88 protein-coding genes, 1 tRNA gene and 2 pseudogenes are annotated in these 95,785 nt (G+C 65.2%); 50 read left to right on the forward strand and 41 right to left on the reverse strand.

The features are described 5' to 3' along the window. The 3 genes from AX672_RS03890 to AX672_RS03900 all read left to right on the forward strand — a co-directional run. The coding region (locus AX672_RS03890) for a beta strand repeat-containing protein (protein WP_231731146.1) at positions 1-4,458 on the forward strand (4,458 nt) is incomplete at its 5' end. A 141-nt stretch (positions 4,459-4,599) separates the two neighbouring features. Further along, entirely contained in the window at positions 4,600-5,277 is a 678-nt protein-coding gene (locus AX672_RS03895; protein ID WP_066648550.1) for a response regulator transcription factor, read from the forward strand. A 30-nt stretch (positions 5,278-5,307) separates the two neighbouring features. Continuing rightward, entirely contained in the window at positions 5,308-6,672 is a 1,365-nt protein-coding gene (locus AX672_RS03900) for a HAMP domain-containing sensor histidine kinase (protein WP_066648553.1), read from the forward strand. Between the two features lie 86 nt (positions 6,673-6,758). Here AX672_RS03900 and AX672_RS03905 read toward each other — a convergent pair whose 3' ends face one another. Both AX672_RS03905 and AX672_RS03910 read right to left on the reverse strand, forming a co-directional pair. Continuing rightward, entirely contained in the window at positions 6,759-7,058 is a 300-nt protein-coding gene (locus AX672_RS03905; RefSeq protein ID WP_066648556.1) for a hypothetical protein, read from the reverse strand. 125 nt (positions 7,059-7,183) lie between these two features. After that, entirely contained in the window at positions 7,184-8,593 is a 1,410-nt protein-coding gene (locus tag AX672_RS03910) for a M20/M25/M40 family metallo-hydrolase (protein WP_066648559.1), read from the reverse strand. 111 nt (positions 8,594-8,704) lie between these two features. Between AX672_RS03910 and AX672_RS03915 the strand changes: the two genes are divergently transcribed. Beyond that, positions 8,705-9,754, forward strand: a complete 1,050-nt coding sequence (locus AX672_RS03915) for a 50S ribosomal protein L11 methyltransferase (protein WP_066648562.1) — start codon at positions 8,705-8,707, stop codon at positions 9,752-9,754. A gap of 89 nt (positions 9,755-9,843) precedes the next feature. After that, entirely contained in the window at positions 9,844-11,523 is a 1,680-nt protein-coding gene (ettA, locus tag AX672_RS03920) for an energy-dependent translational throttle protein EttA (RefSeq protein ID WP_066648564.1), read from the forward strand. Here ettA and AX672_RS03925 read toward each other — a convergent pair. From AX672_RS03925 to AX672_RS03940, 4 genes are all read right to left on the reverse strand, one after another. After that, complete coding sequence (locus AX672_RS03925; protein WP_082730361.1) at positions 11,489-12,661, reverse strand: T6SS phospholipase effector Tle1-like catalytic domain-containing protein; 1,173 nt, start codon at positions 12,659-12,661, stop codon at positions 11,489-11,491. The two genes, ettA and AX672_RS03925, sit on opposite strands and share 35 nt — an antisense overlap. Positions 12,662-12,822: 161 nt before the next feature. Continuing rightward, the gene (locus AX672_RS03930; protein ID WP_066648569.1) at positions 12,823-13,092 is read right to left on the reverse strand and encodes an acylphosphatase; all 270 of its coding nucleotides are present in this window, start codon (positions 13,090-13,092) and stop codon (positions 12,823-12,825) included. Positions 13,093-13,222: 130 nt separating this feature from the next. Next, positions 13,223-13,702, reverse strand: a complete 480-nt coding sequence (locus AX672_RS03935) for a GreA/GreB family elongation factor (protein WP_066648572.1) — start codon at positions 13,700-13,702, stop codon at positions 13,223-13,225. Between the two features lie 13 nt (positions 13,703-13,715). Beyond that, complete coding sequence (locus tag AX672_RS03940) at positions 13,716-15,695, reverse strand: lytic transglycosylase domain-containing protein (RefSeq protein ID WP_066648575.1); 1,980 nt, start codon at positions 15,693-15,695, stop codon at positions 13,716-13,718. Between the two features lie 101 nt (positions 15,696-15,796). Between AX672_RS03940 and dapA the strand changes: the two genes are divergently transcribed. Beyond that, positions 15,797-16,681: a 4-hydroxy-tetrahydrodipicolinate synthase gene (gene dapA, locus AX672_RS03945; RefSeq protein ID WP_066648577.1), complete on the forward strand. Its 885-nt coding sequence runs from the start codon at positions 15,797-15,799 to the stop codon at positions 16,679-16,681. Positions 16,682-16,693: 12 nt separating this feature from the next. On the opposite strand, the gene AX672_RS03950 is transcribed toward dapA, so the two are convergent. Both AX672_RS03950 and AX672_RS03955 read right to left on the reverse strand, forming a co-directional pair. Beyond that, entirely contained in the window at positions 16,694-17,101 is a 408-nt protein-coding gene (locus tag AX672_RS03950; protein ID WP_168727319.1) for a hypothetical protein, read from the reverse strand. A gap of 159 nt (positions 17,102-17,260) precedes the next feature. After that, positions 17,261-17,644, reverse strand: coding sequence for an STAS/SEC14 domain-containing protein (locus tag AX672_RS03955; protein WP_066648582.1), 384 nt, complete (start codon positions 17,642-17,644; stop codon positions 17,261-17,263). Between the two features lie 105 nt (positions 17,645-17,749). Between AX672_RS03955 and smpB the strand changes: the two genes are divergently transcribed. The 7 genes from smpB to AX672_RS03990 all read left to right on the forward strand — a co-directional run bounded on the left by smpB (position 17,750) and on the right by AX672_RS03990 (position 27,707). Further along, positions 17,750-18,232, forward strand: a complete 483-nt coding sequence (gene smpB, locus AX672_RS03960; RefSeq protein ID WP_066648596.1) for an SsrA-binding protein SmpB — start codon at positions 17,750-17,752, stop codon at positions 18,230-18,232. 117 nt (positions 18,233-18,349) lie between these two features. Continuing rightward, complete coding sequence (locus AX672_RS03965) at positions 18,350-20,410, forward strand: M13 family metallopeptidase (protein WP_066648776.1); 2,061 nt, start codon at positions 18,350-18,352, stop codon at positions 20,408-20,410. An 88-nt stretch (positions 20,411-20,498) separates the two neighbouring features. Continuing rightward, on the forward strand, positions 20,499-22,535 hold the full coding sequence (locus AX672_RS03970; RefSeq protein WP_082730370.1) for a M13 family metallopeptidase: 2,037 nt from the start codon (positions 20,499-20,501) through the stop codon (positions 22,533-22,535). Between the two features lie 77 nt (positions 22,536-22,612). After that, on the forward strand, positions 22,613-25,036 hold the full coding sequence (locus AX672_RS03975) for a hybrid sensor histidine kinase/response regulator (protein ID WP_066648603.1): 2,424 nt from the start codon (positions 22,613-22,615) through the stop codon (positions 25,034-25,036). A 38-nt stretch (positions 25,037-25,074) separates the two neighbouring features. Then, a complete protein-coding gene (locus AX672_RS03980; protein WP_066648606.1) occupies positions 25,075-25,422 on the forward strand; it encodes a response regulator in 348 nt (115 codons plus the stop codon). Positions 25,423-25,560: 138 nt separating this feature from the next. Further along, on the forward strand, positions 25,561-26,667 hold the full coding sequence (gene recA / locus AX672_RS03985) for a recombinase RecA (protein WP_082730362.1): 1,107 nt from the start codon (positions 25,561-25,563) through the stop codon (positions 26,665-26,667). Positions 26,668-27,077: 410 nt separating this feature from the next. After that, a complete protein-coding gene (locus AX672_RS03990; protein WP_066648608.1) occupies positions 27,078-27,707 on the forward strand; it encodes a glutathione S-transferase family protein in 630 nt (209 codons plus the stop codon). Positions 27,708-27,713: 6 nt separating this feature from the next. Here the strand turns inward: AX672_RS03990 and AX672_RS03995 are convergent, their stop codons facing one another. After that, positions 27,714-29,027 (reverse strand): dicarboxylate/amino acid:cation symporter, encoded by a 1,314-nt coding sequence (locus AX672_RS03995; RefSeq protein WP_066648611.1) that lies wholly within the window; start codon positions 29,025-29,027, stop codon positions 27,714-27,716. Positions 29,028-29,126: 99 nt separating this feature from the next. Here AX672_RS03995 and AX672_RS04000 point away from each other — a divergent pair, with 99 nt between their 5' ends. From AX672_RS04000 to alaS, 4 genes are read left to right on the forward strand one after another with little or no spacing between them, the layout of a single operon-like run. After that, the gene (locus AX672_RS04000) at positions 29,127-30,386 is read left to right on the forward strand and encodes a M24 family metallopeptidase (protein ID WP_066648613.1); all 1,260 of its coding nucleotides are present in this window, start codon (positions 29,127-29,129) and stop codon (positions 30,384-30,386) included. A gap of 10 nt (positions 30,387-30,396) precedes the next feature. After that, positions 30,397-31,164: a DUF4019 domain-containing protein gene (locus AX672_RS04005; RefSeq protein ID WP_066648615.1), complete on the forward strand. Its 768-nt coding sequence runs from the start codon at positions 30,397-30,399 to the stop codon at positions 31,162-31,164. A 41-nt stretch (positions 31,165-31,205) separates the two neighbouring features. Continuing rightward, positions 31,206-31,913: a peptidylprolyl isomerase gene (locus AX672_RS04010; protein ID WP_082730363.1), complete on the forward strand. Its 708-nt coding sequence runs from the start codon at positions 31,206-31,208 to the stop codon at positions 31,911-31,913. A 56-nt stretch (positions 31,914-31,969) separates the two neighbouring features. Further along, positions 31,970-34,630 carry an alanine--tRNA ligase gene (gene alaS, locus AX672_RS04015; RefSeq protein ID WP_066648619.1) on the forward strand — a complete coding sequence of 887 codons (2,661 nt, stop codon included), beginning with the start codon at positions 31,970-31,972 and terminating at the stop codon, positions 34,628-34,630. An 18-nt stretch (positions 34,631-34,648) separates the two neighbouring features. Here the strand turns inward: alaS and AX672_RS04020 are convergent, their stop codons facing one another. The 15 genes from AX672_RS04020 to bchF form a co-directional block, all read right to left on the reverse strand. Next, complete coding sequence (locus AX672_RS04020) at positions 34,649-36,169, reverse strand: hypothetical protein (protein WP_168727320.1); 1,521 nt, start codon at positions 36,167-36,169, stop codon at positions 34,649-34,651. Between the two features lie 143 nt (positions 36,170-36,312). Beyond that, the gene (gene hemA / locus AX672_RS04025) at positions 36,313-37,533 is read right to left on the reverse strand and encodes a 5-aminolevulinate synthase (RefSeq protein ID WP_066648627.1); all 1,221 of its coding nucleotides are present in this window, start codon (positions 37,531-37,533) and stop codon (positions 36,313-36,315) included. 1 nt (position 37,534) lies between these two features. Beyond that, positions 37,535-38,317, reverse strand: a complete 783-nt coding sequence (puhE, locus tag AX672_RS04030; RefSeq protein WP_066648631.1) for a putative photosynthetic complex assembly protein PuhE — start codon at positions 38,315-38,317, stop codon at positions 37,535-37,537. Further along, positions 38,314-39,399, reverse strand: a complete 1,086-nt coding sequence (gene acsF / locus AX672_RS04035; RefSeq protein ID WP_066648633.1) for a magnesium-protoporphyrin IX monomethyl ester (oxidative) cyclase — start codon at positions 39,397-39,399, stop codon at positions 38,314-38,316. Before acsF ends, puhE begins: the two co-directional genes overlap by 4 nt. Then, a complete protein-coding gene (locus AX672_RS04040) occupies positions 39,396-39,689 on the reverse strand; it encodes a hypothetical protein (RefSeq protein ID WP_331711168.1) in 294 nt (97 codons plus the stop codon). The genes acsF and AX672_RS04040 overlap by 4 nt, the downstream gene beginning before the upstream one ends. After that, on the reverse strand, positions 39,689-40,171 hold the full coding sequence (gene puhC, locus AX672_RS04045) for a photosynthetic complex assembly protein PuhC (RefSeq protein ID WP_231731147.1): 483 nt from the start codon (positions 40,169-40,171) through the stop codon (positions 39,689-39,691). The genes AX672_RS04040 and puhC overlap by 1 nt, the downstream gene beginning before the upstream one ends. Further along, positions 40,168-40,794, reverse strand: coding sequence for a photosynthetic complex putative assembly protein PuhB (puhB, locus tag AX672_RS04050; protein ID WP_066648639.1), 627 nt, complete (start codon positions 40,792-40,794; stop codon positions 40,168-40,170). Before puhB ends, puhC begins: the two co-directional genes overlap by 4 nt. Continuing rightward, positions 40,791-41,561, reverse strand: coding sequence for a photosynthetic reaction center subunit H (gene puhA / locus AX672_RS04055; protein ID WP_066648641.1), 771 nt, complete (start codon positions 41,559-41,561; stop codon positions 40,791-40,793). The genes puhB and puhA overlap by 4 nt, the downstream gene beginning before the upstream one ends. 24 nt (positions 41,562-41,585) lie before the next feature. Next, entirely contained in the window at positions 41,586-43,007 is a 1,422-nt protein-coding gene (locus AX672_RS04060) for a BCD family MFS transporter (RefSeq protein WP_066648648.1), read from the reverse strand. Next, positions 43,004-43,693 (reverse strand): magnesium protoporphyrin IX methyltransferase, encoded by a 690-nt coding sequence (gene bchM / locus AX672_RS04065; protein ID WP_066648650.1) that lies wholly within the window; start codon positions 43,691-43,693, stop codon positions 43,004-43,006. The genes AX672_RS04060 and bchM overlap by 4 nt, the downstream gene beginning before the upstream one ends. Then, positions 43,690-44,580, reverse strand: coding sequence for a ferredoxin:protochlorophyllide reductase (ATP-dependent) iron-sulfur ATP-binding protein (gene bchL / locus AX672_RS04070; protein ID WP_066648651.1), 891 nt, complete (start codon positions 44,578-44,580; stop codon positions 43,690-43,692). Before bchL ends, bchM begins: the two co-directional genes overlap by 4 nt. 13 nt (positions 44,581-44,593) lie before the next feature. Next, entirely contained in the window at positions 44,594-48,268 is a 3,675-nt protein-coding gene (locus AX672_RS04075) for a magnesium chelatase subunit H (RefSeq protein ID WP_066648652.1), read from the reverse strand. After that, the gene (gene bchB / locus AX672_RS04080; RefSeq protein ID WP_066648653.1) at positions 48,258-49,877 is read right to left on the reverse strand and encodes a ferredoxin:protochlorophyllide reductase (ATP-dependent) subunit B; all 1,620 of its coding nucleotides are present in this window, start codon (positions 49,875-49,877) and stop codon (positions 48,258-48,260) included. Before bchB ends, AX672_RS04075 begins: the two co-directional genes overlap by 11 nt. Next, the gene (locus AX672_RS04085; RefSeq protein ID WP_066648654.1) at positions 49,877-51,178 is read right to left on the reverse strand and encodes a ferredoxin:protochlorophyllide reductase (ATP-dependent) subunit N; all 1,302 of its coding nucleotides are present in this window, start codon (positions 51,176-51,178) and stop codon (positions 49,877-49,879) included. Before AX672_RS04085 ends, bchB begins: the two co-directional genes overlap by 1 nt. Continuing rightward, positions 51,175-51,699 (reverse strand): 2-vinyl bacteriochlorophyllide hydratase, encoded by a 525-nt coding sequence (gene bchF / locus AX672_RS04090; RefSeq protein ID WP_066648655.1) that lies wholly within the window; start codon positions 51,697-51,699, stop codon positions 51,175-51,177. The genes AX672_RS04085 and bchF overlap by 4 nt, the downstream gene beginning before the upstream one ends. A 231-nt stretch (positions 51,700-51,930) precedes the next feature. Here bchF and AX672_RS04095 point away from each other — a divergent pair, with 231 nt between their 5' ends. The 6 genes from AX672_RS04095 to AX672_RS04120 all read left to right on the forward strand — a co-directional run bounded on the left by AX672_RS04095 (position 51,931) and on the right by AX672_RS04120 (position 58,320). Then, positions 51,931-52,908 (forward strand): cobalamin B12-binding domain-containing protein, encoded by a 978-nt coding sequence (locus AX672_RS04095; protein WP_066648657.1) that lies wholly within the window; start codon positions 51,931-51,933, stop codon positions 52,906-52,908. Next, positions 52,905-54,335, forward strand: coding sequence for a transcriptional regulator PpsR (ppsR, locus tag AX672_RS04100; RefSeq protein ID WP_066648662.1), 1,431 nt, complete (start codon positions 52,905-52,907; stop codon positions 54,333-54,335). The genes AX672_RS04095 and ppsR overlap by 4 nt, the downstream gene beginning before the upstream one ends. Before the next feature lie 109 nt (positions 54,336-54,444). Continuing rightward, positions 54,445-55,353: a chlorophyll synthase ChlG gene (chlG, locus tag AX672_RS04105; protein ID WP_066648669.1), complete on the forward strand. Its 909-nt coding sequence runs from the start codon at positions 54,445-54,447 to the stop codon at positions 55,351-55,353. Then, complete coding sequence (locus tag AX672_RS04110) at positions 55,350-56,654, forward strand: BCD family MFS transporter (RefSeq protein WP_066648672.1); 1,305 nt, start codon at positions 55,350-55,352, stop codon at positions 56,652-56,654. Before chlG ends, AX672_RS04110 begins: the two co-directional genes overlap by 4 nt. Further along, positions 56,651-57,826 (forward strand): geranylgeranyl diphosphate reductase, encoded by a 1,176-nt coding sequence (locus tag AX672_RS04115; protein ID WP_066648674.1) that lies wholly within the window; start codon positions 56,651-56,653, stop codon positions 57,824-57,826. The genes AX672_RS04110 and AX672_RS04115 overlap by 4 nt, the downstream gene beginning before the upstream one ends. Before the next feature lie 14 nt (positions 57,827-57,840). Beyond that, on the forward strand, positions 57,841-58,320 hold the full coding sequence (locus AX672_RS04120; RefSeq protein ID WP_168727321.1) for a TspO/MBR family protein: 480 nt from the start codon (positions 57,841-57,843) through the stop codon (positions 58,318-58,320). 85 nt (positions 58,321-58,405) lie between these two features. On the opposite strand, the gene AX672_RS04125 is transcribed toward AX672_RS04120, so the two are convergent. Further along, a complete protein-coding gene (locus AX672_RS04125; protein WP_231731148.1) occupies positions 58,406-58,951 on the reverse strand; it encodes a c-type cytochrome in 546 nt (181 codons plus the stop codon). A 204-nt stretch (positions 58,952-59,155) separates the two neighbouring features. Between AX672_RS04125 and AX672_RS04130 the strand changes: the two genes are divergently transcribed. Further along, the gene (locus AX672_RS04130) at positions 59,156-59,968 is read left to right on the forward strand and encodes a diacylglycerol/lipid kinase family protein (protein ID WP_231731149.1); all 813 of its coding nucleotides are present in this window, start codon (positions 59,156-59,158) and stop codon (positions 59,966-59,968) included. Continuing rightward, complete coding sequence (locus AX672_RS04135; RefSeq protein ID WP_066648688.1) at positions 59,968-60,696, forward strand: metallophosphoesterase family protein; 729 nt, start codon at positions 59,968-59,970, stop codon at positions 60,694-60,696. The genes AX672_RS04130 and AX672_RS04135 overlap by 1 nt, the downstream gene beginning before the upstream one ends. Here AX672_RS04135 and AX672_RS04140 read toward each other — a convergent pair. The 6 genes from AX672_RS04140 to AX672_RS04165 form a co-directional block, all read right to left on the reverse strand. Continuing rightward, on the reverse strand, positions 60,693-61,070 hold the full coding sequence (locus tag AX672_RS04140) for a glyoxalase/bleomycin resistance/extradiol dioxygenase family protein (protein WP_066648689.1): 378 nt from the start codon (positions 61,068-61,070) through the stop codon (positions 60,693-60,695). The genes AX672_RS04135 and AX672_RS04140 overlap by 4 nt on opposite strands. A 41-nt stretch (positions 61,071-61,111) precedes the next feature. Next, complete coding sequence (locus AX672_RS04145; protein ID WP_066648691.1) at positions 61,112-61,591, reverse strand: hypothetical protein; 480 nt, start codon at positions 61,589-61,591, stop codon at positions 61,112-61,114. Between the two features lie 122 nt (positions 61,592-61,713). Beyond that, the gene (gene rpsI / locus AX672_RS04150) at positions 61,714-62,259 is read right to left on the reverse strand and encodes a 30S ribosomal protein S9 (protein ID WP_082730365.1); all 546 of its coding nucleotides are present in this window, start codon (positions 62,257-62,259) and stop codon (positions 61,714-61,716) included. Beyond that, on the reverse strand, positions 62,259-62,738 hold the full coding sequence (gene rplM, locus AX672_RS04155; RefSeq protein ID WP_082730366.1) for a 50S ribosomal protein L13: 480 nt from the start codon (positions 62,736-62,738) through the stop codon (positions 62,259-62,261). The genes rpsI and rplM overlap by 1 nt, the downstream gene beginning before the upstream one ends. 124 nt (positions 62,739-62,862) lie before the next feature. Continuing rightward, positions 62,863-63,702 carry a hypothetical protein gene (locus AX672_RS04160; RefSeq protein ID WP_066648696.1) on the reverse strand — a complete coding sequence of 280 codons (840 nt, stop codon included), beginning with the start codon at positions 63,700-63,702 and terminating at the stop codon, positions 62,863-62,865. Beyond that, positions 63,671-64,714 (reverse strand): COX15/CtaA family protein, encoded by a 1,044-nt coding sequence (locus tag AX672_RS04165; RefSeq protein WP_337137653.1) that lies wholly within the window; start codon positions 64,712-64,714, stop codon positions 63,671-63,673. The genes AX672_RS04160 and AX672_RS04165 overlap by 32 nt, the downstream gene beginning before the upstream one ends. A 145-nt stretch (positions 64,715-64,859) precedes the next feature. Here AX672_RS04165 and AX672_RS04170 point away from each other — a divergent pair, with 145 nt between their 5' ends. Both AX672_RS04170 and AX672_RS04175 read left to right on the forward strand, forming a co-directional pair. Next, a complete protein-coding gene (locus tag AX672_RS04170) occupies positions 64,860-65,261 on the forward strand; it encodes a MerC domain-containing protein (protein WP_082730367.1) in 402 nt (133 codons plus the stop codon). Positions 65,262-65,311: 50 nt separating this feature from the next. After that, the gene (locus AX672_RS04175; RefSeq protein WP_066648702.1) at positions 65,312-65,770 is read left to right on the forward strand and encodes a Fur family transcriptional regulator; all 459 of its coding nucleotides are present in this window, start codon (positions 65,312-65,314) and stop codon (positions 65,768-65,770) included. 45 nt (positions 65,771-65,815) lie between these two features. Here the strand turns inward: AX672_RS04175 and AX672_RS04180 are convergent, their stop codons facing one another. Beyond that, positions 65,816-66,478, reverse strand: coding sequence for an RBBP9/YdeN family alpha/beta hydrolase (locus AX672_RS04180; protein WP_066648704.1), 663 nt, complete (start codon positions 66,476-66,478; stop codon positions 65,816-65,818). A gap of 148 nt (positions 66,479-66,626) precedes the next feature. Here AX672_RS04180 and AX672_RS04185 point away from each other — a divergent pair, with 148 nt between their 5' ends. The 5 genes from AX672_RS04185 (at position 66,627) to AX672_RS04205 (ending at position 69,722) form a co-directional block, all read left to right on the forward strand. Beyond that, positions 66,627-67,379, forward strand: a complete 753-nt coding sequence (locus AX672_RS04185) for a TlyA family RNA methyltransferase (protein WP_066648707.1) — start codon at positions 66,627-66,629, stop codon at positions 67,377-67,379. Positions 67,380-67,479: 100 nt separating this feature from the next. Next, positions 67,480-68,034, forward strand: coding sequence for a TspO/MBR family protein (locus AX672_RS04190; protein WP_202189232.1), 555 nt, complete (start codon positions 67,480-67,482; stop codon positions 68,032-68,034). A 21-nt stretch (positions 68,035-68,055) separates the two neighbouring features. Continuing rightward, on the forward strand, positions 68,056-68,307 hold the full coding sequence (locus AX672_RS04195) for an accessory factor UbiK family protein (RefSeq protein WP_066648710.1): 252 nt from the start codon (positions 68,056-68,058) through the stop codon (positions 68,305-68,307). Positions 68,308-68,413: 106 nt separating this feature from the next. Beyond that, the gene (locus AX672_RS04200) at positions 68,414-68,917 is read left to right on the forward strand and encodes a YbjN domain-containing protein (protein WP_066648713.1); all 504 of its coding nucleotides are present in this window, start codon (positions 68,414-68,416) and stop codon (positions 68,915-68,917) included. 13 nt (positions 68,918-68,930) lie between these two features. After that, complete coding sequence (locus AX672_RS04205; protein WP_082730371.1) at positions 68,931-69,722, forward strand: pyrroline-5-carboxylate reductase family protein; 792 nt, start codon at positions 68,931-68,933, stop codon at positions 69,720-69,722. Here AX672_RS04205 and AX672_RS04210 read toward each other — a convergent pair. Next, positions 69,719-70,198 carry a MarR family winged helix-turn-helix transcriptional regulator gene (locus AX672_RS04210; protein WP_066648716.1) on the reverse strand — a complete coding sequence of 160 codons (480 nt, stop codon included), beginning with the start codon at positions 70,196-70,198 and terminating at the stop codon, positions 69,719-69,721. The two genes, AX672_RS04205 and AX672_RS04210, sit on opposite strands and share 4 nt — an antisense overlap. 67 nt (positions 70,199-70,265) lie before the next feature. Between AX672_RS04210 and AX672_RS04215 the strand changes: the two genes are divergently transcribed. The 3 genes from AX672_RS04215 (at position 70,266) to AX672_RS04225 (ending at position 72,276) form a co-directional block, all read left to right on the forward strand. Continuing rightward, positions 70,266-71,387, forward strand: a complete 1,122-nt coding sequence (locus AX672_RS04215; protein ID WP_066648718.1) for a branched-chain amino acid aminotransferase — start codon at positions 70,266-70,268, stop codon at positions 71,385-71,387. A gap of 64 nt (positions 71,388-71,451) precedes the next feature. Then, a tRNA-Gln gene (locus AX672_RS04220) sits at positions 71,452-71,526 on the forward strand. 48 nt (positions 71,527-71,574) lie between these two features. Further along, on the forward strand, positions 71,575-72,276 hold the full coding sequence (locus AX672_RS04225; protein ID WP_066648720.1) for a class I SAM-dependent methyltransferase: 702 nt from the start codon (positions 71,575-71,577) through the stop codon (positions 72,274-72,276). On the opposite strand, the gene AX672_RS04230 is transcribed toward AX672_RS04225, so the two are convergent. Next, a complete protein-coding gene (locus AX672_RS04230; RefSeq protein ID WP_066648723.1) occupies positions 72,273-74,045 on the reverse strand; it encodes a cation:proton antiporter domain-containing protein in 1,773 nt (590 codons plus the stop codon). The genes AX672_RS04225 and AX672_RS04230 overlap by 4 nt on opposite strands. Positions 74,046-74,195: 150 nt before the next feature. After that, positions 74,196-75,419 (reverse strand): NADP-dependent isocitrate dehydrogenase, encoded by a 1,224-nt coding sequence (locus tag AX672_RS04235; protein ID WP_066648726.1) that lies wholly within the window; start codon positions 75,417-75,419, stop codon positions 74,196-74,198. A 177-nt stretch (positions 75,420-75,596) separates the two neighbouring features. On the opposite strand from AX672_RS04235, the gene AX672_RS04240 reads away from it, so the two are divergent. Next, complete coding sequence (locus AX672_RS04240; RefSeq protein WP_066648729.1) at positions 75,597-76,325, forward strand: phosphatidylserine decarboxylase; 729 nt, start codon at positions 75,597-75,599, stop codon at positions 76,323-76,325. Between the two features lie 69 nt (positions 76,326-76,394). On the opposite strand, the gene AX672_RS04245 is transcribed toward AX672_RS04240, so the two are convergent. Then, positions 76,395-76,619, reverse strand: a complete 225-nt coding sequence (locus AX672_RS04245; protein WP_168727323.1) for a hypothetical protein — start codon at positions 76,617-76,619, stop codon at positions 76,395-76,397. Between the two features lie 252 nt (positions 76,620-76,871). Between AX672_RS04245 and rpsB the strand changes: the two genes are divergently transcribed. Together rpsB and tsf are read left to right on the forward strand one after the other, a co-directional pair. Continuing rightward, positions 76,872-77,711 carry a 30S ribosomal protein S2 gene (gene rpsB / locus AX672_RS04250; RefSeq protein ID WP_066648733.1) on the forward strand — a complete coding sequence of 280 codons (840 nt, stop codon included), beginning with the start codon at positions 76,872-76,874 and terminating at the stop codon, positions 77,709-77,711. Between the two features lie 89 nt (positions 77,712-77,800). Continuing rightward, positions 77,801-78,742, forward strand: coding sequence for a translation elongation factor Ts (tsf, locus tag AX672_RS04255; protein WP_066648737.1), 942 nt, complete (start codon positions 77,801-77,803; stop codon positions 78,740-78,742). A 98-nt stretch (positions 78,743-78,840) separates the two neighbouring features. Here tsf and AX672_RS18820 read toward each other — a convergent pair whose 3' ends face one another. Next, a complete protein-coding gene (locus AX672_RS18820; protein ID WP_082730368.1) occupies positions 78,841-79,917 on the reverse strand; it encodes a hypothetical protein in 1,077 nt (358 codons plus the stop codon). Between the two features lie 280 nt (positions 79,918-80,197). On the opposite strand from AX672_RS18820, the pseudogene pyrH reads away from it, so the two are divergent. The 9 genes and pseudogenes from pyrH to fabZ all read left to right on the forward strand — a co-directional run bounded on the left by pyrH (position 80,198) and on the right by fabZ (position 89,238). Further along, positions 80,198-80,922: pseudogene (pyrH, locus tag AX672_RS04270) on the forward strand (UMP kinase). Positions 80,923-80,924: 2 nt separating this feature from the next. Further along, positions 80,925-81,482, forward strand: coding sequence for a ribosome recycling factor (frr, locus tag AX672_RS04275; protein WP_066648746.1), 558 nt, complete (start codon positions 80,925-80,927; stop codon positions 81,480-81,482). Then, positions 81,479-82,237, forward strand: a complete 759-nt coding sequence (locus AX672_RS04280) for an isoprenyl transferase (protein WP_082730369.1) — start codon at positions 81,479-81,481, stop codon at positions 82,235-82,237. Before frr ends, AX672_RS04280 begins: the two co-directional genes overlap by 4 nt. Next, complete coding sequence (locus tag AX672_RS04285; RefSeq protein WP_066648749.1) at positions 82,234-83,034, forward strand: phosphatidate cytidylyltransferase; 801 nt, start codon at positions 82,234-82,236, stop codon at positions 83,032-83,034. Before AX672_RS04280 ends, AX672_RS04285 begins: the two co-directional genes overlap by 4 nt. Continuing rightward, a complete protein-coding gene (locus AX672_RS04290; RefSeq protein ID WP_066648752.1) occupies positions 83,031-84,188 on the forward strand; it encodes a 1-deoxy-D-xylulose-5-phosphate reductoisomerase in 1,158 nt (385 codons plus the stop codon). Before AX672_RS04285 ends, AX672_RS04290 begins: the two co-directional genes overlap by 4 nt. Next, a complete protein-coding gene (locus tag AX672_RS04295) occupies positions 84,185-85,324 on the forward strand; it encodes a M50 family metallopeptidase (RefSeq protein ID WP_066648754.1) in 1,140 nt (379 codons plus the stop codon). The genes AX672_RS04290 and AX672_RS04295 overlap by 4 nt, the downstream gene beginning before the upstream one ends. Positions 85,325-85,437: 113 nt before the next feature. Then, a complete protein-coding gene (gene bamA, locus AX672_RS04300) occupies positions 85,438-88,110 on the forward strand; it encodes an outer membrane protein assembly factor BamA (RefSeq protein WP_082730372.1) in 2,673 nt (890 codons plus the stop codon). Then, a complete protein-coding gene (locus tag AX672_RS04305) occupies positions 88,110-88,757 on the forward strand; it encodes an OmpH family outer membrane protein (RefSeq protein WP_066648756.1) in 648 nt (215 codons plus the stop codon). Before bamA ends, AX672_RS04305 begins: the two co-directional genes overlap by 1 nt. Positions 88,758-88,776: 19 nt before the next feature. Next, positions 88,777-89,238: a 3-hydroxyacyl-ACP dehydratase FabZ gene (gene fabZ / locus AX672_RS04310; RefSeq protein WP_066648758.1), complete on the forward strand. Its 462-nt coding sequence runs from the start codon at positions 88,777-88,779 to the stop codon at positions 89,236-89,238. A gap of 101 nt (positions 89,239-89,339) precedes the next feature. On the opposite strand, the gene AX672_RS04315 is transcribed toward fabZ, so the two are convergent. From AX672_RS04315 to AX672_RS04330, 4 genes are all read right to left on the reverse strand, one after another. After that, positions 89,340-90,776, reverse strand: a complete 1,437-nt coding sequence (locus AX672_RS04315; protein WP_066648761.1) for an AMP nucleosidase — start codon at positions 90,774-90,776, stop codon at positions 89,340-89,342. A gap of 107 nt (positions 90,777-90,883) precedes the next feature. Beyond that, the gene (locus AX672_RS04320; protein WP_066648762.1) at positions 90,884-91,213 is read right to left on the reverse strand and encodes a hypothetical protein; all 330 of its coding nucleotides are present in this window, start codon (positions 91,211-91,213) and stop codon (positions 90,884-90,886) included. A 66-nt stretch (positions 91,214-91,279) separates the two neighbouring features. Beyond that, entirely contained in the window at positions 91,280-91,762 is a 483-nt protein-coding gene (locus AX672_RS04325; RefSeq protein WP_066648810.1) for a peroxiredoxin, read from the reverse strand. Positions 91,763-91,850: 88 nt separating this feature from the next. Continuing rightward, complete coding sequence (locus tag AX672_RS04330; protein ID WP_066648767.1) at positions 91,851-92,798, reverse strand: glycosyltransferase family A protein; 948 nt, start codon at positions 92,796-92,798, stop codon at positions 91,851-91,853. 24 nt (positions 92,799-92,822) lie between these two features. Between AX672_RS04330 and AX672_RS04335 the strand changes: the two genes are divergently transcribed. The 3 genes and pseudogenes from AX672_RS04335 to AX672_RS04345 form a co-directional block, all read left to right on the forward strand. Next, positions 92,823-93,383, forward strand: a complete 561-nt coding sequence (locus tag AX672_RS04335) for a YqgE/AlgH family protein (protein ID WP_066648770.1) — start codon at positions 92,823-92,825, stop codon at positions 93,381-93,383. A gap of 117 nt (positions 93,384-93,500) precedes the next feature. Then, the gene (ahcY, locus tag AX672_RS04340) at positions 93,501-94,916 is read left to right on the forward strand and encodes an adenosylhomocysteinase (protein WP_066648773.1); all 1,416 of its coding nucleotides are present in this window, start codon (positions 93,501-93,503) and stop codon (positions 94,914-94,916) included. A gap of 154 nt (positions 94,917-95,070) precedes the next feature. Further along, positions 95,071-95,785, forward strand: a pseudogene (locus AX672_RS04345) (histidine kinase); the annotation flags it as partial.

The following is a 95,785-nucleotide window of genomic DNA, read 5'->3' on the forward strand; positions in this document are numbered from 1 at the left end:
ACGATTCCGTTCAGCGTCGTCGGCGATTACCTGGTCGAGGGCGACGAGACCTTCACCGTTGCGCTGTCGAATCCGACCGGTGCCGTGATCGGCACCGGGGCGGCGACCGCGACCATCACCAACGACGATGTCGCGGGCACGTTGAGCATTGCCGGGGTAACGATCGTTGAAGGCGATTCGGGTCAGAGCTTCGCGCGGGTGGCCTTCACCCGGACCGGCGGGCTGGGCGCCTTCTCGTTCGATCTGGCGACCGCGAACGGGACCGCAACCGAAGGCGTCGATTATGTCGGCTTGGCGGGCACCGTGCCGGTCGCTGGCAATGTCCTGACCTTTGGCATCGACTTCGCCATCAATGGCGACACGCTGTTCGAAGGCAATGAGACCTTCTTCGTCAACATCACCAATCCGACCAGCGGGCTGATCCTGGGCAACACGCAGGCGACGGTGACGATCACCAATGACGATGTGCATCAGGCACCCGCAGGCGCCAACGCCACGCTGACGATTCTGGAGGACACGCCGCGCACGCTGACGGCGGCGGATTTCGGGTTCAGCGATATCGACGGCGACAGCTTCGCGGCGGTGACGATCACGACCTTGCCGGCCGCGGGCAGCCTGACGCTGAATGGCGTGGCAGTCACCGCCGGCCAGTCGATTCCGGTCGCGAACCTGCCACAACTGGTGTTCACCCCTGCCGCCAATGCGAACGGCAATGGCTATGCGAGCTTCACCTTTCAGGTGCAGGACAATGGCGGCACTATGGGTGGTGGCGTCGATCTCGACCAGAGCCCGAATACGCTCAGCTTCGATGTGACGCCGGTCAATGACGCACCGACGGTAACGATCGTGCCGGGCGGCGGGGCGTTCACGCCATTGGGCAGCGAAATCCGGGTCAACACCGCCACCGCGGGCGATCAGTTCGCGCAGCAGATCACCGCGCTGTCGAACGGCGGTTTCGTGGTGACGTGGCTGGACGGGAGCGGCGGCGGTAACGGGGGCGGCGACGGCAGCAGCTCTGCAGTCAGGGCTCAGGTTTTTGCGGCAGGCGGCGCGCCGGTTGGCAGCGAAATTCTGGTCAACACCGCCACCGCCGGTTTTCAGGGCGTGCCGCAAATTGCCGCGCTGTCGAACGGCGGCTTTGTGGTAACGTGGACGGACCTCAGCGAGGGCGTCGGCGGCGCCGGCGGCGACACGAGCGGCGCTGCGGTCAAGGCGCAGGTGTTCGGGGCCAGCGGCGCGCCGGTGGGCAGCGAAATTCTGGTCAACGCCGCCACGATGGGCAGTCAGAGCAGCTCGCAGATTACGGCGCTGTCGAACGGCGGCTTCGTGGTCACGTGGAATGACGAAAGCGGCGGTGCCGGCGGCGCCGGCGGCGATACAAGTGGTGCTGCGGTCAAGGCGCAGGTGTTCACGGTTGGCGGCGCGCCTGTGGGCGGCGAGATTCTGGTGAACACGGCTATCGCGAGTGATCAGGCATTCCCCGAAATCACCGCACTGTCGAATGGCGGCTTTGTCGTGACGTGGAATGACTTCAGTGCAGGAGCCGGTGGCGCGGGCGGCGATGCGAGCAACTATGCCATCAAGGCGCAGGTGTACGCAGCAGGCGGCGCGCCGGTTGGCGGTGAGATACTCGTCAACACCGCCACCACCAATAGTCAGGACAATCCGCAAATCACCGCGCTGGCGAACGGCGGCTTTGTGGTGACGTGGGCCGATGGTAGCCTCGGCGTCGGGGGCGCGGGCGGCGACACGAGCAGCACCGCTGCCAAGGCGCAGGTGTTCGCGGCCAATGGCACGCCAGTGGGCAGTGAAATCCTGGTCAACACCGCCACCGCCAATAATCAGGACACCCCGCAGATCACCGCGCTGTCGAGCGGCGGCTTTGTGGTGACTTGGGTGGACAACAGCCTCGGCGTCGGCGGCGCGGGTGGCGACACGAACTTTGCAGCCGTCAAGGCGCAAGTGTTCGGCGTGAGCGGCGCGCGGGTGGGCAGTGAAATTCTGGTCAATAGCACCACCGCCGGTGACCAAGGCAACCCGCAGGTCACCGCGCTGCCGAGCGGCGGCTTTGTGGTGACGTGGGCAGACGCCAGCGCGGGGGGCGGCAGCAATACCAGCGACATCGACGTCAGGGCGCAGGTATTCGGGCCGCCTGCCTTTCAGGCGACCGAGCAGGTGGCGCTCAGCCTGAAGGGCGGCGTTGTCATCGCCGATGTCGATGCGGGCACCGGCGTGCTCACCGCGACGCTCAGCGTCGGATACGGTGTGCTCAACGTGACCACCGGGACCAGCGGCGCGACGATCGTCAGCGGCAATGGCACTGGATCGTTGGTGGTGAGCGGCACGCTGGCGCAGCTCAATGCACTGCTCGCCAGCGACGCGACCAGTGCGATCAGCTTCACGGCGAACACCGATATGCCACCTGCTGGCACGACCTTCTCGGTCAGCGTTGACGACGGCGGCAACACCGGCGCGGGCGGTGCGCTGCAGGCGAGCGCGAGCGTGCCGATCACCATCACGGCGGTCAGCGACGCCCCGTCGGGCACCGATGCGACGCTGACAATTATGGAGGACACACCGCGCACGCTGGCGGCGGCCGACTTCGGGTTCAGTGATGTCGACGGCAACAGCTTTACGGCGGTGGTCATCACAACACTGCCGGGCGCGGGCAGCCTGAGGCTGAATGGCGCGGCCGTTACGGCGGGCCAGTCGATCCCGGTCGCGAGCCTGCCGCAACTGGTGTTCACGCCCGCAGCTAATGCGAACGGCAATGGCTATGCGAGCTTCACCTTCCAGGTGCAGGACAATGGCGGCACCGCGAACGGCGGGGTCAATCTCGACGCAAGCCCCAACACGCTCACCTTCAACGTCACGCCGGTCAACGATCCTGCGGTCGCCGCGAACGATCCGACGAATACCGTCGACGAGAATGCGACTGTCGCGATCAGCGTGCTCGCCAACGATAGCGATGCGGAAAATGATCCGCTGAGCGTCGCCACCATCAATGGCGCGGCGGCGACGGTCGGGGTGGCGATCACGCTCGCTTCCGGCGCAACCGCGACGCTCAATGCCGATGGCACGATCAGCTACAACCCGAACGGGCGGTTCGCCGGGCTGATCGGCGCCGCAACGGCGGCAGCAACCGGGGCGACCAACACCAGCACCACCGACAGCTTCACTTATGGGCTGACGGGCGGCGGCACGGCGACAGTGACGGTGACAATCAACGGCGTCGACAGTCCCGACGATCAACTCGGTGGCGGCAACGGCGATGACACGGTCAACGGCAGGCCCACCGACGACTTCATCGACCTTAGCCAGGGCGGCAACGACACGGCGTTGGGCGGCGACGGCAACGACGCCTTCTTCTTCGGCGCGACGTTCGATGCCAATGACAATGTCCAGGGCGGCGGGGGCAATAACGACCAGATCGGCCTGCAGGGCAATTATGGCGGGCTGACGCTGGGGACCAACTCGACCAATGATGTCGAAGTGATCGCGGTCCTGCCGGGTGCCGGGTTCGGCTACAACATCACCACGATCGACGCCAATGTCGCAGCGGGCAAGGAACTGGTGATCTTCGGCACCAATTTGGGCGCGGGCAATAACCTCACCTTCAATGGCTCGGCCGAAACGAACGGGACCTTCCGCATCTATGGCGGGCTTGGCGTCGACAATCTGACTGGTGGTGCCGGCAATGACGGCTTCTACTTCGGCCCCAACCGGTTCGGCGCGAGCGATTTTATCAATGGCGGTGCGGGGACTAACGACCAGGTCGCGCTCGACGGCAATTACACCGCGACGATCAGCAGCACACAGCTCCAGAATGTCGAAGTGCTGGCGTTGCTGCGCGGGGTAACGGGCGATCTGGCCAATTACAACATCACGCTGGCCGATGATCTGGTCGGCGCGGGCCAGACCTTCACGGTGTTCGGGCTGGCGGTCGAAACCGGCTTTACGCTCGATGCGACGGCGGAGACCGACGGCAATCTGATCATCACCGGCGGCAGCGGCAACGAAACGATCACGACCGGTGCCGGCAATGACCGGATCTTCGGCGGTGGCGGCGCGGATGTGCTGAACGGCGGCGTCGGGGCCGACACCTTCGTCTATGATGCGGTCAGTCAGTCGACGGGGGCGACTTACGACCGGGTCACGGGCTTCGTGTCGGGCGCCGACCGGTTCGACTTCAACTTTGCGGTCACGGGCGTCGATGCGACGGTGGGGGCGGGGGCGCTCTCGACCGCGAGCTTCGACGCCAACCTGACGTCCGTGATCGGGGCGGGGCAGCTCGCGGCGAACCATGCGGTGCTGTTCCAGGCCGATGGCGGCGATCTTGCGGGCCAAACCTTCCTGGTGGTCGATGCCAATGGCGTTGCCGGCTATCAGGCGGGTCAGGATTATGTGATCCAGCTCGTCACCCCGCCGGCATCGCTCACTGTTGCGGATTTTGTTTGAGGTGCATGCGCGCGGCCGCTGCGTCTTGCCTGAGACGCAGCGGTGGCGAGCCGCGGACGACATCGCACGCGAAAACATGCCGTTCATCTACATTGGGATTAAATGTTGGGAAGTCGTCCGAAGCTGATGTAACAACGCGATATGCGTGTGCTGTTGGCCGAAGATGATGACGATACCGCCCGGCTCGTCGATCAGGGATTAGTCGAGCTGGGCCATCATGTCGTGCGGGTTGAAACCGGCGACGCGGCCTTGCGGCTGGGTGGCGGCGAGCCGTTCGACGTTGCGGTGATCGACCGGATGCTGCCCGGGCTGGAGGGAACCGAAGTCGTCCAGCGTTGGCGGGCGGCAGGGATCAGCACCCCCGTGCTGATGCTGACGGCGCTTGGCGGCATCATGGACCGGGTCGCGGGGCTGGAAGCGGGGGCGGACGATTACCTCGTCAAGCCGTTCGCATTCCCCGAACTCGCGGCACGGCTGGCGGCGCTCATGCGGCGCCCGCCGATCAGCGATTCGCCGACCCGGCTGGCGGTTGCCGGTATCGAGATGGATCTCATCAAGCGCGAAGTGCGCCGCGACGGGCGCGAAATCCACCTGCAGCCCCGCGAATTTGCGCTGCTCGAACAATTGCTGCGCCATGCGGGCAAGGTCGTCACGCGGACGATGTTCCTCGAAATGGTCTGGGGCTTCCACTTCGACCCGCAGACCAACATCGTCGAGAGCCATCTCAGCCGATTGCGGTCGAAGATCAACGAAGGCTTCGACAGCGATCCGATCCAGACCTTGCGCGGAGTCGGCTATCGCATGCGGACCGATGAGTAGGATTGCCTGCGCGTCGGTCGCGCACTGACGATGCCGCATCGCAAGAAGCTTAGCTGGCGCGCCAGCGCGGCGTATCGGATGGCCTTGCTCTATGCGACGGTCTATGCGCTGACGATCGCCGCGCTTGGCATTGCCGTGTATTTCGCCGCCGATTCCGAAATCAGCCGCCAGCAGGACGAAGGCATTCGTGTCGAAGCCCTGGAACTGAGCGACGAATATCGTCGCGAAGGACTGGATCATCTCATCCGGTCGATCAACGCGCGCGAAGCGGGCGGCGGCAGCAACAGCTTCAGCTACGCGCTGTTCGACGTTCGCGGCACGCGCATTGCCGGAACACTGCCGATCCGCCCCCCGGCAATGGGCCAGCACCAGATTGCGGTGCGCGACAGCGATGGTGCGATCGTCCCCGCACGGCTGCTGTCCACCGATGTCGCACCGGGGCTGCGGCTGGCGGTTGCGCTTGATAATCATGCGATCGAGCAGGTCGATCGCACGATTCTGACGCTGTGTCTTGTCGCCTTCGCGATCGCGATCATCGTTGGCGCGGTTGGCGCGCTGATGCTCGGCGGCTACCTCCAGCGACGGCTCGAGGCGATGGTTGCAACAGCGCTCGAGATCGCAGGCGGCAATATCGATCGGCGCGTGCCGCTCAGCGCGCGCGGCGACGAATTCGATCGGCTGGGCGGCGCGCTCAACGCGATGCTCGACCGGATTACGATGCTGCTCGAGAATCTTCGCCAGATTTCGAGCGATGTCGCGCATGATTTGCGCACGCCGCTCGCCCGGCTGCGTGTGGAGATCGAGCTTGCGCAGAATGGCGCGCCCGACCCCGTGCAGCAGCGCGAAGCGCTCGACCGAGCCCTGCGCCAGAGCGACGAATTGCTGCGGCTGTTCAGCGCGATCCTGCGCATCTCGGAAGTGGAGGGCGGGTCATTGGCGCGCAGCTTCGGGACGATCAACGTCTCGTCGCTGGTCGAGGATCTGTCGGAAAGCTTTGCCCCCGCCGTGACAGATGGCGGTCGCACGCTGACGCAGCGCGTTCAGCCAGGGCTGACGGTCCGCGGCGATCGCCAGTTGATCGCGCAGGCGCTGATCAACCTGCTCGACAATGCCCAACGCCACACGCCGGTCGGCACCGCCATCATGCTGATTGCCGATCGTGCGCCCGACGGTGTTGAACTGGTCGTCGCCGATGATGGCCCCGGCGTGCCCGAAGCCGATCGCGAGCGGGTCGTCCAGCGCTTTGTCCGGCTGGAGGCAAGCCGCACGCGCGGCGGCCACGGCCTCGGGCTCAATCTGGTGTCGGCCATCGCCGTTGCCCACGGCGGTCGGCTGGTGATCGGCGACAATGCGCCGGGGCTGCGCGCCACGCTCTGGCTGCCGAACGAGTCCTGACGACCGTCGATCTGCCGGGCAACGCGAAAGGGGCGCTTCCGGTGTCGGAAACGCCCCCCAACGACGGCGGTCAAGCGTCGAAGCGATTACTTCTTGTCGGCGCGGTTCGCGGCCATGGCGTCGGCATTGTCGGCCATGGCATCGCCCTGATCGCGAACATTGTCAGCCTTGGCTTCCATCGCGTCGGCCTTGTTTTCCATCATGTCGGCGGCCATCGCGTTCGACGAGCTGTCGGCCATCGCGTCCATGTTGTCGGCCTTCATTTCCATATTGTCGGCCATCGCGTCGGCGCTGTTTTCGATCGCGGCGCCTTCGGGCGAGCGATTGCAGGCGGACAGACCGATTAGGCCGATGGCGGCAGTGGCGGCGATGACGAACTTCTTCATATTCTGCTCCCTTACGATAGCGCTATCGGCCTGCATGACCCGGGGCGACGCATGCGCTCAAAGTCCGGCTGCCGCCAAGCTCAACGTCAAACCGGCGCTTGCCGCTTTTGTTCCGGATCAATCGCTTATTTTGCCGGAGCAGGCGCGAGCTCCTCGGGCGCGTTGGCGACGACGGCCAGCATGGCCGTCCATGCCGCGACATTTTGTGCAAGCTGTACGGGATCGATGCGCTCGAGCGTATCCTCAGGCGTATGGTGATAGTCGAAATAGCGCGTGCCCGTTTGATTGATGTCGATCACCGGCACGCCCGCACGCACCAGCGGCCCGATATCGGCGCCGCCGCCTGCGGCATCGCGCGAGCGCACGATGCCGAGCGGCGCGAGCGCGGCATAGACCCGGTCGGCGATGGCATTCGCTGCGGGCGGTAGCTTGAAGGCAACGCGCCATGCCCGGTCGGCGCCGAAATCGGCTTCGGCGGCAAGGACATGATGCTCGCCCTTGTGCGCGTTGAAATAGGCTTCCGCTCCGGCGCCGCCGGTTTCCTCATCGCCGAACCACACCACCCGGATCGTCCGGCGCGGCGCGGGGCCGTCGAGCAACCGCTTGGCGGCGGCGGCGGTGATCGCAATCCCTGCGCCGTCGTCAATTGCGCCGGTGCCAAGATCCCAGCTGTCGAGATGCCCGCCGACGACGATGATGCCGGCCGCGGGATCGGTGCCGGGCACTTCGCCAATGACGTTACCCGTCTCGGTCATGCCCAGATCGCGCGGAGTCAGCGTGAGGTGGAGCGTAATCGGCTTGCCACGCTTGACCATGCGGCTGAGATTGTCGGCGTCGGAGGTCGAGAGTGCCGCCGCCGGAATCGGCGTCACGCCCTTTTCGAAGTTCGTCTGGCCGGTGTGCGGCCCGCGTCCGTGATCGCTGCCGATCGAGCGGATCACCATCGCGACCGCACCCTTCTTGGCCGCCAGATTGGGGCCGACGAAACGCGCCGCACCGAACGTGCCATAGCTCGACCCGTCCTGCGTCGCGACCATCGCGTTGGAGACGAAGGCGATCTTGCCCTTGAGGCTGCCGTCGGGCGCGCGCTGGAGATCGGCGAAGCTGGGGAAATAGACGATTTCGGCAGTGATGCCCTCGGGCGGTGTCGCGCCCGATCCGCCAAGCGCCGTCAGCCGCAGCTTTTGCGGGAAGGGGCTGACGACTTCGGCGGTCTCGACGCCGCGCACCCAGGTGCGCATCATCGTGGTTTCGACACGCACATTCTTGAAGCCCAGCGCCTTCAGCTTGGCGAGGCCCCAGGTGCGCGCACGCGCTTCGGCCTCGGTGCCAGCCATGCGCGGGCCGACTTCGGTGGTCAGTCCTTCGACGATGTCATAGGCGACCTCGTCCTTCAGTGCGGCATCGCGCAGCACCGCGACCTGAGGATCAAGAACGGGCGACGGCGGCGGCGCGGCACGCTGCGCGGCGGCGGGCTGCGGTGCAAAGGGCAGGGCGAGGGCGGCAGCGGCCGCCAGCAGGGGGCGCAGGGTCATGACGCCAGCCTAGCCCGGTCGCGTCAGGATGCAATCGCTTGGTGCGATCCTTTGCCTGTGCCAAGGCGCGGACGGTTGCGGTCGGCAGGCGCTGCGACAAAAAGGCGCTTGATGATCGATCCCCTGAAATACATCGACCAGCTCCGTGCGAAATCAAAGGGGGACCCGCTGGCGTTGCTGCGCATCGCGGAGATGATGCTGGAGGCGCAGCGCTTCGATGAAATGATCGACTTGTGCGAGGAGATCATCGCCGGCGCCGATGCCAATGTCGCGGCGCGGGCACGCAGCCTGATGCTGCGCCAGATCCCCGGCTGGCATTTTTCGATCCTGAGCGACCTGCCGCGCAATCGCGCCTATGCCGATGCCATTGCCCGCGCGCTCGCCGCACGGCCGGGGGCGCGGGTGCTCGAGATCGGGACGGGCAGCGGCATCCTGGCGATGCACGCCGTGCGGGCAGGCGCCGCGCATGTGGTGACGTGCGAAGCCAACCGGCTCGTCGCGCAGGCCGCGCGGGGCGTGCTGGTCGCCAATGGCATGAACCGGCAGATCACGCTGTTCAATCGCCATTCGACCCGGCTGACCGAAGCCGATATCGGCGGCCGCGCCGACATTCTCATTTCCGAAATCATAGCCGACAATGTGTTGAGCGAAGGTGTGCTGCCCTCGCATGAACATGCCCTGCGCGCGCTATGTGTGCCCGATCCCGTCGTCATTCCCGCACGGGCAACCGTCTGCGTGGCGCTCGCGACCGATCACAGTCCCTTGCGCGCTGCGCTCGACCATCTCGACGGCTTCGATCTCGCGCCGTTCAATCGGTTGAGACCACCGGTGATCAGCATCAAGGCCGACGACCCGGATGTGCAGTTGCGCAGCGAGCCGATCGACCTGTTCGCCTTCGATCTCGCCATGCCATCGCGGCAACCACCCGAGCGCGGGACGCGAATGATGCAATCGGGCGGCGGGCGCATCGATGGCGTCGTGCAATGGCTGCGGCTCGACCTCGCCCCGGGGATCAGCTACGAAAATCCGCCCAATGGGGCGTGGTCGAACTGGGGGCTGCGCTTTCACCGCTTCGACGATCCCGTCGAGACGCAGGCCGGCGATCTCATCACCATCGACGCGGCTCACGACCGCAGCCGGATCAGCATCACCCGCGCCTGACCCCGCCGCGCCGCGTTGCCAAGCGGCAGGGGCGCGGCTATGTCCGCGACCGAAATTCCCCAAGACGCAAGCGACGGAGATCGTCGGCCATGGCCGTTCAATATACCTATGTGATGAAGGGCTTGACCAAGACCTTTCCGGGCGCCGCCAAGCCGGTGCTCAACAACATCCATCTGCAATTCCTGCCGAGCGCCAAGATCGCGATTATCGGCCCCAACGGTTCGGGCAAATCGACGCTCATGAAGATCATGGGCGGCATCGACAAGGATTTCACTGGCGAAGCCTGGCCAGCCGAGGGAGTCAAGGTCGGCTATCTGCCGCAGGAACCGCAGCTCGACCCGAGCAAGGACGTGATCGGCAACGTCCGCGACGGCGCCGGGCCGATTGCGGCGATGGTCGAGCGTTTCAACGCCATCTCCGCTGAAATGGGCGACCCGCAGGACGACACCGATTTCGACGCGCTGATGGAGGAAATGGGCGACCTTCAGGCCAAGATCGACGCGGCCGACGGTTGGAGCCTCGACAGCCAGCTCGAACAGGCGATGGAAGCACTGCGCTGCCCGCCGGGCGATGCCTCGGTCGACAATCTGTCGGGCGGCGAAAGACGTCGCGTGGCTCTGTGCAAACTGCTGCTCGAAAAGCCCGACATCCTGCTGCTCGACGAACCGACCAACCACCTCGATGCCGAAAGCGTCGCCTGGCTCGAAAACTACCTGAAGGAATATGCCGGCAACGTCATTCTCGTCACCCACGACCGCTATTTCCTCGACAATGTCGTCAACTGGGTGCTCGAGCTCGATCGCGGGCGCTATTACACCTACGAGAGCAACTATTCGGGCTATCTCGAAAAGAAGGCCAAGCGGCTGGAGCAGGAAGAGCGCGAGGAAGCTGGTCGGCAGAAGGCGATCCAGGACGAGCTCGCCTGGATCCGGCAGACGCCCAAGGCGCGCCAGACCAAGTCGAAGGCGCGTATCAAGGCGTTCGACGAACTGGTGGCGGCGCAGGAAAACCGCAGCGTCGGCAAGGCCCAGATCCTCATCCAGATCCCCGAGCGGCTGGGCGGCAAGGTGATCGAGGCGCAGGGCCTGACCAAGGCCTATGGCGACAAGCTGCTGTTCGAAAATCTGAACTTCACGCTGCCGCCGGGCGGCATCGTCGGCGTTATCGGGCCAAACGGCGCGGGCAAATCGACGCTGTTCAAGCTCATCACCGGGCAGGAACAGCCCGATTCCGGCACGATCGAAATCGGCCAGACCGTGAAGCTCGGCTATGTCGACCAGAGCCGCGATGATCTCGATCCCAACAAGAATGTCTGGGAAGAGATTTCGGACGGGCTCGACGTGTTCCGCTTCGGCAAGCAGGAACTCGGCACGCGCGCCTATGTCGGCGCGTTCAACTTCAAGGGGCAGGACCAGCAGAAGAAAGTCGGCCAGCTTTCAGGCGGCGAACGCAACCGCGTCCACATGGCGAAGATGCTGAAGGAGGGCGGCAACGTGCTGCTGCTCGACGAACCGACCAACGACCTCGACGTCGAAACGCTGCGTGCGCTGGAAGAGGCTTTGGAGAGCTTCGCCGGCTGCGCGGTGGTGATCAGCCACGACCGCTTCTTTCTCGATCGGTTGGCGACGCATATCCTTGCGTTCGAAGGGAACAGCCACGTTGAGTGGTTCGAGGGGAACTTCGAGTCGTATGAAGAGGACAAGCGGCGCAGGCTGGGCGATGCGGCGGATCGGCCTACGCGGCTGGCGTATAAGAAGCTGACGCGTTAGATGCTTTTTTTCGTCGTCTTACTGAAAAGATCCTATCTGTTACCTCTAACAGATCATCAGCGGATTCGAGCTTGCTCCACTCGTATTTATCGAAAACGTCTCTCTTCCAAAATCGCCAGTTGTCGTGCCCTTTGTACCTGACGGCACGACCGTGAAGTCGAGCGCAGATCGGGTGGTAGAAATGATGGGCCGACTTGGCCCGGGCGCCGCCGATTTTTTGAAAGGTACGCGCAGCCTGTGACCCACGCATCATCTTCAGTAGTTCACTGGAGACTTGTGAGATGACGAGCCCGCTTCCACCAATTTGCTGCCTTGCCATGGCATATTGGTCCGACAATTCTTCTTGGAAAATCCGCAGCGACGTATATGTCTCGATGTAATGGACCATGGTCGTCAGCGCTGTGACGCCCCAAATTCTAGCGCCCGAACCGCCAACGTCGCCATGGGTGCCCGGCATCCAGATTTGCCGTAGCACTTGCTGATCCGTTGTTTTTGCATCCCAAAAGACCGGAGCAAACAAAGAACGGTCTTCGTCGATCGCAAGTAGATGTATCGCCACTTTACAACTACGTGGCAAAGTGTGGTTCTTAAACTTTATGGGATTGAACACGCCAATTTCGGGAATGCCGCCCATGACCGAGTCAAAAAGGCCCACAAATTCAATGTCGACTGATTTTATTCTGATGTCCTCAGCGATGTCTTGGTCGCCGAGGCCCTGTTCCCACGCATCGATGATAGCGGGTAACTCATGCATTTGCTGAGGCAGTAACAGCCCAAATTCAGAAATCAGTCCGGCCAGCGCTCGAGCCGCCATAGCGCCCCTCGAATAGCCAAAAAGGTAAATTTTATCAGCGCGACTCTCAAAATCAAAGTTGCTGCAAATGTTGATGTACTGCTCGATGATCTGAGACTTGATCGTATTGCCAGTCATTGCATCGAAGGCCGATGCCTCGTCGGGCAGTGAGGCAATCCCAGAAGAGTAGAACACGATTTGCGCAGCAGCCTCCGAACTTCCCGGCTCTGAATCGGACTGATCGATCAGGCAGTTGATCTGGAAGACATTGGAAAAAGGTGCTCTCGTGCCTCCCGTTGCAGCAGACACAGAAGTTCCATCAATCAGGCTAATCAGATGTTTCATCCGCTCCCCTCTCGTTCAACAAGGGGTAAACAGTCGGATCAGAAAAATGCAAGGTCTATCGGTTGCGACCCATGAGGCCTCAAATCGTTGAAACGATTAAATCCTGCAACATCCGCCGGTCTGATCTGGCACCTGTCCTGGGCAACGGCTTCTGTCGCTGCTCACGCCGTAAACCGCTTGGTAAATCCCTTCGGCTGGCGTTCGTCGGCGGCGTGCGCTTCGACATGGTCGACGCGCGCGCGGGGCGGGCCCTGGCGGGCGGCGTCGATCAGCGCGTCGGTGGCGTCGTCATCGCCCGCGACGAGAATTTCGACGCGACCGTCGTTCAGATTGCGGACCCAGCCCGACAGCCGTAATTCCCCGGCCCGGCGCACGATCCAGTCGCGATAGCCGACATGCTGCACCTTGCCGCTCACAAATACCCGGCGCATCGCCGTTCACCCCACGCTACCCGACCGGCGCACAATGCCGGTCGCTCAACAGCTTAGCATCGCGCGCGTGGATCGGCGGCCCGGTCGCGCGCAGCCCGCCGCAGCACTGACTCGCTTGGGCGCAAGCGGATCAATCCGGATAGGTTATTGCGAGCACTTCATAATCGCATACCCCACCGGGCAGAGTAACGCGCCGCGTGTCGCCGACCGACGCGCCGCGCAGCGCCCGGGCGATCGGTGCGCTCCAGCCGACCTTGCCGACGCCCGCATCGGCTTCGTCATCGCCGAGCAAGGTCAGCACGCGCTGATTGTCGTCGGCGTCGGCAATCGTCACCGTCGCCCCGAACCAGATGCGCCCCTTGTCGGGTGCCTGCGCCGGATCGATCACCTTGGCCGCTTTCATGCGCCGTGCCAGCCACCCCAAGCGCCGGTCGATTTCGCGCAGCCGTTTGCGACCATAGATATAGTCGCCATTTTCCGACCGGTCGCCATTGCCCGCCGCCCAGGACACGACATCGACAATGCGCGGCCGTTCTTCGCCAAGCAGCTGGTCATATTCGGCGCGCAGGACGGCATAGCCTGCTGGGCTGATGTAGTTTGGCTGGTCCATGGTGCGGGCGAGATTAGCCCGGCTTGCGGCCCAGATACCAGCTCAGCCGCGCCTGCCCCTGCGACCGGCTCCGCTCGGGGTGGAGGAGGTCGTAAACCACCGCATTTTCGAGCACGCGCTGGACATAGCCGCGCGTCTCGCTGAATGGGATCGCTTCGATCCAGTCGATCATGTCGATCTGGCCTTGGCGCGGATCGCCGTTCGCCGCGAGCCATTTGTTCACATTGCCGCCGCCGGCATTGTACGCGGCGATTGCCAGCGGATAGCTGCCGTAAAGATTGAACAGCTTCTGGAAATAGCTCGACCCGAGCTGGATGTTGTAATCGGTATCGGCGGTCAGCGCGCTGCTGTCATAGGCGAGACCGAGCCCCGACGCGGTCTGGCGGGCGGTGCCGGGCATCAACTGCATCAGCCCGCGGGCGCCTGCGCGGCTGACGGCGGCGCGGTCGAACTGGCTTTCCTGCCGCGCGATCGCGTGGATCATCGTCCAGGTATCGGCGGCGCCCTCGGGCACCTTGACGCTGGGATAGCCGGTCGCGGCATAATCCGACAGGCCGTTGAGCAGCGCGCTCTTGCCCACCATCACGCCGAGATCGGGACGGCCGAGCGAGCGCGACAATTCGGTCGCAAGGACATGGTCGCTGTCCGACTTGGCGTCGAGTGCGATCTGGCGGACGAAAGCGGTCTGATCCTGATGTGCGCCGATCGTGCCCAGATAGCGTGCCGCGCGCACCGTCTCGCGATTGTAGAATGCGTCGCGCACCGCCTTGTCGACGGGGTGTGGCGCGACATCGGGGGGTGGCGTGAGGGCACGACCGAGCTTTTCGCTGGCGAGCTGGCCATAGAATTGGTCGCGGTAGCGCGCGGCCCGCTCGAACAGCGCATTGGCGCGGGCGGTCTGGTTGGCCGCGAGGGCGGCACGGCCGGCCCAGTAGAGACCCTTCGACCGCACGGTCGGCGACGCCGAACCGCCGGCATAGCGCTCGAACAGTCCTGCCGCATCGCCGGGCTTGCCAAGCGTCTTGAGCGCCGTCTGCCCGGCCAGCCACATCAGATCAGTATAGGCGTCGCGCTCGGCATAGCTGCGCGTGCTGACATCGGTGCCGGCGGGATAGGCGTCGTCGACCTGGCGCGCGATGTCGAACGCGGTCTGATATTGCGCATCGGCGGCTGCGCCGCGCGCATTGGTGAGCATCAGCTCAAACCAGTTGGCGGGATCGCGCACCGGTGCGGCAAAGCTGTGCGGGCGTGCCAGCAGCGCGCGGGCTTCATTCCAGCGATTGCTGGCGCGCAACCAGACGGCGCGGTCGGCAATCAGTCCCGGGTCGCCCGCGAACTGGCCCTCGACCAAGGCGAGCTTGTCGGCGGCGTCGGTCGCGCGCGTGCGCAGCGCGAGCCGCGCTTCGAACAGCGGGCGCTTGTCGGCGCTGGTCAGCGGCAATTGGCGCTGCGCCGAGGTGGTCGCGCCGGCCCACAGCAACGCATCCATCCGCGCGTCATGATCGGCAGCAGTCAGCGCGCTCGCAAAGCTGGTCAGCACCACGGCTTCATCGGCGGGGGACAGCGTACCCTGCAACCACGCCGCGCGTGCTGCTGCATTGGCTTCAACAGGCTGGCCGGTCGACGCAAGCGCCTGAGCAAAGCGCACGCCGCCGGCCCCCGTCAGCGGCGGGAATTTGCGGAAATAGCTGACCGCCACGCCGGGCGACCAGCTTGCGGTATCGAGTGCGCGCTCGGCCGCTTTGCGGCGCGCCGCTTCTCCCGGCCAACCGGGATGCGCGAGCAGGAACTCGGCGTAGGTGTCGAAGCTGTAGCTGTCGGACTGCTGCACTTGCTTCCACTGGGTGATCGCGCTGGCGATGGCATCCGATGTCGGCATTTGCTGAAGCTGCTGACGATAGGCGTCGAGCTGGTCCTGGCTGATCGCACCCGCGCCGACGAGCCCACCGGCAGCGGCGAGCAGCAGCATCGATTTATAGGCCCCGGCGATCATGTGGACATGATAGGGTATTCGATCCTATCTGTCGCCTCACATTTCCGTCCCACGGCTGGCCGATCGGGACAGTTTGTCGATCCTGTGGAGCGCTTTATCCCATGTTTTCCGGTTCCATCCCCGCGCTCGTCACGCCCTTTGCCGCCGATGGCAGTTTCTACGAGGCCGCTTACCGCGATCTGATCGACTGGCAGATCGCCAAAGGATCAAGCGCGCTGGTGCCCTGCGGCACTACCGGCGAGGCCGCGACGATGTCCGCCGACGAGCATTTTCATGTCGTGGGCGTCTGCGTCGATCAGGCGGCGGGGCGTGTGCCGGTGATCGCGGGCGCCGGATCGAACGACACCCGCGTCGCCATCCAGAATATCGCGGCAGCCAAGGCAGCAGGCGCCGACGCCGCGCTGATGGTGCCGCCCTATTACAATCGCCCGTCGCAGGAAGGCATTTTCCAGCATTTCAAGGCGGTCGCTGAAAGCTGCGACTTGCCGATCATGCTCTATAACGTCCCTGGCCGCACCGTGACCGACATCGCGGTCGAGACGATGGCGCGGCTGGTGCAGGCGTTTCCGGCGAGCTTCGTCGCGGTCAAGGACGCCACCGGCAACCTCGGCCGCGTAACGCAGCAACGGCTGGCGTGCGGGGAAGGCTTCATCCAGCTGTCGGGCAATGATGAGACGGCGCTGGCGTTCAATGCGATGGGCGGCGTGGGGACGATTTCGGTCACCGCCAATGTCGCGCCGCGCCTCTGCGCCGATTTCCAGCGCGCGTGGGCAGCAGGTGACCGCGCCGAGGCGCTGCGGCTCCACGATCTGCTGTTCCCGCTGCATCTGGCGATGTTCACCGATGCGTCGCCGGGCCCGGTAAAATACGCGATGAGCAAGGTCCGCCCCGGCTTTCCCGCCGCGCTCCGCCTGCCGATGACCCGGCTGAGCGAAGCGAGCCAAGGTGCGGTGGACGCGGCGCTTGAGCGGGCGGGATTGGCCTAGCGCAAGGCCCCCTCAAATTTTGCGGAACTCGATGAAGACCGGCACGGACTGGAAGCTGCCCCAGCAATATTTTGCGTTCGACGGCCAAGGTTTCTTGCCATTGTAGTAAGTGTATTTCGCCGCACCCCAACCATTTCGTAGCATCAACTGGCCTTGGTGTGCATTAACCTGCTGGCCCACCCAACGCTCGAAGCCTGACACCAGCTCACCGCGGACCCGCGACGCCTTGTTGCAGCTGCGCACGCCTTTCCAACGGCCAATTACATTCGCTAGATTGGCCTCGATGCGCAAGATGCGATCCGCCGGCAGAGCACTCAGCTCTTGGCTGCTGACTCGCAAGTTTTCGCTGGCAGGAATTGTCTGCGCATCTGCATTTGACGCTGCGATAACAAGCATTGCGGCCGACATTTTCCTGATCATTGCAACCCCTCCTGATTGTTGGCGAGGAGAGTTAGCGAGCGCGATCGACCGGTCAAGCTGACATTGCGGTGTTCCAACTCGGCATGTTGCATCATTTGGCATTGCAGTTGGCGGTTTGGCGAGGGGGTGTAAGCCGATAAATGGCGCGATCCCGACCGATCAAGCCGCGGCTGCACGATCCCCGATCAGCCAAGCCTCCGCTTCCGCAACGCTCGCGCAGAAGCGCATGTCCGGGCGATTGACCACGCGACGCGCCTGCATGCGGATGAGGGCGCTCGCCACGACCATCGCGCATTGGCCGGCGCGGAATACCGGATTGCCGATCGCTGCCTGCAAGGCCTCGGCAACGTCAGGAGTCGACAAGTCGCAGCGCGATACGTCGATCAGCACTTTATGATCGTTGAAGCCGCACTTCAGCGTGCCGATCGCGCCCTTGCGCTCCAGATCCATCTGTTCGACGTCGGCGACCGAAAAGGTGCCGCTGAGCGTGATCCGCAGCAGCTTGCGCGCAGGGTCGGTTTCGAATGTCCAGGCAGCGGGCATGGCGGAATCTTAGCGCAGCGCCGGTTGCCGATTGCTTAACCATCGCGGCCGCCCGCGCGGATGTGCTTTCCTTCAGCGTTTCGCCTCCCTACATGCCTGTCCCTTATGCCGCGTCCAAAGCCCGCCACGTTCGACAAGCAGAAGACCGTCGCCGAGAACCGGCGCGCGCGTTTCGATTATGCGATCGAGACGGTGTACGAAGCCGGCATCGCGCTGACCGGTACCGAAGTGAAGTCGCTCCGCTTCGGCGAAGGATCGATCGCCGAAAGCTATGCCGAAGTGAACGAAGGCGCGGTCTGGCTGGTCAATTCGAACATTCCCGAATTCAGCCACGGCAACCGGTACAATCATGAAGCCAAGCGCCCGCGCAAGCTGCTGCTCCACGAACGCGAGATCAACAAGCTGCACGGCGCGGTCGCGCGGCAGGGGATGACGCTGGTCCCGCTGTCGATCTATTTCAACAGCCGGGGGCGCGCGAAGGTCGAACTCGCGCTCGCCAGGGGCAAGCAGGCGCACGACAAGCGCGACGCGATCAAGGAACGCGACTGGAAGCGCGACGCCGCGCGCATCCTGCGCGACCGCGGCTGACCGACCCCGCCCAAACGCCGTATCCTGCGATACTGGTTGCATTCGATACCGATTTGACCGGTTCGGATGTTTGGTTATGACACTGCGCGTGGGCCTTATATCGCAGAAGGAAATTCCATGCGTCCGTCGCTGATCGTCACGACCTTGCTTGCCACTGCCGCGATTGCCGGCATCGCCGTTGCCAAATCGGGGGCGCCTGCGCCGGCCGCGCCGCCCGCCAAGGCGACCGCAGCCAAGCCCGAAATCGGCAGCTTCGGTTTCGACACCGCGGGCATGGACCCCAGCGTGAAACCCGGCGACGACTTTTTCCGCTTTGCCGGCGGCGGCTGGTTGACCAAGACCGAGATTCCGGCGGACCGTGCGGCTTATGGCATGTTCAACGTGCTGCAGGACCGCAGCCTTGCCCAGACCAAGGCGATCCTCGACGAAGCGAGCGCTAAGCCCGGCAGCAAGATCGGCGATTTTTACGCCAGCTACATGGATCAGGCAGCGATCGACGCGAAGGGCGTGTCGCCGATCCAGCCGTGGCTCGCCGCCTTGAACGGTGCCACCGACAAGACCGCGCTCGCGACCGAAATGGCCAAGCTCCAGCGTCAGGGCGTCGGCGGGCTGATCGGCTTCTTCGTCAATCAGGATGAAAAGGCGCCCGACCATTATATCGTCAATGTCGGTCAGGGCGGCATCGCGCTGCCCAACCGCGATTATTATGTGAAGGCCGACCCCAAGCTCGACGCTGTGCGCGCGGCCTATCAGGCCAATATCGCCAAGATGCTCGGCCTGATCGGTGAAGGCGACAATGCCGAAGCGCGCGCCAAGGCGGTGTTCGAATTCGAAAAGTCGCTCGCGACCGCGCACTGGACCGCGATCGAATCGCGCGATTCGGACAAGACGTATAATAAATGGTCGGCAGCGGACTTCGACGCCAAGGCGCCGGGAATGCCATGGGGCGCGATCCGCGCCGCGCTCGGCGTCGCCGGCGAGCAGAATTTCATCGTTGCCCAGCCGAGCGCGATCACCGGCGAGGCCAAGGCCTTTGCCGACACGCCGATCGAGGTGCTGCGCGATTATGCCAAGCTGCGCGTGGTGCGCAGCTACGCGGGCTATCTCGCCAAGCCGATCGATGACGCGAATTTCAGCTTCTATGGCCCGATCCTGTCGGGCCAGGCGGTGCAGCGTGATCGCTGGAAGCGCGCCGTTGCGGCCACGTCGGGCGCGCTCGGCGAGGAAATCGGCAAGCAATATGTCGCGCGCTATTTTCCGCCCGCCACCAAGGCGGCCGCCGACACGCTCGTCAAGAATGTCATCGCGGCGATGGGCGCGCGGATCGACAAGCTGACCTGGATGAGCCCCGAGACCAAGGTCAAGGCGCGGACCAAGCTCGCGTCGTTCACGCCCAAGATCGGCTACCCCAGCCGCTGGCGCGATTATTCGGCGCTGGAGGTCAAGCGCGACGATCTGGTCGGCAATATCGCACGCGCCAATGCTTTCGAATATGCGCGCGGGATCGCCAAGCTCGGCAAGCCGATCGACCGGACCGAATGGTTCATGACGCCGATGACGATCAACGCCTATGCCAATCCGGTGATGAACGAGATCGTCTTCCCCGCGGCGATCCTGCAGCCCCCGTTCTTCGATGCGAAGGCCGATCCGGCGGTCAATTACGGCGGCATCGGCGCGGTGATCGGGCATGAAATCAGCCATCATTTCGACGATCAGGGCCGCAAATATGATCCGACCGGCAAGCTCACCGACTGGTGGACGCCGGCCGATGTCGCCGCGTTCGACAAGCTGACCGCGCAGCTCGTCGCACAATATGACGGCTATGAGCCGCTGCCGGGCCAGAAGATCCAGGGCGGGCTGACCTTGGGCGAGAATATCGCCGATCTCGCCGGTCTGTCGGTGGCGCTCGACGCCTATCACAAGTCGCTGGGCGGCAAGCCCGCGCCGGTGATCGATGGCATGACCGGCGACCAGCGCTTCTACCTCGGCTGGGCGCAGGTGTGGCGGACCAAATACCGCGAACCCGCGCTGCGCTCGCAATTGCTGAGCGATCCGCACTCGCCCGGCGAATATCGCACGGCGACGGTGCGCAATCTCGATCCGTGGTATGCCGCTTTCAAGGCCAAGCCGGGCGACAAGCAGTATCTGGCGCCCGAAGCGCGGGTGCGGATCTGGTAAATCGTTGAACAGGGAAGGGGCGGCGCCGGGGGGTGTCGCCCCTTCCTGCTTTCAGGGCCTAAAGCGCCCAAAAATCAGGGAGAGCATGATGCACCGCAGAACAATCGCCACGGTCGCTTCGGGCGCCGCCATTGTCGGGATCGTTGCCGGCATGGCGTTCGCTGCGCCCGGCAAGCCCGCCGCGAACAAGCCGACAATCGGCACCTTCGGCTTTGACGAAACCGGCATGGACCGCTCGGTTGCGCCGGGGGACAATTTCTTCGCGTTCGCCGATGGCGGCTGGGTCAAGCGCACCGAAATCCCGAACGACAAGCCAAGCTTCGGCGCCTTCGATACGCTCGCCGACCTGTCGCAGATGCGCACGCGCGGCCTGCTCGAAGCCGCTGCCAAGGACCCGGCGTCGAAGATCGGCAATGCCTATGCTGCCTATCTCGACACCGCGACGATTGAGGCCAAGGGCCTGACACCGATCCAGCCGTGGCTCGCGCGGATCAAGGCGGCATCGACGAAGGCTGATTACCTCGCACTGGCGATCGAAGCCGACCGGAACGGCGTCGCGGTCCCCTTCGGCACGGGCGTGTCGACCGACGCCAAGAACCCCGATAGCTACACCGTCAGCGTGCGGCAGGCGGGGCTGGGGATGCCCAACCGGGATTATTACCTCAGCACCGATGCCAAGCTGCAGGCGACCAAGGCTGCCTATCAGGGCCACATCGCGCGGATGTTCACGCTTGCGGGCGAATCGAATGCCGACGCACGCGCCAAGGCCATCGTCGACCTCGAAACCCAGATCGCGCAGGCGCACTGGACCAACATCCAGAGCCGCGACGCCGACAAGACCTACAACAAGATGAGCGTTGCCCAGCTCGTCGAGTTGGCGCCGGGCTTCGACTTCGCGGCCTATCTGAAGGGCGTCGGCACGCCCGTCGACACCGTCGTCGTCGGCCAGCCGAGCGCGATCACCGGTATCGCCAAGGTCGTTGCCGACGCGCCGATCGAGGTTTTGAAGGACCAGCTGCTGATCCGCTCGCTCGACGAATTCGCCGCCGTGCTGCCGAGCGGCTTCGACAAGGAAAGCTTCGCTTTCTTCGGCACCGAGCTGCGCGGCACGCCCGAACAGCAATTGCGGTGGAAGCGCGCGGTCAACTGGACCTCGGCTGCCGTCACCGACGAAGTCTCAAAAATCTACGTCGCCAAATATTTCCCGCCCGCAACCAAGGCAGCGGCCGATACGCTCGTCAAGAACATCCTCGCGGCGATGAGCGCGAGGATCGAGAAGCTCGACTGGATGTCGCCCGCGACGAAGGCGGCGGCGCGTGCCAAGCTCGCCAATTTCACCCCGCGCATCGGCTATCCGTCGCAGTGGCGGGATTATTCGGCGCTGGTGATGAAGCGCGACGATGCCTTCGGCAACCAGCTGCGCGCCAACCAATGGGCGCACAATTACAACATCAACAAGCTCGGCAAGCCCGTCTATCGCTGGGAATGGGGGCTGGCGCCGATGACGGTGAATGCGCAGGCGAACCCGACGCTGGTCGCGATTACCTTCCCCGCAGCGATCCTGCAGCCGCCGTTCTTCGACCCCAAGGCCGATCCGGCGGTCAATTACGGGGGCATCGGCGCCGTCATCGGTCATGAGATCAGCCATCACTTCGACGATCAGGGATCGAAGTTCGACCCCAACGGCCGCCTCGCAAGCTGGTGGACGCCCGCCGACGTCGCCGCCTTCAAGAAGCGCACTGACCAGCTCGTCGCGCAATATGACGCCTATGAGCCGCTGCCCGGCTTCCATGTGAAGGGCGGACTGACCCTGGGCGAGAATACCGCCGATCTCGCCGGGCTCGCCGCCGCGCTCGATGCCTATCACAAGTCGCTCGGCGGCAAGCCCGCGCCGGTGATCAACGGCTTCACCGGCGACCAGCGCTTCTACCTCGGTTACGCGCAGGTGTGGCAGCGCCGCCACCGCGACAATGACTTGCGCAACCGGCTGCTCACCGATCCGCACTCGCCCGCCGAGCAGCGGGTGTGGACCGTGCGCAACATCGACGCCTGGTATGCGGCGTTCAAAGCGCAGTCGGGACAGAAGATGTACCTCGCGCCCGAGCAGCGCGTCCGCATCTGGTAACAGCTATTCGGCAATCGGGCCGTGGCTTGGACGGGCGCAGGTCTTGACGCGCGGCGCGGCGCAGTCATGACGGGGTGATGGCCAGCCTGTCCCCCGTTGCCGATCGCTCTGCGCGACCCGCCCGTACCGCTGCATTCGTGGCGGGCAGCGCGGGGGTCGCGGCCGCGATCGTGGTGCTGGTCGCGATCGGCAACATGGTCGTCGCAGCCGGTTTCCTGGCGGCGGCGCTGGTGCTCGGCGGCATCGTCGTTGTCGCGCGGTTGATGCAGCCGGTGGCGGCGGCGGCGGCGCCCGACACCGACTGGTCGGTCGCCTATCTGCTCGCCGATGCCTCCACCGATGCGGTTGCAGTCACCGATCGCGGCGGGCGGCTGGTGTGCGCGAACCAGGCGTATCGCGCGCAGTTCGATGGTTATCCGACGCCACCCAATCTGCCGATCGGCGAGCCCGGCGTCGCCGCGCTTGCCGCCGCAGGGCGCGCGGCGTGGCGCGACGGCAGTGGCGATGTCGCGCGGCTCGGCACCCCGACCGGGCCGATCGCGGCGTCGATCACGCGGGCGGGCGATGGCGACGACATGCTCGTGTGGCGCTTTCGCGGCGCGGCGGGCATGGACATTGCTGCGCGCGCCGAAGCAATGATTGCAGGGCCGATCGGCAACCGCGTCGCCGGTGCGGGGCTGATGCTGTGCCTCGTCGATCCGGAAGGACGGATCAAGGCCGCCAATCGCGTGTTCCGCCTGCGCGCGATGGGGCATGAGGAAGGCGCGGTCGACGGGCGCGACTTTGGCCGCTTCCTGACCACCGACGCCGACGGGCTGGTGCGTTTCGAGCGCGAGGGGCGAGGCGGGACGCCGATCCGCGTCATGCAGATCCCCTTTCTCGACGGCGAGAGCGCGCCGTTGCTGATTGCGCTGGTCGATGACGATGCGCCGCCGGTCGCAGCGGCCAATGCGGGCAGTGTCGATTATGTGAAGGGCCTCGTCGCGCTGATCCCGGCAGCGATTGCGCTGGTGGCGCGCGACGGTCGCTTCATCGAAATGAATGCCGCCTTCCGCCGCGCCGCGCGCATCGATCCGCTCGCGGTGCCGGTTTATCCCGGCGATCTGGTGGTGCGCGAGGACAAGGCGGCGGTTGCCGACGCGGTGCGGCGCTTTGCGGGCGGCGGCGGGCAGGCGAGCGATCTCGCGGTACGGCTCCACGATCGCCCCGACGAGCCGGTGGTGCTGTCGATCGCCGGCGCGCGCGGCTTCGGCGATGCGGCGGTTCTGCTCAGCCTGAAAGACAATGGCGAGGAAAGCCGCCTGAAGCGCGAAGTGGCGCAGGCGACCAAGATGCAGGCGGTCGGACAGCTTGCGGGCGGCGTCGCGCATGATTTCAACAACATCCTGACCGCCATCATCGGCCACTGCGACCTGATGCTGATGCGCCATGCGCCGGGCGACGGCGATTATGACGACATCCAGCAGATCCGGCTCAACTCAAACCGCGCCGCCAGCCTGACGCGGCAATTGCTCGCCTTTTCGCGCCAGCAGACCTTGCGTCCGCAAGTCCTCCAGCTGCCCGATGTGATTTCGGAAGTGTCGAACCTGCTCAAGCGGCTGCTCGGCGAAACTGTCACGCTCACCGTCAAGCATGGCCGCAATCTGGGGCCGGTGCGCGCCGACCCCGGCCAGCTCGAACAAGTGGTGATGAACCTTGCCGTTAACGCGCGCGACGCCATGCTCGCCAAGAATCCGCAGGGTGGCGGCACGCTGACGATCGAGACCTTCGCTGTCCCCGCCGCCGAAGTGCAGGCGCTGTCGGTGGCGCACAAGCTGTCGAGCGAGACGATGCCGGTTGCCGACTATACCGGCCTGCGCGTCAGCGACACCGGCACCGGCATTCCGGCCGACATTCTGCCGAAGATCTTCGAACCCTTTTTCACCACCAAGGAAGTGGGCAAGGGCACCGGGCTGGGGCTGTCGACCGTCTATGGCATCGTCAAGCAATCGGGTGGCTATATCTACCCCGATTCGGTTCCGGGGAAGGGTGCGGCGTTCAGCATCTACCTGCCCGTCCACCGCGCCGAGGCGGCAGCGCGCGGCGACAAGCCGGCACGCGGCGACGCGGCCAAGCCGAAGACGGCCGACCTGTGGGGATCGGGAACGATCCTGCTCGTCGAGGACGAGGACATGGTGCGCGCGGTCGCCGAACGCGCGTTGACCCGGCAGGGCTATACCGTGCTGACGGCCGAAAATGGCGAGGCGGCGCTGGAAGTGCTGGCGACGGCGCCGCGCCCCGACCTGCTGATTTCCGATGTGGTGATGCCGATGATGGATGGCCCGACGATGGTCGGCCATGCCCGCAAGCGCTATCCCGACCTGCCGATCCTGTTCATGTCGGGCTATGCCGAGGAACAGCTGCGCCGGTCGATCGATCTCGACAATGTGTCGTTCCTCCCCAAGCCCTTTTCGGTCCAGCAACTTGCCGAGGCGACCCGCGACGTGCTCGCCGCCAAATGACGCTTGGCGGCTAGGCGTCGAGCGACTATGCGCGCGCTATGCCCCGTAGCGTCCTCATCGTCGAAGACGAACCGCTGATCGCGATGATGCTGGAGGATTATCTCGGCGCGCTTGGCAAGACCGTGATCGGGCCGGCCGACAGCTGCGCCGAGGCGCTCGCGCTGATCGCGCAAGGCGGCATCGACGCGGCGATCCTCGACGTCAATCTGCGCGGCGGCGAGACCAGCTCGCCGATTGCCGATGCACTGGCGGCGGCGGGCATCCCGTTTCTGTTTGCCAGCGGCGGCGCCAGCGACGGTGTCGACGGCCCGCATGCCGACCGACCCGTGCTCGCCAAGCCATTCACGATGGAAGCGGTATCGCGCGGACTCTCGGCGATTATCTGAGTCTAGGACGCGCGGCCGACGTCGGCCGATTTTTTGCCGTGCCATCGTGTTCCGCTCTTGTTCTTTTGGAACAGATGCGGTACAGACTCCTCGACGCATTGAACGCGGTCGGTGTTCGGTCTAGCGAGGAGGATCACAATGGCAGCCAAATTGAAGGTTATCGACAGCGATATGGCTCTTTCCTCCGACAAGGGCGGCGATCGGGCCGCGAGCGACCGGCAAAAGGCGCTCGACGCCGCGCTGGCACAGATCGACCGCGCGTTCGGCAAGGGCTCGGCAATGAAGCTCGGGTCGAAGGCGACAATGCAGGTCGAGGCGATCTCGACCGGGTCGCTCGGGCTGGACATTGCGCTGGGTGTCGGCGGGTTGCCGCGCGGTCGCGTGATCGAAATCTACGGGCCGGAAAGCTCGGGCAAGACGACGCTCGCGCTGCATGTGATTGCCGAGGCGCAGAAGAATGGCGGGACGGCGGCGTTCGTCGATGCCGAACATGCGCTCGATCCGGTCTATGCCAAGAAGCTGGGCGTCAACATCGACGAATTGATCGTTTCGCAGCCCGACACCGGCGAGCAGGCGCTCGAAATCACCGACACGCTGGTCCGCTCGAACGCGATCGACGTGCTGGTGGTCGATTCGGTCGCGGCCCTGGTACCGCGCGCCGAAATCGAGGGTGAGATGGGCGACAGCCATGTCGGCCTGCAGGCACGGCTGATGTCGCAATCTTTGCGCAAACTGACCGGTTCGATCAGCCGCTCGCGCTGCATGGTCATCTTCATCAACCAGCTGCGGATGAAGATCGGCGTGATGTATGGCAACCCCGAGACCACGACCGGCGGCAATGCGCTCAAATTCTACGCCAGCGTCCGCCTCGACATCCGCCGCACCGGGCAGATCAAGGACCGCGAGGACATTGTCGGCAACACGACGCGCGTGAAGGTCGTCAAGAACAAGGTCGCGCCGCCGTTCAAGCAGGTCGAATTCGACATCATGTACGGCCAGGGCATTTCCAAGATCGGCGAGATTCTCGATCTCGGCGTCAAGGCTGGCCTCGTCGAGAAATCGGGCGCCTGGTTCAGCTACGACAGCGTCCGGATCGGGCAGGGGCGTGAGAACGCCAAGACCTATCTGACCGACAATCCCGAAATGGCCGACCGACTCGAAAAGGCGATCCGTGCGCGCACCGACAAGGTCGCCGAGGAAATGATGGCTGGTCCCGAAGGCGATGAGGCCGACGACGAGATGTGACGGCGGCCATCGGCATCATTCGATTTTTCTTCCCCCGCGACGATTCTCCCCCGTCGCACGACTGGAAAGGCCCGCCTCCCCCCGGCGGGCCTTTCATGTTTTTGGGGGATGTGCCCCCCCTGCGATGGTCTTCACTTTTGTCACCTTTCGGGCGCGCCGATGAGCAGATGATGGATTGTTCGCGCGGAGGCGCAGAGCGCGCGGAGAAGAGTGGTAGAGGCAGCGCGACGGCGCTGCTCAAATACTCCTCCTTTTTCCCCGCGCCCTCTGCGCCTCGGCGCGAATCAAATTCTCCCGGTCATCGGCGTGCGACTTCAGATCAGCCTCCTGATCGCTCGACACGGACGGATCGGTGAACAATAGACGTGGTGATGCCCGGCCAAGCTGGCGCCACTATCCGGAGACCCGCCATGACGATTACCGTCCACCACCTCGAAAATTCACGCTCGCAACGGATTCTCTGGCTGCTCGAAGAGCTCGAGCTGCCCTATGCGATCCGCCGCTACGAACGGAACAAGGCGACGATGCTCGCCCCGCCTGAATTGAAGGCGGTCCATCCGCTCGGCAAGTCACCGGTGATCGAGGACGACGGGCAAGTGATCGCCGAGACCGGCGCGATCGTCGAGTATCTCGTCGCCAAGGCCGATGGCCGCTTCGGACCGGGCGCGCACCGCGATTCGCTGCTCCGCTACCGCTTCTTCCTCCATTATGCCGAAGGGTCGGTAATGCCGCCGCTGCTCGTCAAGCTAGTGCTCAGCCGCGTGCCGCTGTTCGGCAAGACGGCGATGAAGCGGATCCAGCCGATGATCGACAATCACCTCGATTACATCGAAAGCGAACTCGCCCAGCGCCCGTGGTTCGCGGGCGACGAGATCAGCGCCGCCGACGTGATGATGAGCTTTCCGCTCGAAGCCGCCCGCAGCCGTGGCGGGCTCGACAATGGCCGGCGCCCCGCGACGATCGCGTGGCTCGCCAAGGTGCATGCGCGTCCGGCCTACCAGACTGCGCTCGCGAAGGGCGGCCCCTATGCCTATGCGTGATCGCCGCTAGGCAGGGTGTTTTGACGGCGCGTGCGGCGGCTCGATCTCGGGTTCCTCGGGCTCGTCGAGCTGGCCTTCCCAGCGCGCCACCACCGCCGTCGCCACCGCATTGCCGACGACATTGGTGCCCGACCGCCCCATGTCGAGGAACTGGTCGACGGGCAGGATCAGCAGCAGCCCCGCTTCGGGAATGCCGAACTGCCCCATCACCGCGGCAATCACCACCAGCGACGCGCGCGGCACCCCGGCGATGCCCTTCGACGTCACCATCAGGATCAGCAGCATCACGATCTGCGTCCCGATCGACAAATCGATGCCGTAGACGCGGGCGATGAACAAGGTCGCGAAGGTCATGTACATCATCGACCCGTCGAGATTGAACGAATAGCCGAGCGGCAGCACGAAGCTCGCGATCTTGGGGGGCACGCCGAACCGGTCGAGCGCTTCCAACGTGCGTGGATAGGCGGCTTCGGACGAAGCGGTCGAGAAAGCCAGCAGGATCGGCTCGCGGATATAGCGCAGCAGCGTGCCGGCGCGCGGGCCGATGAAGGCGAAGGCGGCGGCGAACAGGATCAGCCACAAGAAGGCGAGCCCGACATAGAAGCTGCCGACGAACAGCCCGAGCGTCACGATGATGCCCAAGCCATTGACGGCGATCGTCGCGGTGATCGCGGCAAACACCGCAAGCGGGGCGGCGCGCATCACATAATCGGTGATCTGCAGCATCATCGCTGCCAGAGCTTCGGCGCCGGCGACGATCGGGCGCCCGCGCTCGCCGATCGCGGTCAGTGCGACGCCGGCGAAGATCGAGAAGACGACGATCTGGATGATCTCGTTCGACGCCATCGCATCGACGATTGAGGTCGGCACGATATGGGTGATGAAGTTCGACAGGCTGAACGCCGACTTCTCGAGGCCGACGGTTTCGCTCGGTGGCGGCAGCTTGAAGCCGAAGCCCTGGCCCGGCGCGACTGCATCGACGATCCATTCGATCGCGTGGAACAGCAGCAACCCCATGCTGAGCGAGATCAGCGAGGCGGTGATGAACCATCCCATCGTCCGCGCGCCGATCCGCCCGAGTGCTGCGGTATCGCCCATATGCGCGATGCCGACGACGAGCGTCGAAAAGACAAGCGGCGCGATGATCATCTTGATGAGGCGCAGGAAGATGTCGGTGACGATCTTGAACCAGCCCGCGATCTCCTTGAGCCGCGCGGTGGCTTCGGGCGTGCCGTCGGCGATCGCGCTGTTGATCGCCCAGCCGGTCAGCAGGCCGAGCACGAGGCCAATCATGATGTACAAGGTCAGCCGCTTGGCCATTGCTCACTCCCCAATCCTTGCGCGCCAGCGAAGGGGATTGCGGCGCCCCGGTCAAGCGCCCTATCGCTGGGGCACGCAAAAAGCGAAAGGATGCGCCGCATGCAGCAAGGCCTGACGATCGACCGACGTATGTTGATTGCCGGTGCCGCTGCCGCACCGTTGCTGTGGAGCGCCGCCGCGCGCGCCACTGCGCCCGATCTTTCTGCGCTGACCAGCATGACGGCGGACGTGCAGCCGATCACTGCTGCCGAACGCGCCGCCCGGCTTGCCCGTGCGCAAAAGCTGATGAAGGCGAACCGCATCGACGCGGTGCTGATCGAGCCTGGGGCGAGCCTCGTCTATTTTACCGGCGTGCGCTGGGGGCGGAGCGAGCGGCTGACGGCGGCGGTGCTGCCGGTCGACGGGCCGGTGCTGATCGTCACGCCCTTCTTTGAGGAGCCGTCGGTCCGCCAGACGCTTGGCGTAGAGGCCGAGGTGCGGGTGTGGCAGGAGGACCAGTCGCCGGTCGCGCTGATCGCCGGGTGGCTGAAGGAGCGCAAGCTGACCGGCGCGATAGGGATCGAGGAAACAGCGCGCTTCTTCGCTTCCGACGGCCTTGCGCGCGCGCTCCCGGCGGCGCAGATCGTGTCGGCCAATCCGGTCGTGCGCGGGTGCCGGGGGATCAAGTCGGCGGCTGAAATCTCACTCATGCAAAAGGCGAGCGACATCACCATCGCTGCCTATCGCTGGACCTGGCCGCGCGTCGAAAAGGGGATGACGCCTGCCGACATCGCCGCGCTGATGAACGCCGCGACCGCCAAGCTCGGCGGCGACCCCGGCTTCGCGCTGGTGCTGATCGGCGAAGCGGCCGCCTATCCGCACGGCAGCCGCGCACCGCAGCGGGTGGGCGACGGCCAGATCGTGCTGATGGACTGCGGCTGCTCGGTCGAGGGCTATCAGTCCGACATCTCGCGCACCTTCGTTTACGGCACGCCAAGCGCCGAGCAGCGCCGGGTGTGGGATCAAGTCGCGACGGGCCAGCAAATCGCGTTTAAAGCTGCGCAGGTCGGCGCGGCGGCGGGATCGGTCGACGACACCGTGCGGCGGCAATATGCCGCCTGGGGCTATGGCCCCGATTACAAGCTCCCCGGCCTGTCACACCGCACCGGCCATGGCATCGGCCTCGACGGGCATGAACCCGTCAATCTGGTGCGCGGCGAGACGACGAAGCTCGCGCCAGGCATGTGTTTCTCGAACGAGCCCGGCATCTACCTGCCGGGCAAGTTCGGCGTGCGGCTCGAGGATTGCTTCCACATGACGCCGGCGGGGCCGCAGTGGTTCAGCGAACCGCCCAAGTCACTCGACGCGCCGCTGGGGTGAAGGAAAGTCGATGGCACTGGCGCTGATGATCGCAACGGCAATGGCGCAAGCCGCACCGCAGGCACCGGCAGTGACCGTCGAAGTTAAGGAGATCGGAGCGGCGGAGTTTCGCATCACGCTCATGGGGTACGAGGCCGACGATCGCCAATCGCAAGCCGCAATTTCCGGCATTGTTCGGCAGGTCTGCGATGCGAAATCGCCAGTCTGGGGAAAATACGAAGCGACGCGCCAGCTTGGCACTGCGAAGGACGGCAAGACTACCTCCGCCAGATTTGTCCAGTTGATCCGCTGCGTCGAACCCACGGACCCAGCACCCGCCGCGCCGCGCCGCGCCTTCACGCCCGATGCGGCGACGGAATCGACAGTTCGGGCTATCGCCCTCGACTTTCTCGCAGATTATGAAGGGGGCGACGGCGCGGCATCTTGGAACCTGTTGAGCGGGCCGATGAAGCAATCGCATCCGCTCGCTGATTGGCAGGCCGACGTTCGAAAGCGGGGTGCCGCGATTGGCGCGACACCCGAGCATCGCATCGCCAAACTGACTTGGTATGTCGACCCGCCTAATGGCCCCCCGGGGATATTTGCCGCGCTCGATTATGCGGGCAAATCCCGGAAGCAAGCCTTTCTGTGCGGCTATGTGGCGCTTGTTCGGGGCAGCGATGATCAATGGTCGGTGGCGCGGGTCGAAAGTGGTTCGATACCGGTGGAAGTCGCTCAAGGCGCTGCGCCCGATCACCTTTTGCAGCTCAAACAGGCGATACGATGCGTCGAGGAATAGCGCCGCTTGGCAAGTGCCGACACGCTGCTAGGGTCGGACGCATGACATCGGCCACCAACATTCGTCGCTTCTTCGTCGATTGCTTTGCGTCGACCCTCCTTCCGCTCGCGCTTGCTGCTACCGCCCAAGCCGCGCCGCAGCGCAAAAAACCGGCGCCGCCGCCGCCCAAGCCCGCGCCGATCGGCGACATTGCCCGCGTCGCGCTGACCACCGAGTTCGGCGTCATCACGCTCGAGCTCGACCACAAGCGGGCGCCGATCACGACCGAGAATTTCGTCGCTTATGTCGACCAGAAGCGCTTCGACGACACGGTTTTCTACCGCGCGCTGCGGCTCAACTGGGGCGATCAGCCGAACGGTTTGGTGCAGGGCGGCACCCAGAACGACCCCAAACGCATCCTGAAACCGATCGCGCATGAACCGACCACGCAGACCGGCATCAGCCACAAGGCGTGGACGATCTCTATGGCGCGTTACGACCCCGGCACCGCGACCGGCGATTTTTCGATCATGCTCGGCGATCAGCCCGCGCTCGATGCCGATCCCAAGGCGAGCGGCGACAACCAAGGCTATGCCGCTTTCGGCCATGTCGTCGAGGGCAAGGATGTGGTCGTGCAGATCTTCAATGCGCCCACCGACCCGACCAAGGGCGAAGGGGCGATGAAGGGCCAGATGATCGCCGCGCCCGTGAAGATCATCAGCGCCCGCCGCATCCTTGACGTGCCGCCGCCCGCCGCACCTGCGCCCTGATGCGTGCCGCCACCGTTTCGCTTGAGCAAGTCGCGCGCGCGCCCTAGATCGGGCGCATGACCTCGACCAACGATATCCGCCGCTCCTTCCTCGAATATTTCGAACGCGAAGGCCATGCGCGCGTCGCCTCGGCACCCTTGGTGCCGCATAACGATCCGACGCTGATGTTCGTCAACGCGGGCATGGTGCCGTTCAAGAATGTGTTCACCGGCCTCGAAAGCCGCCCCTATCAGACGGCGGTGTCGAGCCAGAAATGCGTGCGCGCGGGCGGCAAGCACAATGATCTCGACAATGTCGGCTATACTGCGCGGCACCATACCTTCTTCGAAATGCTCGGCAATTTTTCGTTCGGTGATTATTTCAAGGACCGCGCGATCACGCTCGCCTGGAACCTGATCACCAAGGAATGGGGGATCGACCCGAACCGGCTGACCGTCACGGTCTATCACACCGACGACGAAGCCTTTGACTTGTGGAAGCGCATTGCGGGCTTGCCCGATGAGCGCATCATCCGCATCGCCACCAACGACAATTTCTGGTCGATGGGCGATACTGGGCCGTGCGGGCCGTGTTCGGAAATCTTCTACGATCACGGCGATCACATTCCCGGTGGCCCGCCCGGATCGCCCGATGAGGATGGCGACCGCTTCGTCGAGATCTGGAATCTGGTCTTCATGCAGTTCGAGCAGGCCGCCGACGGCAGCCGCACGCCGCTGCCGCGCCCGTCGATCGACACCGGCATGGGGATCGAGCGTGTCGCCGCCGTGCTGCAGGGCGTGCACGACAATTACGACACTGACACCTTCAAGGCGCTGATTGCCGCCTCCTGCGCGCTGACCGGGACCACCGCCGAAGGAGCGACCAAGGCGAGCCACCGCGTGATTGCCGACCACTTGCGCTCGGCGGGGTTCCTCGTCGCCGATGGTGTGCTGCCTGCGAACGAAGGGCGCGGCTATGTGCTGCGGCGGATCATGCGCCGCGCGATGCGGCACGCCCATATCCTGGGGGCGAAGTCGCCGCTGATGCACCGGCTGGTGCCCGCGCTGGTGGCGGAGATGGGTGCCGCCTATCCCGAGCTCGTCCGCGCGCAGCCGCTGATCGAAGCGACGTTGCTGCAGGAGGAAACGCGCTTCCGCCGCACGCTCGAAAACGGGCTCAAGCTGCTCGACGAAGCGACGGCGGGCATGGCGGCGGGCGCGACCTTGCCGGGCGAAACCGCGTTCAAGCTCTACGACACTTATGGCTTCCCTTATGACCTGACCGAGGATGCCTTGCGCGCGCAGGGCTTTGGCATCGATCGCGCGGGCTTCGACACCGCGATGGCCGAGCAGAAGCGCGCTGCACGCGCCGCGTGGAAGGGATCGGGCGAGCGCGCCGCCGACGATGTCTGGTTCGATATCGCCGAGGAACATGGCGGCACCGAATTCACCGGCTACACCGCCGACACGGGCGAGGGCCAAGTGATCGCGATCGTCAAGGACGGAGCCCGGATCGACCGGGCGAGCGCCGGGGACAGCGTCGTCATTCTCACCAACCAGACGCCTTTCTATGCCGAAAGCGGTGGCCAGATGGGCGATGCCGGGACGATCAGCGGGGACGGCGGGCTTTCGGTGCGCGTCGAGGATACTGCCAAGGCGCTCGGGCGGCTGCATGCGCATCAAGGCGTGATCGAGGCCGGATCGGTTGCGGTCGGCGACAAGGTGCGGCTCGCGATCGACACTGCACGACGCGGGCAGGTGCGCGCGAACCATTCGGCGACGCATCTGTTGCACGCCGCACTGCGCGAACGGCTCGGCCATCACGTCAGCCAGAAGGGCAGCCTCGTCGCGCCCGACCGGCTGCGCTTCGACTTTTCGCACCAGCAAGCGATGACGCCGACCGAAATCGCGCAGGTCGAGGCCGATGTGAATCGGGAGATTCGCGGCAATGCGCCAGTGACGACGAGGCTGATGACGCCTGACGACGCGATTGCGGCGGGTGCGATGGCGCTGTTCGGCGAGAAATATGGCGACGAAGTCCGCGTGCTCAGCATGGGCGGCGCGGGCGAGCAATCCTATTCGGTCGAGCTGTGCGGCGGCACGCATGTGACCGCGCTCGGCGACATCGCGCTGTTCAAGATCATCAGCGAAAGCGCGGTGTCGAGCGGCATCCGCCGGATCGAGGCACTGACGGGCGAAGCGGCGCGGCTGTGGCTCGCCGATCGTGACGAGAAGCTGCGCGAGGCAGCAGCAGCACTGCGCACCGCGCCCGACGACGTGCCTTCGCGCGTTGCGGCGCTGGTCGAGGAGCGGCGGCGGCTCGAGCGCGAACTGGCCGAGGCGAAGAAAGCGCTGGCGCTTGGCGGCGGCGGTGGTGCGGCTCCGGCAGGCCCCGAGCAGGTCGGTGGTGTCAATTTCCTCGCGCAGGTCGTTGACGGCCTCGACCCCAAGGGGCTGCGCGGCGCGGTCGACGATGCCAAGGCGCGGATCGGGTCGGGCATCGCAATGATCGTCGCGGTCAACGACGGTCGCGCCTCGGTCGCGGTCGGGGTGAGCGCAGACCTGACCGGCAGCCATAACGCCGTCGATCTGCTGCGCGCAGCCGTTGCGGCGCTCGGCGGGCAGGGCGGTGGCGGCCGCCCGGACATGGCGCAGGGCGGCGGGCCTGAGGGCGACAAGGCGGCGGAGGCAGTGGCTGCAGTGAAGGCCGTGCTGGAGGGGCAGGCCGTCGCGGCCTAGCGCTGAGGGCCAAGCGCCCTAGTCGTCGTCCTTGCCGAACAATATAGTCTTGGCTTCGTCGATCTTACCGGCGTCGATCAGGCCGATGGCCTTGCGCATGACATTCTCGGTCAGCCCGTAATGCGGCGAAAAGGCCAGTGGCGCGAGCAGCATGCGCGCCAGCTTGGGGTCGCCGTCGATCAGCTCCTGCCGCGCGAGCCACAGTTTTATGTCGACGCTGTCGGGCGCCAGCACGGCGGCTCGCGACAATCCCTTCACCGCGCCCGGTGTCGGCTTGGCATGGGCGGCGATGAAGCTGCGGTAGTAGAAATAGAGCGGGGTTGCGGCGTTCGGCTGCTTGCGATTGGCAGTCAGGAACCAGCTGCGCGCCGTCTTCCAGGCGGCATCGTCGGCGCTCTTGCTCTTGCGCAGACGGGCGACCGCGATCCGGCCCTTGTTGACGAGGGCCTCGATACTGTCGGGCGCGATCGCCAATGCCCGGTCGGCGGCAGCATCGGCCTGATCAAGCCGATTGGCGACCAGCTCGATCTCGCTTAGCTGGGTCTGCACGGTCGCGTCGTCGGGATATTTGCGGCCGATGGCAGCGGCTTTCAGCGCAAACGGGTGCAGATCGTCCGAACTGATTCCGACCCGAAACGTGGTGTAAACGGGCTGCATGGCGGCAACTCCCGCAGGCAGGCGCGTCACCTGTACAGCGATGGGTTGTTTGGGCGGCGGCAGTGTGAGCAACGGCAATTTGCCGCGCATATAGGCATCGAGCTCGGCATCGAGCTTCTTCAGATCGCCGAACGCCTGTTGCGCTGCCTGATAGCTCGGCGTGCCTTGATTGATGGCGGCGATGTAGGCGTTGAGCTGGCCCAAACGTGCCGGATTGAGCACTAAATTATGGGTCAGCAGCCAGCCGCGTGCGTAAACCAGCGATTCATCATCCGGCAGCCCGTATTTTTCAGGACTGAGGAGGTTCTTCATCGCGATGCCTCTGCCTTTCAGCAGCGCTTCTCCGCGATAATTGGCGGGATAACCCAGCCGCAGCGATCCGTCGCTCTCGAACGTGACATTGGCGTTGAATTCGGCGAACCCTTCCGAAAACCAATAGGGATAGGCGCCGGTGAAATTGGTGGCCATGAATTGGTGACTGTATTCATGCAGCAGCACGGTCTGCGAACTCAGCGCGCCGACGGTGGCTTTCGCGTCGACCTTGGGATCGTAAAGCGAGAGGATGAACGAGCCGGCGGTCCGGGCATAGGAAACCCCGACGGCTCCATAGCAGCGGCAGGCCGCCTGAAAATCGCCCGAGCGCAGCACATAAACCGTGACCGGGCGCAACAACAGGTCGGGGTCATCGCCTACGCCGTATAGGGTCCGAAGCGCCGCATCGAACCGTTCGAGCCGCACCGCAAAATCGCGGGCATTCTGTTCGCTGTCGTCGATGTGGAGCACGAAATGGCTGGTGCGCGCCTGCCACCATTCGGCGCGCGCCGGCCCAGCCAGCGCCAACGGCAGCAGGCTCAGGAACAGGTATCGCAACAGAGTTGGCATCGCGGCTTCGCTCCCCGGGAGGACGCTAACCGGGCCGCAAATCAGGCGCAATCATCGGCGGCGGAGAGTCGCTGCGAAACCGGATTGGGTGCGAAGGTCACGGTTGGGCTCGCCATAGAGCTTCTCGTGACCTCAGCCCGGGATCAAGCCGCCATCGAACTCCGCGCGAGTTCGCACATCGACCAGATTTCGCTGAGCGCCGAGACGAGCTTGTCGATATCGGCGTCCGAATGCACCGGCGAGGGCGTAATGCGCAGCCGCTCGGTGCCGACCGGCACCGTCGGATAGTTGATCGGCTGGACATAGATGCCGTGGTTGTCGAGCAGCCAGTCGCTGATCATCTTGCACTTCTTGGCGTCGCCGACCATCACCGGGATGATGTGACTGGGGTTCTCCAGCGTCGGAATGCCGATCGCGTGCAGCCGGCGGCGCACCGTTGCGACGCGCTCCTGGTGACGGGCGCGTTCGACCTGGCTGGTCTTCAGATGGCGGATGCTCGCGGTCGCGCCGGCGGCAAGCGCCGGTGGCAGGGCGGTCGTGAAGATGAAACCGCTCGCAAAGCTGCGCACGAAATCGACGAGCTTGGCCGAACCCGTGATATAGCCGCCCATCACGCCGAACGCCTTGCCGAGCGTGCCTTCGATCACGTCGATGCGGTCCATCAGGCCGCGGGCTTCGGCAATGCCGCCGCCGCGTGGGCCATAAAGGCCGACGGCGTGCACTTCGTCGATGTAGCTCAGCGCGCCATGTTTTTCGCACACGTCCAGGATTTGCTCGATCGGGGCGATGTCGCCATCCATCGAATAGACGCTTTCGAACGCGACCAGCTTGGCCCGACCGGGCGCGATTGCGGCCAGCTTGCGGTCGAGGTCTTCCCAGTCGTTATGGTTGAAGCGAATGCATTCGGCGCGGCTGTGGCGGATGCCTTCGATCATCGAGGCATGATTAAGCGCGTCGGACAGCACCACACAGTCGGGCAGCTTCGCGGCGAGCGTCGACAGCGCCGCCCAGTTGGACACATAGCCCGAAGTGAACAGCAGCGCGGCTTCCTTGCCGTGCAGGTCGGCGAGTTCGGCTTCGAGTTCGACATGCGCGTGGCAAGTGCCGCTGATGTTGCGGGTGCCGCCCGCGCCCGCGCCGCAATCGTCGAGCGTTTGGTGCATGGCTTCGAGCACTGCCGGGTGCTGGCCCATGCCGAGGTAATCGTTCGAGCACCATACGGTCACTTCGCCGACGCCGTCGCCCGTGTAATGGCGGGCGCGCGGGAAGTTGCCGGCGCGACGCTCAAGCTCGGCGAAAATGCGATAGCGCCCATCCTGCTTCAGCGTGGCAAGCTGGCTGCCGAAATATGCCTCGTAATCCATCTTACCTCTGCTCCGTGCTCATGGTCTTTGCTCTAACAGGCTGGAGCGATGCCCAGCGATACATCATTGCGTCCCGGATCGGCAATGCGAGCAGCAAGTGCTCGACGACGCCCAGAAAGGCAAGTCCGGCGATCAGCGTCCAGCTGGCGGCCATGCCCGGCTCGCGGGTCGCGGCCGCAGCGGCCCACGCTCCCCAAGTAGCGAGCGACCCGAAACCGACTGAGAAGGGGAACAGCCAGTTGCAGCGCGCCTTGCGGAAATAGGTCTTGAGATAGGCCAGATGCGCCGGGAAGACCTCGTCCGACAGGCTCGGCACGCCGAGATAGAGATTGAGCTTGGCCGACAGCCGCATGCCGAACAGCAGCGCAAAGGCGAGCGGCGCAGTCTGGTTGGGCTGACCCCAGCACAATGCGACCAGCAACAGCACGGTCGCCGCGAGCGCGATCTCGTGGTGGATGACCGTGGCCGTCGCTGCCTTGAAGCGCGCCCAGCCGCGTGCGCCGGGCGGGCAGGGGTCGCGACGCGGGCCGCTGACGAAACCCATCAGAAATCCCATTTCGTGCCATCCCCAGATCGCGATCGAGGCGGCAAAGGCAATGTAGACCGATACGAAGCTCTGGCTGCCCGCCGTCGCGACGATTGCGATGAGGGCGGCAATGGCGACGATACCAGCCGCGCGGAAGCTGCCCGCAAAGGTCTCGCGCGGGCGGCTGTCGAGCCAGACCACGGCCGCCGTGCCGAAGAACCACACCGCCAGCGCGAAAAGGAGCGGTGGAACGCTCACCAGGCCGGGACCAGCCGAACATTGGCGGGGAGCGCATTGCGCTTGGCCGGGATCGCGAGCAGCCGGACGAAAGTTGCACCCGCCGCTGCCGTCAGGGCGAGTTTCTTGACGCGGCCGATGATGCCGCCCTGCGCCGTCGCTGCGTCCATCGCGTTCGAAATCCGCCGCATCCGCTCCATTCCGGTGCGGAACGCGGTGCTGTCAGTGTCGAGCGTGAGCGGGAACACCTGGCGCGAGATTGCCGAGCATATGTCGAACACCTGATAGTCGTAATCGGTCGGATCGACGCCGAGCGCGGCGTGGAACGACGGGCGATTATGATCGCGTACATACATGGTCGCATAGACCGCCATCAGGAAGAACTTGATCCACAGCCGGTTGTGACCCTGCAACAGCTTGGGATCGTTGCGCATCAGCAGCGCGAACGCCTCGCCGTGGCGGAACTCGTCGTTGCACCATTGTTCAAACCAGTTGAAGATCGGGTGAAAGCGCAGCTCGGGGTGCCGCGCGAGGTGGCGATAGATCGCGATATAGCGCGCATAGCCGATCTTTTCCGACAGATAGACGGCGTAGAAAATGAACTTCGGCCTGAAATAGGTGTATTTCTTGGTCTTGGTCAGGAACGACAGGTTCACGCCGATGCCGGCGTCTTTCAGCGTATCGTTGATGAAGCCGGCGTGGCGGCTTTCGTCGCGGCTCAGCAGCTTGAAGAGTTGCTTGATATCGGGGTTCTTCGCGCGCTTGGCGATTTCGGCATAAAGGATGCAGCCCGAGAATTCGGACGTCAGCGAACTCACCAGAAAATCGACGAATTCGGCGCGGAGATCGTCGGGCAGGCTTTCGATCACGCCGTCGAACGCTTCGGTGCGCGTGAAGTGGCGCTTGTTGGGGTCCGACTGCATCTCTGCGATCAGTTGGTCCCATTCGCGTCGCACATTCGTCACGTCGATGCGGTCGAGGGCCGCGAAGTCGGTCGTGTAGAAGCGCGGGCTCAGCACCGTCTCGCGCTGGGCGATCTTCATCGACTCGGTGTCGGTCGCCTTGGCCGAAGGGATGGCGGGGAATTTTGCTGGCGCGTTCATGCGGCCCTCCCGGGGGAAAAACTGACTTCGTAGAGTTCGGTCATTTCGAAATGGCCGGCGAACTTGGTCCACAGCCGCTCGATCGTGGTTGCGCGCTCCACGGTTGCGACGCGGTCGAACACCGCGCTTTCGCCGAAGCCGACGACGATCGGCTCGCCGTGCACGCGGACGCGGTCGCCGGGATAGATCGGCAGGTCGTCGGCAAGCTCGACATGCGCATGGCAGGCGGCATCGCTGTTATCGATTTCGATCCGGCATGGTGTGTCGAAGATCGTGCGGCGAAACGGCATCAGCGGGCCTCCGGCGATTGCAGCAGGGCAAGGAAGGCGTCGCGATTGGTCGGGCCAAAGGCGCCGAGTTCGAGCGCGCGGCCCGTCAGCGAGTCGACGAGCGAAAGCTGGCCGTCGCTCCACAGCGTCAGCTCGAACGGCGCATCGGCGCCCAGACCGCGCATCCGCCGGTCGCGCGCCATGCCGCGCATCACGCTGCGCACGAAGCCGCTCTTGGTGAACGGCGCGACCGTGCCAGCGACGCGCCCGGCGGCGACATCCTCGATTACGACGGCGCCATCAGCCCGATCGCTGAAGCGCAGGCTGCGCGTGATCACGACCCGGGCGTTCTCGTTTGCGCGCACCGTCGCCGGAACGGCGGCAGGCGGCAGTTGCGCGATACGGGCGGCGGTCGTTGCCGCAAGTGCGGTCAGCACCAGACCGCAGGCGAGGAACAATGCGCCCTTGGGCAGCATGTTGCGATGGTCATGCGCCATGCTCATGCCGCCACCGCCGCGCCGACCGGCGTCACTGTCAGGCTTTCGATGGTCGCGACCGGCTTGACGACGCCGTCACCCTGCGCGGCGCGGGTGGCGCGCGCGGCGATCATCCCGACCCGGGCGATGTCGGGGACCGCGCGCAGCATCGGCCGGGGGGCGCTGAAATGCCACCCCTGCGCGTGCGGCCACAGCGCGATATAGCCCAGCCGCTGCTGCCCGGTCAGTTGCAGCAGCAGATCGCCTGTGCCGCGTGCACGGGCGCGCAGGTCGATCGACCCGACCAGTGGCAGCGGCAGGTTGATGCACTTCGGAATCGCCATGCCGAAACGCAGGACGATGCGCCGGTTGGTGATCGTGTAGATCGTCGTCTTGGCGGTGCCGAAGGCGATCAGGTGCAGCAGCGCGACCCCGACCATCCCCGCCACCAACGTCATCCCGACACCGAGCATCGATCCGCCTGCCAGCGCCACCAGCGCGAGCACCCCGAAATAGGCAGTGACCGCACCGGTGTGGAACGCCGTCCGGGCAAGCACGCGCCAGTCAGGCGATCCCTGCCACAGGATCGTCTCGCCCGGCGGCAACAGCCCGGGCAGACCGCGGATCGGCTCGTTGTCGTATTCGCTCACAGGATCGGCTCCGAACGGCTTGGCGTGGCATAGAGATAGCCGCCGCCGAAATAGGCCTGGACGCGTTCTTCTTCGTACAGCGTGATCACGTCGGTGCCTTCAATGCCGGGGGCATCGGCGAACTGCGCCGCGGTGATCGCATCGACGGTTACGGTCGCGGTCGCCCGGCTGATGCTCGACATGAACATCGGCGCGAGCACGTGGCGGCCGCCGTCGATTTCGACTTCGAGATAGCGGATCAGGCGGTCGGCGCGGTCGATCCAGAGATCGGTGACCTTGCCAGCGGTGCGGCCATCGACGCCGACGACGGTATAGCCACGCGGATCAGCGTCACGGCGCTCGACCGTAAAGCCTTCGGCGACGCGCATCGGCACGATGCGGGGGTGGCCTTCCCAATCGAGATCGGGGTGCTTGGCGCGATTGGCATAAGCTGCCGGGCCGACGCCATCGACCAGCGGATTGCCGGTCGGCACCAGCGGCGCGCCCGCGAAATTCTCGGCCGGGCGAGCCGCAACCTTGAAGTCGTCGCGGCTGCCGTTGGGAACCGAGACGGTGCCGCGGCCAAAGGGCAGGCGGAACGTCTTGGGCAGCGCGCGCAGCAGCGCGGTGCCTTCGCCTTCGAGCCGGCCGGTCAGCTCATGTTCGAGCGGATAGCCTTCGCGGCGATCCTCGCGGCGGAGGTAGACCACCAACCCGAGGAAAAAGAGGAAAAAGGCGTTGAGCACAACGAGTGCCACGTCGATGTGCTGGGTGAGGGTCAAATGCATCGGACCATCCTTCTTTCTGGGCGCTCAGGCGAGACGTTCGGTGAATGGGGTTACGCGACGCGAACCATTCTCGGCGGTCCGCCGCGCCAGCGGACCAACGGCAATAAGTGCCGCAAACAACAAGGCGATTTCGATATGCCAGACGAAACTATAGCCGCTTGCCGGATCGACGAACCCGACGCCGAGCCGACCGCTGGTAGCCAGCGCGTCGAACCCGTCGCGCAGGGCGCCCGACAGCAGGATCGCGATGCCGCCCGCAGTCGCCTGCACGGCACCCCAGGCGCCGAGCGCGAGGCCTGACTTGTCGGTTGAAACATGGCCCATCGCCGCAATCAGCGTGCAGACGGTGAACAGCCCCCCGCCCAGGCCAATGCCGGTCGCGCCAAGGCACAGCAGCGGCACCGAGGCGAGCGGCGCGGACAGGACGACAATCGCAAAGGCGGCAATACCGAGCAGCACGCCCATACCCGCCAGCCGGTGCGGATCGGCTGCCCGATCGAGCGCGCGCGCGGCATAGGCAAAGCCCGCGATCATGCCGGCCGACCATAGCGCCGACAGCGCGGTCGTCTGGCCGACGTTGAGGCCGAGAACATGGCCGCCATAGGGTTCAAGCAGGATGTCCTGCATCGAAAAACCCGCCGCGCCGAGCGCCAGCGCAATCAGCAGGCGGCGCATCCGGCGCTCGCCGATCAGCTGGCGCCACTGGTCGCCGAAATCGACGGTATCGACGCGGCGGGTGCCACCGATCGCGCGCGCTTCCTGCTTCCACAGCGCGATGACGTTGAGCAGCATCGTCACCACCGCCGTCCCCTGGATCACGCCGACGAGGCGATAGGGATCGAAGCCGCCGCTCAGGATCCGCCCGAAGATCAGCGAGAAGACGAACATGCCGATCAGCAGCATCACATAGAGCAGCGCGACCACGCGCGGGCGTTTGGCCGCCGGCGACAGGTCGGTTGCGAGCGCCAGGCCCGCCGTCTGCGCGGTCGCCATGCCAGCCCCGACCAGCAGGAACGCGACCGAGGCGCCGATCACGCCCACCCAGAAGCCGCCCACCGCGCCACGTCCGGTCATCAGCAGTAGCGCGAACGGCATGATCGCGAGCCCGCCGAACTGCAGCAGCGTCCCGAACCAAATGTACGGCACCCGCCGCCAGCCGAGCACCGACACGTGATTGTCGGACTTGTAACCGATCAGCGCACGCGCGGGGGCGAACAGCAGAGGCAGCGCGACCAGCGCCGCGACGAGCGTCGCGGGCACACCGAGCTCGACGATCATCACTCGGTTGAGCGTGAAGTTGAGCAGCACGAACGCCATGCCGATCGACACCTGGAACAGCGACAGCCGCAGCAGTCGCCCGAGCGGCAATTCGGTCGTCGCCGCATCGGCAAACGGCAGGAACCGCGTGCCCATCTTGGTCCAGAAGGCGGCGGTGCGGCTGTTCATGCCGACAGCACCTCCAGCGCATGGCTGGTGTAGAAGCCGCCCGACACCTTGCGGTCGCGGCCCAATGTCGCGGCGGGCATCGCGTTGGTGATCAGCGTGCGCAGCAGTCGCTCGCGCACCGGCAGGATCGCGGGCGAGCGGTCGCTGCGCGGGAACAGCCGCCCCATGCCGAGCGCCAGCATCAACAGCGGCGTCTGCGGCGCAAAGGTGAAGACCATCGATCCGCGCATCCGCTCGCCGAGGCTGCGGAGCACCTCGACCATCTCGAACGCGGGATAGTGGATCAGCGAGTCCATTGCGACGACATGGTCGAATTCGCCCAGGCCGGCGTCGTGCATGTCGCCGACGCGCCAGTCGATGCTGAGTTTCTTCGGTGCGCGCTTGCGGGCGATCTCGACCAGGCTGCCGGCGACGTCGATCGCCACCACGTCGGCGCCGCGCATCGCTGCCTCGACCGCGAAGGCGCCGGTGCCGCAACCGGCATCGAGCACGCGCTTGCCGGTCAGGTCGGCGGGCAGCCACGACAGCAAGGTGTCGCGCATTTCATTGCGGCCCGCGCGCACCGTCGCGCGGATGCCGCTGACCGGCGCGTCGCTGGTCAGCTGTTCCCAGGCCTTGCTCGCGGTGCGATCGAAATAGGTTTCGAGCTGCCCGCGATAGCGCGAATATGTCGCCGTCGTCGTCATTCGAACCCCAGAAATTCGAAGATCTCGCGGTCCTTCATCGGCTTCGCGTCGAGCGCCGGAGCGCCCGCCCATAGCGTGGCCGCGAGCCGCTTATACTCGTCGCAGGCCGCCGCGACTTCGGGCGTCTGCTCCATTTCGAACAGCGTGCATTTCTTCAGCCGGCTGCGGCGGATCGCGTCGAGATCGGGGAAATGGGCGAGCCGCTTGAGGCCGGTCGCGGCGTTGAACCGGTCGATCTCGTCGGTCGCGGCCGAGCGGTTGGCGATGACGCCCGCCATCCGCACGTCGTAGTTCTTGGCCTTGGCGCCGATCGCCGCGACGATCCGGTTCATGGCGAAAATCGAGTCGAAATCGTTTGCCGCCACCACCACCGCGCGCTCGGCATGCTGCAAGGGGGCAGCGAACCCGCCGCACACCACGTCGCCGAGCACGTCGAAGATCACCACGTCGGTTTCTTCGAGCAGGTGATGCTGCTTCAGAAGCTTCACCGTCTGGCCGACGACATAGCCACCGCAGCCGGTGCCCGCCGGAGGGCCGCCCGCCTCGACGCACATCACGCCGTTATAGCCTTCGAACATATAGTCTTCGGGGCGCAGCTCCTCGGCGTGGAACTCGACCGTTTCGAGCACGTCGATGACGGTCGGCATCAGCTTCTTGGTGAGCGTGAAGGTCGAGTCGTGTTTGGGGTCGCAGCCGATCTGCAGCACGCGCTTGCCGAGCATCGAAAAGGCCGCCGACAGGTTCGACGAGGTCGTCGACTTGCCGATGCCGCCCTTGCCATAGACCGCAATCACCTTGGCGGTGCCGATCCGGTCGCCGGGGTCGAGCTTGACCTGAACCGAGCCTTCGCCGTCGAGGCCGCGTGTCGGGGGATCGAGTAATGCCATCGTTATCGTTCCTTTATGCCGCCACCGCGACGATGCCCTCGAGACGATCCTCGAGTTCATCGCTGGCGGCATGGAGTGCGGCGAGCGTCGCCGCGTCGGGGGTCCAGAAATTACGTTCGGAAGCTTCGATCAGCCGCCCCGCGACGCGCGCGGCGGCCTTGGGATTGAGCGCGGCGAGCCGCTCGCGCATCGCGGCATCGAGCACATAGGTTTCGGCGGTGCGCTGATAGACCCAGGGATCGACTTCGCCGGTGGTTGCCGACCAGCCGAGCGTCGTCGTCAGGTGACCCTCGATCGCGCGCACGCCTTCATAGCCGTGCCGCAGCAGCCCTTCGGTCCACACCGGGTTGAGCATGCGCGTGCGCGTTTCCAGCGCGACCTGTTCCTGCAAGGACCGGACCTTGCCCGCCCCTTGCGTCTGGTCGCCGATATAGACGGGCGCCGCTTCGCCGCCCTTGGCGCGCGTCACCGCGCGGCTGATGCCGCCGAGCGCATCGACATATTGGTCGATCGCGGTGATGCCGAGTTCGACGCTTTCGATGTTCTGGTAAGCGCAGTCGACGGTCTTGAGTGCCGAGGCGAGGATCGCGGCCTGGCGGACCGGCGCGCCCTTGACGCCGTAAGCATAGCCCTTTTGCCGTTCGAAGCTGTCGGCGAGTTCGTCGGGGTCGCTCCAGCTGCCGTCGTCGATCATCAGATTGACGTTGGCGCCATACGCCCCTTGCGCGTTCGAGAAGACCCGCAGCGCGGCCGTGTCGAGATCGCAGCCATGCTGCGCCTGATGCGCGAGGCTGTGCTTGCGAATGAAGTTCAGCTCGACTGGCTCGTCGGCGGCGCTGGCGAGCAGCGCGGCTTCGGCAAGCATCCGCGTCTGCAGCGGGAGCAGGTCGCGGAACACGCCCGACAACGTTGCGATCACGTCGATGCGCGGGCGGCCAAGTTCGGCAAGCGGCACCAGCTCGGCGCCGGCCAGCCGGTTGTAGCTGTCGAAGCGCGGGCGCGCGCCCATCAGCGCAAGCGCCTGCGCGATCTGCGCGCCTTCGCTCTTCAGATTGTCGGTGCCCCACAGCACCATCGCGACGGTTTCGGGCAGGTGACCCGCATCGGCGAGGCTGCGATCGAGCAGCCGCTGCGCCTGTGCAGCGCCGTCCTGCACCGCAAAGGCGCTCGGCAAGCGGAAGGGGTCGAAGCCATGGATGTTGCGCCCGGTCGGCAGGATCTCGGGCGAGCGCAGCAGGTCGCCACCGGCAACCGGCGCGATGTAGCGGCCCGCGAGCGCGCGGACGATGCCGTCGAGTTCATGGTTGGCGGCGAGCGCGCGGTCGAGCGCGGCCATGTCCTTGAGCAGCGGCGAGTCGATGCGCAGCGTGCCGTCGACCAGCGCGCCCGCGGTCTCGACCGACAGCGGCTCGCCACGGCTTTCGGCTGACGCCAAGATCATGTCGATCCGCTCTTCGCGGCTGGCGGCGCGTCCGGCGACATGCAGCCCCTGCGGGATCAGCTCGCGCTCGATTTCATAGAGGCGCGCGGCGAGGGCCGCGACATCGCGCCCGTCGAGGTCGAGCGCTTCGGCCTGCGCCTCGATCAGCTCGGCGAGCAGCGCGGTGTCGGGATCGCCCGCCGGGCTCGACCGCCAGCGATCGACCGATGCCTTCAAGTCGGCGAGCCCTTTGTACACACCCGATTTGGTGAGCGCCGGCGTAAGATAGCTGACGAGCGTCGCGCCCGAGCGCCGCTTGGCCAGCACGCCTTCGGACGGGTTGTTGGCGGCATAGAGATAGATGTTGGGCAAGTCGCCGATCAGCCGGTCGGGCCAGCATTGCGCGGTCAGCCCGGTCTGCTTGCCGGGCATGAATTCGAGGCTGCCATGCGTGCCGAAGTGCAGCACGGCATGCGCGCGGAAATCTTCCTTCAGCCAGCGATAGAAAGCGGCAAAGGCATGCGTGGGCGCAAAGCGGCCCTCGAACAGCAGCCGCATCGGATCGCCCTCGATGCCGAGCGCGGGCTGGATGCCGACGAAGACATTGCCGAAACGCGCGCCGAGGATCTGCACCGCGCTCCCGTCCGACTGGAGCTTGCCGGGGGCGGGCCCCCAGCTTGCCTCGATTTCCTTCAGCCAGGTCTCGCGCGCGACGATCGTATCGGCGCTGACACGGGCGTGGACATTGGCTTCGCTGCCATAGCGGCCTGCGTTGCCAGCGAGGATCGCGTCACGCAGGGCATCGACGGTCGCGGGCACCTCGACGTCATAACCCTCGGCATCGAGCCGCTGGAGCGTGGCATGGAGCGATTCGAACACGCTCAGGAACTGCGCGGTGCCGGCCGCACCCGCGTTGGGCGGGAAGTTGAACAGCACGATGGCGACGCGGCGCTCGGCCTCGCGCGCGCGGCGCAACTCGATCAGCTTCAGCACGCGGGCCGCGAGCGTCTCGGCGCGCTCGGGGCAGCTTTCCATCGCGCGGACCGATCCGGTCGCGGGAAAAGTGCAGCCGCGCGCACAGCCGGTGCAGGGGGCGTCGCTGCCGTCCGACCGCCCGCCGAACACCATCGGCACGGTGCCGCCGTCAAGCTCGGGGATCGCGATCATCATCGTCGATTCGAGCGGCAGCAGCCCCATCGAATTGGCCGCCCAGCCCTGAAGCGTCTGGAACTCGACCGGATGCGCCGCGATATAGGGGCGGTCGAGCTTGGCGAGCACGGCTTCGGCCGCCGCCGTGTCGTTGTAGGCGGGGCCGCCGACGAGGCTGAAGCCGGTCAGGTTGACGACCGCATCGACCGTCGCCTTGCCGTCCTTCATGAACAGCGCGTCGATTGCCGGGCGCCCGTCGAGCCCGCCAGCGAACGCCGGGATCACGTTGAGCCCCTTGGCCTCCAGTGCCGCGATCACGCCGTCGTAATGCGCGGCATCCTTGGCGAGCACATAGGAGCGCAGCATCAGCAGGCCGACGCTGCCCTTGGTGCCGCGGCTCGGCGGCAGGTCGGCGAGCTTGGCCGAAATCCGCGCCGGCATGCGCGGGTGATAGACGCCGACCTCAGGATAATCGCGCGGCGCGGCGGCTTTCATCGTCCCGCGCAACGCGGCGCGGTCGCCACTCGCATAACGATCGATCAACGCGCGGATCATGTCGACGACATTGTCGTCGGACCCCGCCAGCCAATATTGCAGCGTCAGGAAATAGGCGCGCACGTCCTGCGCAGTGCCGGGAATGAAGCGCAGCAGCTTGGGCAGCCGCCGCAGCATCTTCATCTGCCCCGCGCCCGAATTGGTGCCCGGCTTGCCCGAGCCGCGCAGCTTCTTGAGCAGGGCGAGCGGACCGGAAGCGGGCTTGTCCATCCGGTAATCGCCCATCCGCGTCAGCCGGACGATCTCGCCTGCCGACATCAGGCCGACCAGCGCGTCGCACGCCTCGCGCCGCGCTTCGAGGGCCGGCAGCACCGCGCGGATATGGTCTTCGAGGAACAGCATCGTGCACAGGATGATGTCGGCGCGGGCGATATCGGCATTGGCGGCGGCGAGCGCGCCGGGCTTGTCGTCCCAGTCGGCGGCGGCGTGGAAGCCGATCGTCACGCCGGAGCCCGTGCGGTCAAACGCCGCCTGCGCCCGCTGGAACGCGCCCGACAAGTGATTGTCGAGCGTAATGACGACGACCCGCACCGGTGCTGTGGAGATGGGGCCCTCAGCGCGCATAATGGGCCTTTGCGTCATAGAGGGTGTCGAGCGTGATCGCGCTCAGGCCCATTTCGGCGGCATATTTCTCGGTATTCCGCCGCGCCTTGCCGCGCACGAAGAACGGGATTTTCTGCAGCTCGCGCTCGGCTTCGGCGGACCAGCCAGTAGCGACCTCGGATGCGGCCACCAGCACCTCTACCGAACCGTCCGTGTCGGGCGACGTCGAGACACTTTGCGCACCGCTTGCGGCCTGTTTCTCGACTTCGCTCGAAACGAACGGTTGCGGAGCGGCGGGTGCCGACGACCCATGCCCCAGATGGCTCGCCCCAGCGGCGTCCGAAAACTCGAAATCGTCGCGGAACATCGTCAGCAGATGTTCCTCCAGCCCCATCACCAGCGGATGGACCCATGAGTCGAACAGCACATTCGCGCCTTCGAAGCCCATTTGCGGCGAGTAGCGCGCCGGAAAATCCTGCACATGCACCGGCGCCGAGATCACCGCGCAGGGAATGCGGAGCCGCTTGGCGATGTGGCGCTCCATCTGCGTACCGAGCACCAGTTCGGGCTGGAGCGCCTGGATCGCCGATTCGACCGCGAGATAATCGTCGGTGATCAGCGGCTCGACGCCGTAGAGCTTGGCGGCATCGCGGATGTCGCGCGCGAATTCGCGGTTGTAGCAGCCGAGGCCGACGACGGTGAAACCCAGCTCGTCCTGTGCAACCCGGGCGGCAGCGATCGCGTGCGTCGCGTCGCCGAAAATGAACACGCGCTTGGCAGTCAGATAGGTCGAGTCGACCGACCGGCTCCACCATGGCATGTTTGACGTGCCGAGCGCCTTGGCCGGATCGACGCCTGCCAGTGCGGCGACTTCGGCGATGAAATCGCGCGTCGCGCCATGGCCGATCGGCACCGTCCGCACGGACTTCTGCCCGAACGTCTTTTCCAGCCAGCGCGTGGTCGTGTCGGCGATTTCGGGATAAAGGCAGATGTTGAAATCGGCGGCACCAATGCGCGCGATGTCGGCAGGCGATGCTCCGCGCGGCGCGACCAGATTGAGGTCGATGCCCAGCGTCGCCAGCAGCCGCGTAATCTCGATCACATCATCGCGGTGGCGGAAACCGAGCGCCGTCGGGCCGAGCAAGTTCGCCAGCGGGCGACGACCGTCACGCGGCGCCGGGCGCAGCTCGCGGTCGGCGAGATGGCGAACGATCTGGTAGAAGGTCTCGGCCGCGCCCCAATTTTCCTTGCGGCTGTAGCTCGGCAGTTCGAGCGGGATGACCGGGCAGGGGAGGCGCATCGCCTCGGCCATGCCGGCGGGGTCGTCCTGGATCAGCTCGGCAGTGCATGACGCCCCGACGATCATCGCCTGCGGGTTGAAGCGTTCGAAAGCATCGCGCGCGGCGGCCTGGAACAGCTCGGCGGTATCCTTGCCGAGGTCACGCGCCTGAAAGGTCGTGTAGGTGACCGGGGGGCGCTTCTGCGAGCGTTCAATCATCGTGAACAGCAAGTCGGCATAGGTATCGCCCTGCGGCGCATGGAGGACGTAATGCACGCCTTCCATTGCGGTCGCGATCCGCATCGCGCCGACATGGGGTGGTCCCTCATAGGTCCAGACCGTCAGCTGCATCAGACCCTCAGCACGTCGCGGCGCCGCAGCGGCCGCGCGAAAAGTTCGGCGAGGTCGCCCGCCTGGTCGAAGCCGTGGATCGGCGAGAACACCAGCTCGATCGCCCATTTAGTCGTCAGCCCCTCGGCCTCGAGCGGATTGGCGAGGCCGAGGCCGCAGATGGTGAGGTCGGGCTTGGCGGCGCGCACCCGGTCGAGCTGGCGCTCGAGATGCTGGCCTTCGCTGATCACCGTTTCGACCGGCAGCAGCTCGAGCTCGCGCGCGAGGTGGCGGCGATGGAGATAGGGCGTGCCGACTTCGATCGGCGTCATCCCCAGCTCCTGCGCAAGGAAGCGTGCGAGCGGCACTTCGAGCTGCGAGTCGGGCAGAAAGAATACGCTCTTGCCGCGCAGATGCTGCGCCGCATGGGCGATCGCGCGACGGGCGCGCTCCTGATAGGGCGCCAGCACCGCATCGACGTGCAGAGAGTCGATTCCGAACGCAGCGGCGGCGGCGCGGAACCAGTCGGTGGTGCCGATCACGCCGAACGGGAACAGCGCGTCGAGCCGCACCGCGCCGCGATCCTCGAGTGCGCGGGCGGTGTCGCCGAGGAACGGCTGGGCGAGCAGGTAGCGCGTGTCGGGACCGACGGCCGGCAGCGCGCCCGACCGGCGCGCGGGCAGGAATGCGACCGGACCGATCCCGAGCTGGGCGAACAGCCGCGCGAACTGGTCCTCGACAATATCGGGCAGGGTGCCGACGACCAGCAATTGCTGCGCAGCATGTTGCGCAGCAGGAAGCTGCGGCACGAGCGCGGCGAGGCAGGCATCCTCGCCTTCGGTGAAGGTCGTCTCGATGCCGCTGCCCGAATAGGACACGATGCGAACCACCGGATGGTGGCGCGTCGACAGCCGCTGCGCCGCCTTTGCCAGATCGAGCTTGATGACTTCGGACGGGCACGAGCCGACCAGGAACAGCATCTTGATGTCGGGACGGCGCGCGAGCAGTTCGGCGACGACGCGGTCGAGTTCCTCATGGCAATCGGCCATGCCGGCGAGGTCGCGTTCCTCGATGATTGCGGTGCCGAAGCGCGGCTCCGCGAACACCATCACCCCCGCTGCCGATTGCAGCAGATGCGCGCAGGTGCGCGAGCCGACGACGAGGAAGAAGGCGTCCTGCAGCTTGCGATGGAGCCAGATGATGCCGGTCAGCCCGCAGAAGACTTCGCGCTGGCCCCGCTCGCGCAGGACCGGCGCGCAATCGGCGGCACTGCCGGGCAGGGTGCTGGGGCGCAGCGCCTCGGGGAGCGTCAGCACGCTCATGCCGCCACCGCCCGCATCGGCGGCTCGGTCGCCGCCTGCAGCCGCGCCATCCGCAGCTTCCAGACGAACTGCCCCGCGTTGATGACGTAAGTGACATAGGCCGCCAGCGCGAGCAGCATCAGCGCGCGCTCGCCCAGCAGCCCCCAGCCGAGCGCCACCAGATAGGCGGTGTGCAGCGCCAGCACGAGCATCGAGAAGACATCTTCCCAGAAGAAGGCCGGCGCGAACAGCCATTTGCCGAACACGACCTTTTCCCAGATCGAGCCGGTGATCATGATCGTGTAGAGCGCAACCGTCTTGACGATCACCGATGCGGTCGCAGCGTCGGCACCTTCGCCGGTCGCAAGATAGCGCAGCACCAGCGCGAGGCTGACCAGAAAGATCAGGAACTGCACCGGCGCCAGCACGCCCTGCACGAGTGTCCACACACTCGCATCGCGGCGGCGGCGTTCCTCGGGAGTATAGAGCCCCGCAGTTTCCCGCTGGATCGCCCCTCCCGTCGCTGATGTCCGCGCCTGCATCGCTCTTGCGTCCTCAATGGACTTTCACTCGCTCGCAGACTGGCCCGCCCTGTCCAAAGTGTCAATAGAAACGAACGTCCATAAATTTGGACAGTTTGCGACGAGCCGAAAATTTCGATATTGTCACATCGTATCGACAGGCCTAGCCTTTCGACTCGACGGGGTGCGGGTCAAAAATGACGATCCCTGCCGTGGCTATGTTGCCATCTCACCAGGCTAGGAGAGCCGGGTATGTCGTCGCTGTTTTCCTATGGGCGTGCGCAGATCGCATCGGTTTCGCGTTGGCAATTGCCGGTACGGCGCGTGCGGCTCTGGGGTGACGCGGTCAAGATCGGAACGAAATCTTCGCATGCGCACCCAAGCGACGTCTCGCTGTCGGCAATGATCGAAGCCGAAATCATTCCGCGGCTGGTCGCCTCGCGGCCGGCCTCGCTGGCACCGGTCATTTCAGGTGTAACCGGCGGCGACGCGCCGTCGGATGGCCCGGCGAGCGCCGTCACCGATCGCGATGTCGAAGAATTCACGCCGCTGACCCTCTCGGCCGAAGCCGATGCGCTGATGGACTTTATCGAAGCGCTGATCGCTCGCGGCGTGCCGGTTGATACCGTGCTTGTCGATCTGCTTGCGCCGACCGCGCGCCAGCTCGGCCGATATTGGGAAGACGATGTCTGCGATTTCGTCGATGTGACGATGGGCCTGTGGCGTCTTCAGGAGATCGTCCACGAATTGTCGGCCTATTTGCCAGCGGCGACATGGAGCGGCCCGCGCTGGCGCGCGTTGTTCACGCCGATGCCCGGCGACCAGCACAGCTTCGGCTCGATCCTGCTCGACGAGATATTCGCACGCTCGGGCTGGTTCACCGATCGGCTGGGCGATGTGAGCGAGTCCGAACTGCTCGATCGGATCGCCGCAGACCCGTTCGATCTGGTTGGATTGACGGTCGGGTGCGAGTCTCATATGGCCGCGCTTCCCTCGCTCATCGAGGCAGTGCGGCGTGTTTCGGCGAACCCGCAGGTCTGCGTGATGGTGGGGGGGCAGGATTTTCGTCGAGGCGCCTGCGCGCGCGACCGAAGTCGGCGCCGATGGCACCGCGCCCGATGCCAGGATCGCGGTTCAGGTCGCCGGCCGGCTGGTCGGTGCGGTATCCCGGAGGGATTTCGCACGCGGGTGAGCTTCGATTCGCGAAGGAGCGCAGCAGTTCGCCAGTGAACAAGCACGTCACCCCCTTTGAGCCCCGGCTGTTCCAGCGGCCCGATGCCCTGCCCAAGGCGATTTCGCCGGGCATGGTCGCGTCGATGCTGGGGTCGGCGGGCGATCTGGCGTTCGTGCTCGATGCCGCGGGAGTGGTGCTTGACGTCGCGATCAGCGAATCGGGGCTCGCAACGCATGGTTTTGCCGATGCGATCGGGAAACCCTGGATCGACACCGTCACCGACGAAAGCCGCATCAAGGTAGCCGAGATGCTCGCCGACGCCGCGCGCGGCGTGGCCGGACGCTGGCGGCAAATCAATCATCCGACGACGAGTGGCGACATTCCGGTCAGGTACATGACCGTGGGTCTGGGCGAGGGGCGGGTGATCGCCATCGGTCGCGACATGCGCGATGCCGCCGTGCTCCAGCAACGGTTGCTTCAGGCGCAGCAATCGCTTGAGCGTGATTATCTGCGGCTGCGCCAGGCCGAGGCCCGGTACCGGCTGTTGTTCGATATGGCGACTGAACCCGTGTTGATCGTCGATGCCGCGACAAGGCGGATTCGCGAGGCCAATCCGGCGGCGCACCGGGTGCTTGGCGCCAAGCCCGGCACGCTGACCGATCAGCCGGTCAGCGGGATCGTGGCGCCCGATCATCGCGAAGCCTTTGTCGCGTATCTCGGTGGCGCCGAAGCGGCCGACGATGTCGCGCCGATCACTTTGCCGCTGCGCGGCGGCAACGGCGAAATGATGCTCTCCGCGCGGCTGTTTCGGCAGGCGCGGACCGCGATGTTGCTGGTCCGCGTCACGGCGAAGGAAAAGGACGAGCCGAAGCGACCGGACGGGGACATCCCCTGGGTCGATGTCGTCGAGCGGATGCCCGACGCCTTTGTCCTCACCGACAATGCGCTCAATATCCTGACCGCCAATGCGTCGTTCATTGAACTTGCGCAATTGCCGTCGCTCGATCGGGCGCGCGGCAATCGGCTCGACAGCTGGCTGGGGCGCCCCGGCGTCGACGTCGACCTGATCGTCGGCCAGCTGCGCGACCACGGCGCGGTACGCAATGTCGCCTCGGTGCTGCGCGGAGTCGACGGTGGCGTCGAGGAAGTCGAAGTGTCGGCAGTCGCGGCGCCTTATGGTGACAGTAGCTGCTTCGGCTTCACGATCCGGCTGGTCGGTCGCCGGCTGCGCGACCTGCCGACGGGCGACCAGCCGCTGCCCCGCTCGGTCGAGCAGCTGACCGATCTGGTCGGTCGCATGTCGCTCAAGGAAATCGTCCGCGAATCGACCGATTTGATCGAACGGCTGTGCATCGAAGCGGCGCTTGCGCACACTTCGGACAATCGCGCTTCGGCCGCCGAGATTCTTGGCGTCAGCCGCCAGAGCCTCTATTCAAAGCTGCATCGCCACGGACTCGGCAATCTTGTCGGCGACGACGGCTGACGGCTGAAAGCCGACGGCAGCCATTGCCGTCGCGTGAATGGACAGCGACTGTCCAAAAATACTGACAATCTTGATTGACGCTTGAGTTTGTCAGGCATAGCCTCACCTTATGGCTCGAAGCTCCGCCACGCTTGCCTTTGCGCCGCCGCCGCGGCTGCGCGACGTGGTGGAATTGCTCAAGCCGATCACCTGGTTCCCGCCGATCTGGGCGTTCATGTGCGGCGTCGTCTCGTCGGGCGAAGCATGGGGCCCGCGACTGCCGTTCATCATCCTCGGCTTCCTGCTGACCGGCCCCTTGGTGTGCGGCACCAGCCAGGCGATCAACGACTGGTTCGACCGGCACGTCGATGCGATCAACCAACCCGACCGGCCGATCCCGTCAGGGCGGATCGCGGGGAATTGGGGGCTGCGGATCGCCATTATCGGCTCGCTGCTGTCGGCTGCTGCATCGCTGCTGGCAGGCCCTTGGGTGTTCGGCGCGACCTGCCTCGCGCTGGCGGCTGCTTGGGCCTATAGCGCGCCGCCGTTTCGCGCCAAGATGAGCGGCATCTGGGGGCCGGGTCTGGTCGCGATCAGCTATGAAGGCCTGACCTGGTTCACCGGTGCGAGCGTGATGGCGGGCGGGCTGCCGTCGGCGCCGGTGCTCGCGGTGTTGCTGCTCTACAGCCTCGGCGCGCATGGCATCATGACGCTCAATGATTTCAAGGCGGTCGAGGGCGACCGCGCGATGGGTATCCGCTCGCTCCCCGCCACGCTCGGCATCGACCGCGCGGCGCGCGTCGCCTGTTGGGTGATGGCCGTACCGCAGGCAGTGGTGATCGCGATCCTGTTCCAGCTCGATCATTTCGGCGCCGCAGCAATCGTAACGGTGTTGCTGGTCGCGCAACTGGTGCTGATGCGCCGCCTGCTAGCCGATCCGGTCGGCAACACGCCGTGGTACAATGCGACCGGCACGACGCTGTCGGTGCTGGGAATGCTTGCCTCGGCACTGGGCCTTGGCGGCGTGCTGCCGATATGAAGCCGCTCGGCTGGATCGGCATCGCCCGGCTGGGGCTGGTGCAATTTTCGATCGGCGCGGTCGTGATGCTGTCGTCGTCGCTGCTCAACCGGCTGATGGTGGTTGAATATGGACTGCCGGCAGCGGTGCCTGCAGGGCTGGTCGCATGGCATTACGCCGTGCAGCTCTCGCGTCCCGTTTGGGGGCATGGCTCCGACCGCGGCCACCGGCGCACGCCGTGGATCATCGGCGGCATGGTGTTGCTGGCGGGCGGGGCGATGCTGGCAGTCGCATCGCTCGGCGAACTCGGGCGCGGAAGCGTGCTCGGTTTTGCGATGGCAATCCTTGCCTTCACGATCATCGGCGCGGGCGTCGGCGCGGCAGGCACGTCGCTGCTCGCCCTGCTGGCAACACGGACGGCGCCCGAACGGCGCGCGGCGGCGGCTGCGATCACCTGGATCATGATGATCGTCGGCATCGTCATTACCGCAGGCGTTGCCGGGCGGCTGATCGATCCCTTTACCCCGGCGCGACTCATGCTGGTGGCGGGCGGCATTACAGGCGGCGCGGTCCTGGTCTCGCTGATCGGCGTGTGGGGCGTCGAAGGCAGGGCGCTGGCGAGCGCGTCCGCCGCCGACGCACCACCCACGCAGTCGTTCGTCGAGGCAGTGCGCGAAATGCTCGCCGAACCCGAGGCGCGCCACTTCACGGGCTTCGTCTTTCTCGCGATGCTCGCTTATTCGATGCAGGATCTGGTGCTCGAGCCCTTTGCCGGGCTCGTTTTCGGCATGACGCCGGGCCAGTCGACCCAGCTTTCGGGAACGCAGCATAGCGGGGTGCTGCTGGGCATGATTCTGGTGGGCGTCGGCGCGAGCGCCTTTGGCGGCGGCAGCCCGCGCGTGCTGCGGCGTTGGATCGTCGGCGGCTGCGTCGGCTCGGCGCTGGCGCTGGTCGGGTTGGGGCTTGCCGCGCGTGCCGGGCCAGGCTGGCCGCTGACGGCGAATATCTGGGTGCTCGGCTTTGCCAATGGCGTGTTCGCCGTCGCCGCGATCGGCGCGATGATGAGCCTTGCCGGCGCCGCCGGACCGCAGCGCGAGGGCGTGCGGATGGGCGTCTGGGGCGCGGCGCAGGCAATCGCCTTCGGACTTGGCGGGCTGACCGGGGCGGTCGGCGTCGACATCGCGCGCGCGGTCGCAAAGGCCGATGCGCCTGCGTTCACGCTCGTCTTCGCGTGCGAAGGAGCATTGTTTCTTGCGGCGGCATGGCTCGCCGTGGGCGTCGGGCGCGGGGCGATTGCCCGCCAACGGAGGGCTTTGGCATGAAGCATGATTTCGATGTCGTCGTGGTTGGCGGCGGCCCCTCGGGCGCGACTGCCGCGACCGATCTGGCTCGGGCGGGCCACCATGTCCTGCTGCTCGACCGTGCAGGGAGGATCAAGCCGTGCGGCGGTGCCATTCCGCCCCGGCTGATCAAGGATTTCGACATTCCCGACCACCTGCTGGTCGCCAAGGCAACCGCCGCGCGCATGATCGCGCCATCGGCAAAGGCGGTCGAAATGCCGGTCGGCGACGGCTTCGTCGGCATGGTCGATCGCGACGTGTTCGACGAATGGCTGCGCGCGCGCGCGGCGCTGGCTGGGGCCGAGCGGCGCACGGGCACGTTCGACCGGATCGAGCGCGACGCCGACGGCACTGCCGTGATCGTCTACACCGAAGCACGCGGCGGGCAGGAGCAACGCGTCCGCACGCGTGCCGTTATCGGCTGCGACGGCGCGCGATCGGGCGTCGCGCGGCACGCGATCAAGGGCGCGCGCACCAAATTCGTCTTTGCCTATCATGAAATCGTTCGCGCACCCGCCGAACATTATGATTTCCGGCCCGAACGCTGCGATGTCGTCTATCAAGGTGCGATCTCGCCCGATTTCTACGGCTGGGTGTTCCCGCACGGCGAGACCGCGAGCATTGGCGTCGGCAGCGCCAACAAGGGTTTTGCCCTGCGCGACTCGTGCGCGCGGCTGCGGGCGCAAAGCGGGCTGGCCGGCTGTGAGACGATCCGCCGTGAAGGCGCGCCGATCCCGCTCAAGCCTTTGTCGCGCTGGGACAATGGCCGCGATGTCGTGGTCGCAGGCGATGCAGCGGGCGTCGTCGCGCCGGCATCGGGCGAGGGGATATACTACGCAATGAGCTGCGGCCGCCTCGCCGCCGAAGCCGTCACCCAATTCCTCGCCACCGGCAAGCCCGCCGCGCTGCGGCAGGCACGCAAGCGCTTCATGCGCGCACATGGCCGGGTCTTCTGGGTGCTCGGCATCATGCAGCACTTCTGGTACCGCAGCGACAAGCGCCGCGAGCGCTTTGTCACCATTTGCGAGGACAAGGACGTGCAGCGGCTGACCTGGCAGGCCTATATGAACAAGGAACTCGTGCGCGCCGAGCCGATGGCGCATGTGCGCGTGTTCGTGAAGGACATGGGTCATTTGCTGGGGCTGACTGCCTGAGCATGTCGAAGCCAATGCCGCGCCTCTGGATGTTCCCGATCGTCGTCGGCGGCTTGGTGGCTGCGCTGGTCGCGATCATGGGACTGACGATCGCGCTGCCCGACGCTTGGTATCACCAGCTCGTGCTGCCGCGCTGGGCGCCGCGCGACGATGTGTTCGGGCTGGTGTGGATGATCGTCTATGGAGTCACCGCGATTGCCGTCGTCACCGGCTGGCGAGCGATGCCGACGCGCGAAGGTGACTGGCTGATCGGCTTGTTCGCGACCTCGGGCTTCCTCAACATATTGTGGAGCCTGTTGTTCTACCGCCTCCACCGACCCGACTGGTCGCAGGTCGAAGTGATCCTGTTCTGGATTTCGGCGCTGGCGCTGGTCGTGCACAGCTGGCGCTGGTCGATCACGGCGGCGCTGATGTTCATGCCCTATCTCGGCTGGGTGACGTTCACCGGCTATCTCAATCTGGTGATCGTGCGGCTGAACGGTCCGTTCGGCTGAGCCGCACCTCGCCATCTCGGATGGCAGACAGCAAAAAGGGCGGACCTGTCGCCAGGCCCGCCCCGTCTGTTCGTGATCGAGTGACTTACTTGAGCGTCGACAGATAAGCGATCGTGTCGGCGCGCTGCTGCGGGTCGGGCATGCCCGGATAGGTCATCTTGGTGCCCGGAACCACGCGCTGCGGCTTTTCGAGATACTGGAACAGCTTTTCGGGCGTCCAGGTGATGCCGCTGTTCTTGTTGGCTGCCGAATAGGTGTAGCCTTCGACCGTGCCGGCCGCGCGACCCACGATCCCCTTCAGCATCGGGCCGATCATGTTTTTGTCGGGCGCATGGCAAACCTTGCACGCGATGAAGGCCTTCTCGCCCTTCGCAGCATCGCCCGTGAACGAAGCGAACTTCGCGCCCGACAGCGTGTCGGTGTTATCCGCGGCAACTGCGCCAGCGGCGGGAGCGGCTGCGGGTGCTGCCGTGTTGGCAGTCGCTTCCGGCGCCGCAGCGGCAGTGGGCTCAGCGGCCGGCGTGCTGGCAGTTTCTTCGGCCGGCTTCTGCGAGCATGCGGCCAACGCAAAAACCGACAGAGCCACGCCAAATGCGATCCGGCCCATCGGCGTCGACGATTGTGAGTGCATCTTGTCCTGCTCCTACCCATTCAAGCCGGCGATCCCGGCGAAAACACTCGCTGATTCGGTCAAGTGTTGCCGCACCGATACACCGATTCGCGCGACAGCAAAATTCACTTCGCATCATCCTGACTACGGGCTTAAGGCCTGATCGGCGCCCACGGACCCAAAACCGGGGTTCGCGCGTTGGGGCGCGCTATGGCAAGATTCTGGTTGATCACGAATTCCGCCTCGGGCTCGACGAGCGACGACCAGCAGGCCGCACTGCTGCAGCGGCTTCAAGAGCGGGGCTTTACCAAGGCCGGGGTGACCAACTTTCCCGATGATCCATTGCCCAGCATCGATGAACTGGATCAGGCCGGGGTCACGCTTGCCGTTCTCTATGCCGGCGACGGCACGATCAATGCGGCGATCCGCACGCTCGATTGCTGGCGCGGTGCCGTGTTGATTCTGCCCGGCGGGACAATGAACCTGCTTGCCCGCACGCTGCATGGGGATGCCGATTTGCTGACCATCATCGATCGCGCGGATGTCTACGCGCCACGCGTCGCCTTGCCTGTCGTCGAGGCCGGGGAGGCGCATGCCTTTGTCGGCTTGCTGCTGGGGCCGGCGGCGAACTGGGCACATGCGCGCGAAGCCGTGCGCGCAGGCCGGATCCGCGCCATGTTCCGCGCCGTCGCGCATGCATGGCGTCGCACTTTTGGGCGCGGTATTCGCGTCATCGGTGCCGATGGGCTGCCGCGCCAGGCACAGGCAGTGTTCGTGCAGGCGGACCGCGACAAGCTGCGCGTCGCCGCGATCGATGCGCGCGACTGGCGAACGATATTGGCGCTCGGCTGGGAATGGATCACGGGCGACTGGATCAATGCAGCGGCGGTGCACGAGGTGCGTGCGCACACGCTGCGTACTGCCGAACGGCGCCCGGTACTCGCGCTGTTCGACGGCGAACCGGTGAAGCTGTCGCCCGACGTCACGATTCGCGCTGGCCGCACCGCGCCGCTGTTCGTGCAGACGCGCGTGGGGTGATGGCGACGCTGTTCCATGTCAGCGACATCCATTTCGGCGCCGAGGATCGCGCCGCGATCGACTGGTTCGTGGCAACGACGCGCGCAGAACAGCCCGATGCAGTGGTGGTGACCGGCGATTTGACGATGCGGGCGCGTCACGCCGAGTTCGCCGTCGCTTCCCGATGGCTCGAAAGCCTGGGGCGGCCGGTAACGGTGGAAGTCGGCAATCACGATTTGCCCTATTTCAATCCGTTCGCGCGCTTCCTTCAGCCCTATGCGCGCTATCGACGGTTCGAACGACTGGTCGAACGCCCGCTGGAGATTGCCGGCGTCGCTATAGTTCCTTTGCGCACCACCGCGCGCTTTCAGTGGCGGCTCGACTGGTCGAAGGGGCATGTCAGTAGCGCCGAACTGGCGGGAACGGTGCAGCAGGCCGAGGCACTGGCACGCGATTGCTTCACTATCGTCGCGGCGCACCACCCGCTGGTCGAGGCCGGGACGCGCGGCACCGCGCACACGCGCGGCGGCGCAGCGGCGCTGGAACGGCTGGCGATGGCGGGGGTTCGCGCGGTGCTATCGGGCCATGTCCATGATCCGTTCGATCGCATCGTCGATCTTGGTGCGCAGCGGATACGGCTGATCGGCGCAGGCACCTTGTCGGCACGGATCCGCAGCACGCCGCCTTCGTTCAACGAACTGCGCGTGGCGGGCTGCGATGTCGACGTGAAGGTACGAACAATGGCTTAGGCAATGGCCTGACCGAACACGATCACATTGCCGTCGGGCGCGCGGATCATCAATTCGCGCTGCCGATAGGGCTGGTCGATTGGCCCCATGACATCGCCCGGCGGCAACATCGCGAGTTGCGGCCCGATCGCCTCATGGATTTTGGCGAGATCGCGCACGTCGACATAATAAGTAAAGCCGCGATGCGGCACGCCGCGCTCATTCGGGTCGCGATTTTCCAGGATGCGGATGCCGGCACCTTCGAGCGCGACATAGGCATAGCCCGGCTGCTGGAATTCGACCGCGAAGCCCAAAATGTCGACGAAGAATTTCAGCGCTGGCTCCAGCTCTGCGACGTGCATGAACGGCGTAATCTGGATGACGTTGTCGGCCATGACCAAACGACTATCATCTGCGTGCGCGATCGCAAGCTGGCTTAGCGGAGCCAGCGGCGCATGGCAGGGTAGCGTGGCTCTCCGGTCAAGGAAGCCTCGTTCTTGTCGGCGGCCATCCCGAACCATTCGAGCATCGGGACGCCGATATAGCGGCCAGCATCGAAATTCTCGACAATCGCGGCCGCGCTGCCGCGATAGCCGTTCGGATGAAACACTACAGCCGGGTCGAGTCCGATCGCGCGCGCGGCGGCGTAGGACCATGCAATCGCGGCCATTTCTTCGCCGGGGTCGGTCGACACGACGGACAGGTCGGGGCGCGTCGCCGGATCGCTGACCGCGATATGCCCGGCTTCGTGGAGCAGGTCGCCGGGATAGGCGAGGCGATCGGGATCATAGACGATGCCGCCATGGCGGACGATAAGTCCCGGCAGAAAACTATCGTCCGGGACCACGCCGACGGTAACTGTAATGCCGACGCCTTCGATGAAGGCGATCATCTGCTCGGTCACGGTTGCGGCCATGCGCGCGATCCTGACCGAGCCGCCGCCAACGAACAAGGGCGGCCCGCTGCTGGACCGCCCTTGCTATCGTTGATATTGAGCAAAGCTCGGCATTGCAGGCGCAATCCCGAACCACCTGACCCTTAGCGCTTCGAGAACTGGAAGCTGCGGCGGGCCTTGGCGCGGCCGTACTTCTTGCGCTCGACGGTGCGGCTGTCGCGGGTCAGGAACCCTGCTGCCTTCACCGGCGCGCGCAGCACCGGCTCATAGCGAGTCAACGCCTGGCTGATGCCATGCTTGACCGCGCCCGCCTGGCCCGACAGGCCACCGCCCTTGACCGTGCAGACGACGTCATACTGGCCTTCGCGCTCGGCAACGCCGAACGGCTGGTTGATGACGAGGCGCAGCGTCGGGCGCGCGAAATAGACTTCCTGATCGCGGCCGTTGATCGTGATCTTGCCCGAACCGGGCTTGATCCAGACGCGCGCGACCGCGTCCTTGCGGCGGCCGGTCGCATAGGCGCGGCCCTGCTTGTCGATGATAGCTTCGCGCAACGGCGCAGGTTCGGGCGCGGGACCCGAGTTGCTGGCGGGCATGACGTCGCCGAGCGTTGCAGCAGCAGGCGCTGCTGCGCGCGGCTGGTTCGCGAGGTCGGCGAGATCGGAAAGCGACTGACGATTATCGGACATTAGTTGCCCACCTTGTTCTTGCGGTTCATGCTCGCGATGTCGAGCACCTGCGGGTTCTGGGCTTCGTGCGGGTGGTTCGGGCCAGCGAAGACGCGCAGGTTGCGCATCTGGTCGCGACCCAGCGGCCCGCGCGGGATCATCCGCTCGACGGCCTTTTCCAGCACGCGTTCGGGGAAGCGGCCTTCGAGCACCTTGCCGGCGCTGATGCCCTTGATCCCGCCGGCATAGCCGGTGTGCTTGTAATAGATCTTGTCCTTCAGCTTCTTGCCGGTGAACCGGATCTTGTCCGCGTTGATGACGATGACATTGTCACCGCAATCGACGTGCGGGGTGAAGCTCGGCTTGTGCTTGCCGCGCAGGACATTGGCGATGATCGTCGCCGCGCGACCGACCACCAGACCATCGGCATCGACGATATGCCACTTCTTTTCCACTTCGTGCGGCTTGGCCGACTTGGTGGTCTTCATCAGCGCCTTCATGGGGCCAGGACCTTCTTCGCGTTAAAACAAATGCGCCGCCCCGGGTGCGGAGCGGCGACTGTGGCAGCCCATTGCTACGCATGGGCGCCAAAGTCAAGCAATCCAGCGCTTTTGCTGACGGGTATTATAGTACCTTGAGTGAAATCGCATTGCTGACGACCGTTTCCGACTGTCGCCGGTCCGCGCCGGTGCCGATCGTCGAGGTCCGGCGGGTGCGCGTTTCGATGATCAACCCGCGCGCCGCGTCGATCCGCTCGTGGCGCGCGATAGCCAGGTGCGCGGTGGGGGCGACATCGCCTTCGGCGACCGAGTCGATCATGAGCGCGGCCTCGCTGATCGTTACGGTTTCTGACCCGGCAAGCGTTGTCACCTTGCCCGTCGGGTCGCGCGTCGGGAGCGTTATCGCGCGCGTGCCGGGCTGGCGGTCAGCGAGCGGGCCGGCGACGAGCGCACTGATCATCGACCCGAGCAGCGCACGCCGCCGCTCGGGTGGCATCGTGCGAAACGGTGCGACCAATGCCTGCAGGTTGCGCGCGCGCTGCGCATCGAGCGCGCTCTTGCCGCGCACCATGCCTTCGATCGCGTCGCAGAATATCGACCAGAGCGCTTCTTCGTCGGCGATCGCGACAACTGCGCCGTTACGATTGAGCTCGAAGCGGATCGGCCGGCCCTTCAGCGCCGCAATTCCGGCGCCGAACATCGCGCCCGCATCGCCCGCCGCATGGCTTTCGCTGACAACCATCACCTCGGCGCGATAGCCGGAAGCAGTGCGGGTAAAGACGATCTCGCGTTCGCTGACATAACGCTGGGTGCCGCTCGGCTCGATCCGCTCCTCGGTCAGCAGCTGGCGCAGCGGCTGCCCCTCGGGGGGCAGGAAACGGGCGTGGACTTCGCTGGCGGCGAGCAGCCAGGGCAGGGCGCCGATGACGGCGCTAGCGCGCGGCGCCACGCCGTCCCAGCGCATGCGCTGCCCAAACCGTCGCGACCAGCAGCAGCGCGGCATTGGCCTGATGGGCAACCGCGATCACGATCCAGACGCCGCTCAGCAAGGTTGCGATGCCGAGTGCGATCTGAAGGATAACCAGCCCAGCGACGAGCATTGCCGCCCGAGGAGCGCCGCTGTGCGAGGCGCGCCAGGCAAGCAGCCCGAGCGCGGCGGCAGCGGCGAACGCCAGCCAGCGGTGAATGAACTGCACCACCACCGGATTGTCGACGGGATTGCGCCAGCTGGGATCGAGCATCGGCGTGCTGCCCGGGAACCAGGCATCGCCCATCAGCGGCCAGCTTGCGAATGCATAGCCCGCATCGAGTCCCGCCGTGAACGCCCCGTAGACGATCTGCGCGAACAGCAGCACAAGTGCGGCAATCGCTACCGGTCGCCACGCTGCCGGTCGAGCGAAGGGCACAAGGTGCAGCGCGCGCAGGTCGAGCGCCGTCCACACGACACCGGCCAGCAGCCCCAGCGCGGTGGTCAGATGTACCGCCAGTCGGACATGGCTGACATCGGTGCGCACCGACTGGCCGGAGGCGACCATCCACCAGCCGATCGCTCCCTGCAGGCCCCCGAGCGCAAGAATCGCCACGAGGCGCCAGCCATAGCCCGCCGGAATGGCGCGCCGCACCGCGAACCACAGCAACGGCAGCGCAAAGGCCATGCCGATCAGCCGGCCGAACAGCCGGTGGGCATATTCCCAGAAGAAAATCCCCTTGAACCCGGCGAGCGTCATGCCGCGGTTGATCTGGGTATATTCCGGGATCTTCTTGTAATTATCGAACTCGGCTTGCCACGCCGCATCGGTCATGGGGGGCAGGGTGCCGCTGATCGGCTTCCACTGGGTGATCGACAGCCCCGATTCGGTCAGCCGGGTAATCCCGCCGATCATGACCATCGCGACGATCATCGCGGCGACGACGAACAGCCAGATCGCCATGGCCCGTGGACGAGTGCGCGAAATCTTGTCGCTTTGCATCAGCATCGCTGCGCCATAGCGGGATGATGGCGACACGTCACCTGTCCGATGGTCGGTGGCCTGCCGCCACCGTGGTGCCGATCCCACGGCGCGCAAAAAATGATCGGCGCGCTCGCGATGATATGTTGTAACTTGTGCGGTGACGTGCCACATGGCGCACATCATGGGTTATGCTGCTTCCCGTCCGCTGCTGCCGATCGCCCCGACCGGGCTCGATCGCTGGGCGATTGGCTTGTCCGGGCTTTGCGCTGTGCATTGCTTTGCCAGCGCGGTTCTGGTCGCGCTGGCGGCTTCGGCGGGCGGTCTGCTGCTCAATCCGCTTGTCCATGAAATCGGTTTGTCGATTGCCATTCTGCTTGGCGCGGTTGCGCTGGGGCGCGGCGTCTTCCGTCACGGCTATGTCACGCCGCTCGCGATTGGATCGTTCGGGCTGGGCGTCATGGCGGGCGCGATCACCTTGCCGCACGACGGCGAGCTCGAGACGATCTGGACGCTGGTCGGCGTGGGCCTGCTGGCGCTCGGACATGATCTGAATCACCGCGCGAGCAACTGACGGCCATCGCGCGGCTTGCTCACGGGGCCGCGCAGGCTTAATTCGAACGCATGGCCGATCATATTCATCACGAACATCACGGCGCCGATCTGGCCAGTGCTGCGCAGGCAACGCTTGAGCGGTCGGGTGAGCAATGGACGGCGATGCGCGCCAGCATCTTCGAGGCACTGTCGAGCTTCGACCGACCGGCATCGGCCTATGACATTGCCGATGCGGTGTCGAAGATGCAGGGACGGCGGGTCGCAGCCAACAGTGTCTACCGCATTCTCGACCTTTTCGTGGTCGCCAATCTTGCCCGTCGAGTCGAAAGCGCGAACGCCTATGTCGCCAACGCGCATCCCGATTGCCTGCACGATTGCATCTTCCTCGTGTGCGACAACTGCGGCCAGACGCTCCATATCGACGACGACAAATTGTCGCGCGGGGTCCGTTCGGCAGCGGTCGCGGCAGGCTTCGCTCCCGAACGTCCGGTGATCGAAGTCCGCGGCAAATGCGCTGATTGCGCCTGAGCCGAAGCTTTCGGGCCGGGCAGCTATGCCGCCCGGCCCGTTTCCTCACCCTTCGCCCAGATAATGGGATTGCGCGGCGTCGGTCGCGTTGATCGCAACCACAGCGCGCTTGCCTGGACGGCGACGGCGCGGGGTGCCGATCGCGATTACACGCTCAAGCATTTCCTGCCCTTCCGCCCACCAGCCGAGTCGGCTGTCGGCATTCAGATGGCCTTGTGCGCCGGCATTGACAAAATGGCTGCCCCAACTGCTCGCCAGCGCTGCCGCCCGGTCGATTTCGATCCACGGATCGTCGCTGCTCGCAACCAGGATCGAAGGAAAGGGCAGCCCTCGCTGTGGCGCCGGGCGGAAGCTGTGTAGTTCGGCGCGCGCGTCGGGCCGGTCGACATCGGGCGGCGCGACCAGCAGCGCACCGACGACGCGCTTGGTGATCGCAGGATCGGCCAGTTCCGCCCACCACGCAACCGCCAGCACGCCCAGGCTGTGTGCGGCAAGTACCGTCGGCTGACCCACCGCGCGGATCGTCTGGTCGAGCTTGCTGACCCAGCCGTTGCGGTGCGGCCCTTGCCACATGCCGAGTTCGACCCGGACCGTGTCGAGGCGAGATTCTTCCCACAACGTCTGCCAATGCGAGGGGCCCGAGCTGCCGAGCCCAGGAACTGTCAGAACGAGGGGGGGACTGCTGTCATCAAAGGGGACTTGTCGCATGTTCCTTCTCCTGTGGCGATCGGTCGCAAGGGGGACGACGACTGAACGCGCAGGAGTGAGGTTATTCCTATTAAATCCATCGGCAATAGGCGTTGCGCCCAATCGAAGACGGCTTGCGGCAAGGCGATCGCGCGCGCAGGAGGGGGGCATGGCGAAGGTCAGGATCGATCAGCTGATCGTCGAGCGCGGGCTCGCCGAAAGCCGTGCACGGGCGCAGGCGCTGGTCATGGCGGGGCTCGTCTTCGTCGCCACCAGGCGCATCGACAAGCCGGGCCAGATGGTTGCCGATGATGCCGCCATCGACGTGCGCGGCCGCGATCATCCCTGGGTGTCACGCGGGGGCGTCAAGCTCGCGCACGGGCTCGACCATTTCGGCTGGGACGTGACGGGCGCGGTCGCGATCGACGTGGGGTCGTCGACCGGCGGCTTCACCGATGTCTTGCTGACGCGCGGCGCCGCGCGCGTCTATGCGGTCGACAGCGGCACCAACCAGCTCGCGTGGAAGCTGCGCGAGGATCCTCGCGTCATCGTCCACGAACAGACTAGCGCGCGGGTGCTGACGGCCGCGCATATTCCCGAGGCCGTCGATCTGATCGTCTGTGATGCAAGCTTCATCGGCCTTGCCAAGGTGCTGGCAGTGCCAATCGGCTTTGCCCGTCCCGGTGCAAGGTTGCTGGCGCTGATCAAGCCGCAGTTCGAGGCCGGGCGCGACGAAGTCGGGCGCGGTGGTGTCGTCCGCGATACGGCAGTGCACGCGCGCGTTTGCGCATCGGTCGCGGCCTGGCTCGAAAGCCTCGACTGGCGCGTCGCAGGCGTAGTGCCGAGCCCGATCACCGGCCCGGAAGGCAATGTGGAATTTCTGATCGCCGCAATTGCGCCCGACCCCGCACTGCAACAATAGGCGATTATCCGGATGCTCGGTCGCCCGGTTCGTGTCATAAGCGTGTCGATTTGGTGGCTCAGGCTCGTCCATCGCCTGAAACGGCCTTTACGGGGGTAATGTGCGCGAAATTGCATCCAAGGGACAGTTGCGACTGGCCTTTTTACGCTGGGCGGTGGTGACTGTGCCATTTGTCCTGCTGCTCGGCTTCCTGTCCGCCCGCAGCGTTTCGGTCGGCTCGGCCAATCGTTGGTATGCAGCGCTTGCCAAGCCCGAGCTGACGCCCCCCGACTGGGCGTTTCCGGTGGCTTGGACCACCCTCTATGCCCTGCAAGGCATTGCGCTTGCCATGATCATTCATGCGCGGGGATCGAGCTGGCGGGTGCAGGCGATTATCGCTTTCCTCGTCCAGCTGGCGATCAACCTTGCCTGGTCGCCGATATTCTTCGGGCTGCACCGCGTGGTGCTGGCCGAAATCGTGATCGGCGCGATGTTCATTGCCGCGCTGGTGACGACGCTGTTGTTCGGGCGGATCCGGGCAGCGGCTGCGGCGCTGATGCTGCCATATCTGGCGTGGATCCTGTTCGCTGGCTATCTCACCTGGCAGATCGACCAGCTCAACCCGCAGGCGGAAACGCTTGCGCCCGGCGCATCGAGCACCCAGATACTCAATTGAAATTTCCGGGACCCGACCAAGATGCAAACTGAAAACCGCCTGTTCGATGATCTTGCCAAGCTGCTCAACGGCGCCGCCGGCACGATTGCCGGCATGGGCCGCGAAGCCGAGGCAAGCGCGAAGGCGCATGCACGCGAATGGATCGGCGGGCTCGATTTCGTCAGCCGCGACGAATTCGAAGCAGTGAAGGCAATGGCCGCCGCCGCTCGCGATGAGGCCGAGGCGCTGCGCGCGCGGCTCGACGCGCTCGAAGCTGCGAACGCGGCCAGCTGAGCGCCTTTTCCACAGCTTTCTGGGGCAAGCCCGCGCGATCGCTCTTGCCGCGCGCGGACGGCCTTGCCACGCCTGCGGTCGAGTGAAGTTAAGGACATGTTGACCGATGCTGAGTGAAGTGGACGACGACCGCGACGACGCCGCGCCGATCGACATGCTCGAAAGCTATTACGCCGCGCATGGCTGGAATTTCGATCGCCAGGATGACGAGATTGTTGCCCAAGTGAAGGGCAGCTGGACCGAATATGAACTGCGCGCGCTGTGGCGCGAAGAGGACAGCGTCCTCCAGTTCCTCGCTTTCCCCGACATCCGCGTTACCGACGAACGCCGCAGCGCCATCTATGAAGCGATTGGGCTGATCAACGAACAGCTGTGGGTCGGCCATTTCGAACTGTGGTCGACGAGCGGCATCCTGCTCTATCGCCACGCGGCGATGATCGACGGCAGCGACGGTGGCACAATGTCGCTTGCCGCTGCCGAACTGGTGATCGAATCGGCGATCGACGAGTGCGAGCGCTTCTACCCCGTGTTCCAGTTCGTGCTGTGGGGCGGCAAGAGCCCAAAGGACGCCCTTGCAGCGGCGCTCACCGAAACTCAGGGCGAAGCATGACGGTCGGCGCGTGATCCGCCGCCTCTGGCTGGTCGGCTGCGGCAACATGGCGGGCGCCATGCTGCGCCAGTGGCTGGCCAGCGGCACGCTGGCAGCGGCGGATGTGGTGGTCGCCAATCGCACCGACCGCGACTTGCCACCGGGGGTGGCGCAGGGGCGCGCCTTTCCCGAAGGGCCGCTGCCCGACGCGGTACTGCTGGCCATGAAGCCGCAGCAGATCGATGAGGTCGCCGCACGGCATGGCGCGGCAATCGCCGGTGTACCGCTCCTGATTTCGATTTTGGCGGGGGTGGAGGAAGCTGCCGTTGCGCGGCGCTTCGGTGCCGGGGCGATCGTGCGGGCGATGCCCAATCTGCCGGTCGGGATCGGCAAGGGCGTAGTGGCGTTGCACAGCGACTCCGCCCCAGCACCGGTTCGGGCGGATGTTGCCGCGCTAATGGCGCCGCTGGGCTTGGTCGAATGGGTCGCGCCCGATTTGTTCGATGCCGTCACCGCGCTGGCGGGGAGTGGGCCGGGGTTCCTCTATCGCTATATCGACGCGATGACGGCTGCGGGGGCGGCGATCGGCATTCCTGCTGATCAGGCGGCACGGCTCGCGCTCGCGACGGTCGAGGGGTCGGCACTGCTGGCGGCTGCGGCCGATGCGCCGCCGGCGGTGCTCGCCGATCGCGTCGCCAGCCCCGGCGGATCGACGCGCAAGGGGCTGGATGTGCTCGATCGCGACGCTGCGCTGGTCCGGCTGCTCACCGAGACGCTCGAAGCCGCCACCGCGCGCAATGCTGAAATGGCGGCGGCGGCGCGTTAGCCGAGCGTCGCCACCAACCTTTTCTGCTCGGGCGACATCAACCCGTCGAGCACGGCCCAGAACCCGCCGACCGCGCCTTGCCCCGCGCTCGCATAGGCGCTCGCCAGCGTGCTGCGCATGCGTTCGAACAAATCGCCTTCCAGCGCTGCGCCCGCGTCGGTGAGCCGCAACAGCCGCTGGCGTCGGTCTTGCACGCCGGGCCGGATCTCGACCAGGGCGCGCTCGCCAAGCTCGGTCAGCACGCGCCCAAGCGATTGCTTGGTCACGCCGAGAAAACCCAGCAATTGCGTCACCGTCAGGTCGGGCTTGCGCGCGATGAAATAGAGCGCCCGGGCGTGCGCGCGCCCCAATCCATGCGCGTCGAGCGTCGCATCGATCGCCCGCAGCAGCGCAGCATGGCCGAAGACCATCAGCTCGATCCCGCGCCGCACTTCGGCTTCGCGCAGAAACAGGGCAGAGGCAGCGGGGGTGGTCATGTTGCCGAGATTGGCGGGTTCGCCTAAGGGGTCAAGCCTTCCGAACAAAATCGCGCTGGTGACCCATATGCTTGACACCCCTTCAGCCGCAGGCGACGCCCCCGGCGCGACCCGTTTTTCGATTGCGCAGCACCCCGCGCCGACGCCTGCCGACGCGCGCGACAGCCTCATCGAGAATCCTGGTTTCGGACGCGTGTTCACCGACCACATGATCACGATCCGCTATAGCGAGGGGCAGGGCTGGCACAGTGCGACGATCGGCCCGCGTCAGCCCTTGTCGTTCGATCCATCGACAGCAGTGCTGCATTATGCGCAGGAAATTTTTGAAGGCATGAAGGCGTACCGCCTCGACGACGGCGGTACCGCGCTGTTCCGGCCCGACGCCAATGCCGCGCGCTTCCGCGCCTCGGCCGAGCGCATGGCGATGGCGCCGCTGCCTGAGGCGATGTTCGTCGATGCGGTAAAGGCGCTGGTCCGTGCCGAACGTGAGTGGATTCCGACCGTGCCGGGCGGTGCGCTCTATCTGCGCCCGTTCATGATCGCGAGCGAAGTGTTCCTCGGCGTGAAGCCGTCCGCCGACTATATTTTCGCCGTGATTGCCTCATCGGTCGGCGCCTATTTCAAGGGCGAGGCACCCGCCGTGTCGCTGTGGGTTTCGACCGATTATACGCGCGCGGCTCCGGGTGGAACGGGCGCGGCGAAATGTGGTGGCAATTACGCGGCCAGCCTGATCGCGCAGGCAGAAGCGACGCGGCGCGGCCACGATCAGGTGCTGTTCCTCGATGCAGTCGAGCGCCGCTGGATCGAGGAACTGGGCGGCATGAACATCTTCTTCGTGTTCGACGATGGCTCGCTGCTGACGCCACCGCTCGGCGGCACGATCCTGCCCGGCATTACGCGCGATTCGCTGATCACGCTGGCGCGCGACCGTGGCCTTGCCGTCCGCGAGGCGCCGTATGCGATCGATCAGGCGCGCGATGATGCGCGCAGTGGCCGACTCGTTGAGGCCTTCGCCTGCGGCACCGCGGCCGTGGTTACCTCGATCGGATCGATGACCTTGGGTGACGATCGCTTCGTGATCGGCAGCGGCGGCCCGGGGCAAGTGACCGGCGCGCTGCGGTCAGCACTCGTCGATGTCCAGCTCGGCCGCGCGCCTGACCCCTATGGCTGGCACGTTCGGCTCGATTGAGCGATGCGGGCGAAGAGGGGGCTTTTCACGCGCGGCAGGCTCGCTTAAGGGCACCGGCTCGCGTTGGGGCGTCGCCAAGCGGTAAGGCAGCGGCTTTTGGTGCCGCCATTCCCAGGTTCGAATCCTGGCGCCCCAGCCACCGCCTTTGTCTGCTGGTCGATTTTCGGCGCGAGGGGCGCATGACGTCATGACAGGATGGGACGCATCGGCCGCTGCCTGGATCGCCGATCAGGCAGGCGGGGGTGACGAGACGCGGCGCTATGTGCTCGACGCGCCGATGCTCGCGGCGGCACATGGCCACGCCCGCGCGCTCGATGTCGGCTGCGGCGAGGGACGCTTCTGCCGGATGCTGCGCGCCAGAGGGATCGGGGCAGTCGGCATCGACCCGACCGAAGGACTGATCGCCGAAGCCCGCCGCCGCGACCCAGCGGGCGATTATCGACTCGGTCGCGCCGAGGCGCTCGACTTCCCCGACGCGGCCTTTGATCTGGTCGTCAGCTATTTGAGCCTGATCGACATTCCCGACGCGACGGCGGCAATCGCCGAGATGGTGCGCGTGCTTGCGCCCGGCGGCACGTTGCTGATCGCTAACCTGTCGAGCTTCGCGACCGCTGGCATGGGCGCCCATGCCGGCTGGACCGACATGCCCGACGGCAGCCGCCGCTTCGTGATCGACGATTATCTGAGCGAACGCGCCGATTGGGCCGAATGGCGCGGCATCCGCATCCACAACTGGCACCGGCCGTTGAGTTTCTACATGCAGGCACTGCTGGGCCACGGGCTGAAGCTGCGCCTATTCGACGAGCCCGATTTCACTGGCCCACCCGAGCGTGCGGCGCATTATGCGCGCGTCCCCTGGGCGATGATGATGGTCTGGCAAAAGGCCTAGGGGCGGCGGGCGGTCGTCCGGGTCAGCCGCGGCGTGCGGTCGATCCCTGCCGCCAGCTTGATCTCCTGCCGCAACTGGTCGCGCTTCTCGTGAATCGACGCGATCACTGGCCCGATCGCAACGCCAAGGTCGGCGAGGACCGCCTCAGCGAGCTGGAGCGAGCTTTCGAGCGTCTCCGGCACCGCATCGGTCGCACCGGCGGCATAAAGCTCGGCGGCGTGATCGACATCGCGGGCGCGCGCGATGATCGCCAGATTGGGCACCCAGCCGCGCACGCGTCGGGTCAGCCGCACCGTCAGCACCGGATCGTCCATCGTCAGGATCAGCGCGTCGGCCTTGCCGAGATTGAGCCGGTCGACCAGTTCGGTCCGGGCGACATCGCCGTAGATGACGGGAAAACCGTCCTTGCGCGCGGCTGTAACTGCGTCGATGTCGGCCTCCACCGCGACGAAGCGTTTTCCATGCGCCTGCAGCATTTCCGCAACCATATGCCCGACGCGACCGAAACCGATGATGACCGTGCCGGGGCCTTCGGTCGGGATCTGCGCTTCGGGCGCATCGCCGCCTTCGCGCCGCTCGATCAGCTTCGCCGACAGCCGCCCGAGCGCCGCGAGCAGCGGCGTGATCGTCAGGCCGATCGCCGTCACCGTCTGCCAGAAACCGGCGGTGCTCGGCAGGATCAGCCCCGCTTGCACCGCGACACCAAGCACGATCAGCGTGGTTTCGGACGGGCTCGCCATCAGCACGCCGGTTTCGGCGGCAACCGGCGTGCGCTGGCCGCGCAGCCGCAGCAGGCCGAACGTCACCAGCGCCTTGATCGCAACCACGCTGGCGACGCCGAGCAGCAGCGCCCCCCAGTTCTGCAGGATTTGCGGCAAGTCGAGTCCCATGCCGACGGTGATCAGGAACACGCCGAGCGCAAGGCCCCGGAACGGTTCGGTGATCACTTCGACTTCGCTGCGGTAATCGGTCTCGGCGATCAGCAACCCGGCGAGCAGCGCGCCGACGATCGGCGACAATCCGACCGAACTGGTCGCAAGGCTGGCAACGATCACCACCAGCAGCGCGGCGGCGAGGAACAGCTCGGGGCTCTTGGTACGCGCGGCCTGCGCGAACAAGCGGGGGAGCAGCACACGTCCGCCGACGAACATCACGGCGACGGTCAGCAGTCCGCCGCCGAACAGCGACATGATCGCCCAGCCATCGCCGCCCGACTGGCCGGGCGCGAGCGCGGCCAGCGCGAACAGCAGCGGGACTAGCGCGAGGTCTTCGAACAATAGCATCGCGAACGCGGCGCGGCCGACGGGGCTGTGCGCGCCGACGATCGGCACCACCAGCGCCGTCGACGACAGCGCAAGCGCAAGGCCAAGCGCAATCGCGCCGGGCCACGGCTGGCCGATCAGGTGTATCGCCAGCGCGATCATCAACCCCGATCCGATCAGTTCGGCGGCTCCCACGCCGAACACATCGGCGCGCATGCTCCACAGCCGCTTGAACGACAGCTCGAGCCCGATCGAGAACAACAGCAACACGATGCCGAACTCGGCGAACGGCTCGATCGCCTCGCGGTCGGAGATCGTGAAATTGTAAAGCCACGGATAGTGCGCGACCAGCCGGCCAAGCCCCGACGGGCCTACCAGCGCACCGACCAGGATAAAGCCGATGACAGGGCTCACCTTGGCGCGCGCGAACGCCGGAATGACGATCCCTGCCGCGCCAAGAATGACAAGCGCGTCGGAAAAGCCCGTGTTATTCAATTCCAGCGCCATGGCTTTGCCTAACGCACGGCGCACGACTTGTCAGCCGAAAGGGCGGCGAAACCGTCCATCCCTCGACGCTCGCTCTGTTCCAAGAGCTTGGCCTGCTCGATGCGGTGCTGCGCCGCGTCGCCGATTGCCGAGCGACGCGGCGCGGCGGGATCAGCCGGCAGTCGCGCCCATCGCCGCTTCGAGATTGACGCGCACCTGCTCGAAGAACTGCTCGGTCGTCATCCACGCCTGTTCGGGGCCGATCAGCAACGCGAGATCCTTGGTCATATGGCCGTTTTCGACCGTTTCGACGCAGACCCGCTCGAGCGTCTCGGCGAACGCCGTCACGTCGGGCGTGCCGTCGAACTTGCCGCGATATTTGAGCCCGCCGGTCCAGGCGAAGATCGACGCGATCGGGTTGGTCGAGGTCGCCTTGCCCTGCTGGTGCTGGCGATAGTGGCGCGTCACGGTGCCGTGCGCGGCTTCGGCTTCGACTGTCTTACCGTCGGGCGTCAGCAGCACCGAAGTCATCAGCCCGAGCGAGCCGAAGCCCTGTGCGACCTGGTCCGACTGGACGTCGCCGTCATAATTCTTGCAGGCCCAGACGAATTCACCGTGCCATTTGAGCGCGCTGGCGACCATGTCGTCGATCAGGCGATGCTCATAGACGATGCCCGCTTCCTTGAACTTGTCCTTGAATTCGCTCTCGAAAACTTCGGCGAAGATGTCCTTGAATCGGCCATCATAGGCTTTGAGGATCGTGTTCTTGGTCGACAGATACACCGGCCAGCCGAGGTTGAGGCCATAATGCATCGACGCGCGCGCGAAATCGCGGATCGAATCGTCGAGGTTGTACATCGCCAGCGCGACGCCTGCCGACGGGTACTGGAACACTTCCTCATCGATGACCGTGCCGTCGTCGCCCTCGAACACCATCCGCAGCTTGCCGGGGCCGGGAACGCGGAAATCGGTCGCGCGATATTGGTCGCCAAAGGCATGGCGGCCGACGACGATCGGCTTGGTCCAGCCGGGGATCAACCGCGGCACGTTCGAAATCACGATCGGCTCGCGGAACACCACGCCGCCCAGGATGTTGCGGATCGTGCCGTTCGGCGACTTCCACATCTTCTTGAGGCCGAATTCCTCGACGCGCGCCTCGTCGGGGGTGATCGTCGCGCACTTCACGCCGACGCCATATTTCTGGATCGCGCGCGCCGATTCGACCGTCACCCGGTCGTCGGTCGCGTCGCGGTGCTCGATGCCGAGGTCGTAATAATCGAGATCGATGTCGAGATAGGGCAGAATCAGGCGCTCACGGATCCATTGCCAGATGATCCGCGTCATCTCGTCGCCGTCGATTTCCACGACCGGCGTCTTCACCTTGATCTTCGCCATCAATTGCTCGCTCTGTCCTGTGGGGAGGGATATGCCCATGCGTCTAGGATGAAGGCGCGTGGCGATCAACTGCCTGACTTGCGCGCGCGCACCCGCATTGGTGCGGCGCGCGTTGATGTCGGTATCGCGGCGGGCTTGGGCGTTGAATATCGGGAGCTGGGCGGCTAGGCTCGGCAGATGGGATCGCTCGACCAGCCGCCGTCGGGGGCGACAAGCACGAGTTGGCGCCTTCCGGATATTCATCCCGAAGGCCGCAAATATGTGCTGATCGCGGCAACCGCTGCTTTTCTGTCGTTCTTCCTCTGGGATTTCCTCACCTGGCCGCTGATCGGGCTCACGATCTGGGTGGCAGCGTTTTTTCGCGATCCCGTGCGCGTTACGCCGCAGGGAGCGGATCTGATCGTGGCGCCGGCCGATGGTCTGATCACGATGATCGAGCGGGTGCCGGTGCCACTAGAAATGGCAGGCGAGGCAGCATTGGGCGCCGCCGCACTGGTCCGTGTCTCGATCTACATGAGCGTGTTTGATGTTCACATCAACCGCACGCCGATCGCCGGGACGATCCGCCATGTCATTTACCTGTCGGGCAAGTTCCTCAATGCCGAATTCGACAAGGCCAGCGAGGAAAACGAACGCCAGCATATCGTGATCGAGGCGCGCGACGGGCGCCGGATCGGCTTTACGCAGATCGCCGGTCTCGTTTCGCGGCGCATCGTCGCCTTCGTCAAGCCGGGTGACATTGTCGCCAGCGGCCAGCGCGTCGGGTTGATCCGTTTCGGCAGCCGGGTCGATCTTTATCTCCCGGACGACATCACATGCCAGGTTGTCGTCGGCCAGCGCGCCGTGGCGGGTGAGACGATCATCGGCCGCGCCGGTGGCCCGAACGCGCTCGGCATCGCGCAATAGCCTTCCCGCGCTTTACCGCCGACGCATCGCAATTGTTGAGCCCGAGCATGTGGGCTCAGGCGAATGCCATTATGCCGCCAGCGCCATTGCCCGATGCCGCTCGACTGGGCGCCCACGATTGGCGATGACCGATCCCGCGCGGATACTGCGGGGGGCGATCGGCTGGAGCTGCGCATCGTCGCTGGCAAGCAATGCGGCCATGCGGGGCAGGGCGGGCCACAGCGTCAATGCCACTACATGCAGGACCACGCCCAGCGCCGCGGTGAACAGGATCATGCCAACCAATGCCATCATCGCCCAACCTTCCATCTGGCGAAACCTGTCCCCCGCGACCAGTATCAAGGACTTAGTCGCGAATCGGTTCCATGTTTCAAATTTGAACCCTTAATGTTCTATCTATGTACCAATGTCAAGCCTTGATTCATCAGCGCAGCTAAGCTAAGCGCCGCGCCTCAATCCCGCATGGGAAGCGCACATACCGGTGTCGGCGGGCCTTGGCCCAATGATGACTGCTTCCCAGAGGACCAACCGGAAAGGAACCTACCTATGGCGGCACCTGTCGTCACGATGCAGCAATTGCTTGAGACCGGCGCGCATTTCGGTCACCAGACCCACCGCTGGAACCCGAAGATGAAGCCGTATATTTTCGGCGATCGCAACGGCGTCCACATCCTCGATCTGTCGCAGACGGTGCCGCTGTTCGCGCGCGCACTGGAATTCGTCGCTGCCTCGACCGCGAGCGGCGGCAAGGTGCTGTTCGTCGGCACCAAGCGCCAGGCGCAGGAAGCCGTCGCCGATGCGGCGCGGCGTTCGGGCCAGCATTTCGTCAATCACCGCTGGCTGGGCGGCATGCTCACCAACTGGAAGACGATCTCGGGTTCGATCAAGCGGCTGAAGACGCTTGAGGAGCAGCTTGCGGGCGACACCGCCGGCCTGACCAAGAAGGAAGTGCTCCAGCTGACGCGCGAGCGCGACAAGCTCGAACTGTCGCTCGGCGGCATCCGCGACATGGGCGGCATCCCCGACGTGATGTTCGTGATCGACGCCAACAAGGAAGAACTGGCGATCAAGGAAGCCAATACGCTGGGCATCCCGGTCGTTGCGATCCTCGATTCGAACGTCTCGCCCGATGGCATCGCTTTCCCGGTGCCGGCAAATGACGACGCGAGCCGGGCAATCCGCCTTTATTGCGAGGCGGTCGCCATTGCCGCCACGCGCGGCGGGCAGGAACGCCAGGCGAGCTTCGGCAATGACATCGGCGCGATGGACGAGCCGTTGCCCGAGGTTGCGCTCGAAGTGCCGACCCCTGCTGCCGACCCTGAGCACGCCGCTGCCGCGACCGATGCCGAAACCGCGCTTGAGGGCGAGCGCCAGCTCGACGCCTGAGGCTGTCGCCGAACTGAAATATGGGCGGGGTAGGGCGCAGGCCTTGCCCCGTCCGCATCCATATCCGACGCATAAAAGGAACTGATACCATGGCCGAGATCACAGCCGCTGCCGTCAAGGATCTGCGCGAAAAGAGCGGCGCGGGCATGATGGACTGCAAGAAGGCACTCACCGAAGCGAATGGCGACATGGACGCAGCGATGGACTGGCTGCGCGCCAAGGGCCTTGCTGCGGCAGCCAAGAAGTCGAGCCGGACCGCCGCCGAGGGGCTGGTCGGCGTCGAAGTCGCGGGCACGCGTGGCGCCGCCATCGAAATCAATTCCGAAACCGATTTCGTCGCCAAGAACGAGCAGTTCCAGACGTTCGTGCGCGATGTGACCTCGGTCGTGCTTGAGCTCGGCGACGACCTCGATACGATCAAGGCCGCCCCGCTCGGCGACAAGACCGTCGATGAAGTGCTGACCAACAACATCGCGACGATCGGCGAAAATCAGGCGATCCGGCGCGCCAAGCGGCTTGAAGTCGGTGCAGGCGCGGTGATTTCCTATGTCCACAATCAGCAGGCGCCCGGCCTCGGCAAGATCGGCGTGCTCGTCGCGCTCGAAAGCGAAGCCGACCACGACACGCTCGCCGGCCTCGGCAAGCAGATCGCGATGCACATTGCCGCGGCCTTCCCGCTCGCGCTGACCGCCGACGGCATCGATCCGGCCATCATTGCCCGTGAAGCCGCGATCGCGCGCGAAAAGAACGCCGACAAGATTGCCGGCAAGTCCGAAGAGATTGCCGCCAAGATCATCAATGGTCCGGTCGACAAGTTCCGTCGCGAAAATGCGCTGCTGACGCAGGCTTTTGTCATCAACGACAAGCTGTCGATCCAGGAAGTCATCGATCAGGCTGCCAAGGCCGCCGGCAAGCCGATCGTGCTGAAGGACTATGTCCGCTTCCAGCTTGGCGAAGGCATCGAGAAGGAAGTCAGCGACTTCGCCGCCGAAGTCGCTGCCGCTTCAGGCGTGCCGCAGCCGACGGCGTGACTCGATCCGCAGTTGACACGTTAGCAGTCCGTTGAAAAGCCGCCCCTGCGACGATGCAGGGGCGGCTTTTTCTTTTCTCTGCTGCCGATCTACTGTCGTTATTGCTGGGCGCCACCAATAACACCGAAGCCCAAAAACTCCGGTCCACGAAAATTGTTGTCGAGCTTTGTATGCGCCCCAAATGCGATCGCGATTTCCCGCCCGCGCGGCCCGAAGAACATGCCTGCAAAACCGAAGCGATTGGTCGTCACCAATGATCCCTGCAGCGTCGAGCTCGTCCATTGCCCGGTGAAGCTCTTGTCGAGATCGACGCGCCGGCCGTTAGCATCGGCGACTGATTGGTTGGCGATCAGGGTTGCCGATCCGCTGACCGTGCCGAAATTGCTGGTTGTACCCGTCAACCTTGAGGTGCCGATGATTGTCAGAGAGACAGTGACCACATTGGTGCCGGGGTTGACGTTGACGGTGGCAGTCGATGCGCCGAGATCATATTCATCGAATGGATTTGTCGGCGCTACCCCCAGCTGCGCGGCGCCGTAGACTTTAGTACCGTAGCTCGGCGTGCCGTCGAATGTGTCGGCTTTTAAGGTCGGCACGCCGGTTGCGCCCCACATGAGCAGGGCGTTGTTACCAAGCGTATAAGCAAAGCCTGTGCGCCGAAACGGGCGGACATATGCCAGTCGACTGGCGCCTATGAGCGGTTGATAAAGCGTGAAGATGTAACGATCATAGTCGGATCGCAAACCACTTGCGATTGGCGGCGTCCGGTAGGTCGTGAAATCGGCGTTGCTCTGAAAGATGTCGGCTGGCGTGTAGGTTGCATTGCTTGTCGACCAAGATTGAGCGCCCGGTCGATACGTGTAACCGAAAAAGCTTGTCCATGGGTCATAAGTGGCTTGGCGCGTTTCCACGTTGTAGACATCGAGTGAATAAAAGAGTGTGTCGATGCTCGTCTGGTCGACCGGGACGTAGCTGAGCGTCGGCGTCGGCGTCGGTGCTGGCGTCGGTGTTGGCGCTGGAGTCGGTCCGGGCGTGGGAGCCGGTGTCGGCGCTGGCGTGGGCGTAGGGCTCGGGCTGACGGAGACCGGCGGCGTCGATGTGGTGCTCGGCGGGTTGCATCCCGCCACCAGCATTGCGGACGCCATGGCCGTCGTCTTCAGCAATCGCTTGCGCATGTCCGATTCCCCTCAATCGAAGCTAGGCACGAGCTTGGCGCAAGCCTTGTCACGGCGCTAACGATAAGCCGCGTTGCGACAGTTTTTTGCCATCATGTTCGGCCCTTGCGGCCAGCGATCGCCCTGATCTCAAACTGCCGCGCGCGGTGACCGGCGGCACGGCGCCGTCCGAAAAAGCGCCGCCGGTGATGTCATCCGCCCTTCCCTTCGCGAAAGGGCGCGCATAAGGTCCGCGCCACTTTCCTGCCCCGAGCGCCCAGTTGGACCCCAAGACCGGCCGATGACGATCCCCCATTTCAAACGCATCCTGCTCAAACTGTCGGGCGAAGTCCTGATGGGATCGGGCCAGTTCGGCATTGACCCTGCGACCGTCGACCGTGTCGCTGGCGAGGTTGCGGCCGCCAAGGCTGCGGGGCATGAGCTGTGCCTCGTCGTCGGCGGCGGCAACATCTTTCGCGGGATTGCCGGTGCCGCCAAGGGCTTCGACCGGACCAGCGCCGACTATATGGGGATGCTGGCGACCGTGATGAACGCGATCGCGGTGCAGAATGCGCTTGAGAAGATCGGCGTCGAGACGCGGGTGCAATCGGCGATCCCGATGGCGAGCGTTTGCGAACCCTATATCCGTCGGCGCGCGATCCGGCACATGGAAAAGGGCCGGATCGCGCGCCGACGGATATAGGCAATCCCTTCTTCACGACCGACACTGCCGCTGCCCTGCGCGCTGCCGAAATGGGCTGCGACGCGCTGTTCAAGGGCACCAGCGTCGACGGCGTCTATGATGCCGACCCCAAGAAGGTCGAAGGCGCGCACCGCTATGAAGCGCTCAGCTTCGGTCGCGTGCTCGCCGATAATCTGAAGGTGATGGACGCTGCCGCCGTGGCGTTGTGCCGTGAAAACAATATTCCGATCGTCGTGTTCAACATCCGCCAGGAAGGCAATCTTGCCTCGGTCCTGCGCGGTGACGGGCAATCGACGATCGTCCACAACGAACCGGAGGACTGAACATGGCCGCTTATGACAAGGCCGATCTGGAGCGCCGCATGCACGGCGCGGTCGAAGCGCTGAAGGGCGACCTGACCGGCCTGCGCACGGGCCGCGCTAGCGTGTCGCTGCTCGACCCGGTGACGGTCGAACTTTATGGATCGCACATGCCGCTCAATCAGGTGGCGACCGTGTCGGCGCCCGAATCGCGGCTGCTGTCGGTGCAGGTCTGGGACAAGTCGGCGGTTGGCCCCGCCGACAAGGCAATCCGGTCGGCGGGCCTTGGCCTCAATCCGATCGTCGACGGGCAGACGCTGCGCATCCCCATTCCCGATCTGACCGAAGAGCGCCGCAAGGAGCTGGCGAAGCTTGCCGGTCAATATGCCGAGAAGGCGCGCATCGCGGTGCGCAACGTTCGCCGCGACGGCATGGAAAGCCTGAAGACCGACGAAAAGAAGGGCGTTTATTCCGAAGACGAGCGCAAGCGCCACGAGACCGAGGTGCAGAAGCTGACCGACGCGACGATTGCCGAAATCGACGCAGCGACGGCTGCCAAGGAAAAGGAAATCCTCGGCAAGTGAGCGCGGCCTCGGCCCCGGCGCAAGGGACGGACGGCGCCACGGCTGCTAGTGGCGGGGGCAAGCTGCCGCGCCACGTCGCGATCATCATGGATGGCAATGGCCGCTGGGCCAAGCAGCGCTTCCTGCCACGCATCGCCGGTCACAAGGCGGGCGTTGAGGCCGTGCGCCGCATCACGCGCCATGCCCGGGCGCTGGGGATCGAAGCGCTGACACTCTACGCCTTCTCGTCCGAGAACTGGCGCCGCCCGGCCGAGGAAATCGGCGACCTGATGGGGCTTCTCAAGCATTTCATCCGCGCTGACCTCGACGAAATGGTGCGCGACAATGTCCGCTTGCGCGTGATCGGGGATTACCGCCGTTTTTCGAGCGATGTCGTGGCGCTGGTGGATAATGCGCTCGCGCGGACGGCGGATAATGATGGCCCGCTGCTGGTGATTGCCCTCAACTATGGTTCGCATGCCGAGCTGGTACGCGCGGCGCGCACGCTGGCCGAGCGGGTTGCGGCGGGCGCGCTGCCGGCCGACGCAATCGACGCCGACGCGATCGAGGCGCTGCTCGAGACGCACGATCTGCCGCCGCTCGACTTGCTGATCCGCACGTCGGGCGAATATCGGCTGTCCAATTTCCTGTTATGGCAGGCGGCCTATGCCGAACTGCTGTTCGTCGACACGCTCTGGCCCGATTTCGATGAAGCCGCCTTTGCCGCTGCCGTCGCGCAGTTCGGGGAGCGGCAACGGCGCTTCGGCGGGCTGTGACTGACGCGCCGCGCGCCCGGCAAGCCGAACTTGCCACACGCGTGGTGGCGGGCGCGGCGATGATTGCGGTTGCGCTGGGCGGGCTGTGGCTGGGCGGCGCGGCCTTCTGGATCCTGTGCACGGCGCTGGCGCTCGGCGTGTTGCGCGAATGGGCGCTGCTGCTTGGCGCGCGCGAGGTCGATCGGCGGCTGATGCTCTTTGCGATGGTGGTGCCGCTTGCGATCATGTCGCCTTGGGCGGCGGGACCGAGTTTTCGCGCGCTGGGCTTTGTGCTTGGAGCCGCACTGTTCATCCTGGGCGTGTCGCGCGAGCCGGCGCGCGCGGCGGGTCTGCTTTACGCCGGGCTGCCGGTGCTGGCGCTGCTCCTCATTCGCGACGAACCGCGCGGGCTGTTGTTCGGATTCTGGACATTGGCGCTGGTGTGGGCGTGCGACATGGGCGCGTTTTTCGCGGGACGCTGGCTCGGCGGGCCGCGGCTTGCGCCTGCGATCAGCCCGAACAAGACCTGGGCCGGGCTGATCGGCGGGGTTGCGGCGGCCGGAGTGTTGGCGGCGGCGCTCCATGCTGGATATGGCTTGCCGTGGCGGCTAACGCTTGCAACACCGGCGCTGGCGATAGCATCGCAAGGTGGAGATTTGTTCGAAAGCTGGCTCAAGCGCCGGGCAGGCGTGAAAGATAGCGGTACATTGCTGCCGGGGCATGGCGGTCTGCTCGACCGGCTCGACGGGCTGGTGCCCGTGGCGCCGCTGGCCGCCCTGCTGGTGATGCTGCCGCATGTTCGGGGATGGATGTTATGAAGACAGTGACGATCCTGGGGGCAACCGGATCGATTGGCGGGTCAACGCTCGATCTGATCGAGCGCGAGCCCGAGAAATATGACGTGTTCGCGCTGACTGCCAATTGTGACGTGGCCAAGCTGGCCGCTGCTGCGATCCGCACCAACGCCAAGCGCGCGGTCGTTGCCGACGAAGGCTGCTATACCGATCTCAAGGCGGCGTTGGCGGGCACGGGGATCGAGATTGCCGCCGGCGCGCGCGCGGTGTGCGAAACAGCGGCGATGGGCGCCGACTGGACGATGGCGGCGATCGTCGGCTGCGCGGGGCTTGAGCCGGTGATGGCGGCAATCGAGCAGGGCGGCACGGTGGTGCTCGCCAACAAGGAGCCGCTGGTGTCGGCAGGTGACGTCATCCTCGCTGCCGCGGCGCGGACCGGCGCGATCCTGCTGCCCGCGGATTCCGAGCACAACGCCATTTACCAGTGTTTCGATTTCGCGCGGCCCGATGCGGTGCGGCGGATCATCCTGACCGCGAGCGGCGGCCCGTTCCGCTGCAAGACGACGGAGGAGATGCGCGCGATGACGCCGGCGCAGGCCGTCGCGCACCCCAACTGGACGATGGGCGCGAAAATTTCCGTCGATTCGGCGACACTGATGAACAAGGGGCTCGAATTGATCGAGGCCGCGCGGCTGTTCCCGGTCGATAACGACCGGATCGAGGTGATCTGCCACCCGCAATCGATCATCCATTCGATGGTCGAATATGTCGACGGGTCGATCCTCGCCCAGCTCGGGCCGAGCGACATGCGCGTGCCGATCGCTTATTGCCTCGCTTGGCCCGATCGCATGGCAACGCCGATGGCGCCGCTCGATCTGGTCGCGATCGGAAGGCTCGATTTCGAAGCGCCTGATCTCGATCGCTTCCCGGCGCTCCGGCTGGCGCGCGAGGCACTCGATGCGGGTGGTGCGCGCCCAGCGATCCTCAATGCCGCCAACGAAATCGCGGTTGCCGCCTTTCTCGAAGGGCGCATCGGCTTTCTTGAAATTGCCGCAATCGTCGCCGATACGCTGGCTGGCTATGACCCGGCGCCGCCGGAAACGCTTGAGGCCGTGCTGGCGGTCGATGCCGAAGCGCGGCGGCTGGCGGGCGAGCGTGTAAAGGATTGCGTGGTTTGATCCAGTCGCCTGGCTTCTTGCAGACTCTGCTTGCGTTCGCGCTCGTCATCGGGCCGCTCGTGTTCCTGCACGAGCTTGGCCATTATCTGGCCGGCCGGTTGTTCGGGGTGAAAGCCGAAGAATTCTCGATCGGCTTCGGGCGCGAGCTGTTCGGCATCACCGACAAGCGCGGTACCCGCTGGAAGTTCAGCCTGCTGCCGCTGGGCGGTTTCGTGAAATTCGCGGGCGACATGGACCCGTCGAGCCGCAGCGACCCCAACTGGCTGCTGCTGCCCGCTGAAGAACGCGCGAAGACCTTCCAGGCCAAGCCGTTGTGGCAGCGCGCGATCATCGTCGCAGCGGGGCCGTTCACCAATTTCCTGATCGCGCTGGTGATCCTCGCGGGCTTTGCGATCGCGTTCGGCGAGCTGCGCACTTCGGCAGTCGTTGGCCAGATCGAGCCGGGCAGCCCGGCGCAGGTAGCCGGGCTCGCACCGGGCGACCGGATTACTGGGCTGGGTGGCCGGCCGGTCGACTCGTTCCAGGATATGGTGCGCTTCGTCCAGATCCGTGCGGGCGAGCGGGTGACGATCGATTATGAACGCGGCGGGCAGGCGCAGTCGACCGTCGCCGTCATTGCCACGCGGGTCGAAAAGGATCGCTTCGGCAATATCGTCAAACTTGGCCGGCTCGGCATTGCGACTGATCCGCGCGGCGCGCATTTCGAACCGGTCAGCCCGCTCGCGGCGCCCGGTGTCGCGTTGCGCAAGATCGGCGATATCGTTGGCATGATGGGCGAGGTCGTCGGCCAGATCGTGATGGGCAAGCGGCCCGTGAGCGAGCTGGGCGGACCGTTACAAATTGCCAAGGTTTCAGGTGAGCAGTTCGCGCTCGGTGCGTCGTCGTTCGTCTTCTTCATTGCGCTCGTGTCGCTCAATCTGGCGGTAGTGAACCTGCTGCCCGTGCCGGTGCTCGACGGCGGGCATCTGCTGTTTTACGCCATCGAGGCAGTGCGACGCCGACCGGTCGATTCACAAGTGATGGAATGGGCATTTCGCGGCGGGCTGGCCGCGGTGCTCGCGCTAATGCTGATGGTGACGATCAATGATCTCGGCTCATTTGGGCTGTGGAGCAAGCTGGCCGGGTTGATCGGCTGACGCGCTTCGGGCAGGGCGTGGCAGCCGGACGGGGCTGACGATATTTCCTTTGGGGAGCAGTAGTGAGAGCAACCTCTGTGACGAACACCGCCGCCCGCCCGGCTGCGTGGCTGATGGCGAGCACGATTCTCGCCGGATTGCCGATCGCGGCTGCTGCCCAGACGGCGGCACCGACGCCGCCTGCGGCTGATCCTGCCGCACAGGCCACGCCCGCCGCTGCACCTGCTGCACGAGTGATCCGCACGCTGCGCGTCGAGGGATCGCAGCGGATCGAGCCCGAGACCGTGCTGTCGTACACCAAGCTCCGGGTCGGTGCGAATTTCAGCAACGAAACGCTCGACCAGGCGATCAAGGACCTGCTGGCGAGCGAGTTGTTCGCCGATGTGACGATCGACGGTGCGGTGTCGGGCGACATCGTGGTGCGCGTGCGCGAAAACCCGATCATCAACCGCGTGCTGCTTGAGGGGAACAAGCGGTTGAAGGCGGACAAGATCACCAAGGAGATCAAGCTCGCCCCCCGCCAGATTTTCACCCGCACGGCGGTCCGTCAGGATGTGGCGCGCATCATCGAACTTTATCGCCGCCAGGGGCGGTTCGCCGCGTCGGTTGCGCCCAAGATGGTCTCGCTCGACCAGAACCGCGTCGACATCATCTTTGAGATCAGCGAAGGCCCGAAATCCAAGGTCCGCCAGATCAACATCATCGGCAACGAGGTGTTTTCAGACGCGAAAGTGCGCGCGCAGATGGCGACCAAGCAGGCCAGCCTGCTGACGCTGCTCAGCTCGAACACCAGCTATGACCAGGATCGGCTGGCGTATGACCAGCAGAAGCTCCGCCAATTCTACCTGACGCAGGGCTATGCCGACTTCAAGGTGACGTCGGCCGTCGCCGAACTGACGCCCGACAAGAAAGACTTCATCATCACTTATGTGGTGGAAGAAGGTAAGCGCTATCACTTCGGCGACATCACGGTCGACAGCGAAATCCGCGATTTCGACAACAAGCGCCTTGCCGCCTCGCTGGTTGCCAAGAAGGGCGACTGGTACAATGCGAAGAAGGTCGAGGATTCGGTCGACGCGATCAACCAGACCGCTGGCCTGTTCGGCTATGCCTTCGTCGACGTAAATCCCGAATTCGATCGCGATCCCGACAAGCTGCTGCTGTCGATCAATTTCCACATCGCGCAAGCGCAGCGTACCTATGTCGAGCGGATCGACATCAACGGCAATACGCTGACCAAGGACAAGGTGATCCGCCGCGAAATTCGCGTGTCGGAAGGCGATGCTTTCAACACCTTCCTCGTCAAGCGATCGCAGGACCGCATCAATTCGCTCGGCTTCTTTCAGGACAAGCTCGAGATCAAGCAGAAGCCCGGATCGGCGCCCGACCGCATCGTGCTCACCACGGACGTCGAGGAGCGCGCGACCGGCGAACTCAACCTGTCGGTCGGCTATTCAAGCCTTGAACGCTTCATCGTTCAGGCGTCGGTGAAGCAGCGTAACTTCCGTGGCTTGGGCCAGGAACTTCGTGCAAGCGCGCAATATTCGACCTATTCGAAACAGGTCGAACTGGGCTTCACCGAGCCCTATCTGTTCGACAAGAACATCGGTCTGGGCGTCGATCTTTTCCGGCGCGATTTGAATGCGTTCAACTTCGTCGGGACCACGCGCCAGACGACGTACACGCAGGTTTCGACCGGCTTCCAGATTCGCGCGAGCCTGCCGCTGACCGAATATTGGTCGGTCTCCGCGCGCTATGGGCTCACCTATGACGAGGTGGGTCTGGACCCGGCGACCTATTTTACCAACGGCGCGTGCGATCCGTTGCTGGCGGGGCGTTATCTTTGCGACCAGATCGGCAACCGGCTGACCTCGGCACTCGGCGTGTCGTTGCTTTATGACAGCCTCAACAGCCGAATTCGTCCGACCGCTGGTCAACGGCTGGTGGTGAGCGGCGATTTGGCCGGGCTCGGTGGTGATGTGCGCTACATTCGCACGCGTTTCGAGGGCAAGAAGTTCTGGAACGTCGGCAGCGGCTTTATCTTCTCGGTCGGGCTCGAAGGCGGCTACATCCTGCCGCTTGAGGGCAGCCGTGGCCCCGGTATCGATGCGGTCCGCATCAACGACCGCTTTTACCTTGGCGAGCCGCAATTCCGCGGCTTCGACATCCGCGGCGTCGGCCCACGCGTGCAGCGCCTGTTCTACGTGACCGACCCGACGACCGGCGTCCAGACGCTGCGCGACGGGCGCAACGAGATTGTCGACGACGCGCTTGGTGGTCGGGCATATTATCTCGGACGGCTCGAACTCGAACTGCCGCTTGGATCGGGCGCGCGCGAATTGGGCCTTCGTCCATCGATCTACCTCGACTTCGGCGCGCTGTTTGGCGTGAAACAGCCGCTGCCCACGGCGGTTTTTCCGACGCAGACCGTCAACGGCGTAACGACCGTGCTGCCGCTGACCCGTCCGGCTTTCGATGCGAGAGGCGCACCGCTTTACACCTTTGTCGACGGGCAGAACACGTTCGAGACTACCTGCCCAGCCGGTATTCCCGATGCCACCGGCGCGTGTGTCGGGACCGATCCCAACCCGATTGCGACACGTTCGATCGAACCCTTCCTCGAACGTTTCCTCGGCAATTCGGCGAGCCCGCGCCTTTCGGTCGGTATCGGTGTGAACTGGAACTCACCGTTCGGCCCGCTGCGGATCGACCTTGCGCACGCACTGCTCAGCCAGTTCGGCGAAGACACCAAACTCATTACTTTCAACGTAGGGACGCAATTCTGATGAAGACCAAGTTCACCAAGGCCGTGATCACGGCCGCCTTTGCCGTCGGCGTGCTGGCGCTGCCGCAAGCTGCCTTTGCGCAGGCGACGCTCGTCGTCGACGTCGACCAACTCTATAAGGACAGCGTCGCTGCCAAGAGCGGCAGCGCCCAGCTCGAAGCCAAATATGGTGCGCGCCTGCGTGACCTGCAGACCAAGCTTGAGGCCGCGGTCAAGGCCTGGAACGAGCAGGTCGAAGCGGCAAAGAAGGTCGCCAAGCCCGATGGCACGGTGCCCGACGCGACTCGCGATGCCTTGCAGAAGGCGCAGAATGACCTGAACCAGGCGAAGGGCGCCTTCGACGATGCGCGTCAGGAAATTCAGTATCTCAGCCAATATGTTCAGGCGCAGATCGTCGAAAAGCTGTTGCCGATCGCCGAAAGCATCCGCAAGGCGCGCAAGGGCGATAGTGTGGTGCCGCGCAATTCGCTGCTCGCTTTCGATCCTGCCAACGACATCACCGCAACCGCGCTTCAGCAGCTGAACGCGACGCTGACGTCGGTGTCGATCACGCCGCCGCAGCAGAACCAGCAAGCGCCGGCTGCAGGTGGCACCGCCCCCGCCAAGCCCGCAACCACGCCCGCCAAGCCCCAGCCGCAGAGCCGTTGATCCGGTGAGCGGCGACCAAATGGCAGCGGCGCCGATCACGCTCGATATCGGGCGCGTGATGGCGGCGCTGCCGCATCGCTACCCGATGCTGTTGGTCGACCGCGTCGAGGCCCTTCACCTCGACCGGTCGATCACGGCGATCAAGGCAGTGACGATCAACGAGGGCTTTTTTCAGGGGCATTTCCCGGGACGGCCGATCATGCCGGGCGTGCTGATCGTCGAAGCGCTGGCGCAGGCCGCCGGCGTGCTCGCGGTCGAATCGCTGGGCCTCGCGGGGAGCGGCAAGCTCGTCTATTTCATGGCGATCGAAGGCGCGAAATTCCGGAAGCCCGTCGAGCCCGGCTGTCTGCTCAAGCTTGAAGTCGAATTCGTCCAGAAGCGATCCAGCGTGTGCAAGTTCGCCGGCCGCGCGCTAGTGGATGGCGTGCTGGCCGCTGAAGCGAGCTTCACCGCAATGATCGCTGACCCGCCGAAGGCTTAGTTCTTTCTCACACAAAGACGCGAAGCCACGAAAAGAAGCCTGACCCTTCTTCGTGCCTTTGCGCCTTTGTGTAAGATGCCCTTTCGACCCGCTACGCGGCTCTACCGGAACGGCGGCTCGTTGAATGCGCGCAGCTTGCGGCTGTGCAGCTTGGCGCCTTCGCGGCGCAGTTCTTCGCAGGCTTCGATGCCGATCTTCATATGCTCTGCAATCGCGCGTTCGTAGAAGCGGTTGGCCTGACCGGGAAGCTTCAGTTCGCCGTGGAGCGGCTTGTCCGACACGCACAGCAACGTGCCGTAAGGAACACGGAAGCGATAACCCTGCGCGGCAATCGTCGCCGATTCCATGTCGATGCCGACCGCGCGCGATTGCGAAAAGCGCAGCGCCGACTTGGAATAGCTCAATTCCCAGTTGCGATCGTCAGTGGTCACGATTGTGCCGGTGCGCAAGCGGCGCTTGAGCTCGTCGCCCGACTGGCCCGACACCGTCTCCGCCGCGCGCGCCATCGCCTGCTGCACCTCGGCAATCGCCGGGATCGGGATTTCGGGCGGCAGCACCGAATCAAGCACATGGTCGTCGCGCAGATAGGCGTGCGCGAGCACGTAATCGCCGATCCGCTGACTGGGGCGCAGGCCGCCACAATGACCGATCATCAGCCACGCTTCCGGCCGCACAACCGCCAAGTGATCGCAGATCGTCTTCGCATTCGACGGCCCGACGCCAATGTTGACGAGCGTGATGCCGGTTCGGTCGGGCGCGATCAGGTGGTAGGCGGGCATCTGGTGCCTTCGCCATGCGCTGTCGGTGACCAGCTTGTCGGGGTCATCGCCCGCTTCGATCACGATCCCGCCCGCGCCTGACACCGCCGTATAGCGTGAGTCAGGGCCGAGCTGATCGCATGCCCAGCGCACGAATTCATCGACATAGCGATGATAGTTGGTGAACAGGACGAAGCGCTGGACATGCTCGGGCGGTGTGCCGGTGTAATGGCGCAGGCGCGCGAGGCTGAAATCGGTGCGCAGCCCGTCGAACAGCGCGAGCGGGCGTACCCCGTCGGGCGCCTTCCACTGCCCGTCGGCGATTTCGTCGCCGATATGGGCCAGCTCGGTTGCAGGAAAATGCCGCGCCAGCTCGAGCGCCGATACTTCGTCGAGGCTCACCGCATGGCCCGGATCGAGCACATAGGGGAAGGGGATTTCCTGCCGCCCGGCGACGGCTTCAACCTCGACGTCGTAATCCTCGAGCAGCAACGTCAGCTGCTCGGTCAGATAACCGGCAAAGGTCGCGGGCTTGGTGACGCTGATCGCATATCGGCCCGGCTGCACGAGCCGACCGAACGATCGCATCGGCGCGGGGCGATCGGGTCCGCCCTTATAGTTCAGGCGAATTTCGGGGTAGGCGAAGGATCCGTCATGCCGCGCCTCCGGCGGCGGGAGCGCGCCATCGGCAAGATAGGCCGACAGCGCGGCACGGAGCCGCTCGACCGATGCCGTGTAGAGGCGGTCGAGTTCGGCGACGATCTGGGAAGCGTTGGTCATGCCAGCGGGCTAAGCCAGCGATGCGACGCTGGCAAGACAAGCGCGACACAAGCGGCACGCCGAAAAAGGACCGGCGCGACGTCATACCGCCGCGCCGGTAGTACAGATTACTTGCCCTTGCCCGACTTGCCGCCGGTCGACTTGGGGGCGGTTTCGCCAGCCGCAGTGCCGAGCTTGCTGATGCCATAGGCAGCGCCGGCCGCAACCGCCGCAACGCCGCCGACAATGGCAGCGGCGGCGACGGGGTTTTCCTTCACGGCTGCGACCGTGGTGTCGACAGCCTGCTCGATCGCTTCCTGCGCGCGACTGATCAGGTTCCGATCGATGCCCGTCGCCTGCGACACATTGTCCGCCAGATCATTGGCGGACTCGCCGTTCTTGCCGACGGGCTTCTTCGAAAAATCAGTCGCGTTGGGGTAATCGGTATCGGTGGTCATCTTGGCGTCCCTTCACCTCGGGGTAGAGATGCAGTCAACGCCAAGCGACCGCCGGTGTTCCCGAAGTCAGAGCTGTTCGAGCAAATGTTCGGCCGAGCTGACCTTGAACTCGCCCGGTGCCTCGACGTTCAGCTGGGTGACGACGCCGTCCTCGACCAGCATCGAATAGCGCTGACCGCGCAGGCCGAGGCCGAACTTCGATCCGTCCATCGTCAGCTCGACTGCCTTGGCGAAATCGCCATTGCCGTCGGCGAGCATCGTGACCTTGCCGTCGGCGGCATTGGTCTTGCTCCACGCGCCGAGCACGAAAGCGTCGTTGACGGCCGTGCAGGCGACTTCGTCGACACCCTTGGCCTTCAGCTCGTCGAGCTTGTCGATATAGCCGGGCAGGTGCTTAGCCGAGCAGGTCGGCGTGAACGCGCCGGGGACCGAAAACAGCGCGACCTTGCGGCCGGCAAAGAAGCTGGTGCTGCTGACCGCGTCGGGGCCTGCGTCGGTCGCCTTGATCAGCGTCACTTCGGGAAGCTTGTCACCAACCTTGATCGTCATGGCCATTCTCCAATTGCCGTGGATGCGCGCGCTCTAGCCGAGCCGCCGCGCGGCGCAAAGCGGGCACTTAAGCAATAGCCATGGAGCGCTAGAATTGGCGATTGAAGCGTACGCGCGCGGCAAGCAAGGGACGAGCCACGCCCGGGACAGCCAAGAGCGGCATCGCAACATACCATTTGAGCGAGCGGCGCCACGGCTCGCCTTCACGCAAGCGTTTGAGCCCTGCGCGCGCCTCGCCCCGCAAGACAAGCGCTTCGCCTTCAATCACGGCCAGTTCACGCTCGACCGATGTCCGCATTTCGCGCGCCACGGCGGCTTCAGGGCGTCCGGCGAGTCGAATCTCCGCATTGGCATAGACGTTGATCACCGCGCTCAGCAGCCTGGCGGTATTGGCCGACATCGAATCGGCGCGGCGCCGATAGCGCGATAGCGGCGCGTTGACATAGGCCGCGCGCCAGCCACGTTCGATGATCTTGATCCAAAGATCGAAATCTTCGGCCGATTGCAGCGCCGTGTCGAACCCGCCCGCCTCGACCAGCGCTTCGCGCCGGATCAGGCTGGCGATGAAGACGTTGAAGTCGCGCCGCAGGACCCGTTCGAGCGAAATCGGATCGACCTGCGGAACATGCGCCGAAAAACGTTCCCCGACCCGCGACGCACCGAAATAGGTCGCGTCGCAGGTCACGAACCCCAGGCCGGGATCGGCAAGGATCGCCTGAGTCATCAGTTCCAGATAGCGCGGCTCGTACAGATCATCGCCGTCGAGCAGCGCGATCAACGTGCCGCTGGCGACCGCGATCGCGCGGTTGCGCGCGGTGGATAGCCCGCTATTGTCGGTCTTCAGCAGCTTGAAGCGTACGTCCGACAAATAGGGCTGCACAGCGCTTTCGACATCGTCGGGCGCGCCGTCATCGACGATGATTGCTTCCCAATGCGGATAGGTTTGCGCAAGAATCGACTCGATGGTCTGGCCGACAAGATGGGCAAGCCCATAAGCGGGGACGATAATCGAGACGATCGGCGGTTTCGCGGGCATGCTGCCACTTTATAAGGTCGAGTTATGAACGATCCCTGCTACCTGACCGGCCAATTCCTGCTTGCGATGCCGGGTATCGGCGATCCGCGCTTCGACCATGCGGTGATCGCGATGTGCGCGCATGATTCGGAAGGGGCGCTCGGCATCGGCATCGGCAGCGAGATCAGGGGACTCGGCCTCCACGATCTGCTCGGCCAGCTGGCGATCGACTCGAGCGCCTGCCCCGACCGCGCGGTCAGCGTCGGCGGACCGGTCGAGCCCGGACGCGGCTTCGTTGTTCATTCGCGCGACTGGGCGGGGCAGGATACGATCGATGTCGCCGGGCGCTGGGCATTGTCGGGGACGCTCGACGTGTTGCGTGCGATTGCAGCGGGCAGGGGGCCGCGCCAGTGGCTGGTCGCGCTGGGCTATGCTGGATGGGGCGAGGGTCAGCTCGACGAGGAAATGACGCGGCACGGCTGGCTTTCGGTTGAAGCCGATCCGGCGCTGATCTTCGATGTGCCCGCTGCCGAACGCTGGAACGCGGGCATGGCCGCGGCGGGGATCGACCCGCGCTTGCTGTCGGTGCAGGCCGGCCACGCCTGAAACGACTACGCATATAAAGACATCTTTATATTTGATTTGGCGCTTTGGCGCGGCTATGGGCGCTCAAGCTGGCGGCGTTCGTGCTTGCCATGAAGACCCAGACTCAGGAGATTTTGCGTGGCCACCGTCCTCGATCGCCCGAACGATTATGTCGTTGCCGACATCAGCCTTGCCGATTTCGGCCGCAAGGAAATCAACATCGCCGAAACCGAAATGCCCGGCCTGATGGCGCTGCGCGAAGAGTTCGGCGCGTCGAAGCCGCTGACCGGTGCGCGCATCACCGGTTCGCTGCACATGACGATCCAGACCGCGGTGCTGATCGAAACGCTGACCGCGCTGGGCGCGCAGGTCCGCTGGGCGACGTGCAACATCTTCTCGACGCAGGACCATGCCGCCGCCGCGATCGCCGCCACCGGCGTGCCGGTGTTCGCGATCAAGGGCGAGAGCCTCGCTGACTATTGGAACTATGTCGGCTCGATCTTCGACTGGGATGATGGCAACGGCCAGACCGCCAACATGATCCTCGACGACGGCGGCGACGCGACGATGTTCGCGCTGTGGGGCGCCAAGCTCGAAGCCGGCCATTCGTTCGCCGAGCCCGAGAATGAGGAAGAAGTCGAAATGCAGCGCGCCGTGAAGGAATTCATCGCGCGCAAGCCCGGCTACCTCACCGAGACCGTCAAGAACATCAAGGGCGTGTCGGAAGAGACCACCACCGGCGTTCACCGCCTCTACGCCATCGCCAAGAAGGGCGAGCTGCCGTTCCCGGCGATCAACGTCAACGACAGCGTCACCAAGTCGAAGTTCGACAACCTTTATGGCTGCAAGGAATCGCTGGTCGACGCGATCCGTCGCGGCACCGACGTGATGCTCGCGGGCAAGGTCGCGACGGTCGCCGGCTTCGGCGACGTCGGCAAGGGCTCGGCGCAGTCGCTCCGCAACGGCGGCGCGCGCGTGCTCGTCACCGAAATCGACCCGATCTGCGCGTTGCAGGCGGCGATGGAAGGCTTTGAAGTCGTGACGATGGAGGAAGCCGTCGAGCGTTCGGACATTTTCGTCACTGCGACCGGCAACGCCGATGTCATCACCGCCGATCACATGCGCGCGATGAAGAACATGGCGATCGTCTGCAACATCGGCCACTTCGACAGCGAGATCCAGATTTCGGCACTGTCGAACTACAAGTGGACCGAAGTGAAGCCGCAGGTCGACCTGGTCGAGTTCCCCGACGGCAAGCAGATCATCATCCTGTCGAAGGGCCGGCTGGTGAACCTGGGCAACGCGACCGGCCACCCGTCGTTCGTGATGTCGGCGAGCTTCACCAACCAGACGCTGGCGCAGATCGAGCTGTTCACCAAGGCCGATCAGTACCAGAACGAGGTCTATGTGCTGCCCAAGCACCTCGACGAAAAGGTCGCGGCGCTTCACCTCGAAAAGCTCGGCGTCAAGCTGACCAAGCTCAGCCAGAAGCAGGCCGATTATATCGGCGTGCCGACCGAGGGTCCGTTCAAGCCCGATCACTATCGTTACTGATCTTGGTCGGCTTCGGCCGCCGACGATTGCAAGAGCCCCTGTCGCGCTGCGGCGGGGGCTCTTTTGCGATTAACGGGTGCGAGGCGCTTCCCAGCCGCGCAACTGCTGTTCTACAGCAAGCCATGACTGCCTTGCCGCCGCGTCCAATGGCGCCATGATCACGCTTGCTCCTCTCACCGCACTCCTCGTCGGTGCGACGCTCGCCGCGCTGATCGCAGGCGCGGTCTCGGCGCTGTACACCGGACTGGCGCTGCGCGGCGCCCACCGGGCAGCCAGAAATAGCGCCGAGCGGCTGGGGGCGCTGATTGCGTCCGCGCCAGTGCTGGCAGCGGTTGTCCATGCCGATGGCCGGATCGAGATGCCGCAACGCCTGGCCGACTGGCTGGGGCTGGCCGCGCCAGTGCGGTTCGTGAGTGACCTTGCGGCTGGCGACAGCGGGCTGGCGGCTGATGATCTTGCGGCATTGGTGGAGGAGATCGCCTCGCTGCAGCGCGTCGGGCGCCCTTTTGCGCGGCTCGTCCGCCCGATCGGCGGCGCGCGCTCGCTGCGGATCGAAGGACAGCGCGCGGCCCGCGAACTGGGGTTGGCGGGCGGCGTCCTGCTGTGGATATTCGATACTACCGAAAGCGCAGGGGCGATCACGCGCTTGCGCGAGGAAGCCGCCCAAGTCCATGCCGCGTTCGACGCGCTGACCGGCCTGATCGAAGCAGCGCCGATGCCGATGTGGTATCGGACCCCCGACCTGCGGCTGGGAATGGTCAACACGGCGTATGTCAAGGCGGTCGACGGCGCCGACGCCGATGACGTGATCGCGCGCGGACTCGAACTGGTCGAAGGGTCCGGGCTCGGCGGCCCGTTGGCAACGGCGG

This window comes from Sphingomonas sp. CCH10-B3, from assembly GCF_001556185.1.
GTDB lineage: Bacteria > Pseudomonadota > Alphaproteobacteria > Sphingomonadales > Sphingomonadaceae > Sphingomonas > Sphingomonas aquatica.

What these genes read in the sequence shown, in the direction of transcription:
- AX672_RS03895 (WP_066648550.1), top strand. Translation starts at nt 4,600, where the DNA reads ATGCGTGTGCTGTTGGCCGAAGATGATGACGATACCGCCCGGCTCGTC.
- AX672_RS03900 (WP_066648553.1), top strand. Translation starts at nt 5,308, where the DNA reads ATGCCGCATCGCAAGAAGCTTAGCTGGCGCGCCAGCGCGGCGTATCGG.
- AX672_RS03905 (WP_066648556.1), bottom strand. Translation starts at nt 7,058, where the DNA reads ATGAAGAAGTTCGTCATCGCCGCCACTGCCGCCATCGGCCTAATCGGT.
- AX672_RS03910 (WP_066648559.1), bottom strand. Translation starts at nt 8,593, where the DNA reads ATGACCCTGCGCCCCCTGCTGGCGGCCGCTGCCGCCCTCGCCCTGCCC.
- AX672_RS03915 (WP_066648562.1), top strand. Translation starts at nt 8,705, where the DNA reads ATGATCGATCCCCTGAAATACATCGACCAGCTCCGTGCGAAATCAAAG.
- ettA (WP_066648564.1), top strand. Translation starts at nt 9,844, where the DNA reads ATGGCCGTTCAATATACCTATGTGATGAAGGGCTTGACCAAGACCTTT.
- AX672_RS03925 (WP_082730361.1), bottom strand. Translation starts at nt 12,661, where the DNA reads ATGAAACATCTGATTAGCCTGATTGATGGAACTTCTGTGTCTGCTGCA.
- AX672_RS03930 (WP_066648569.1), bottom strand. Translation starts at nt 13,092, where the DNA reads ATGCGCCGGGTATTTGTGAGCGGCAAGGTGCAGCATGTCGGCTATCGC.
- AX672_RS03935 (WP_066648572.1), bottom strand. Translation starts at nt 13,702, where the DNA reads ATGGACCAGCCAAACTACATCAGCCCAGCAGGCTATGCCGTCCTGCGC.
- AX672_RS03940 (WP_066648575.1), bottom strand. Translation starts at nt 15,695, where the DNA reads ATGATCGCCGGGGCCTATAAATCGATGCTGCTGCTCGCCGCTGCCGGT.
- dapA (WP_066648577.1), top strand. Translation starts at nt 15,797, where the DNA reads ATGTTTTCCGGTTCCATCCCCGCGCTCGTCACGCCCTTTGCCGCCGAT.
- AX672_RS03950 (WP_168727319.1), bottom strand. Translation starts at nt 17,101, where the DNA reads ATGATCAGGAAAATGTCGGCCGCAATGCTTGTTATCGCAGCGTCAAAT.
- AX672_RS03955 (WP_066648582.1), bottom strand. Translation starts at nt 17,644, where the DNA reads ATGCCCGCTGCCTGGACATTCGAAACCGACCCTGCGCGCAAGCTGCTG.
- smpB (WP_066648596.1), top strand. Translation starts at nt 17,750, where the DNA reads ATGCCGCGTCCAAAGCCCGCCACGTTCGACAAGCAGAAGACCGTCGCC.
- AX672_RS03965 (WP_066648776.1), top strand. Translation starts at nt 18,350, where the DNA reads ATGCGTCCGTCGCTGATCGTCACGACCTTGCTTGCCACTGCCGCGATT.
- AX672_RS03970 (WP_082730370.1), top strand. Translation starts at nt 20,499, where the DNA reads ATGCACCGCAGAACAATCGCCACGGTCGCTTCGGGCGCCGCCATTGTC.
- AX672_RS03975 (WP_066648603.1), top strand. Translation starts at nt 22,613, where the DNA reads ATGGCCAGCCTGTCCCCCGTTGCCGATCGCTCTGCGCGACCCGCCCGT.
- AX672_RS03980 (WP_066648606.1), top strand. Translation starts at nt 25,075, where the DNA reads ATGCCCCGTAGCGTCCTCATCGTCGAAGACGAACCGCTGATCGCGATG.
- recA (WP_082730362.1), top strand. Translation starts at nt 25,561, where the DNA reads ATGGCAGCCAAATTGAAGGTTATCGACAGCGATATGGCTCTTTCCTCC.
- AX672_RS03990 (WP_066648608.1), top strand. Translation starts at nt 27,078, where the DNA reads ATGACGATTACCGTCCACCACCTCGAAAATTCACGCTCGCAACGGATT.
- AX672_RS03995 (WP_066648611.1), bottom strand. Translation starts at nt 29,027, where the DNA reads ATGGCCAAGCGGCTGACCTTGTACATCATGATTGGCCTCGTGCTCGGC.
- AX672_RS04000 (WP_066648613.1), top strand. Translation starts at nt 29,127, where the DNA reads ATGCAGCAAGGCCTGACGATCGACCGACGTATGTTGATTGCCGGTGCC.
- AX672_RS04005 (WP_066648615.1), top strand. Translation starts at nt 30,397, where the DNA reads ATGGCACTGGCGCTGATGATCGCAACGGCAATGGCGCAAGCCGCACCG.
- AX672_RS04010 (WP_082730363.1), top strand. Translation starts at nt 31,206, where the DNA reads ATGACATCGGCCACCAACATTCGTCGCTTCTTCGTCGATTGCTTTGCG.
- alaS (WP_066648619.1), top strand. Translation starts at nt 31,970, where the DNA reads ATGACCTCGACCAACGATATCCGCCGCTCCTTCCTCGAATATTTCGAA.
- AX672_RS04020 (WP_168727320.1), bottom strand. Translation starts at nt 36,169, where the DNA reads ATGCCAACTCTGTTGCGATACCTGTTCCTGAGCCTGCTGCCGTTGGCG.
- hemA (WP_066648627.1), bottom strand. Translation starts at nt 37,533, where the DNA reads ATGGATTACGAGGCATATTTCGGCAGCCAGCTTGCCACGCTGAAGCAG.
- acsF (WP_066648633.1), bottom strand. Translation starts at nt 39,399, where the DNA reads ATGAACGCGCCAGCAAAATTCCCCGCCATCCCTTCGGCCAAGGCGACC.
- AX672_RS04040 (WP_331711168.1), bottom strand. Translation starts at nt 39,689, where the DNA reads ATGCCGTTTCGCCGCACGATCTTCGACACACCATGCCGGATCGAAATC.
- puhC (WP_231731147.1), bottom strand. Translation starts at nt 40,171, where the DNA reads ATGAGCATGGCGCATGACCATCGCAACATGCTGCCCAAGGGCGCATTG.
- puhA (WP_066648641.1), bottom strand. Translation starts at nt 41,561, where the DNA reads ATGCATTTGACCCTCACCCAGCACATCGACGTGGCACTCGTTGTGCTC.
- AX672_RS04060 (WP_066648648.1), bottom strand. Translation starts at nt 43,007, where the DNA reads ATGAACAGCCGCACCGCCGCCTTCTGGACCAAGATGGGCACGCGGTTC.
- bchM (WP_066648650.1), bottom strand. Translation starts at nt 43,693, where the DNA reads ATGACGACGACGGCGACATATTCGCGCTATCGCGGGCAGCTCGAAACC.
- bchL (WP_066648651.1), bottom strand. Translation starts at nt 44,580, where the DNA reads ATGGCATTACTCGATCCCCCGACACGCGGCCTCGACGGCGAAGGCTCG.
- AX672_RS04075 (WP_066648652.1), bottom strand. Translation starts at nt 48,268, where the DNA reads ATGCGCGCTGAGGGCCCCATCTCCACAGCACCGGTGCGGGTCGTCGTC.
- bchB (WP_066648653.1), bottom strand. Translation starts at nt 49,877, where the DNA reads ATGCAGCTGACGGTCTGGACCTATGAGGGACCACCCCATGTCGGCGCG.
- AX672_RS04085 (WP_066648654.1), bottom strand. Translation starts at nt 51,178, where the DNA reads ATGAGCGTGCTGACGCTCCCCGAGGCGCTGCGCCCCAGCACCCTGCCC.
- bchF (WP_066648655.1), bottom strand. Translation starts at nt 51,699, where the DNA reads ATGCAGGCGCGGACATCAGCGACGGGAGGGGCGATCCAGCGGGAAACT.
- AX672_RS04095 (WP_066648657.1), top strand. Translation starts at nt 51,931, where the DNA reads ATGTCGTCGCTGTTTTCCTATGGGCGTGCGCAGATCGCATCGGTTTCG.
- chlG (WP_066648669.1), top strand. Translation starts at nt 54,445, where the DNA reads ATGGCTCGAAGCTCCGCCACGCTTGCCTTTGCGCCGCCGCCGCGGCTG.
- AX672_RS04110 (WP_066648672.1), top strand. Translation starts at nt 55,350, where the DNA reads ATGAAGCCGCTCGGCTGGATCGGCATCGCCCGGCTGGGGCTGGTGCAA.
- AX672_RS04115 (WP_066648674.1), top strand. Translation starts at nt 56,651, where the DNA reads ATGAAGCATGATTTCGATGTCGTCGTGGTTGGCGGCGGCCCCTCGGGC.
- AX672_RS04120 (WP_168727321.1), top strand. Translation starts at nt 57,841, where the DNA reads ATGCCGCGCCTCTGGATGTTCCCGATCGTCGTCGGCGGCTTGGTGGCT.
- AX672_RS04125 (WP_231731148.1), bottom strand. Translation starts at nt 58,951, where the DNA reads ATGCACTCACAATCGTCGACGCCGATGGGCCGGATCGCATTTGGCGTG.
- AX672_RS04135 (WP_066648688.1), top strand. Translation starts at nt 59,968, where the DNA reads ATGGCGACGCTGTTCCATGTCAGCGACATCCATTTCGGCGCCGAGGAT.
- AX672_RS04140 (WP_066648689.1), bottom strand. Translation starts at nt 61,070, where the DNA reads ATGGCCGACAACGTCATCCAGATTACGCCGTTCATGCACGTCGCAGAG.
- AX672_RS04145 (WP_066648691.1), bottom strand. Translation starts at nt 61,591, where the DNA reads ATGGCCGCAACCGTGACCGAGCAGATGATCGCCTTCATCGAAGGCGTC.
- rpsI (WP_082730365.1), bottom strand. Translation starts at nt 62,259, where the DNA reads ATGTCCGATAATCGTCAGTCGCTTTCCGATCTCGCCGACCTCGCGAAC.
- rplM (WP_082730366.1), bottom strand. Translation starts at nt 62,738, where the DNA reads ATGAAGGCGCTGATGAAGACCACCAAGTCGGCCAAGCCGCACGAAGTG.
- AX672_RS04160 (WP_066648696.1), bottom strand. Translation starts at nt 63,702, where the DNA reads ATGCGCTGGGACGGCGTGGCGCCGCGCGCTAGCGCCGTCATCGGCGCC.
- AX672_RS04165 (WP_337137653.1), bottom strand. Translation starts at nt 64,714, where the DNA reads ATGCTGATGCAAAGCGACAAGATTTCGCGCACTCGTCCACGGGCCATG.
- AX672_RS04170 (WP_082730367.1), top strand. Translation starts at nt 64,860, where the DNA reads ATGGCGCACATCATGGGTTATGCTGCTTCCCGTCCGCTGCTGCCGATC.
- AX672_RS04175 (WP_066648702.1), top strand. Translation starts at nt 65,312, where the DNA reads ATGGCCGATCATATTCATCACGAACATCACGGCGCCGATCTGGCCAGT.
- AX672_RS04180 (WP_066648704.1), bottom strand. Translation starts at nt 66,478, where the DNA reads ATGCGACAAGTCCCCTTTGATGACAGCAGTCCCCCCCTCGTTCTGACA.
- AX672_RS04185 (WP_066648707.1), top strand. Translation starts at nt 66,627, where the DNA reads ATGGCGAAGGTCAGGATCGATCAGCTGATCGTCGAGCGCGGGCTCGCC.
- AX672_RS04195 (WP_066648710.1), top strand. Translation starts at nt 68,056, where the DNA reads ATGCAAACTGAAAACCGCCTGTTCGATGATCTTGCCAAGCTGCTCAAC.
- AX672_RS04200 (WP_066648713.1), top strand. Translation starts at nt 68,414, where the DNA reads ATGCTGAGTGAAGTGGACGACGACCGCGACGACGCCGCGCCGATCGAC.
- AX672_RS04210 (WP_066648716.1), bottom strand. Translation starts at nt 70,198, where the DNA reads ATGACCACCCCCGCTGCCTCTGCCCTGTTTCTGCGCGAAGCCGAAGTG.
- AX672_RS04215 (WP_066648718.1), top strand. Translation starts at nt 70,266, where the DNA reads ATGCTTGACACCCCTTCAGCCGCAGGCGACGCCCCCGGCGCGACCCGT.
- AX672_RS04225 (WP_066648720.1), top strand. Translation starts at nt 71,575, where the DNA reads ATGACAGGATGGGACGCATCGGCCGCTGCCTGGATCGCCGATCAGGCA.
- AX672_RS04230 (WP_066648723.1), bottom strand. Translation starts at nt 74,045, where the DNA reads ATGGCGCTGGAATTGAATAACACGGGCTTTTCCGACGCGCTTGTCATT.
- AX672_RS04235 (WP_066648726.1), bottom strand. Translation starts at nt 75,419, where the DNA reads ATGGCGAAGATCAAGGTGAAGACGCCGGTCGTGGAAATCGACGGCGAC.
- AX672_RS04240 (WP_066648729.1), top strand. Translation starts at nt 75,597, where the DNA reads ATGGGATCGCTCGACCAGCCGCCGTCGGGGGCGACAAGCACGAGTTGG.
- AX672_RS04245 (WP_168727323.1), bottom strand. Translation starts at nt 76,619, where the DNA reads ATGATGGCATTGGTTGGCATGATCCTGTTCACCGCGGCGCTGGGCGTG.
- rpsB (WP_066648733.1), top strand. Translation starts at nt 76,872, where the DNA reads ATGGCGGCACCTGTCGTCACGATGCAGCAATTGCTTGAGACCGGCGCG.
- tsf (WP_066648737.1), top strand. Translation starts at nt 77,801, where the DNA reads ATGGCCGAGATCACAGCCGCTGCCGTCAAGGATCTGCGCGAAAAGAGC.
- AX672_RS18820 (WP_082730368.1), bottom strand. Translation starts at nt 79,917, where the DNA reads ATGCGCAAGCGATTGCTGAAGACGACGGCCATGGCGTCCGCAATGCTG.
- frr (WP_066648746.1), top strand. Translation starts at nt 80,925, where the DNA reads ATGGCCGCTTATGACAAGGCCGATCTGGAGCGCCGCATGCACGGCGCG.
- AX672_RS04290 (WP_066648752.1), top strand. Translation starts at nt 83,031, where the DNA reads ATGAAGACAGTGACGATCCTGGGGGCAACCGGATCGATTGGCGGGTCA.
- bamA (WP_082730372.1), top strand. Translation starts at nt 85,438, where the DNA reads ATGGCGAGCACGATTCTCGCCGGATTGCCGATCGCGGCTGCTGCCCAG.
- AX672_RS04305 (WP_066648756.1), top strand. Translation starts at nt 88,110, where the DNA reads ATGAAGACCAAGTTCACCAAGGCCGTGATCACGGCCGCCTTTGCCGTC.
- fabZ (WP_066648758.1), top strand. Translation starts at nt 88,777, where the DNA reads ATGGCAGCGGCGCCGATCACGCTCGATATCGGGCGCGTGATGGCGGCG.
- AX672_RS04315 (WP_066648761.1), bottom strand. Translation starts at nt 90,776, where the DNA reads ATGACCAACGCTTCCCAGATCGTCGCCGAACTCGACCGCCTCTACACG.
- AX672_RS04320 (WP_066648762.1), bottom strand. Translation starts at nt 91,213, where the DNA reads ATGACCACCGATACCGATTACCCCAACGCGACTGATTTTTCGAAGAAG.
- AX672_RS04325 (WP_066648810.1), bottom strand. Translation starts at nt 91,762, where the DNA reads ATGACGATCAAGGTTGGTGACAAGCTTCCCGAAGTGACGCTGATCAAG.
- AX672_RS04330 (WP_066648767.1), bottom strand. Translation starts at nt 92,798, where the DNA reads ATGCCCGCGAAACCGCCGATCGTCTCGATTATCGTCCCCGCTTATGGG.
- AX672_RS04335 (WP_066648770.1), top strand. Translation starts at nt 92,823, where the DNA reads ATGAACGATCCCTGCTACCTGACCGGCCAATTCCTGCTTGCGATGCCG.